Source organism: Streptomyces sp. NPDC051555 (assembly GCF_044454405.1).
Taxonomy (GTDB): Bacteria; Actinomycetota; Actinomycetes; order Streptomycetales; family Streptomycetaceae; genus Streptomyces.
This window is the reverse complement of sequence record NZ_JBITDP010000023.1, coordinates 1-108565: the sequence shown is the minus strand read 5'-3', so window position 1 is coordinate 108565 and position 108565 is coordinate 1. Positions and strand designations below refer to the sequence as shown.

Below are 108565 nucleotides of genomic sequence, written 5' to 3'. Positions count from 1 at the left end.
GCGGGGCCGACCCCGGGGTGCCCCCCCCCCACGCCCCGCCCGGCCCCGCCCCCGCCCGGGGGGGGGGCGGGGCCCCCGCGCGCGGGGGGCGCCTCAAACGCCGGCGAGGCTGAATTGGCGGCGCCCAGAGCCGGCGGGGCCGAGATGGCAGCGCCCCAAGCCGGCGAGGCTGAAATGGCGGCACCCGGAGCCGGCGAGGCTGAGATGGCAGCACCCAGAGCCGGCGGGGCCGACAGGCCGGCCGGGTCAGTCGACCAGGTCGCGGACCACCGCGTCGGCCAGCAGCCGCCCCCGCAGGGTCAGCACCGCGCGCCCCGCCTCGTACGGCCCGGCCTCCAACAGCCCGTCGGACAGCGCCCGCCCGGCCGCCGCGAGCCCGGCCGGAGCCAGCAGGGACAACGGGCACCCCTCCCGCAGCCGCAGCTCCAGCAGGATCCGTTCGACCCGCCGGTCCTCCGCGGACAGCAGCTCGCGCCCGGCCCCGGGCGACCGCCCCGCCGCCAGCGCGCCCGCATAGGCACCGGGGTGCTTCACGTTCCACCACCGCACCCCGCCGACGTGCGAGTGCGCACCCGGCCCCGCGCCCCACCAGTCCGCCCCGCGCCAGTACAGCTCGTTGTGCAGGCAGCGCCCGGCCTCGGTCGTGGCCCAGTTGGAGACCTCGTACCAGTGGAAGCCGGCCTCCGCCATGACGGAGTCCGCGATCAGGTAGCGGTCGGCGTGCACGTCGTCGTCGGTCATCGGGACCTCGCCCCGGCGGATCCGCCGCGCCAGCTGCGTGCCCTCCTCGACGATCAGCGCGTAGGCGCTGATGTGGTCCGGCCCGGCGCCCAGCGCGGCGTCCAGCGTGGCCCGCCAGTCGTCGTCCGATTCCCCGGGGGTGCCGTAGATCAGGTCGAGGTTGACGTGCTCGAAGCCGGCCGCCCGCGCCTCCGCCACGCACGCCTCGGGGCGACCGGGGGTGTGCGTGCGGTCCAGGACCTTCAGGACGTGCTGCTTGGCGCTCTGCATGCCGAAGGAGACGCGGTTGAAGCCGCCGGCCCGCAGCTCGGCGAGGTACGCCGGGTCGACCGAGTCCGGGTTCGCCTCGGTCGTGATCTCGGCGTCCTCGGCCAGGCCGAACTCGTCCCGGATCGCCGCGAGCATCCGGACCAGGTCCGCGGCGGGCAGGAGCGTGGGCGTACCGCCGCCGACGAAGACCGTGCGGACGGACCGCGGGTCGTCGCCGAGCACCCTGCGGGCGAGGCGGACCTCGTCGATGAGGGTGTCGGCGTAGTTCTCGCGGGAGGCCAGGACGCCTCCGGTGCCGCGCAGCTCGGTGGCGGTGTAGGTGTTGAAGTCGCAGTAGCCGCAGCGCGTGGCGCAGTACGGGACGTGCAGGTAGAACCCGAGCGGCCGGTCCGCCGCACCCGCCAGGGCGTGCGACGGCAGCGAGCCGTCTTCGGGCATGGGTTCCCCGTCGGGGAGGGCGGAAGGCATGCCCCCATTGTCCCGCACGCCGACCCCTGACGGGCCCGGCGTGCGGGCGCCCCGGTCCCGGGGCCGGTGGCGGTGGGTTCCCGGTCGGTGTCAGGCCTCGTTCGAGCCCGCGTACATCTCGTCGATGAGCGCCTTGAACTCGCGCTCGACGACCGGCCGCTTCAGCTTGAGGCTGGGCGTGAGGTCGCCGTGCTCGACGTCGAGGTCGCGCGGGAGCAGCCGGAAGGTCTTGACCGTCTGCCAGCGCTGGAGGCCCTCGTTCAGGGTCTGTACGTACGTCTCGACCAGGCGCTTGGTCTCGGCCGCGGCCACGACCTCGCCGTACGTCTTGCCCTCCAGCCCGTTCTCGGCGGCCCAGCCGAGGATGGCGGGGCCGTCGAGGGCGATGAGCGCGGAGCAGAAGTTCCGGTCGGCGCCGTGGACGACGATGTTGGAGACGTAGGGGCAGATCGCCTTGAAGCGGCCCTCGACCTCGGCGGGGGCGACGTACTTCCCGCCCGAGGTCTTGATCAGGTCCTTCTTGCGGTCGGTGATGCGCAGGTAGCCGTCGGGGGACAGCTCGCCGATGTCGCCGGTGTGCAGCCAGCCGTCCGCTTCGAGCACCTCGGCGGTCTTGTCGGGCTGGTTGTGGTAGCCCTCCATGATTCCGGGGCCGCGGAGCAGGATCTCGCCGTCGTCGGCGATGCGGACCTCGGTGCCGGGGAGCGGCTTGCCGACGGTGCCGGTGCGGTAGGCCTCGCCGGGGTTGACGAAGCTGGCCGCGCTGGACTCCGTCAGGCCGTAGCCCTCCAGGATGTTGATGCCGGCGCCGGAGAAGAAGTAGGCGATCTCGGGGGCGAGGGCGGCGGAGCCGGAGACGGCGGCGCGCAGGTGGCCGCCGAAGGCGTCGCGGAGCTTGGAGTAGACGAGCGCGTCGGCCACGCGGTGCTTGGCGGTGAGGGCGAGGGGGGCCTTGGCCTGACCGGTGCGGCGGAAGTTGTCCTGGGTGACCTTGGCGTATTCGCGGGCGACGGCGGCCGCCCACTTGAAGATCTTGTACTTGGCGCCGCCGGCGGCCCGCGCCTTGGCCGCGACCCCGTTGTAGACCTTCTCGAAGATGCGCGGGACGGCCGCCATGTAGGTCGGCTGGACGATCGGCAGGTTCTCGATGATCTTGTCGATCCGGCCGTCGACGGCCGTGACGTGTCCCACCTCGATCTGGCCGGAGGTGAGCACCTTGCCGAAGACGTGCGCCAGCGGCAGCCACAGGTACTGGACGTCGTCCGCGGAGATCATGCCGGTGGCCACGGTGGCCTTGGCCATGTACGACCAGTTGTCGTGCGGCAGCCGCACGCCCTTGGGGCGGCCCGTGGTGCCGGAGGTGTAGATGAGCGTGGCGAGCTGGTCGGCGGTGATCGCCTCGATCCGCTCCCGGACGGCTTCGGGGTGCTCGGCGAGGTGCGCGGCGCCGCGCGCTTCGAGGTCGGCGAGGGAGAGCACCCAGTCCTGCGGGTCCCCCTCGGCCGCGAGCGCGTCGGCCGCCTCCAGCACGATGACGTGGGCCAGGCCGGGGAGGTCGGCGCGGTGCGCGCGGGCCTTCGCGAGCTGGGCGGCGTCCTCGGCGATCAGCACCCGGCTGTCGGAGTCGGCGAGGATGAACGCCGACTCCTCGCCGTTGGTGCTCGGGTAGATGGTGGTGGTCGCGGCTCCCGCGCACATCACGCCGAGGTCGGCGAGGATCCACTCGACGCGGGTGCTGGAGGCGAGGGCGACGCGCTCCTCGGACCGTACGCCGAGGGTGACCAGGCCGGCGGCGATGGCGAAGACCCGTTCGGCCGCCTGCCCCCAGCTGAGCGACTTCCACTCGTCCGGTCCCCGGCCCGGGGCCGCGATGACCGGATAGCGGTAGGCCTCGCCGTTCGGAGTCGCGGCGACGCGCTCGAGGAAGAGGGCCGCCACGGTGGGGGGGCGGTTCTCGATCATGGTCTGTGTGTCGCTCACGACATCCTCCGTACCGGTCCACGCGGCAGGGCGTGAAGACGTGGGGACTGGCGGGTTTCTTGTGACTGGCGAGTAACCAACGAGCAGTGATCAGAGTAGATGGCCGCCCCACCGGTGCGTAAGGGCCGGCGGGCGGCCGGTTCATAACGAAACGGGCCCCCGCGCGCGTGCGCGGGAACCCGTTCCGTCGACCGGGGCGAGGCTGCTGCTCCTCCTCGCACCGCTTCTGCGTACTACTTCTTCTTGCCGCCGGAGTCGTCGCTGGACAGCACCGCGATGAAGGCCTCCTGGGGGACCTCCACGGAGCCGACCATCTTCATCCGCTTCTTGCCTTCCTTCTGCTTCTCCAGCAGCTTCCGCTTACGGGAGATGTCACCGCCGTAGCACTTGGCGAGGACGTCCTTGCGGATGGCGCGGATGGTCTCGCGGGCGATGACGCGCGAGCCGACGGCCGCCTGGATCGGGATCTCGAAGGCCTGCCGCGGGATGAGCTCGCGCAGCTTGGCGACGAGGCGCACGCCGTAGGCGTAGGCGGCGTCCTTGTGACAGACGGCGGAGAAGGCGTCGACCTTGTCGCCGTGCAGCAGGATGTCGACCTTGACCAGGCTGCCGGACTGCTCGCCGGTGGGCTCGTAGTCGAGGGAGGCGTAACCGCGCGTCTTGGACTTCAGCTGGTCGAAGAAGTCGAAGACGATCTCCGCGAGCGGGAGGGTGTAGCGGATCTCGACCCGGTCCTCGGAGAGGTAGTCCATCCCGAGGAGGGTGCCGCGGCGCTGCTGGCAGAGCTCCATGATGGCGCCGATGAACTCGGAGGGCGCGAGCAGGGTGGCCCGCACGACCGGCTCGAACACGTCCGAGATCTTGCCCTCGGGGAACTCGCTCGGGTTGGTGACGTCGACTTCCTTGCCGTCCTCCATGACGACCCGGTAGACCACGTTCGGCGCGGTGGCGATCAGATCGAGGCCGAACTCGCGCTCCAGGCGCTCGCGGACCACGTCCAGGTGCAGCAGGCCGAGGAAGCCGACGCGGAAGCCGAAGCCCAGCGCGGCCGAGGTCTCCGGCTCGTAGACGAGCGCGGCGTCGTTGAGCTGGAGCTTGTCCAGGGCCTCGCGCAGGTCCGGGTACTCGGAGCCGTCGAGCGGGTACAGGCCCGAGAAGACCATCGGCCTCGGGTCCTTGTAGCCGCCGAGGGCCTCGGTCGCACCGTTGTGCAGGCTGGTGATGGTGTCACCGACCTTGGACTGACGGACGTCCTTCACGCCGGTGATGATGTAGCCCACCTCGCCGACGCCGATGCCGTCGGACGGGGTCATCTCCGGGGACGAGACGCCGATCTCCAGCAGCTCGTGCGTGGCGCCCGTGGACATCATCCGGATGCGCTCGCGCTTGTTGAGCTGGCCGTCGACCACACGGACGTACGTCACGACGCCGCGGTAGGAGTCGTAGACCGAGTCGAAGATCATCGCGCGGGCGGGGGCTTCCTTGACGCCCACCGGAGCCGGAACGGTCGCGACGATCTTGTCGAGCAGGACGTCCACGCCGACACCGGTCTTCGCGGAGACGCGCAGCACGTCCTCGGGCTGGCAGCCGACCAGGTTCGCGAGCTCCTCGGCGAACTTCTCCGGCTGGGCGGCCGGCAGGTCGATCTTGTTCAGCACCGGGACGATCGCGAGGTCCTTCTCCATCGCCAGGTACAGGTTGGCGAGGGTCTGTGCCTCGATGCCCTGGGCGGCGTCCACGAGGAGGACCGTGCCCTCGCACGCGGCGAGGGAGCGGGAGACCTCGTAGGTGAAGTCGACGTGACCGGGGGTGTCGATCATGTTCAGGATGTGCGTGCTGCCCTGGTCGGGGCCGCCGCTGGGGGCCCAGGGCAGACGGACCGCCTGCGACTTGATCGTGATGCCGCGCTCACGCTCGATGTCCATGCGGTCGAGGTACTGGGCGCGCATCTGCCGAGAGTCGACGACGCCGGTGAGCTGGAGCATCCGGTCGGCGAGGGTCGACTTGCCATGGTCGATGTGCGCGATGATGCAGAAGTTGCGGATCAGCGCCGGGTCGGTACGGCTCGGCTCGGGCACGTGGCTAGGGATCGCGGGCACGCAGTGTCCTGATTCTCGGGTCGCAGTCGGAAGCGTTGTCAGCGCGGAAGTCTGATCTCGTCGCCCTCATCGGCGCGATGTCGGATCTATACGCAGACTCCCATGGTCCCATGGCCGACGCAGTGCGGCCGGTTTGGGCCGGTCGGAGCACGGCTGGTAGCCTGGGCAGCTGTGTGTCGTATGCCCTCTCAGCAGACGGCACACAATCCGAAGATCAAACTCTGAACCTGAAAAGGCTCTTTCGTGGCGAACATCAAGTCCCAGATCAAGCGGAACAAGACCAACGAGAAGGCGCGCCTGCGTAACAAGGCCGTCAAGTCGTCGCTCAAGACCGCGATCCGCAAGGCCCGCGAGGCCGCCGCCGCCGGTGACGTCGAGAAGGCCACCGTGGCTTCTCGCGACGCTTCGCGTGCGCTCGACAAGGCTGTCTCGAAGGGCGTCATCCACAAGAACGCCGCCGCCAACAAGAAGTCGGCGCTGGCCACCAAGGTTGCCGCCCTGCAGGGCTGAGCTTTCTGATGTGAACGCCGGAAAGGACCCAGCGGGCCCTCTCTCCCGCTCCTGACCGGCACCCCGCGCCGCACACGGCCTGCGTTCGCCACGCGGGTGCGGCGCACAACAGCACCAATCGAAGGCCCCGGCGGCCCCCCTTCCCCAGGGGAGCCACCGGGGCCTTCGCACGTCCCGGCCCGGGGGAACGGGAGCCGGGCCCTTCGCTTCGTTGCGCGCAACACCCCACGAACCCGCTCCGCTCGCAATCTGCGGCAATCGACCCCCGCCACGGTCCGGAGCCCACCATCCTGGAGCCCCAACCAGCCAGGACGGAGCACCACCATGACCCTGCGGTTCATCGGCACCACCAGCGCCGACGGCGACTGTCCCACCTTGTACGAGGTCGAGGGCACAGCGGAGATCCTCGTACAGGGCGACCGGGTCACCGACCCCGAGCTCCTTGCCCGGATCCGCGACGTGAAGCCGTCCGAAACGTTCGTGACCGTCCCCCGGGATCTGCTGACCCGGTTCGCACCGCGCGCCGAGCCCCGCGAGATGATCCCGTTCTCCGAGATCAGCCACATGTTCAGCGAGTTCGAGCACACCGCGTGGCGACTGGAGACCCGCCGGGGCTACGCCACCGACCGCCACAGCCCGAAGTGGAACCGGTGGAAGGCGGGCGCCGACGTCGCCGCGGAGCCGCTCGACCCCTGGCGGGAGAACGTGGCCGCGGCCGCGGCCGAGGGGCGCCGGTTCGAACGGGTCCGGCTTGTCGACGAGCCGCTGACCGAGGGACAGTCGTACCTCCTGGCCTCCGGCCTGGGAAACGTGGCCGCCGGTGAGGACATTCGGAACCTTCCCCGCTCCGAAGCTGAACGCCTTGGACTGCCGGATTGGGATTTCTGGCTGTTCGACTCCCGCGTCCTGGCCCGGTTCGTGTTCGGCGAGGACGACAGCACCCTGGGTGTGATCCTCAGCGAGGACCCGGTCGACATCGCCGCCGCCTGCCAAGCCCGGGACGCTGCCTGGCACCACGCGATCCCCACAACCGAATTCGCGCAGCGGGTACGTTCTCCTGCGTGACGACCGACTTCCAGCGCGGCCGCGAGGCCCTCGGCGCCCGGCTCCAGGAGCTGCGCGTCGAGGCCGGCCTCGACGGCAAGGGTCTCGCCGAGCGCCTCGGCTGGCACCGTAGCAAGGTGAGCCGGGTGCAGAGCGGCAAGCAGACCCCCACGCTCGCGGACCTTGAGGCGTGGGCCGAGGCCACGGGCCGACCGGGCGCCGCGGGCGAGCTGAAGGGGCGTCTCGCGGGAGTCGAGCTGCACTATCGGTCATGGCGTCGCCAGCTCGCCTCGGGCCACCGCGCTCGGCAGGAGCGGGCCATCGCCGAGACCGTGTCGACGACGGTGATCCGCGGCGTGGAAATGGTGCGGATCCCGGGGTTGTTCCAAACACCCGACTACGCCAGGCACACCTTCGCCGCCAGCGCGGAGTTCCGCCGGACACCGCGCGACGTCGAAGACGCCGTACGGGCGCGCATCCGGCGGCAGGAGGCTCTCTACGCCCCGGGCAAGAGCTTCAAGTTCCTGCTGTGGGAAGGCGCCCTGTACGCGCGCACGACCCCGCCCGCCGTGCACGCCGCACAGATGGACCGGCTCATCAGCCTCGTGGGCCTGGACACGGTGGAACTCGGCGTTGTCCCGTTCACCGCGGACCTGCGCCGGACGCCCTCGCACGGCTTCTGGATCTATGACCGGCGCTTGGTCATCGTGGAGACCATCAGCACGGAGATGTGGCTCGACGACGAGGAGTCGATCCAGCTCTACGAACGGGCCTGGTCCGGCTTCGCCGAGTCGGCCGTCTACGGCCCGTCGGCCCAGCGTCTCCTCAGCCGTGTACGGGGCGCCCTCGACATGGCGTGAACAATCCGGCTGTACCTACGGACTCGCCCCAGCAATCCGGCGCAACCGGCCGGACGCGGCACCGTGTCCGTTCCTAACGTGCGGCCATGGCAAGGGAAGAGCAGGCCGGCCCGGTGGAGTTCCCCGTCCTCACCGGTGGCTGGTGCGACTGGCACGACGGGCCGTCGGGCACCTCGTTGGTGGTCCAGTGGGGGGAATCGAACTCCGGACCCCCCAAGCCCCTGTACGCGTGCGCACCGTGCCGCGCACGGCGGGGACCGGCGCCCGAGGTGCCGCCCGCTTGCAGGGAGGCGCCCCTGCCTTCCGTGGGCGACCTCTCCACCGAGCGGCTCCAGGGCCGGGCGTGCGCGGCCTGCGGGGCACCGCTGACCACCGATCGCGCGTATCGCGGGGCGGTCCTCGTCCAGCAGGACGGGTACGGCCTCGACTTCGACTTGTGGTGCTGCCCTCCGGCGCTCCCGCATGCCCAGGCCCGGGCCCATGCCCAGGCCCGGGCCTCCGAGGAGATTTCATGATCACTATTGACTTCGAGGTCACTCGCACGGATGTGGTGACCTGCGAGGCCTGCTGGCGCGCGCCGGTCGTCGCCGCCCGCGTCAGGCAGGGCGTTCGTGATCTGCTCTGCGTGCCCTGCGCGGAAGCCGGCTGTCCCGCGCGGGTCGAGCTGTTCCCGCCACTGGGCGTGTACGGGCTCACCGCGGCGAAGGCGACCATGGGTAAACACGCGGGCGGACCGCCGCAGCTGCCGCCCGACCCCGGCCCGGCGCTCCCGTCGCCGCCGCCGACCCCCACCCCCGGTCGGCCTCCCGTGTAGACCTGCCCGGGCCCTGGGCCCGGGGTCAGTGGTTGGGCTGGCGGGGGCGGGCGGCGCGGGCCACCGCGACGACCGCCTTCTCCAGCGCGTACGCCGCGTCGTCACCGCCGCCCTTGACGCCCGCGTCGGCGTCCGCGACGGCCCGCAGGGCCTCCGAGACGCCGTCCGCCGACCAGCCGCGCATCTGCTGCCGGACCCGGTCGATCTTCCAGGGCGGCATGCCGAGGTCGCGCGCGAGGTCGCCGGGGCGGGCCCCGCGGGGGGCCGAGGCCAGCTTGCCGATCGCGCGGACCGCCTGGGCCAGTGCGCTGGTGATCAGGACCGGCGCCACCCCGGTGGACAAGGACCAGCGCAGGGCCTCCAGGGCCTCGGCCGCGCGGCCCTCGACCGCGCGGTCCGCGACGGTGAAGCTGGAGGCTTCCGCCCGGCCCGTGTAGTAGCGGCCGACCACGGCCTCGTCGATGACTCCGTCGACGTCCGCGCACAGCTGGGCCGCCGCGCTCGCCAGCTCCCGCAGATCGCTGCCGATGGCGTCGACCAGGGTCTGGCACGCCTCCGGGGTCGCCGACCGGCCCAGGGTCCGGAACTCGCCCCGTACGAACGAGAGCCGGTCCGCCGCCTTCGTCATCTTCGGGCAGGCGACCTCCCGGGCACCCGCCTTGCGGGCCGCGTCCAGCAGGCCCTTGCCCTTGACGCCTCCCGCGTGGAGGAGGACGAGGACGATCTCCTCGTAGGGCGCGCCGAGGTACGCCTTGACTTCCTTGACCGTGTCCGCGGACAGGTCCTGCGCATTGCGCACGATCAGGACCTTGCTCTCGGAGAAGAGCGAAGGGCTCGTCAGCTCGGCCAGCGTGCCGGGCTGGAGCTGCTCGGACGCGAGGTCGCGCACGTCGGTGTCGGAGTCGGCGGCCCGGGCGGCCGCCACCACCTCCCGCACCACGCGGTCGAGGAGCAGGTCCTCCTGGCCCACCGCGAGGGTGAGCGGGGCGAGCGGATCGTCGGTTGAGTTCTTCCTGGTGGCCATCGCCTCCAGCATCCCACGCCGCACTGACAGCGCCCCGCCCCGCATGCCGGAGAATGTTCCGGTGAACCTGCGACATGTACTGGTCCTGCCCGACCGCGACGCCGCCGACGAAGTGGCCCGGGAGCTGGTCGACCGCTTCGGCCTGCCCGAGGAGCCACAGCTGGTCCGTGAGGCACTGGCCGGCGAGGACGACGCCGAGGACGCCCAGTGGCTCGTGGTCGTCGAGGACCCGAAGGAACTCCTCGACACCACGGCCCTGGACGACCTCGCCGCCGACCACGACGGCTGGCTCGAAGCCCCGTAACCCTGCGCCGCACGACCCGCAGCCCCGGGCACGGCGGCCGTCCGGACCTATGCCTTGTGGACGATCTGGACGTCGAGTTTGACCTCGACGCTCATGCCGATCGCCGCGATGCCGTGTGCCAGCATCGACTGCCAGTTCAGGGTGAAGTCCTCGCGGTGCAGCTCGACCGTGGCCCGACACGCGGCCCGGGTCTCCCCTTCCAGGCCGGTGCCCACCCCCAGGTACTGGGCGTCCAGGGTGACGGAGCGGCTGACGCCGTGCAGGGTGAGGGCTCCGGCCACGGCCCACCGGGTGCCGCTGCGGTGGATGAAGCGCTCGCTGTAGAACTCCACCGTCGGGTGGCGCTGCGCGTCCAGGAAGTCCGCCGAGCGCAGGTGGTCGTCGCGCAGCCGGACCCCGGTGTCGATGCTCGCCGTGTCCATGATCACGTGCATGGAGGAGTCCTCCATGCGGTCGGCTATCCGCACCGCACCGGCGAAGGTGTTGAACCGGCCGTGGATACGGGCCAGGCCGATGTGGCGGGCCGTGAAGCCGATGGAGGAGTGCGCGGGGTCCAACTCCCAGTGCCCGGGCTGCGGCAGCAACGGCGGCTCGATGGAGTCGAGCACGATCTCCGCCGGGCCCTGCTGCGGAGCCCCTTCCCCGACGATCGTCGCCCCGTGGTACGGCGCGTACCCCTCGGCCGTGACGGCCAGCCGGTACTCCCCCTCCGGGACCGCTGCGATGAACCCGCCGTAGGGGTCGGTCTCCCCGCTGACGATCCGTCGGCCGATCGGATCGGTGACCTCGAACCGGGCCTGACGGACCGGCTGGTGAACGGTGTCGAGGACCCGGCAGCTGAGCAGACCCGCCATCGGCGGCAGCGTCAGCGTCGCGGATCCGGGTGGGCCGGAACCCGCGCCCGTCTCCATACCCCGTCGGCGACTGAACATGGTCTATGCACCCCCGTGCGCTGTGTGGACTTGAGTGGTCTTGAATCGTTCTGGCGAAAACGCATTCGATCATGCTGCTGGGTTGGGGGCAAACAGAACGGTCACACCCGGTATGCCCGCGCCGCCCGCGCCGTCGACCGGCCGGAAATGCCCGTAGCCCCGGGCCCGCTCCGGTGATCGCCACCGAACCGTCGGTATCGGTGCGCAGTACGACCGCCCCCGCCGCCCGCAGGCGTGCGAGCGTGTCCGCCGCCGGGTGACCGTAGCGGTTCCGGGCTCCGACCGGAACGATCGCGATGCGTGCGGCGATCCTCGCCTGTAGCGCGGGGTCCTGGTGCGCGGAGCCGTGGTGGGCGACCTTGAGCACGTCCACGGGCCCCAGCAGCGGACGCTCCCTCAGCAATTGCCGTTGGGCGGCCGGTTCGAGGTCTCCGAGCAGGAGCAGCCGCAGCCCGGCGCTGTCGACCAGGAGGGTCACGCTGGCGTCGTTGGGGCCGTCGGGCGGTGGCCCCGCCCCCGGCCCGGCGGGCGGCGGCCAGAGCACCTCCCAGGACAAGGGACCGATCCGGCGCCGCTCCCCCGCCCGGGCCGCCTCCACCGCGATGCCCGCGGCCGCCGCGGTCCGCCGGACGAACTCGACCTGGCCCGGCGGTTCGGCCAGCGTGGTGGTCTGGATCACTCCGACCGCCCGTCCGCGCAGCACTCCGGCCAGCCCGCCCACGTGGTCCGCGTGGAAGTGCGTCAGGAGCAACAGCGGCACGCGCCGCACCCCCAGAGCCCGCAGGCACGCGTCCACCGGGCCGGGCTCCGGACCGGTGTCCACGACCACGGCCGTCCCCGGTCCCGCGGACAGCACGCCCGCGTCCCCCTGGCCCACCGCGCACTGCACGTAGCGCCACCCGGGCGGGGGCCAGCCGGTCAGGGTCCGGGTCAGCTGTGGGGGCCGCAGCAGGGCCAGGAGCAGGAGCAGGGCCGTCGCCGCACAGGCCCAGCGGTAGCGGCCCAGCCGCGCCACCAGCGCCACGACAACCAGGGTGACCACCGCCAGCAGCACGCCTCCGCCGATCCCGCCGGGCCAGGACAGCTCCGCCCCCGGCAGCCCCGCCCCCGTCCTGGCCACGGAGGCGATCCACCCGGCGGGCACCCCGGCGCACCAGGCGATCACCCGCGCGCCGTCCATCCACACCGGTGCGGCGGCGAGCGCGGCGAAGCCCAGGACCGTGGCGGGGCCGGCCGCGAGCTCGGCGAGCAGGTTGCACGGCACCGCCACCAGGCTCACCCGGGCCGCGAGCACCGCCACCACCGGCGAGCACACCGCCTGCGCGGCCGCGGCGGCGCCCAGCGCCTCGGCGAGCCGGAACGGCACCCCCCGGCGCCGCAGGGCTTCGCTCCAACGGGGAGCCAGGGTCAGCAGGGCTCCGGTGGCCAGGACCGAGAGCAGGAAGCCGTAGCTCCGCGCGAGCCACGGGTCGTAGAGCACGAGCAGCACGACGGCCGCGGCCAGGGCGGGGATCAGGGACCGGCGCCGCCCGGTGGCGAGGGCCAGCAGGGTGACCGCCCCGCAGGCGGCGGCCCGCAGCACGCTCGGCTCCGGCCGGCAGACCACCACGAAGGCCAGGGTCAGGGCCGTCCCGCCGAGGGCCGCCCCCCGCAGCGAGACCCCGAGCCGGGGCGCCAGACCGCGCCGCTCGGCGGACTGCGCGCTGCCCGCCGGGCCGATCAGCAGGAACAGGACCACGGTGAGGTTGGACCCGGACACCGCGAGCAGGTGCAGCAGGTCGGTCGCGCGGAAGGCGTCGTGCAGATCGGCCGGCACCCGGGCGGTGTCTCCGACCACCAGCCCCGGCAGCAGGGCCCGGGCGTCGGGCGCGAGGCCGTCGGTGGCCGTGCGCAGACCGGCCCGCAGCCGCCCCGCGAAGCGCTGCGCGAGGTCCGGGCCGGCGGTGATCGCGGGCGGGGCGTTCCCGGCCGGCCGCAGCAGGGCCACCGCCCGCTCCCCGGCGCGGGCCGGAGCCAGCCGGGCCGTGGTCCGCACCCGGGTCGAGGGCAGCAGCCGGGCCCACTCGGGGTGCGCCGCCATCACCAGCACGGGTGTGGTCACCCGCACCCGCCTCCCGTCCGGTCCCGTCACCCGGGTCACCTCGGCGTCCATGAGCAGCACCGGCGGACCGGCGCCGGTCCGGGCCCGCCGCGGGTCCGATCCGATCGTCAGCTCCGCGGTGACCACGGCCTGCTGCCGGGCGAGCCCGGCCACCGGACCGGAGCGGGCCCCGGCCCGCTCCAGACCGGCCACCGCGGCTCCGACCGCGGCGCAGAGCAGGACGGCCGCCACCGTGGTCCCGAGCGCCCACCGGCGCTCGTGACGGCGCCGCGCCACCCGCACGAGCACGCCCGCGCCCGCCGCCGCGAGCCCCACCCCGACGGCCGTCCGCACGGGCGGCGCGTCGAGGGCGAGCGCGGCCGCCGCCCAGGCGGCGAGGGCGGGCACCGCGAGCCGCAGGTCCACCGGGCCCGGGGGGCCGGTCGGCCGGTTCACGGCCGGACCAGGACGCGCAGGTCGGCGAAGCGCCGGTCGCCGATGCCGTTGACCTGGCGCAGTTCCTCCACGGAGCGGAAGCCCCCGCGCGCGGTGCGGTAGTCGACGATGTGCCGGGCCAGCACGGGGCCGACGCCGGGGAGTCCGTCCAGCTGCTCGACCGTCGCGGTGGCCAGACTCACCGGGCCGGGACCCTGACCGGGACCGCCCGGCGCGGGACCGCCCGGCGCGGGCTGCGCCGGAACGCCGACGAGCACCTGCTCGCCGTCCAGCAGGATCCGGGCCCGGTTCAATCCGGAGGTGTCCGTGCCCGGCTGCACGCCCCCGGCGGCGGCCAGTGCGTCCTCGACCCGCGATCCGGCGGGCAGCCGCCGGACCCCCGGCTCCCGGACCTTGCCGCTGACGTCGACGACGATCCGGGCACCGGCGGAGGGCCCCGTAGCGGACGTGAACGGCGGAACCACGAACGGGACCGCCGGAGCCGGAGCCCGGGCCGGGCCGGTGGAGGCGGCGAACGGAACGGAGACGGCCCCGGCCGGGGCCAGCGGTGGAGCCGAGACGGCGGGTGCGGTCACCGGCTGCGGCCGCGCCGACCAGTACTGCTGCCCGGCGAACCCCACCGCGACGACCAGCACCACCGCGACGGCGCCCAGCGTCTTCGGTTCCCACCCGCAGCGCGTCTGCACCCACACCGGCATCCGCTCCCGCACCGCGAGCGCCCACCCGCTCCCGACGGGAGCGGGAACTGCCCCGGATACAGCCGTGGTGCCCGGCGGGCCGTCCCTCGGACCGCCCCTCGGGACACCCTGCGGGACGTCCGGCGGGGCCTCGCGGGCCGCGCCGGAGTCCAGTAGGGCCTCCGCACGGCGCCGCAGGGCGGGGGACGGCGGGACGGGTGTGCGGCGGCCGACACGGCGGCGGGTGCGGCCGTCGGAGGCGTAGGAGCGGCCCGGGCCACTGGTGGCTCCGGAGGACGGTGAGGTACGCGTGCGAAGAGTCATGCCGACGACGGTAGGGACGAATCCGCCGTCCCGTTCGGAGGCCCTGATTCCGGTGGACAGAACCTCCGTTGTGGATAACTCCGCCACTCCTGCGAGGGACGTCAGCGCGGCGAGACGACCGCCGCCAGCAGCCCCGGCCCGGTGTGCGCCCCGATCACCGCACCGACCTCGCTGACGTGCAGTTCCACCAGGCCCGGAATGCGCTCGCGGAGACGTTCCGCCAGTTTCTGGGCGCGCTCCGGGGCCGCGAGATGGTGCACGGCCACGTCCACGGCACCCGATCCGGCGCGTTCCACCGCCAGTTCTTCCAGGCGGGCGATGGCCTTGGACGCCGTGCGCACCTTCTCCAGCATCTCGATGCGCCCGCCCTCCAGCGTGAGCAGCGGTTTGACGGCGAGCGCCGAGCCCAGCAGGGCCTGGGCCGCGCCGATGCGGCCGCCGCGACGCAGGTAGTCGAGGGTGTCGACGTAGAAGTACGCGGACATGCCCGCCGCCCGCTTCTCGGCGGCGGCCACCGTCTCGTCGAGGGAGCCGGAGGCGTCGGCGACCTCGGCGGCGGCAAGGGCGCAGAAGCCGAGGGCCATGGCGACCATGCCGGTGTCGACCACGCGGACGGGCACGGGAGCGGTCCGCGCCGCCACCACGGCCGCGTCGTAGGTTCCGGAGAACTCGGCGGAGAGGTGCAGGCTGACGATGCCGCTCGCACCGGCGTCGGCCGCCGCCTGGTACGCCCTGACGAACTCCTCCGGGCTGGGCCGGGAGGTGGTGACCGGGCGGCGCTTCTGGAGGGCCGCGGCGAGGCTGCGGGCGGAGATTTCCGTGCCCTCTTCGAAGGCCTCGTCACCGAGGACCACGGTCAGTGGCACGGCGGTGATTCCGTGCCGCGCCATCGCCTGTTGGGGCAGGTAGGCCGTGGAATCGGTGATGATCGCGACATGGCGGGACATGAGCCGGAGGGTACCGGCAGCGGGCGGAGTCCGGCAGCCCGGTCCGGCGGGTGACCTGGCCGGTCGGGGTTGCGGGGCCGTGCGGTGGGGCCGTGCGGTGGGCGCCCAGCGGGACCTGCCCGCGCCGCGCCGCGCCGAAACACCGGCCGCAGCCGAGCGACCGGGCCCCGGGCCCGTACCCGACGTGTGGAGTCGAGTTGCTGCCTGCGGTGGCTTGGGGCCTCCGGCGGGCCCTCAATCGCCGGGCAGGCTCACTTCGGCCGAGGCACCGCCCGACCGTCGCACGAGCACCTCCGACACGCCCTCACACACCGGACAGGCTCACTTTGGCCAAGGCACCGCCCGACCGTCGCACGAGCACCTCCGACACGCCCTCAAGCGCCGGGCAGGCTTGCTTTGGCCGAGGTACACCGCCGGACCGGAGGGCCACCAGCACGCCCCCGAGCACCGGCCAGGCCGATCCTGACCGAGGCAGCGCCCGCCATGGCGCGGATGCCTCCGGCGGGCCCTCAAACGCCGGGCGGGCTACTTTTGGCCGGGACGCCACCCACAGCGGCAAGAACACTCCCAGCCCGCCCCGAACACCCGGCGGGCTGACTTTGACCAAGGCACCTCCCACAACGGCAAGGGCACTCCCAGCCGGCCCCGCACACCCGGCAGGCTGACTTTGACCACGCCACCTCCCACAACGGCAAGGGCACTCCCAGCCGGCCCCGCACACCCGGCAGGCTGACTTTGACCACGCCACCTCCCACAACGGCAAGGGCACTCCCAGCCGGCCCCGAACACCCGGCGGGCGGACTTTGGCCGAGGCGCCGCCCGCCCCGAGCACCGGGCAGGCCGGTTTGACCCGCGCTCAGGTGGTTGTTTCGGGTCGGACGGGGTGGGCGGTCTTCTCCCACGGGTAGCCGGTCCGCTCCGGAGGCTTCGGCAGGGCGGCCGCCGGGGCCTGCCCCCGCTCCGGGCCGGGAGGCGCGGGCGCGGGCGCGGCGGTCGGCTCGGCCGGCCATCCCGCCAGGTCGTCCACCGACTCTCGGGACCAGTCCCGCAGCGCCCCCGACTCGACCTCGATCTGCGCCGACAGCACGCTCAGGTCGTCCTCGGCGAACTTGCGGGCCCGGTCGCGCGCGGCCCAGCGCAGCGAGTCCGAGGCCTGGACGACGCGGTCGGCGCGCTCCCGCAGCTCCGGCAGGCGGTCGGCGATCCGCTTCTTGTCCGGCTCCTGCTCCAGCCGCTTCAGCTCGTCGTCCAGCTCGTGCCCGTGGGCGCTCAGCCGCTCGAAGAGGCCGATCGATTCCCTCAGCGAGGCATCCGTTTGCACGCCCTGGTACAGCGCCTGCTGCGTGGACCTCATCGACATCCGCAGGTCCAGCCGTATCTGGGCGAGCGCCCCGACCACGCCGACCTGGCCGAAGCTCCGCGCCTTCAAGCTGGTGTCCTCGACGGTCCGGCGCGCCTGCGTGATCGTGCGGTCGACGCCGCGCTTCGCCGCCCCGACGACCTTCACGGTGACCCACACGCCCAGTCCCAAGAAGGTGAACAGCACCATCAGGGCCATGATGATCAACGCGGCCTCCATGAGGCTCCCTTTCCCTGGACCGAATGGCTTTCCTCGCCCTCCCACCGTAAACGCCGCGGGCAGGCCAGGGGTTCCAATCGAACCCCCAACCTGCCCGTACGGGATGCCCCCTAGACCGCGTGCACCCAGAGCGATCAGAGCGATCAGAGCGATCAGATGACGATGTTCACCAGCTTCGGCGCGCGCACGATGACCTTGCGGATCTCGGCCCCGCCCAGCGCCTCGACCACGCCCGGGTCGGTCACCGCCAGCTGCTCCAGGTCCGCGTCCGAGATCGTCGGCGGCACCTCCAGCCGGGCCTTGACCTTGCCCTTGACCTGGACCACGCAGGTCACGCTCTCGTCGACGACGTACGCCGGGTCCGCGACGGGGAAGTCCTGGTGGACCACCGAGTCGGCGTGGCCCAGCCGGTGCCACAGCTCCTCCGCGATGTGCGGGGCCAGCGGCGCGACCAGCAGCACCAGCCGCTCGGCCACCGAGCGCTCCAGCGGCCGGCCGGCCTTGGTCAGGGCGTTGTTCAGCTCGGTGATCTTCGCGATCGCCGTGTTGAACCGCAGCGCGGCCAGGTCGGCGCCCGCGCCGTCGATCGCCTTGTGCAGCACGCGCAGCGTGTCCTCGGCCGGCTCGGCGTCGACCACGGTCACCGCGCCCGACTCCTCGTCCACGATGTTGCGCCACAGGCGCTGCAGCAGCCGGTACTGGCCGACGACGGCGCGCGTGTCCCACGGACGCGAGACGTCCAGCGGGCCCATCGCCATCTCGTACAGGCGCAGCGTGTCCGCGCCGTACTCCTCGCAGATCTCGTCCGGAGTGACGGCGTTCTTCAGGGACTTGCCCATCTTGCCCAGCTCGCGCTTGACCGGCTCGCCCTCGAAGAAGAACTTGCCGTCGCGCTCCTCGACCTCGGTGGCCGAGACCGGGAAACCGCGCGCGTCACGGTAGACGAACGCCTGGATCATGCCCTGGTTGTACAGCTTGTGGAACGGCTCGACCGAGGACACGTGGCCCAGGTCGAACAGCACCTTCGACCAGAAGCGCGCGTACAGCAGGTGCAGCACCGCGTGCTCGGCGCCGCCCACGTACAGGTCGACGCCGCCGTGCGGCTGGCCCTCGCGCGGACCCATCCAGTACTGCTCGACGGTCGGGTCGACCAGCGCCTCGGAGTTGTTCGGATCCAGGTAGCGCAGCTCGTACCAGCAGGAACCGGCCCAGTTCGGCATGGTGTTGGTCTCGCGGCGGTAGCGCCGGACGCCCTCGCCCCGGCCCAGGTCCAGCTCGACATGGACCCAGTCCGCCTTGCGCGACAGCGGGGTCTCCGGCTTGCTGGTGGCGTCGTCCGCCTCGAAGGTGCGCGGGGAGTAGTCCTCGACCTCGGGCAGTTCCAGCGGCAGCATCGACTCGGGCAGCGAGTGCGCGACGCCGTCCTCGTCGTAGACGATCGGGAAGGGCTCGCCCCAGTAGCGCTGGCGGCTGAACAGCCAGTCGCGCAGCCGGAAGTTGATCGTGCCCTCGCCGATGCCGCGCTCGGACAGCCAGTCGGTGATCTTCGCCTTGGCGTCGACGACGCCCAGACCGTCCAGGGACAGGCCCTCGCCCGTCGAGTTCACCAGGGCGGCGTCGTAGGAGGCGAACGCGTCGTCCCACTCGGCCGGGTCGGTGCCACGGCCGTCCGAGGGCTGCACCACACAGCGCATCGGCAGCTCGAAGGCGCGCGCGAAGGCGAAGTCACGGGTGTCGTGCGCCGGGACGGCCATGATCGCGCCGGTGCCGTAGCCCATCAGGACGTAGTCGGCGATGAAGACCGGGACCTGCTCGCCGCTGACCGGGTTGACCGCGTACGCGCCGGTGAAGACGCCGGTCTTCACCTTGGCGTCGGCCTGGCGCTCGACGTCCGACTTGGAGGCGGCCTGCTTGCGGTAGGCGGCGACGGCGTCGGCCGGAGTGGCGTGCCCGCCGGTCCAGACATCGTGCGTGCCCTCGGGCCAGGCGGCCGGGGTGATCTTCTCGACCAGCTCGTGCTCGGGCGCCAGCACCATGTACGTGGCGCCGAACAGGGTGTCGGGGCGGGTGGTGAAGACGGTGATCGCATCGTCGCCGACGGCGAAGTCGACCCGCGCGCCTTCGCTGCGCCCGATCCAGTTGCGCTGCTGCAGCTTGATGGCCTCGGGCCAGTCCAGCGCGTCCAGGTCGTCCAGCAGGCGGTCCGCGTAGGCGGTGATCCGCATGTTCCACTGGCTCAGCCGGGCCTTGAAGACGGGGAAGTTGCCGCGCTCGGAGCGGCCGTCGGCGGTGACCTCCTCGTTGGCCAGCACGGTGCCCAGGCCCGGGCACCAGTTCACGGGCGCGTCCGAGGCGTACGCCAGCCGGTACTCGTTCAGTACGTCGGCGCGCTCGCCGGCGGTCAGCGCGGCCCAGGTGCGGCCTCCCGGGACCTCACGGGAGCCGTCCTCGAAGGCGGCGATCAGCTCGGCGACCGGGCGGGCCTTGTTCGCCTCGGTGTCGTACCAGGAGTTGTAGATCTGCAGGAAGATCCACTGGGTCCACTTGTAGTAGTCCGGGTCGATCGTCGCGAAGGACCGGCGCTTGTCGTGGCCCAGGCCCAGGCGGCGCAGCTGGACCTTCATGTTCTCGATGTTCGCCTCGGTGGACACGCGCGGGTGCGTACCGGTCTGCACGGCGTACTGCTCGGCCGGCAGGCCGAAGGCGTCGAAGCCCAGGGTGTGCAGGACGTTGTGGCCGGTCATCCGCTGGTGGCGGGCGAAGACGTCGGTCGCGATGTACCCCAGCGGGTGGCCGACGTGCAGGCCCGCGCCGGAGGGGTACGGGAACATGTCCATGATGAACTTCTTGGGGCGTGCGACCACGGCCGCGTCCCCGGCCAGGTCACCCGTCGGGTTGGGGGCCTCGTAGGTCCCCTCCGCGTCCCATACGTCCTGCCAGCGTGCCTCGATGTCGGCGGCCATGGCAGCCGTGTAGCGGTGCGTCTCGACCGCCTCGGGGGCCGTGGTGTTCGTCTCGCTCATGATTCCTGAAGCTCCATCGATCGTCTCTGCCGTCTCTGCCTGACCAAACGAAAAAACCCCTCGCACAGGAGGGGGCGCCGCGCCGATGCCGACCGTCTCGCGGTCGGCGCTGTTCAGCGCGGCTCGGTAAGCAGGAGGCGTACGGCACGCATGGCGCCAGGGTACCGCAGGGGCCCCGACGCCCGCTCGGCCGTACCGCGGCGCGGACACGACGAAGAGCGGGCCACCCGATCCGGGTGGCCCGCTCTTCTTCACTGTGGAGCTATGGAGAATTGAACTCCAGACCTCCTGCATGCCATGCAGGCGCTCTACCAACTGAGCTATAGCCCCTTGCGTACTGCCCGCCGCCTCGGTGTTCCTCGCGGTTTCCCTTGGCGACGTCCCAAACATTACACGGTGATGGCCCTGGTCCAAAAATCGGTTTCCACCTGGCCTCGGAGCCGCCCGGTCCGCCCGGCCGGGGCCGGGTCCGGGGCACCTTCCGGGACCGTTTCCGGGGCCGTTTCCGGGGACCGCGATCGGGGCCCCGGGTCACGCCCTGGCGAACTGGTAGAACCGCTTGAGCGTGCAGTGCTCGTCGAGCAGTCGGCCGTAGATCGGCTCCCCCTCGAGTTCCCGGTACGTCTCGATCGGGTCGCCTTTTATGATCAGCGCCCGCGCGCATTCCTCGCACCAGTACTGGTAGTCGGGATTGACCGGGTCCATGTCCCGCACGATCGGCGTGCCGTTGTTGCACCAGTCGCACCGGCGCCGGTGTGCACCCATCCGTCAGCGACTCCCTCCCGCCAGGGGCCGCCATCTCCCCTCCGGCCGTCCGATTCTGTCATGCCGGTGACGGGCGGGGCAGCCTGGACAAAAGCAAGGATCCCGCCCCCTGTTGGGGACGGGATCCTGATTGTGGAGCTATGGAGAATTGAACTCCAGACCTCCTGCATGCCATGCAGGCGCTCTACCAACTGAGCTATAGCCCCGCTCTCCGCTGCGCTCCCCCCGTCTCCGGTGTTCTGCGCTGCGAACAAGAAGAACTCTAGCCTGCGACCCGCCGGAAAGTGAAATCCGGGCCGGAGGGCCGTCGGGACACCGTCGGACGTCGTCAGACGTCGTCGCCGAGCACCGGTTCCGGCAGCGTGCCGGCGTTGTGCTCCAGCAGCCGCCAGCCCCGCGCGCCCTCACCGAGCACGGACCAGCAGCAGTTGGAGAGCCCACCGAGGCCCTCCCAGTAGTGCGACTCCAGGCCGAGGAGGCGGCCGATGGTGGTGCGGATGGTTCCGCCGTGGCTGACCACGACCAGCGTGCCGCCCTCGGAGAGCCGGTCCACGTGCCCCAGCACCACCGGAGCCGAACGGTCGGCGACCTCGGTCTCCAGCTCGCCACCGCCCCGTCGGACGGGCTCGCCGCGCTTCCACGCCGCGTACTGCTCGCCGTACTTCCCGAGGATCTCCTCGTGGGTCAGGCCCTGCCATTCGCCCGCGTACGTCTCGCGCAGCGCTTCGTCGTGCTCGACGGACAGGCCCGTGATCGCGGCCAGCTCGGCTGCGGTCGCGGCGGCCCGCTTGAGGTCGGAGGCGACGATGGCCTCCGGCTTCAGCGAGGCGAGCAGCCGGGCGGCGCGGCGCGCCTGCGCCACCCCGGCCTCGGTCAGCTCGATGTCCGTGGACCCCTGGAAGCGGCGCTCCAGGTTCCAGGCGGTCTGGCCGTGACGCCACAGGACGATCTTGCGGCCCGCGCTCTTCTCGCTGCCGCCGCCACTGCCACTGCCGGTGCCGGTGCCGGTGCTGGCGCCCGCGCCAGTGTCGATCGCGCTCAGAACAGATCACCGTCCAGTTCGTCGTCGCCCTGCGCCGCACGGAGCGCGGCGTGCTCCTCGGCCTTGCCCTTGGTGAGCTTGGCGTCCTCGGGCAGGTCGATCTCGGGGCAGTCCTTCCACAGGCGCTCCAGCGCGTAGAAGACGCGCTCCTCGCTGTGCTGCACGTGGACGACGATGTCGATGTAGTCGAGCAGGATCCAGCGGGCGTCGCGGTCGCCCTCGCGGCGCACCGGCTTGGCGCCCAGCTCCTTCTGGAGCTTCTCCTCGATCTCGTCGACGATCGACTTGACCTGGCGGTCGTTGGGCGCCGAAGCGAGGAGGAAGGCGTCGGTGATCGACAGCACATCGCTGACGTCGTACGCGATGATGTCGTGCGCGAGCCGGTCGGCCGCGGCCTGGGCGGCGGCGGTGATGAGCTCGATGGAGCGGTCCGTGGCGGTCACTGGCCATGCTTTCGGGTCGGCGGGCAGATCCTTACAAGGGTCTCATGTACCGCCGACACCGCCCGCGCCAAAGCCGTGGCGCGGGCGGAAATGCTGGTCAGAAGGGGTGCCCCCGGGGTGATCAAGGACGCTCAGGGCGCCTTGTAGTCCTTGCCCAGGGTGACGACGACGTCCGCGTTCACCGCGTTCTCGGCCTTCTTGACCACCGTTTCCGGCAGTCCCAGCGTCTTGGCCACGTCGACCGCCTTCGCCCGCTGCGCGTCGTCCTGGTAGGTGATCTGCGAGGTGCTCTGGGTCGCCGCGGCCTTCCCGCCGTCCACGAAGCCGTAGCCGCCGTTGAGCAGCGCCGCCTTGGCCGCGAGCTGGGTCTTCTCGGTGCCGGTGGCGTCCCGCAGGCCCACCCGCAGGGCCGCGCCGGGCTTCGGGGCCGTCAGGGTGCCGCCGAGGACCTCCTTGATGACCTTCTTGTTGGCGTCCTCGGTCAGGGCCCCGTCGGCCTTCACCGGGAGCACGTCGGTGCGGTAGGCGCCGACCTTGGCGTGCTCGGCGAGCTTGGCCAGCGAGCTGCCGAGGGCCTTCTCGTTCAGCGAGGGGTCAAGGATCTGGGCGAGCGTCTCCACCGTGACCGTGGCCGCCGCGGGGTCGCTGGGCACCTTGCGCAGCACTCCGTAGAGGACCTTGCCGAAGCGCTCCAGCTGCTTGGCCTCCGGTTCGCCCTGCGCCTGGTAGGTGGCGTAGGCGACGGCCATGGGGCCGCTCAGGCTCTGCTTCTGGCCCTGGGCGACGGCGGGGGTCTTGGCCTTGTCGTCGGCGGGGACGGCGACGTCGGTGTCCACCTCGATGCCGCTGACCAGCTCGACGAGCCGTTCCAGGAACGGGGTGTCGAGGCGCCAGGTGCCGCCGATGCGGGTGCCGAGCATGGTGTCGAGGGCCTCGCGGGTGCCGCCGAGGCCGTCCTCCTCCACGGACTTGGACAGGGCCGTGGAGCTGCCGTCCTCCTTGGGCACGGTGAGGGTGTTGGGGAGCAGGACGGTGGCGCCCTGCTTGGTGGTGACGTTGTCGACGAGCAGGGCCGTGGAGGTGCCGCCCCGCTTGGTGTTGTGCAGGTGGACGACGATCATGTCGCGCTTCTGCGGCCCGGTGGCGTCGGCAGCGGCGCCCTTCGCCTTCTGCGGCCCGTCGAGGAAGGGCAGTTTGTCCGCGTACCAGAGGTAGCCGAGGCCGCCGACGACGAACAGGGCGAGTACGACGATCAGCGCGACCACCCGGTTCTTGCCCCGGCGGCGGGCCTCCTCGCGGCGCTCGGTCCGGCTCTCGGTGAACTTGAGCCAGTCGATGACGTCCTCGGACTCCTCGTCCGGCTGGTCGATGAAGGCGAACTGCGCCGTCTGGTAGCCGTCGGCGTCGACCCCGGCCCGCCGCGGCTCGGGGACCTGCGCGGACACGGGGGCGGGCGCGGACACGGGGGCGGGCGCGGCCGCCGGCTCGGGGGCCTGGGGCTGCTCCGGGGAACCCTGCTGCGGGATCCATTGCTGGGTCTGCTGCGCCTGCTGCTGCGACCGGGGCTGCTGCTGTTGCTGCTGCGCCTGCTGCTGCTGCGGGTAGTAGTACTGCTGTTGCTGTTGCTGCTGGTCGTAGCCCTGGTAGTCGTACTGCTGGACCGGCTGCTGGTACTGCTGCTGGTCGTACGCGGGCTGCTGAGCGGGCACCGGGCCGTACACCGGCTGCCCGTACGCGTCATAGCCGAGGAGTTGCTGCTCCTGGGCTGCGTACGAATCGGCCCGGTCGTACGGCTCCTGTCGGTCGTTCACCGCGGGGCCCCTCTCTGCGGAAGCGGAAGCTCAGGCTCCCCGGTACAGCTCACGCTTGTCGATATAGCGCACGACACCGTCCGGTACCAAGTACCAGACGGGATCGCCCTGGACCACCCTCGCACGGCAGTCCGTGGACGAGATCGCCAGCGCGGGGACCTCGACCAGCGAGACCCCGCCCTTGGGCAGGCCGTCGTCGGTGAGCACGTGCCCCGGACGGGTCACGCCGATGAAGTGGGCGAGGGCGAACAGCTCCTCGGCGTCGCGCCAGGTGAGGATCTGCGCGAGGGCGTCGGCGCCCGTGATGAAGAACAGGTCCGCGTCGTCATTGCGCGAGCGCAGGTCCCGCAGGGTGTCGATGGTGTAGGTCGGGCCGCCGCGGTCGATGTCGATGCGGCTCACCGAGAACTGCGGGTTCGACGCCGTGGCGATGACCGTCATCAGATAACGGTCCTCCGCCGCCGAGACCGCCCCGTGCGACTTCTGCCACGGTTCACCCGTCGGTACGAAGATCACCTCATCGAGGTGGAAAAGGGCGGCCACCTCGCTGGCGGCCACCAGGTGTCCGTGGTGGATCGGGTCGAATGTCCCGCCCATCACCCCGAGCCGGCGCTTGACCGGGCCGGTAGGCATTTCCTGCTCTCCCATGAGCGCAGAGCCTACTGGCCCGGTGCCGCGACCATGACCCGCATTCGAGCACCTGAGCGACGGGTCCGCGCGGGACCCCGCGTCCCGCGTGCGCGGCCCCGCGTGTACGGCCCGGCGTCCGCGGCCGACGGCCTAGCGGTCGCGGTTCAGGCGGGTGGTGACCCAGAGCATGAGCAGCAGCAGGACGAAGGCGCCGCCACCGGTCAGGTAGGGGTTGAGGCTTTCGTGGTTGCCCGCGTGCTCACCGGCGCCCTCGGAGGCGAGGAGGACCAGGTCGTGGGCGGTGGACTGGAGGCTCATCAGGCTGGTTACCTATCGAGTCGGGGAGCGGGCGGAGACTTCCCTCACATCGTATGCGGGGGCCCGGGGCACGCTCACGCCGACTCAGGCGTTGGAGAGGATGGACGCACGGTGCGGCAGGTGGATCGAGGGGGAGCGCGATGACGGACGGCACGGCATTCGAGAAGGCACCGGCCCGGGACCGCAGGAGGTTCCCCGGCATTTCGTCACGGACGTACGAGCACCCGGCGGACCGCTCGGCCCTCGTGGCCCTGCGCAAGCTGAGCGGCTTCGACACCGTCTTCAAGGCCCTCAGCGGGCTGCTTCCGGAGCGGAGCCTGCGGCTGCTGTTCCTGTCCGACTCGGTACGGGTGGGCGAGACCCAGTTCCCGCACCTGCACGCGATGTTGCTGGACGCCTGTTACATCCTGGACCTGGAGAAGGTCCCGCAGATGTACGTCCAGCAGGACCCGAAGCCCAATGCCATGTGCATCGGGCTGGACGAGCCGATCATCGTGGTCACCACGGCCCTGGTGGAGCTGCTGGACGAGGAGGAGATGCGGGCGGTCGTGGGCCACGAGGTGGGCCACGCGCTGTCGGGGCACTCCGTGTACCGCACGATCCTGCTGTTCCTGACGAACCTGGCGCTGAAGGTGGCGTGGATCCCACTGGGCAATGTCGCGATCATGGCGATCGTCACGGCGCTGCGGGAGTGGTTCCGCAAGTCCGAGCTGTCGGCGGACCGGGCCGGCCTGCTGGTCGGACAGGACGTCCAGGCCTCGATGCGCGGTCTCATGAAGATCGCGGGCGGCAATCACCTGCACGAGATGAACGTGGACGCCTTCCTCGCCCAGGCCGAGGAGTACGACGCCGGCGGCGACCTGCGCGACTCGGTCCTGAAGATCCTCAACGTGCTGCCGCGGACGCACCCCTTCACCACCGTGCGGGCCGCGGAGCTGAAGAAGTGGGCCGAGAGCCGCGACTTCCAGCGGATCATGGCCGGTCACTACCCGCGCCGCGAGGAGGACAAGGACACCTCGGTGACCGACTCCTTCCGCCAGTCCGCCGCGCACTACGCCGATGCGGTGCGCACCAGCAAGGACCCGCTGATGAAGCTCGTCGGCGACATCGCGGGCGGGGCGGGCGACCTCGGCGGCAAGCTGCGCGACAAGTTCACCGGCAGCGCGGCCCCGAGCGCCCCGGATGCCCCTGGTGCCCCGGGCGCCCCCGGCTCTTCGGACGAACCGACCGCGGACGGCAAGGACGGCAGGGACGGCAGGGACGGCAAGGGCGGCGCTACGGAAGCGGGCTGACCGGAGCCACCGGGTCGACCGTGGCGGGCTCCGGCGCGGGTCCCGGGTCGGCCGGGGCCGGCGTGGGGGCGTCCGTCGGCGGCGGGGCCAGCACCCCGCACAGGCCGGAGGTCCGGCGCGGGCGGCCACTGGCGTAGGGGTCGGTCGCGGCCGGGCCCACCGTGGTCGCGGCGGCCCCGGCGAGCAGCGGCCGGAAGCCCGTGGCCGGGTCGATCGCGCAGTCCTGCGGCCCGGCGCTCACGTAGGCCGACAGCAGCTCCACCCGGTGGGCCACCAGGTCCTCGCGGTCGAAGCGCATGCGCAGCTCGCGGCGGACGGTGAAGAGCGAGGCGTTGTCGAGCCCGGGTCCGGCGACGGCCCCGCGGACGGTGTAGACGAAGGTGTGGTCGGAGGTGACCTCCAGGACGTCCGGAGCGATCTCCTCAAAGCCCAGCGTGCCGCTCACGCGCACCCGGGAGTCGGCCAGTACGGCGGTGCCCGCGTCGAAGCGGACGAGCCAGCCGGTGGCCGCGTGCTGCCCGTCCCCGGTGGGATTGGTCATGCTGCGGTCGAACTGGGCCAACAGGTCCGGGTCCAACAGCACCCGCACCGGCCGGGAGGCGGTGCCGCCGAGCACGTCCGGGTCGAGCGAGGACTGGACGAGGTAGTCCTTGGCCGTGGCCACCGCGGTCAGCACCTGGGCCTCGCTGAAGTGCTGGGTGCGGCGCACCGCGGGCAGGGTGATGCCGGCGGCTCCCACCCGGTATTCGGCGGCCGGGCTCTTCGCGTACAGGTCGGCCGGTTTGCCTCCGGGCACGGTGGTGATGGGGACCAGCGGGACGACCGTGGCGGTGAGCGGCTGGGCCCGTCCCGGGGGCGGGGGCACGTAGGGATTGCTCAGGCCCAGGTAGACGGCGACGCCGAAGGCCATGGCGATCAGCAGCACCAGCAGCAGCCCCTGGCGGGCGGCGCGACCCGGGGCGCCGTTGACCGGCCGGGGCGCGCCGGAGGACCACATGGAGCGGCTGCGCACGGCCCTGGCGTGCTCGCCCATGCGCTCTTCCGCGGAGAACTCCTGGAGCCGGGCAGCCCGGACGAAGTCCTCGTCGAACACCACCGACCGGTACTCGTCCGGCCGGAATTCGTCCTCGCCCCCGCCGATGCCTTCGGGGGTGCCGTCGGGTGGATCTCCTGGCACGGCCATTGCTTCTCCCCGCTGTCCCCGCTTCAGAGAAGCCCCCTACCCACAAGCGCGCCGGATTCCGGACGCGAGTGAGAGGGGTCTACCTTCAGGGTTGGCGAACGACGGGGCGCGTAAACTCGCCGGACCCGGTGACTTCCGCCAATGGGGTGCTGGCGGGCGCCGGAGCGGGGCGCGGGGCCGGGTCGGGGTCGCCCGCCGCGCCGCGGTAGACGGCGCTGAAGGCGAGCGTGACCATGCCGACGCCCATCACGACGGCGAGCACCCAGGCGACGGGCCGCAGCCACCGGGAACGGCCGCGGTAGGGGCGCAGGGAGCCTCCGTAGGCTCCGTACGGGCCGTAGCCGTACCCGTAGCCGTAGTCGCGCCCGGACTCGTCGAGGCCGTAGCCCTCGGGTCCGTAGCCGTACGGATGGCCCTCGTGGCCCTCGAAGGAGTCGTCGTCGGTGGCCCAGCCGCCCGCGACGGCGGCGGCGCGGGCCTCCGCGTCGGCGCGGGCGCGATCGGCCGCCCGCTGGCGCTCCAGGGCGCTCGGTTCATGGATCTCGGCGTTCCGGACGAAGTCCTCGTCGAACACCACGGAGGCGAAGTCGTACTCCGCGCCTCCGCGGTCGTCGTCGGGCTCCCCGTCGTCCGGGAACGGTTGGCCCCCCACGTCGTCCGGCACATCGCCAGCCTAGACCTGGGGGGCGGCTTTGGGCAGGGCATCTACCGAATTCCGGCCACGCGGGGTGCGGCGGTCGACTACCGAACGTGACCGTCGCCGGTGACGATGTACTTGGTCGACGTCAGCTCCGGGAGCCCCATCGGGCCCCGGGCGTGCAGCTTCTGGGTGGAGATCCCGATCTCCGCACCGAAGCCGAACTGACCACCGTCGGTGAACCTGGTGGAAGCATTCACGGCGACCGTGGTCGAGTCGACCAGCTGGGTGAAACGGCGTGCGGCGGCCTGCGAGGTGGTGACGATGGCCTCGGTGTGGCCGGAGGTCCAGCGCCGGATGTGGGCGACGGCGTCGTCCAGGGAGTCCACGACGCCGGCGGCGATGTCGTAGGACAGGTACTCGGCGGCCCAGTCCTCGTCGGTGGCGGCCAGCGCGGTCACCTTGGACTCCTCGGCGTACGAGAGCACCTCGGCGTCGCCGTGCACGGTCACCCCGGCGTCCGCGAGGGCGTCCAGCGCCAGCGGGAGGAAGGCGTGGGCGATGTCGCGGTGGACCAGCAGGGTCTCGGCGGAGTTGCAGACGGAGGGCCGCTGCGCCTTGGAGTTGACGAGGATGTTCACCGCCATGGCCAGGTCGGCCTGTGCGTCGACGTAGACGTGGCAGTTGCCGGTGCCGGTCTCGATGACGGGAACGATGGACTCCTCGACGACCGTCTTGATGAGGGAGGCGCCGCCGCGCGGGATGAGGACGTCGACGAGCCCGCGGGCGCGCATCAGCTCGCGGACGGAGTCGCGGCTCTCGCCGGGCACCAGCTGGACCGCGTCGGCGGGCAGCCCCGCGCTCTCGACCGCGTCCCGGAGGATGCCCACGAGGGCGGTGTTGGAGGCGTAGGCGGAGGAGCTGCCGCGCAGGAGCACCGCGTTGCCGGACTTCAGGCAGAGGGCGGCGGCGTCGACGGTGACGTTGGGGCGGGCCTCGTAGATGATGCCGACGACGCCGAGCGGGACGCGGACCTGGCGCAGGTCGATGCCGTTGGGGAGGGTCGAGCCGCGGACGACCTCGCCGACCGGGTCGGGCAGTGCCGCGACGTCACGGACGTCGGCGGCGATGGCGTGGATCCGCTCCGCCGTGAGGGTGAGGCGGTCGATGACGGTCTCGCTGGTGCCGGCGGCGGCGGCCTTGGCGGTGTCGACGGCATTGGCCTCGATGATCTCGGCCGTACGGGCCTCCAGCGCGTCCGCGATCGCCAGCAGCGCGGTGTCCTTGGCGGACCGCGGGAGGGGGGCGAGGGTGGCGGCGGCCGTCTTCGCGCGGGTGGCGGTGGCGGTGACGGATTCGGCTGCGCCGGGGCGGGGGGCGTCGTTCTGCGAGGTCATGCGTGCAGGGTAGTACTCGGGGGGTGGGGGTCGGCCTGGGTTCCATCCCGCGAGACGGCTCCGCTGCCGGTCCGCTGCCGGTCCGCTGCGCGGGGCGTGGTCGGGGCGCGGTCGGGGCGTGGTCGGGGGCCGCTGCGCGGAGCCGTTCCCCTACCCGCCCCTTCCCGAAACCGGGCTCCGCCCGGACCTGCGCCTCAAACGCCGGCGGGGCTGGATCAGTACCCGGGCCAGGGCAGGACCCACGCCTCGAACGCCGGTGGGGCTGGAGGCTCGCCCGGCGAGCGAGGGCACGGCGGCCGGGGTCAGTACGGGTGGACGCCGACCGGGTGGGCCGGTGGGGGGCCGTAGCCTTCGGCCACGCGTTGGTGGTAGGTCGCGCGGTCGATGACCTCCAGGCCGACGATCTCCCAGGCCGGGAGCCTGGCGGAGGAGCGGTGCTCGCCCCACAGCCGCAGGGCGACGGCGGCCGCGTCGTGCAGGTCGCGGGCCTCTTCCCAGTACCGGATCTCCGCGTGGTCGTCGGCGTACCGGCTGGTCAGCAGGAAGGGGTGGTCGTGGGCCAGCTGTTCCAGCCCGCGCCGGACCTCGGACAGCGGGACCGGTTTGCCGGAGACGCTGAGGGTGATGTGCCACAGCCGGGAGTCGTCCCGCTCGTCACCGTGACCGGAACCCGCTCCGTCGTAGTCTCCCGAGCCGACGCTGGTCAGCGCTCGTCTCACCAGCCGCCTCCTGTCTGCGCGCTCCTCGTGTCCGCCCCTCACAGTTGACCAGTCCCCGACCGACCGCGCGGCGGTTTTGCCCAACATCGGCCCTGCGGGCTCAGTCCTGGAGCAGTACCAGGTCGTCCCTGTGTACGACCTCGCGCTCGTACTCCGGGCCCAGCTCGCGCGCCAGTTCCTTCGTGGAGCGGCCCAACAGCAGCGGCAGTTCCTTCGCGTCGAAGTTCACCAGCCCGCGGGCGAAGGCGCGCCCCCGCGCGTCCCGCAGCTCGACCGGGTCCCCCGCGATGAAGTCGCCGCCCACCGACGCGATGCCCGCGGGCAGCAGCGAGCTGCCGCGTTCGGTCACCGCGCGGACCGCTCCGTCGTCCAGGAGCAGGTGGCCCTGGGGGGCGGAGGCGTGCTGGAGCCACAGGAGCCGGTCGGTGGAGCGGCGGCCCGTGGCGTGGAAGTGGGTGCCGGTCGCGCCGCCCGCGAGGGCGTCGGCGGCCTGGCTGGCGGAGGTCAGGACCACCGGGATGCCGGCGGCGGCGGCGATCCGCGCGGCCTCGACCTTGGTGACCATGCCGCCCGTGCCCACGCCCGCCTTGCCGGCGCTGCCGATGGTGACGTGGGCGATGTCCTCGGGGCCGCGCACCTGGTCGATGCGGGTGGTGCCGGGGAGGGCGGGGTCGCCGTCGTAGAGCCCGTCGACGTCGGAGAGGAGGATCAGGAGGTCGGCGCGGACCAGGTGCGCGACGAGGGCGGCCAGCCGGTCGTTGTCGCCGAAGCGGATCTCGTCGGTGGCGACGGTGTCGTTCTCGTTGACGACGGGCAGGGCGCCCATCGCGAGCAGCTGGTCCAGGGTGCGGTAGGCGTTGCGGTAGTGCGCGCGGCGGCTGGTGTCGTCGGTGGTCAGCAGCACCTGGCCGACGCGCACGCCGTAGCGCGCGAAGGAGGCGGTGTAGCGGGCGACGAGCAGGCCCTGGCCGACGCTGGCGGCGGCCTGCTGGCGGGCCAGGTCCTTGGGGCGGCGGCGCAGTCCGAGCGGCGAGAGGCCGGCGGCGATGGCGCCGCTGGAGACCAGCACGATCTCCTTCTCGCCGCCGCTGCGGGCCTTGGCCAGTACGTCGACCAGGGCGTCCACCCGGTCGGCGTCCAGCCCGCCCGCCGCGGTGGTGAGCGAGGAGGAGCCGACCTTGACGACGATCCTGCGGGCGTCGGCCACGCCCTGCCTTGCCGCTGACACGCTTGTCCCCTTGCCCCTCGCCCGATGTACGGGCCTCAATCTACGGGGTGGGCTCCCGGCCGTGCCCGCGGGTTTCAGACCGTGGACGCGGAGGAGGTCGAGGACCGCTGGGGCTCGGGGCCGGCGGGGTCGGCGGCCGGGGCCGCGTCCGTTCCGGGGATCAGGATGCGCCGCGAGATCACGTAGGTGAAGGGGATCGCGATGACGGCGGCGACCAGCGGCGCGATCTTCTCGTTCATGCCCGCCCAGTCCACCAGGAGGAGCAGGCCGACCGACTGGATCACGTAGTTGGTGATGTTCGTCAGCGGGAAGAGCAGGAACTTCTTCCAGGTGGGCTTGGTCCGGTAGGTGAAGTAGGTGTTCATGAAGAACGAGCCGACCATCGCCAGCACGAAGGCCAGCGTGTAGGCGGCGAAGTACGGCATGTGCGGGTGCAGCAGCAGGTACAGCACGAAGAAGGTGCCGGTGTTCACCCCGCCGACGAGGCCGAAGCGGAGTATCTGGCCGAGCTGGCTCTTCATCGGGCGTCCTGCTCCGTGGCGATCGCGGCCGGGGTCGCGGCAGCGGTGGCCGTAGCGGTGGGGCCCGCCGCCTGCGGCGTGGGCGTGGGCGTGAGGGACGAGCGGGGCGGTTCGATGGTGACGCCGTGCGATTCCTTGACCAGGAAGTGCGGGCGGCGCTTGGTCTCGTAGTAGATGCGCCCGATGTACTCGCCGATCAGGCCCAGCATGATCATCTGGACGCCGCCGATGCCGACGATGAGGGCGACGATCGTGACGTAACCGGGCGAATCGATACCGTCCGTCAACGCCATGGCGATGATCCACAGGGCGTACACGACGGTGAGCGCGACCAGTGACACGCCCGCCCAGATCCCGATCCGCAGCGGCCGGTTGTTGAAGGAGATCAGGCCGTCCATGCCGTAGTTCAGCAGGGACCCGAGCTTCCACTTCGTCTCCCCCGCCTCGCGCTGCGCGTTGCGGTAGTCGAAGTGGACGGTGTCGAAGCCGATCCAGGAGAAGAGGCCCTTGGAGAAGCGGTTGTACTCGGGCAGCGAGAGCAGCGCGTCCACGGCCGGGCGGGACAGCAGCCGGAAGTCGCCGACCCCGTCGGCGAGCTCCACGTCGACCCAGCGGTTGATCCCGCGGTAGTAGAGCCGGCTCAGGGCGCTGCGCAGCTTCTTGTCGCCCTCGCGGGTGCGCCGGGCGATGATCTGGTCGTGGCCCTGCCGGTAGTAGTCGAGCATGGTCGCGATCAGGTCCGGCGGGTGCTGGAGGTCCGCGTCCATGATCACGACGGCGTCGCCGGTGGTCTCGCGCAGGCCGGCGAGCATGCCGGCCTCCTTGCCGAAGTTGCGGCTGAAGGAGACGTACCGGGTCTGGTCACCGTACTCGGCGGCGATCTTGCGGAGCTTCTCCAGCGTGCCGTCGCGGCTGCCGTCGTCGACGTAGCAGACCTCGTAGTCGACGGGGAGGGCGTCGAGGACCCTGCGGATCTCGGTGTCGAAGCTGTCGATGACCGCTTCTTCGTTGTAGCAGGGGACTACTACGGACAGCTTCGTCATGAACACTTCCTGCTGGGTCCGAACGGGTGATTGTCAGCGGCCGGACCCGACGCTCACCTCTTCCTTAGAAGTATGCACGCCGCCGGGCGGCCTGCCTGAGGTGAGTGCGGTACACGGTAGCTTTGAACTGGTGGGGGTCCCTCCGGACGGAGTCCGGGGGCGGAAGGAACAACAAGATCGAGGTGCACGTGCCTGACGTCTCCGTGGTCGTCATCGTCTACAACGACGCAGAGCGTCTGCCGACAGCGGTGCGGTCGGTTCTGGACCAGACTCTGGCCGGAGTCGAAGTCGTGATCGTCGACGACTGCAGCAAGGACCGGTCCTTCGCGATCGCCCAGGAGCTGGAAGCGGCCCATCCGGGCCGGGTCCGCGCCTTCCGGCTGCCCGAGAACAGCGGCGGCTGCGGCGCACCGCGCAACCACGGCATCCAGCGGGCGACCGGCACCTACGTCATGTTCCTGGACAGCGACGACGTGCTGGAGCGCAACGCCTGCCGCAACATGCTCGACGCCGCCGAGCGGACCGGTTCCGACCTGGTCGCCGGCATGTGCGTCCGGGTCCACCTGGACAACCGGTTCGGCAAGACGACCGAGTGGTACCCCTGGATCTACTCCCGCACGCGGACGCTGGAGTCGATCACCGAGTACCCGGACCTGCTGGTCTACGACACCCTCTCGACGAACAAGTGCTACCGCCGCGCGTTCCTGCTGGAGCAGGGGCTGGAGTTCCCGGTCGGGATCCACTACGAGGACCTGCTCTTCTCGGCCCAGGCCTACGTCGCGGCCAGCCGGATCACGCTGATCCCCAACCAGGTCTACTTCTGGAACGTGGTCGAGAAGGCCGCCGACAAGTCGATCAGCAACCGGCGCCACGAGATCGCGAACTTCGTCCACCGGATGGAGATCCACCGCCGGGTCGACGAGCTGCTCGCCAGCAAGGGCCACGACCAGATCAAGTCCGCGAAGGACGCCAAGTTCCTCAAGCACGACCTCGTGCTGCACCTGCGTGACCTGCGGCTGCTGGACGACGACTACCGCCAGGAGTTCGCCCGCCTGGCCAACGGCTACCTGGCGGGCATCGACCCGGTCGCCTACGAGCACGTCACCGCGCTCCAGGCGATCTGCGCGTACCTGCTCGGCCAGGAGGACTGGGACAACCTGCTCTCGGCCGCCGACTCCATGACCAACAAGGGACGGCTCTCCTCCCCGCTCGCGGAGCGCGACGGGCGGATCTACTGGTGCGCCGAGCACCTCGACGACGCCGAGGCCCGCCGGATACTGGACGTCACCGACCAGGGCTTCCACACCACCGCGCTGACCTCGCTGGCCCTGGGCAACCGGCTCACCTCCTACGAGGACGACGGCCGCGGCACGGTCACCGTGTCGGGCGCCGTCGTGAACCCGCTCGGCCGGATCCTGCCCGACGCGGAGCTGAGCGCCGAGCTGGAGTTCCGGGCCCGGCGGCAGATCGGGGTGCGGTCCTTCCGCTTCCCGGTGGCAACCGTGCGCCACGCCGGTGACACGATCGAGTGGACCGCGACGGCCGACATCGGCTCGACCGTGCGCCCGCTCGGCATCATCGACGCCGTCTGGGACGTCCGGCTCAAGCTGAAGGCCGGCGGCGACCGCCTCTCCACCCGGGTCTCGGTCGGCGACGTCGACCTGGAATCGGCGACCAAGCTGCGCGTGCGCCCCCGGCTGACCCGGCTGGTCTCCGACCGCTTCGAGCCGGAGATCACCAAGAAGGGCAACCTCTCCTACGTCCTGACCGCGGAGGGCGCCGCCGCCGTCCGCACCCAGAACCTGATCAACAACGCCATGCACGGCAAGGCGGCCGGAGTGGTCAAGCGCGGACTGCGCAAGGCCCTGCGGGCCCGCCGGAACATCGGTTCCGGCGAGCAGAAGGTGAAGCTCTACCACGAGGTCTTCTCGAAGCTGCCGATCAAGAAGGGCACGGTCGTCTTCGAGAGCCACATGGGCAAGCAGTACAGCGACAGCCCCAAGGCCATCTACGAGGAGATGGTTCGCCAGGGCGTCGCCTTCGACGCGGTGTGGTCCTACGCGGGCGCCCGCCCCACGGGCTTCCCCAAGGAGGCCACCCTGGTCAAGCGCTGGAGCTGGCCCTACCTGCGGGCGCTGGCCCAGGCCGAGTACTGGATCGACAACCAGGGCTTCCCGCTCGCGCTCGCCAAGCGCCCCGGGACGACGTACATCCAGACCTGGCACGGCTCCGCCCTCAAGCGCATGGGCTTCCACGAGCCGCGCACCAAGGCGCAGGGACGCGCGGGGCAGGCCAAGTTCCAGCAGGCCGTGGACCGTTTCGACCACTTCCTGATCCGCTCCGAGCACGACGCCCGCACCCTCGCCAAGGGCTTCCGGCTGCGCGACGAGGTCCTGATGCGCACCGGCTACCCGCGCAACGACGCCCTGGTCGCCGCGCACCGCGCCGAGGCGGACAGCGGCGAGCGGGTGCGCGGTCCGCTCGCGGCGGAGCTGGGCATCGCCCCGGGCACGAAGGTGCTGCTGTACGCGCCGACCTTCCGGGCCAACGCGGACGGCGCGGTGGAGGGCTTCGCCTTCCCCTTCGACGTCGAGGAGTTCGCGGAGCGGCTCGGTGACCGCTTCACGCTGCTGGTGCGCACGCACTACCTCAACAGCGTCTCCCTGCCGCCGTCGGTGGCGGGCCGGGTGATCGACGTGTCCCGCAGGCACGACATCACCCCGCTGCTGGAGCTCGCCGACGGGCTGATCACGGACTACTCGTCCGTGATGTTCGACTACGCCGTCCTCGACCGGCCGATGGTGTTCTTCGCCTACGACTACGAGAAGTACACGACGGACATCCGCGGCACGTACTTCGACCTGAAGGAGAAGGCCCCGGGCCCGGTCGTGGCCACGGCGGACGAACTCCTGCAGGCGCTGGGCGCCTTCGAGGAGGCGGACGCCAAGTACGCGGAGTCCCGCGCCCGTTTCCTCGCCGAGTTCGGCGAGTACGACCGCGGGGACGCGGCCCGCCAGATCGTCGAGAAGTTCTTCACCAGGGGTGGCAAGTGAGCGAGCAGAGCGTCGAGTCACTGCCGACCGACGGACGGGACGTCTTCATCGTCTCCAACAGCGTGGACGAGCTGGGCGGGGTGACCACCTGGTCGCACCAGATGGCCCGGCTCCTCACCGACCGCGGCCACCGGGTGCACGTCGTCGGCATCGCCCCCGTCGCCGAGGAGATCCGCCAGGAGTTCCCGGCGGACCTGCCGTACGCCACGACCACCCTGTACGACGCCCACCCGCCCGCGGCCCGTCGGCTGCACGGCATCAAGGGGCGCCTCAACGCCCCCGAGCGGCGCCGCCAGGCGGTCCGCCGGGCGGGGATGCGGGCCAAGGCCGAGCAGCTGAGCGGGCTGTTCCGGGCGGCCCGCCCCGGCGCGGTCGTGATCGTCACCCAGGTCTGGGCGATGGAGTGGGTGGCGCTCAGCGACACCAAGGGGCTCAGCCTCATCGGGATGAGCCACGAGTCCTACGACGCCAGCCACAAGTCCACCCGCGCGGCCCGGGTCCGGCGCCACTACCGGGACGTGGACCGGCTGCTGGTGCTGACCCCGGAGGACGCGGACCTCTGGATCCGCTCCGGCATGCAGAACGTCTCCAGCATGCCGAACCCGCTGCCCTTCATGCCGGACTCCCCCGCCCCGCGCACCGAGAAGGTCGTCGCCTGCGTGGGGCGCCTCGCCGACGAGAAGGGCGTCGATCTGCTGCTGGACGCCTGGGCGGACGCCGTGCCGCAGCATCCCGACTGGACCCTGCGGATCTACGGCGCGGGCGTCGACGCGGACATGCTGCGCGAGCGCTGCACCTCGCTCGGCCTGGACGATTCGGTCGAGTGGATGGGCAGCACGAACGACGTGCTGGGCGCCCTGCGCGGGGCTTCGGTCTTCGCCCAGGCCTCCCGGGCCGAGGGGTTCCCGATCACCCTGCTGGAGGCGATGGCGGCGGGCGTGCCCTGCGCGGCCTTCGACTGCGCGCCGGGCGTCCGGGCGATCGTCACCCACGGGGAGGACGGGCTGCTCGCGCGGCTCGGCAACACCATGGAACTGGCCGGCCACCTGCGGCTGTTGATGGCGGACAAGGAGCTGCGCGACCGGATGGGCGACGCCGCCTTCCACAGCGTGCGCCGCTACTCCAGCGCCGAGATCACCGACCGGTGGGAGAAGCTGTTCGCGTTCCTGGAACGCTGACCGGGCCGCCGTACGAAGGAGCCGCCCGTCCCGGTGCACCGGGACGGGCGGCTCCTTCGCGTGCGGGGCCCGCTCAGCCCTTGCGGTTGGCTTCCCAGCCCGCCCACGCCGAGGTGATCATCTCGCGCACGTCGTGCCGGGCCTTCCAGCCCAGCTCCGCCGCGATCCGCTCGGCCGAGGCCACGACCTTCGCCGGGTCGCCGGGCCGGCGCGGGGTGACGACGGGCGCGATGTCGTGCCCGGTGTTCTCGTTCAGCAGCTCGACCATCTCCCGTACGGAGACGCCCTCGCCGCGCCCGATGTTGACGGTGAGGTCCTGGTACTCGCCCCGCGCGGCCCACTCGGCGAGCTTGCGCGCGGCCGCGAGGTGGGCCTCGGCGAGGTCCTCGACGTGGATGTAGTCGCGGATGCAGGTGCCGTCCGGGGTCGCGTAGTCGTCGCCGAAGATCCGGGCGCCCTCACCGGCGTCGTAGCGCTCGAAGACCATCGGGACCAGGTTGAAGACGCCGGTGTCGGCGAGTTCGGGGGTGGCCGCGCCCGCCACGTTGAAGTAGCGCAGGCAGGCGGTGGAGATGCCGTGGGCCTTGCCGGCCGCGCGGACCAGCCACTCTCCGGCCAGCTTGGTCTCGCCGTACGGGCTCAGCGGCGCGCACGGGGTCTCCTCGGTGACCAGGTCCACGTCCGGCATGCCGTACACGGAGGCGGAGGAGGAGAAGAGGACGTTGCGAACCCCGGCGGCGGCGACGGCCTCCAGCAGGACCGTGAGGCCCTGGACGTTCTCGTGGTAGTAGTACAGCGGCTTCTGGACGGACTCGCCGACCTGCTTCTTGCCCGCCAGGTGCACCACGCCGGTGATGTCGTACTGCTGGAAGGTCTCGTCGAGGACGAGCCGGTCCAGGACGGAGCCGATCACCAGTGGAACGCCCTCCGGGACGCGGTCGGCGTTGCCCGTGGACAGGTCGTCGAGGACGACGACCCGCTCACCGGCGAGCAGCATCGCGCGGACGACGTGTGCGCCGATGTAGCCGGCGCCTCCGGTGATCAGAAACGTCATGCGTATCTCCCGAGCTCTAGCGTGACCGGCGGCCCGGACGGGCGCGGTCGAGGCGGTTGCGTACGAAGGTGGCGGCGCCCTCCGCGCCGGGTGCGAGCCGCAGCGCGAGCGATCCGGCGGCCGTGCGGTAGGGCTGCGTCAGCAGAACACCGTACCGGCCGCTGAGCAGCGCGCGGCGCCGCAGCAGGTCGCCCAGGGGGCGCAGGGAGGTGAGCAGGGAGCTGCCGTCCGCGCACTCCACGCTCACCCGGACGTCCCACGCCTGGATCCCGCGCAGGCCGCGGCGGCGACCGGTCGCGGCCAGGGCTGCGAGCCGGAAGGGCAGCTCCGCGCTCCAGCCGTCCGCGCCGTCGGGGCGCAGTTCGACGGCCGGGACCACGACCGGTTCGCCGCCCGCGCGCGGGACGAACCGCAGCTGCGCGGTGCGGGGCGAGGCCTCGGCGAGGCGCCCGTACAGGTCGTGGACACGGAGGGAAAGACGTGCGCCGCCGGCGGCCGGTTCCGCGTCGACGGTCACGGGGAGCTCGGCGACGGGCAGCTCGGCCAGCCCGTCGAGGACCGCGGGGGTCTCCTCGCTCCACACCGGGGCGCCGTCGCCGTCGCGGGCGTACGGCGGCAGCAGCCGGGGCGGCTCGGCGGCGAAGCGGGTCAGGCGCCGCACGTCGGCGGGCGGCGTCGGGGCGGCCCGCAGGACGCGCACGATCCAGCGGGCCCGGGCCGCGGCCGCCTCGATCGCGGCCCCGTCGAAGCCGGCGACGTAGTCCCGGGTCAGGGTCCACCAGGCGGCCTGGTAGTCGGGGTCGCTGCCCAGCTCCCGCAGGTACATCCGCAGGTCGTACTCCAGGAACTTGACCTGGCAGGCGAGGCCGAGGGCGGGGTCCGCGGCGGTCAGGACCGCGGCCGCGGCGCGGTGGGCCTCGACGCGGGACGCCCAGTTCCCCACGTCCTTGCGGTCCAGCGAGATGGACACCCGCGCGGCGGCCCGGCGCACGTGCCAGACGTAGACGAGCTCGGGGACGACCGCGATGCGGGGGGCGGCGGCCAGCACGCGGGCGGTGAAGACGAAGTCCTCGTAGACGAAGCGGCCGTCGGGGAAGCGGATCCCGTGCTCGTCCAGGAAGGACCGCTCGTAGAGCTTGTTGACGCACAGGGTGTCGCGGACCAGGTCGGGCCGGTCCGCGGGGCGCTCGATGACCTCGCCGGGGGTGTGCAGCCCGGGCATCCAGGGCACGTCGTGGCCCTGCGGCAGCTCGCGCCGCACGCACGCGCCGACGGTGACGGGCGCGCGGTGCTCCTCGGCGCCCCGCACCAGGGCCTCGGCGGCCCCCGGGGGCAGTACGTCGTCGCTGTCGAGGAAGAGGACGTACGGCTGGGACGCGAGCGCGATCCCGTCGTTGCGGGGCGTCCCGCAGCCCCCGCTGTTCCGCGTGCGGTGCACGACCTTCAGCCGCGGGTGTACGGCGGCCAGCTCGTCCAGCACCTGGGCGGTGCCGTCGCCGGACGCGTCGTCGACCGCGATGACCTCGCCCACGACGGGGCCTTGGGCCAGGGCCGAGGCGATGGCCTCGCCCACGAGCGCGGCGTCGTTGTAGGCGATCACCACGACGCTGACGCGGGGAGTGTTGCTGCTGCTCACCCCAGGATCCTATGGGACGTGCGGGGAGGGGTGACCGGTACCGGTCCACTCCGTGCGAAAGCCCCCGCAAAGGTCCCGGAGGGGATCTTCGCGGGGGCTGCCGTCAGAGGCGAGCCGGCTGTCAGGCGCCGGTCTGGTTCTGGCGGAACTCGTCGTACTCCTGCTGCGCCACGTCGCCGCGCTCGGCCTCGCGGTCGCGGCGGCGGGTCGTCGCCGGGCGCGGGGCCTCCAGGCGGTGGTCCTCGCCACGACGGCCCAGCATCTCGGCGCCGGCCATCATGGTCGGCTCCCAGTCGAAGACGACCGAGTTCGCGTCGGAACCGATCGCGACGCCGTCACCGGCGCGGGCGCCGGCCTTGCGCAGCGCGACCTCGACGCCGAGGCGGTTGAGGCGGTCGGCGAGGTAGCCGACGGCCTCGTCGTTGTTGAAGTCGGTCTGGCGGACCCAGCGCTCGGGCTTCTCGCCGCGGACGTTGTAGACGTCCTCGACCTCGTCGTAGGTGATCGTGAAGCCGGAGTCGTCCACGGCCTTCGGGCGGATGACGACGCGGGTCGCCTCTTCCTTCGGCTTGCGGGCGCGGGCCTTGGCGATGACCTCGGCCAGGAAGTACGACAGCTCCTTGAGGCCCGTACGGGCGACCGCGGAGACCTCGAAGACCTTGTAGCCGCGGGCCTCCAGGTCCGGGCGGACCATGTCGGCGAGGTCCTGGCCGTCCGGGATGTCGACCTTGTTCAGGACGACGAGGCGCGGGCGCTTCTCCAGGCCGCCGCCGTAGAGCTTGAGCTCGTTCTCGATGGCGTCGAGGTCGGCGAGCGGGTCGCGGTCGGACTCCAGCGTGGCGGTGTCCAGGACGTGCACGAGGATCGAGCAGCGCTCGACGTGGCGCAGGAACTCCAGGCCGAGGCCGCGGCCCTGGCTGGCGCCCGGGATCAGGCCCGGGACGTCGGCGATCGTGTAGACCGTCGAGCCCGCGGTGACCACGCCGAGGTTGGGGACCAGGGTGGTGAAGGGGTAGTCGGCGATCTTCGGCTTGGCCGCGGAGAGCACCGAGATGAGCGAGGACTTGCCCGCGCTCGGGAAGCCGACGAGCGCCACGTCGGCGACGGTCTTCAGCTCCAGGACGACGTCGCCACCGGTGCCGGGCACGCCGAGCAGGGCGAAGCCGGGGGCCTTGCGCCGGGCGGAGGACAGCGCGGCGTTGCCGAGGCCGCCGCGACCGCCTTCGGCCGCGACGTAGGTGGTGCCCTGGCCGACGAGGTCGGCGAGGACGTTGCCCTCCTTGTCGAGGACGACGGTGCCGTCCGGGACCGGCAGGATCATGTCCTGGCCGTCCTTGCCGGAGCGGTTGTCGCCGGCGCCGGGCTGTCCGTTGGTGGCCTTGCGGTGGGGGCTGTGGTGGTAGTCCAGCAGGGTGGTGATCGCCTGCTCCACCACCAGGATCACGTCACCGCCACGGCCGCCGTTGCCGCCATCGGGGCCGCCGAGCGGCTTGAACTTCTCCCGGTGAACGGAGGCGCAGCCGTGGCCCCCGTTACCCGCGGCGACGTGCAGCTCGACGCGGTCCACGAAGGTGGTCATGGGTGTTCCTCCAGATACATACGGGAATGTCCCGGGCAGGCCTTGCTGCCCATTAAACGTGTCTATGTGACAACGCGCCGAGGGCGGACCTCTCTTCCCGGCTTTCGCCGGAAAGAGCTGAGATCCGCCCTCGGGGTGTTACGAACGCTTCAGATCAGCAGAGCTGGATCAGGCGGCCGGAACGATGTTGACGACCTTGCGGCCGCGGTGGGTGCCGAACTCGACGGCACCGGCCAGCAGCGCGAACAGCGTGTCGTCGCCGCCACGGCCCACGCCCGAACCCGGGTGGAAGTGGGTGCCGCGCTGGCGGACGAGGATCTCACCAGCGGAAACGACCTGACCGCCGAAGCGCTTCACGCCGAGCCGCTGAGCATTGGAGTCGCGCCCGTTCCGGGTGGAAGATGCGCCCTTCTTGTGTGCCATGTCTCAGTCCCTCTTACTTCGCAGCCGCGGGGATACCGGTGACCTTGATCGCCGTGTACTGCTGGCGGTGACCCTGGCGACGGCGGTAGCCGGTCTTGTTCTTGTACCGCAGGATGTCGATCTTGGCGCCCTTGTGGTGATCCACAATCTCGGCCGTGACCTTGATGCCGGCCAGGACCCACGGGTCGCTGGTAACGGCTTCGCCGTCGACGACGAGCAGGGTCGAGAGCTCGACCGTGTCGCCAACCTTGGCAGTGGGAATCTTGTCAACTTCAACGATGTCGCCGACAGCAACCTTGTGCTGGCGACCACCGCTGCGCACGATGGCGTACACGCGGATCTCTCTCTCACTCGGGGCGGATGCTCCTGAAGCCAGCCGTTCAGGCGGGCCGAGGCCCGCACGGATCCGGATTGGACGAGCGGCCTCTCCCGGTGCGGCGCATGCGCGCACGCGGTGGGAGGGAGGTGCTCAGGAGCGCGGCGTGTCCTGAGACACGCCGACGGTCTAGGTTACGGGGCCCCCGTTCAGGGGTCAAACCGGGCCCCGCACGGCCGTGGGCCCCGCCGGACGGCGGGGCCCACGGACCGGTGTGGATCAGGCTTCGGTCGCCGGAGCCGAGACGGACGGGAGCGCCTGCTGCTCCGCCGCCGCGGTCTTCTTCGTCGCCGCCTTCTTCACGGTCTTCTTCGCGGTCGCCTTCTTCGCGACCGTCTTCTTGGCAGCCGTCGCCGTGGTCTTCTTGGCGGCGGTCGCCTTCTTGGCCGGGGCCTTCTTGGCGGCCGTCTTGCGGACCGCCTTCTTGGCCGGAGCGGGCGCCTCGGCGTCGGTCTCGACCTCGGCCTCGACCTCGGCCTCCACGACGGGCTCGGCGACCGGGGCTTCGGCGGCCGGGGCCTCCTCCGCCGCGGTGGCGACCACGACGATCGCGGCGTCCGCCGAACCGGCCGGAGAACCCGCGGGCGCGGTGGCCTTGCGGGTCGCCCGACGGCGCGGGCGCGTCGGGGACGTCTCCGCCACGGGCTCGGCGACCGGCTCCACGACCGGCTCCGGCTCCACGACGGGCTCCGGGGCGACCTGCTCGACGACCGGCTCCGGCGCGGGGGCCTCCTGGACGGCCTCGGCCGTCTTGGGGGCGCCCACCGGGGCGGTGGCCTTGCGGGTGGCGCGGCGGCGCGTACGGCCCTGCGGAGCGGCCTCCTCGACCGGCTCGGCGGCGACCTCGGCGACCGCAGCGGCCTCGACCACCGGCTCCGCCTCGACGACGACCGGCTCGATCACGACCGGCTCGACGACCGCCGGGGCGACCGGCTCGGCGACGACCTCGGCCACGGGGGCCGCTGCCGGGGCCGGAGCGGCCTGGACCGGAGCCCGGTCGGACCGGTCCGCGCCGCGCGGGGCGCCCGCCGGAGCGGTCGCCTTGCGGGTGGCGCGGCGGCGGTTGCGGCGGCCGCTGATGCCCGCCGCGGCCTCGGCCTCGCCCGGGCTGCTGTACAGCTCCTCGTCCGGGACGAAGGCGGGCTCCGGCAGGGCGCGCGGGGCGGCGACCTCGGCCGCCAGCTCCGCCTCGGTCTCCACCTGCTCCGCATCGGCGTCGGTGTCGACGTCGGCGTGCGCGTCGCCGTACTGCTCGTGGTCGTGCTCGTGCTCGCTGGTGCGGCCCGCACGCTTCTTGGCGCGCTTGCCGTTGCCGCCGCCGCCGATGGCCGTCGGCTGCTCCATGTGCACGATCACGCCGCGACCGTTGCAGTGGACACAGGTCTCGGAGAAGGACTCCAGCAGGCCCTGGCCGACCCGCTTGCGCGTCATCTGCACGAGGCCGAGCGAGGTGACCTCGGCGACCTGGTGCTTGGTGCGGTCACGGCCCAGGCACTCCAGCATGCGCCGCAGGACCAGGTCGCGGTTGGACTCCAGGACCATGTCGATGAAGTCGATGACGACGATGCCGCCGAGGTCGCGCAGCCGCAGCTGGCGCACGATCTCCTCGGCCGCCTCCAGGTTGTTCCTGGTGACGGTCTCTTCGAGGTTGCCGCCCTGACCGGTGAACTTGCCGGTGTTGACGTCGATGACGATCATCGCTTCGGTCTTGTCGATCACCAGGGAGCCGCCGGAGGGCAGCCACACCTTGCGGTCGAGCGCCTTGGCGAGCTGCTCGTCGATCCGGTACGTCGCGAAGACGTCGACCTCGGAGGTCCAGCGCGAGAGCCGGCCCGCCAGGTCGGGGGCCACGTGGTTCACGTAGCCGTGGATGGTCTCCCAGGCGCTGTCACCGCTGACGATGACCTTCGAGAAGTCCTCGTTGAAGATGTCGCGCACGACGCGGACGGTCATGTCCGGCTCGCCGTACAGGAGGCTCGGCGAAGAGGTCGAGATCTGCTTCGACTTCTTCTGGATGTCCTCCCACTGGGCCTGCAGGCGCTCGACGTCGCGACGCAGCTCGTCCTCGCTCGCGCCCTCGGCCGCCGTGCGCACGATGACGCCCGCGTCCTCGGGGACGATCTTCTTGAGGATGGTCTTCAGGCGCGCGCGCTCGGTGTCGGGCAGCTTGCGGCTGATCCCGGTCATCGAGCCCTCGGGCACGTAGACGAGGTAACGGCCCGGCAGCGAGACCTGGCTGGTCAGGCGGGCGCCCTTGTGGCCGATCGGGTCCTTGGTGACCTGCACCAGGACCGACTGGCCGGACTTGAGGGCGGCCTCGATGCGGCGCGGGCCGTTGGCCATGCCCAGCGCTTCGAAGTTGACCTCGCCGGCGTACAGGACCGCGTTGCGGCCCTTGCCGATGTCGATGAACGCGGCCTCCATCGACGGCAGCACGTTCTGGACCTTGCCCAGGTAGACGTTGCCGACGTACGAGGTGGCTTCTTCCTTGTTGACGTAGTGCTCGACGAGCACGTCGTCCTCAAGGACGCCGATCTGGGTGCGCTCGCCGCTCTGGCGGACGACCATCACGCGCTCGACGGCCTCGCGGCGGGCCAGGAACTCGGCCTCGGTGATGATCGGGACGCGACGGCGGCCCTGCTCGCGGCCTTCGCGGCGGCGCTGCTTCTTGGCCTCCAGGCGGGTCGAGCCCTTGATGGACTGGACCTCGTCGGAGGAGGTGGACTCGCTGCGCTCGCGAGCCGGACGGGGCTCGCGGACCTTGACGACCGTACGGACGCCCTCTTCTTCGGCGGCTTCGCCCTCGGCACCGGAGTCACCGCTGCGACGGCGACGGCGCCGGCGGCGACGGCTGGAGCTGGAGCCGGCCGGCCCGTTCTCGTCGTCGTCCTCGGAGCCCGCGTCCTCGGCCCCGGCGTCCTCGTCGGCCTCCTGCTCGGCCGCGGCCTCCTCGCCCTCCTCGGACTCCTCCTCGGCGGACTCGTCGAGGTCGGCGGACTCGCCGCGGCGGCGGCGACGGCCACCCCGGCGGCGGCGGCGCGACGGGCGGTCGCCCGACTCGTCGTCCTCGTCGACCTCCAGCTCCGCGGCCTCGGGCTCCTCGTCCAGCACGGACTCGACGGAGAGCGGGGCGTCGGCCTGCGTCACGGGGACGTAGGCGGGCTCGGCGGCCTGCTCGGGGGCCACGGCGCCACCACGGCGGCGACGGCGACGGCCCGCGGCGGGCGCGGCGGCGGGGGCCGGCGCGGGGGCGACGACCTCGGCCTCGAACTCGAACTCTTCTTCTTCGTCCTCGACCTCGTCGACGACGCGCGCGGCGGCGGCGGCCATCGCGGCGGTCTCGGGGGTCTGGAACATCGGCTCGGCGAAGACCGGCGCCTGGAAGACGGCGACGGCCGGACGCGCGGCGCGGCGGCCGCGCGGCTCGGCGGCCGGTGCGGCAGCGGGCTGCGGGGCGGCGGCCGGTGCGGCGGCGCGGGTGGCGCGGCGGCGCGGCGCGCGGCCCTTCGGGGAGTCCACGGCATCGGCGACCGTCACGGCGGCCTTGGCCGCGACGGGCTCCTTGGGCTCATCGACCGGCTCGGCGGCCTGCGGGGCCTCGACCGGGGCGGCCGGGGCGGCCACGGCGCGGGTGGCACGACGACGAGCACGCGGCGCGGGAGCGGCGTCCTCGACCGGCGCGGCGACCGGCTCGGCGACCGGGGTCTCCACGGCCACCGCGGCGGCGGGCTCGACGACCGGAGCGGCCTCGGCGGCCGGGGCGGCCACGGCGCGGGTGGCACGACGACGAGCACGCGGCGCGGGAGCGGCGTCCTCGACGGGCGCGGCGGCGACCGGCTCGGCGACCGGGGTCTGCGCGACCACCGCGGCAGCGGGCTCGGCCACCGGGGCCGTGGCCGCGCGGGTGGCGCGACGACGGGCGCGGGGGGCGGGAGCGGTGTCCTCGACGGGCGCGGCGGCCGGCTCGGCGGCGGGCGCCGCAGCAGCGGCTTCGGCGGCAGGAGCCGCCTCGGCGACCGGAGCGGCGACGGCGCGGGTGGCACGACGACGAGCACGCGGCGCGGGAGCGGCGTCCTCGACCGGCGCGGCGACCGGCTCGGCGGCGGGAGCCGGGGCGACCTCGGAGGTCTCGGCGGTCACGACGGCGCCGGGCGGACCGGCCGGCCGCGATGCGGCGCGGCGCCGCCTGCGCGGCGGCAGGTTGTCGCTGGGGCTGTTGCCCTCGGCGGTGTTGTCGTTGGCGGTGTTCTCGTTGTTGAGCATGTGCGGGGTTCTCCCGTCGCGCTCCCGGGCGCCGCGGCTGACATCCGGTCCGGCACGGCTCCGCACGATGAGCGCGGAACCGGCCTCCGGGGCGCGTGCGCCACACGGGAGCTGTAGTCCATGGCCGCCGGTTCCGTACGTGGTTGTCCGTACGGCCTGGCGGAAGTCTTCAGGTCTTTGCGCTGCCCGACCCAGGGAAATCCCGGATGCCAGGGTGGCGCGGCAACGACGGTCCCTACGCGGCGGGACCTTCCGGCGCCTTCGCGTCGGCCGCTACGGCAGCCGTGGGTGGGGCGGCCGTGATGGCCTCGCGGTCGGGCGCGAGCGGGTCGGTCACCGTGCCGGACTCCTCGTCGAAGAGCCCCTGCGCCAGCCTGGTCACCGCTGCGGGGACCGGCGGCGCCAGGTCGGCCACAGCTCGGAGACCGGACAGGACGTCGTCGGGTCGAACGGCAGGTGTCAGATGCCGAACAACCAGCCGCAGTATCGCACAAGCACTGTCCAGCGGCCTATCAGCCGGAACGACCGAGGTCGCGGCCAGGTCGAGGCTGACGACGGCGCCGCGCGTGTCGAAGGTCCGCATGCCGTTCTTCGTACGGCGCTGGACCTCGACGGTCTCGGCGGCGAGGAAGAGGGCCACGGCCCGCTCGGCCTCGGCGGGGTCCGTCCCGTCCAGGCGCAGTTCCCAGATCGAGGCGGTGAGCCGGTCCGCGAGGCCCGACGTGCGGGCTTCGACGGCGTCGACGATGTCGAGGCCGGCCGGCATCGACTCGTCGAGCAGGGCGCGCAGCGTCTGCGGGTCGCGGGGGGCGGCCAGGGCGATCTCCAGGTACTCGGCCTCGCTGCCGGTCCCGGTGGGGGCCGCGTTCGCGTACGAGACCCTGGGGTGCGGGGTGAAGCCCGCCGAGTAGGCCATCGGGACCTCGGCGCGGCGCAGGGCCCGCTCGAAGGCTCGCTGGAAGTCGCGGTGGCTGGTGAACCGGAGGCGGCCGCGCTTGGTGTAGCGCAGTCGGATGCGCTGTACCACCGGTGCGGGAGGGGGGCCTTCGGGCTGTCGCTTGCCCAGTGGTTCTTCTCCTTGTGCGGGGCGGGCGCTCTCGCGCACCGCCCGAGTCTGTGGAGCCGTCCGGCCGTGCCCGCTACTCCGGCTCACCCCCGCTGGTGCGGGGAGATCTCGGGTGCGTGCGCGTCGCCGTCAGCTGTCGTACTACCCACAGTACGCGCCCGTGACCTCGCCGGTTGCACAGGAGGAGGAGCCTCAGTCGATGGAACCGGGCTCGGCGAGCCAGCGGGTGCGCAGCTCGGTGACTCCGGCGACGGTCTCGAAGTCCCGGTCGTAGTGGAGGACCGTGAGGCCGTGTGCCCGCGCGGTGACCGCGACCAGCAGGTCGATGCCGCTCGCCGAGCGGTGGCTCCCCCGGTGGACCAGGACTTCCTGGAGTGCGAGCACCTGCTGCCAGCTGTCGGCGGGCGCCGGGTGCCAGGTGAACAGCTGGCGCAGCTGCGCCTTGGTCCGCTTGTAGTCCTGCACGGAGCGTGCCGAGTAGAGCATCTCGAACTCGGTCGGCTCGCAGAGCGAGACCCTCCCGGCCGACAGCGTCTCGATCCACGTCTCCCGGATCCCGGGCCGCAGGATCCGGCCCGCGGCGGACTTGTCGATCAGGAACTGGGGCTTCTCGGCCATCAACCCCACGCCTTCTCTTCGAAGCCGGGCTCGGTGAGCGCGTCGAACGCCCCCTCGTCGGCGAGTGCGATCAGCTGCGCCAGCGCCCGTTCGCGCCGCAGCCTCGCTCCTATCTCCGTGAGCGCCGCGTTGACCGTGTCCTTCTTGGTCTTGGTGCCCAGCGCCTCGGCGGCCAGCGCGAGGGCTTCCTCGTCGATGTCGATCAGGGTCTTGGCCATGACTATCGCCTCCGGGCTCTCGCGCGATATATACGGGACCTCTCCTCAAAAGATATCCCAGGGCGCGAAGTGCAGAAACCTTAAGGCGTCATTCGAATGAATATGCCCCCCGCCGGATCCCGGCGGGGGGCATATCGGAGACAGCGTGAAGGGCCGGCTCGGCGGCTACTTCACGACCGACAGCGGCAGCAGCTTCTGCCCCGTGGGGCCGATCTGGATCTGGGTGTCCATCTGCGGGCAGACGCCGCAGTCGAAGCACGGGGTCCAGCGGCAGTCCTCGACCTCGGTCTCGTCGAGGGCGTCCTGCCAGTCCTCCCAGAGCCAGTCCTTGTCGAGACCGGAGTCCAGGTGGTCCCAGGGCAGGACCTCCTCGTAGGTGCGCTCGCGGGTCGTGTACCAGGCCACGTCCACGCCGTACGCGGGCAGCGTCTTCTCGGCCGCCTGCATCCAGCGGTCGTAGGAGAAGTGCTCGCGCCAGCCGTCGAAGCGGCCGCCCGATTCGTAGACGGCGCGGATGACGTCGCCGATGCGGCGGTCACCGCGGGACAGCAGGCCCTCGACCACGCCCGGCTTGCCGTCGTGGTAGCGGAAGCCGATGGAGCGGCCGTACTTCTTGTCGCCGCGGAGCTTGTCGCGCAGCTTGGCCAGGCGCGCGTCCGTCTCCTCGGCCGACAGCTGCGGGGCCCACTGGAAGGGGGTGTGCGGCTTCGGCACGAACCCGCCGATGGAGACCGTGCAGCGGATGTCGTTCTGCCCGGAGACCTCGCGGCCCTTGGCGATGACGTTGACCGCCATGTCGCCGATCTGCAGGACGTCCTCGTCGGTCTCGGTCGGCAGGCCGACCATGAAGTACAGCTTCACCTGGCGCCAGCCGTTGCCGTAGGCGGTGGCGACCGTGCGGATCAGGTCCTCTTCCGAGACCATCTTGTTGATGACCTTGCGCATGCGCTCGGAGCCGCCCTCGGGGGCGAAGGTGAGGCCCGAGCGGCGACCGTTGCGGGTCAGCTCGTTGGCCAGGTCGACGTTGAACGCGTCCACGCGGGTGGACGGGAGGGACAGGCCCACCTTGTCCTCCGCGTAGCGGTCCGCCAGGCCCTTGGCGATGTCCGCGATCTCGGTGTGGTCCGCGGACGACAGCGAGAGCAGGCCGACCTCTTCGAAGCCGGTCGCCTTCAGGCCCCGCTCCACCATTTCGCCGATGCCGGTGATGCTTCGCTCCCGTACGGGACGCGTGATCATGCCGGCCTGGCAGAAACGGCAGCCGCGGGTGCAGCCGCGGAAGATCTCCACGGACATGCGCTCGTGGACGGTCTCGGCGAGCGGGACCAGGGGCTGCTTCGGGTAGGGCCACTCGTCGAGGTCCATGACCGTGTGCTTGGACACCCGGTACGGAACGCCGGAGCGGTTCGGAAGGACACGCGCGATGCGGCCGTCCGGGAGGTATTCGACGTCGTAGAAGCCCGGCACGTACACCCCGCCGGTCTTCGCCAGGCGCAGCAGGACCTCTTCGCGCCCGCCCGGACGGCCCTCGGCCTTCCAGGCGCGGATGATGTCGGTCATGTCGAGGACGGCCTGCTCGCCGTCGCCGATGACCGCGCAGTCGATGAAGTCCGCGATGGGCTCGGGGTTGAAGGCCGCGTGGCCGCCCGCGAGGACGATCGGGTCGTCGATCGTACGGTTCTTGGCCTCCAGCGGGATGCCCGCCAGCTCCAGCGCCGTGAGCATGTTGGTGTAGCCCAGCTCCGTGGAGAAGGACAGGCCGAACACGTCGAAGGCACCCACGGGACGGTGGGAGTCGACGGTGAACTGCGGCACCTTGTGCTCGCGCATCAGCTCTTCGAGGTCGGGCCACACGCTGTAGGTGCGCTCGGCGAGGACGCCCTCGCGCTCGTTGAGCACCTCGTAGAGGATCATGACGCCCTGGTTGGGCAGTCCGACCTCGTAGGCGTCCGGGTACATGAGCGCCCAGCGGACGTCACATTCGTCCCAGTTCTTGACGGTGGAGTTCAGCTCCCCGCCGACGTACTGGATCGGCTTCTGGACGTGCGGAAGCAGGGCCTCGAGCTGAGGGAAGACCGACTCGGTCATCACGCGACTTTCGTGAAGCGGGCAGGGGGCGACTCTCAAGCGTACCCCGGGGCACAGGCGCCCCCCGCCGCCCCGATCACCGACTAACCGCCCAGCGGGGCCCGGAGCCGCGGGTCCGAGGCTTCGGCCCAGACTTCGGGGAGTTCGCGTTCGCGGCGCTCGGCCAGGGCCTCCTCGCGGCCGTGCAGCAGACCCCAGGTGAAGGAGGACTCCCCCGCGCCGTTCGCCTGGACGGCCAGGGCGCGCAGGGCGTCGCGGGCGACCACGCTGTCCTGGTGGTCGCCGAGCAGGGTCTGGACCGACTTCATGGCCTTGGCCAGCCGTTTCGCCGGGTCGCCGAGGGCCGGTACGAGGATTTCCGCCGCGTAGCGGGCGCGCTTGGCGGCCTTGCGCGCGTCGTGCAGGGCCAGGTCCCGGTCCTCGCCCGGGGTGAGGGCGAGCGCCGCGCCGATCCGGCCGGAGAGGCGTTCGTAGTCGGCGAGCACCGCCTTGGGCAGGACCCGTGGGGCCGGCTTCGCGGCGGCCGGGAGCAGCGGCGGGTCCTGGAGCAGCGCGTCCAGGGCGTCGAGCAGGGCGAGGTAGCGCTTGCCGTCGAGGGTGGCGAGGGCGCGGCGCCGGGAGCCGGAGCGGCGGGAGGTGTTCCAGATCCGCAGGCGGGCGCGGACGGGGCCGAGCACCAGGGTCTGCGGGAGTTCGCCGAGGCGGGTGCGCAGGCGTTCCAGGAGGACCTCCTGGTCGCGGTCGACGCCGAGCTCGCCGGCGAGCCAGCGCAGCTCCTGGCCGAGCGGGTCGGTGCGCTCGCGGTCCAGGACGCGGCGGGAGGTGCGCAGCGCGCTGCGCAGGCGGCGGGTGGCGACGCGCATCTGGTGCACGGAGTCGGGCAGGCCGCGCCGGACGGCCGGGTCCTGGGCGACGAGGGCGTCGCGCTGGGCGCGCAGGTACGCGAGGACGTGGGCGCCCGCGGTGTCGTCGACCGGGTCGGTGCCGGGCCGGGGGGCGGGCGCGGATCCGGTCTCGGCGAGGGCGCGGGCGAGTTTGGAGGGGGCGGCGCTGACGGTGAGTCCGGCCTTGCGGAAGCGCTTCTCGACGGCGTCGAGCAGGGCGGGGTCGACGTCGTCGGCGAGTTCGACCTCCACCTCGGTCCAGGCGGCGGTGGTGTCGTGGCCCTCGGCGCGCACGGCATCGGTGCTCAGCTCCGCGAGCAGCGCTCCCCCGGCGTCCAGGAGGTGGAGCACCTTGCGCGAGGACAGCAGCCGCATCTGCGGAACGAGCGCCGCGTCGCGGACCCGGGAGCGCAGCAGGGCGGTGAGGGCGCGCGGCACGCCGTCGGTGAGTCCCGCGCGCACCTCGTCGCGGACCCCGGGCGAGACGGGGAGCTTGAGGTGCCAGCCGGCGTCCTCGCCGCCGGTCCTACGCCGCAGGGTCAGGCCGTCGGCGGCGAGCCGCTGGTCGGGGGTGTCGTAGTAGACCGCGTCGAGGTCGACGGTGCCGCGGTCCAGGGCCGTGGCGATGCCGGCCGTGCCCGTCAGGTCGGGCACTCCGCGCCGTCCCGCCTTGACGCTCGTGAACTCGAATTTCCGCTCGACCTCGCGCTTGGTCTCCGCCATGCAACGAACGTAGACCTGAACGGAGGGCGAAGTGAAGGCGAACGCCGGGGACGGCCGGGCATCGGCCACACATCCGGCCGAGACCGGCCCCTCAGGCCGACATCGGCCGTTGCACCCTGATCGACTGCAACAGTCCGATGGCCACCCACACGGCGAACATCGACGATCCTCCGTAGGAGACGAACGGCAGCGGCAGCCCGGCCACCGGCATGATGCCGAGCGTCATGCCGATGTTCTCGAAGGCCTGGAAGGCGAACCAGGCGATGATCCCGGCGGCCACGATCGTCCCGTACAGCTCGGTGGTCTCCCGGGCGATCATGCAGGCGCGCCAGAGCACCACCCCGAGCAGGACCAGGATCAGCCCGGCCCCGACGAAGCCCAGCTCCTCCCCCGCCACGGTGAAGACGAAGTCGGTCTGCTGCTCCGGCACGAACTGGCCGGTGGTCTGGGAGCCCTGGAAGAGCCCCTCGCCCAACAGCTTGCCGGAGCCGATCGCGATCCGCGCCTGGTTGGTGTTGTAGCCGACGCCCGCCGGGTCCAGGGCCGGGTTCGCGAAGGCCGCGAAGCGGTTGATCTGGTACTCGTCGAGGATGCCGAGCTGCCAGATGAGTACGGCGCCCAGCGCGCCGGATCCGAGCAGCCCGAGCACCCACCGGTTGGAGGCCCCGGAGGCCAGCAGCACCCCGAGCACGATGACCAGCATGACCATGACCGAGCCGAGGTCGGGCATCAGCATGACGATGCCCATGGGCGCGGCGGCCAGGCAGAGCGCCTTGATCACGGTGCGGTGGTCGGGGTGGTCGAGGTCCCCCGCGTCCACCCGGGCCGAGAGCAGCATCGCCATGATCAGGATGATGGTGATCTTGCAGAACTCGGAGGGCTGGAGCGAGAAGCCGCCGCCGATGACGATCCAGGCGTGCGCGCCGTTGATGGTCGCGCCGAGCGGGGTCAGCACGGCCAGGACCAGGACCAGCGAGAGCCCGTAGAGGATCGGCACCGCGCCGCGCAGGGTGCGGTGGCCGAGCCAGACCGTGCCGATCATCAGCACCAGGCCGATGCCGGTGTTCATGGCGTGCCGGAAGAGGAAGTAGTACGGGTCCCCGTTGTTCAGCGTGGTGCGGTTGCGGGTGGCCGACCACACCAGCAGCGAGCCGATGAAGGACAGCGCCAGCGCGCTGAGCAGTATCGGCCAGTCCAGGCGCCGCAGCACCGAGTCCCGGGCGGTGAGCTTGCCGAGCGCGCCCCGGTCGGGGGCGTAGCGGGAGACGGAGAAGGTGTTCGGTCCGGGCATCAGTCCTGCCTCCCGGTTCCCGGGCTGCGCGGCGGGCCGGCGGCGGGCGCCGGGGCGTCCGTCGGGCTCGGCGGCACGTAGGGCTTGACCTCGGGCGCGTCGATCGAGCCGTCGGGCTGGATCGTGGGGAGCGCCGTCTCGGGGTGCGGCAGCAGGGCCTTGGAGAGGTCCTGCTTGCCGGCCATGTCGAGACCGTAGATCGCGTTGTAGATGTTGCGCACGGCGGGACCGGAGGCGCCGGAACCGGTACCACCCTGGGAGATCGTCATCACGATCGTGTAGTCCTCGGTGTACGTGGCGAACCAGGACGTCGTCTGCTTGCCGTAGACCTCGGCGGTGCCGGTCTTGGCGTGCATCGGGATCTGCTTCTGCGGCCAGCCGCCGAAGCGCCAGGCGGCGGTGCCGCGCGTGGCGACGCCCTCCAGCGCATCGTTTATCTGCGACCGGGTCTTCTCGTCCATCGGCAGCTTGCCGTGGGCCTGGGGCTTGATCTCCTGGACGTTCTTGCCGTCGGCGCTGACGACCGCCTTGCCGATCGTGGGGTTCCACATGGTGCCGCCGTTGGCGATGGCGGCGTAGATGGTCGCCATCTGGATCGGGGTGACGAGGGTGTCGCCCTGGCCGATCGAGTAGTTGACGGAGTCACCGGCGCGCATCATGTTGCCTTCGAGGCAGTTCTCGTAGGAGAGCAGCTCGATGTAGGTGCCGCCCTTCTTGCCGACCTTGCACCACTGGTCCTTGTTGGCCTCCCAGAACCGCTGCTTCCACTGGCGGTCGGGGACCCGGCCCTTCTCCTCGCCCGGCAGGTCGACGTGGGTCTCGGCACCGAGACCGAACTCGTGGGCCGTCTTGTAGAAGATGTCCGCCGGGTTCTTCACCGGCTTGAGCGCGCCGTCCTTCTGCCACTGCTGGTGGGCGAGGGCGTAGAAGACGGTGTCGCAGGAGACCTCCAGGGCCTGGCCGAGGGTGATCGAACCGTGGCCCTGGGACTCGAAGTTCTTGAAGACCTGGCCGCCGATGGAGTACGAGCTGGGGCAGGGGTAGTTGCCGTCGAAGGCGTACCCGGCGTTCACGGCGGCGGCGGTCGGGATGACCTTGAAGATGGAGCCGGGGGCGGCCTGGCCCTGGATCGCCCGGTTCATCAGCGGGACGTTGGACTCCTTGGCGGTGAGCTTGGCGTAGTCCTTGCCGGAGATCCCGCCGACCCAGACGTTGGGGTCGTAGGTCGGGTTGGAGGCCATGGCCACGACGCGGCCGGTCTTGGACTCCAGGACGACGACGGCGCCCGCGTCGGCCTTGTAGTTGACGCCGGTGTTGCGGTCGTTCTGCTTGCGGGCCTCGACCATGGCCGCGTTCAGCTCGTACTCGGTGACGGCCTGGACCCGGGAGTCGATGCTGGTGACCACGTTGGCGCCGGGGACCGCGGGGTCGTTCTTGGCCTCACCGATGACGCGGCCGAGGTTGTCCACCTCGTAGCGGGTGACGCCCGACTTGCCGCGCAGCGCCTTGTCGTAGGTGCGTTCCAGGCCGAAGCGGCCGACCTGGTCGGAGCGCAGGAACGGGGAGTTGGTGGTCTTGGCGCTCTGGATCTCGCTGTCGGTGACGGGCGAGAGGTAGCCGAGGACCTGGCCGGTGTTGGCGCCGCCGGGGGCCGGGTAGCGGCGTACGGCGGTGGGCTCGGCGGTGATGCCGGGGAAGTCCTCGGGCCGCTCGCGGATCTGCAGGGCCTGCTGCGTGGTCGCTTCGAGGGTGACCGGGATCGGCTGGTACGGGGAGCCGTTCCAGCACGGCTGGGGGGTCTTGGAGTCGCAGAGGCGGACCTTGTCCATGACCTCCTGCGGCTTCATGTCCAGGACCCCGGCCAGCCGGGTCAGGACGTCCTTGCCCTTGTCCTTTATCTTCATCAGCTCGGTGCGGCTGGCGGAGACGACCAGACGGGTCTCGTTGTCGGCGAGCGCGACCCCGCGGGCGTCGAGGAGCGAGCCGCGCACGGCGGGCTGGACGACCTGCTGGACGTGGTTGTTCTTGGCCTCGTCCGCGTACTCCGCGCCGTTGCGGATCTGGAGGTACCACAGCCGCCCGCCGAGGGTGAGCAGCAGCGAGAAGACGAGCACCTGGAGGATGACGAGCCGGATCTGCACCCGGGGGGTGCGGCCGGTCTCGGGAATGTTGGTCACGCGCGGTCCCCCGTCACAGCTTCTTGACGCCCTTGACGCTCTTCACGCCCTTGACCCCCTTGACGCCCTTTATGCGCACGGCCTTGTTCGCCCGGCCGCGCGCGGTCTTCATCCGTAGACCGCCGCGCTGGCTGCCGATGCGCAGGCCCGTGCCGCCCGAGAGCCAGCCGGAGGCCACGTCGGCGCCCTGCGCCGGGCCGCCGTTGGCCTCGACGGCCATCGGGTCGTTCTCCGCGCGCCGGGCCAGCGCCATCAGGAACGGCACCGTGAAGGGTGCGAGCAGCAGGTCGTAGAGGACCGCGGTGAACAGCAGTCCGGTCAGCCCGACGTGGCGGGCGGCGGTGTCGCCGACCAGGGCGCCCACGCCCGCGTAGAGCAGCGTGGAGCCGACGGCGGCGGCCACCACGGTGAGCATCGGCCCCCAGGCCGAGCGGAAGCGCCCGGTGTCGGGCCGCACCAGCCCGCAGACGTACCCGGTGAGGCAGAGCACCAGGGCGTAGCGGCCGGCGGCGTGGTCGGCCGGCGGGGCCAGGTCGGTCAGCAGTCCGGCGCTGAAGCCGATCAGGGCGCCGCTGACCGGTCCGTAGACCAGGGCGAGGGCGACGACGGTGAGCAGGACCAGGTCGGGGACGGCGCCGGGCAGCTGGAGCCGCCCCAGCACGCTGACCTGGACGACGAGGGCGACCACGACCAGGGTCGTGGAGAGCAGGATGCGGTTGAAGCGCATGGCGGTCGGCTCCTACTCGTCGGCCGGCTTGGCGGACCCGCTGGGGGACGGCGCGACGGTGACGGTGACGGTCGGCGTCGGCTTGGGTCCCTCGGGCTTGGGCGGCAGGACGGCGTCGCGCGGGTCCTGCCGGGGCGGCATGACCACGACGCCGACGATGTCGAGGCGGGAGAAGCCGACGTAGGGGCGGACCCAGATCGTGCGGGTGAGGTCGCCGCGGGAGGGGTCGACCTTGACCACCTCGCCGATCGGGACGCCGGGCACGAAGGGCTTGTTGCCGCGCGAGCCGAAGGTGACGAGGCGGTCGCCGGGGCTGACCTTGGCCTTGCCGTTGAGCATCTGGACGGACAGGGCGCGGTCGCCCTGGCCGGTGGCGAAGCCGAGCTCGCCGGTCTTCTCCAGGCGGGTGCCCACCGTGAAGTCCGGGTCGTTGGCCAGGACGACGGTGGCGGTGTCGGGGCCGACGGTGGTGACCCGGCCGACGAGTCCGTCGCCGTTGAGGACGGTCATGTCGCGTTCGATGCCGTCCTTGCTGCCGGCGTCGATGGTCACGGTCCAGGAGAAGCCCTGGGCCGCTCCTATGGCGATGACCTCGGCGCCCTTGATGCCGTACTGGCCGGAACCGGCGCGCTTGAGCATCTCGTCCAGCTCGTGGATCCGGCTCTTGTTGCGGTCGTCGCTGCCCAGCTTGGCCTTGAGCGCGGCGTTCTCGCCTTCGAGCACGGTGATGCGGTTGTGGCGCTCTCCGGAGTCGCGCACCGCCCCTATGGCGTTGGCGACCGGGTCCACCGCGGTCGCCACGCCCTTCTCGACCGGGCCGAAGACCGCTGCGGCGGCCTGCCGGGCACCGTCGACCGGTGACTCCTCGCCCGCTCTGATGTCCACCGTGATCAATGCGAACGCGATGGCGATCAGCAGCACCAGGAGCAGCCGGCTCTCTCGTGTGTCCCTCACGTGCGGCGGCCGTGCCTTCCTCGTCGGAATATTTCCCTGCCTGTATATCAACGATCCGCCGTACGGGAGCGACAGCACCCGTACGGCGGATCCTTGTGTTCCGCAAGGCCGTCCGCCCCGTGGGCCCCCTGGCAGAGGGGCGCGCGGCGGGGCGGGTCAGCGGCGGGGCTGCGCGTCCAGGACCTGCTGGAGCGCCTCGAACTCCTCCACGCACTTGCCGGATCCGAGGGCCACCGAGTCGAGGGGGTCCTCGGCGATGTGGATCGGCATGCCGGTCTCGCGGCGCAGCCGCTCGTCGAGGCCGCGCAGCAGGGCGCCGCCGCCGGTGAGGACGATGCCGCGGTCCATGATGTCGCCGGACAGCTCCGGCGGGCACTTGTCCAGGGTCGTCTTGACCGCGTCGACGATGGCGTTGACGGGCTCCTCGATGGCCTTGCGCACCTCGGCCGCGGAGATGACCACGGTCTTGGGCAGGCCCGAGACGAGGTCGCGGCCGCGGATCTCGGTGTGCTCGTCCTTGTCGAGGTCGTACGCCGACCCGATGGTGATCTTGATCTGCTCGGCGGTGCGCTCGCCGAGGAGGAGCGAGTACTCCTTCTTGATGTGCTGGATGATCGCGTTGTCCAGCTCGTCACCGGCCACCCGGATGGACTGCGCCGTGACGATTCCGCCGAGCGAGATGACGGCGACCTCGGTGGTGCCGCCGCCGATGTCCACGACCATGTTGCCGGTGGCCTCGTGGACGGGCAGGCCCGAGCCGATGGCGGCGGCCATGGGCTCTTCGATGATGTGCACCTGGCGGGCGCCGGCCTGCGTGGACGCCTCGATGACGGCGCGCCGCTCCACTCCCGTGATGCCGGAGGGTACGCAGACCACGACGCGCGGACGGGCCAGGTAGCGGCGCTTGTGGATCTTGAGGATGAAGTACCGGAGCATGCGCTCGGTGATCTCGAAGTCGGCGATCACGCCGTCCTTGAGCGGGCGTACGGCGACGATGTTGCCGGGCGTGCGCCCGATCATCTTCTTCGCTTCGGAACCGACCGCCAGAATGCCACCGGTGTTCGTGTTGATGGCGACCACGGACGGCTCGTTCAGGACGATACCCCGGCCCCTCACGTACACCAGCGTGTTGGCGGTCCCGAGGTCGATCGCCATGTCACGGCCGATGAACGACATAGTGTTCCCCTTGTTCCCCATGAGGAGCGTCTGGCCTTCCAGTTGATAGCGGCTGCTGTCAGGTCGGCGAGGTGGGTGTGTGGGTGGAGGCCCCATCGTAATGCCGCAAGTACGGGCACCGCGCGACGGGACTCCGGCAATCCCGCCGGAACGGAAACCCGCCCCCTAGTGGTGACGTCGCGTCCTGCGCATACGTTCCCGTGATCACCCGTTAATACCGAAGGGCGACCGAAATTAATTCGGTCGCCCCAGGTCATGAGCGCTATTCGGCTGATGTTCCGTCAGGAAAGAGTCATCAGAGAGCCGGGAAGAACAGCTTCAGCTCCCGCTCGGCGGACTCCTCGGAATCCGACGCGTGGATCAGGTTCTCCCGGGTGATGGTGCCGAAGTCACCCCGGATGGACCCCGGCGCCGCGGCGATCGGGTCAGTGGGTCCGGCCAGCTGGCGGACACCCTCGATCACGCGTTCCCCTTCGACCACCAGGGCGACGATCGGGCCGGAGGACATGAAGCCCATGAGGGGCTCGTAGAACGGCTTGCCCTTGTGCTCCCCGTAGTGCGCCTCCAGCGTCTCCTGGTCCAGCGTCCGCAGCTCCAGCGCGGGGATGGTCCAGCCGGCCTTGCGCTCGATCCGGCCGATGACCTCGCCGATCAGACCACGACGGACGGCGTCGGGCTTGAGCAGGACGAGAGTGCGCTGGGTCATGTTCTAACTCCTTGCGGCATACGGGTGCGGTGCGTCGAGGCTACAGGGGCCGTACGGGCCCCCGTCACGCAGCGTCAGGAGCGGCCGCCTCCGCCTGCGCGGCCCAGCGGGCCTTGATGACGTCGATCTTCCGCCCGTAGTGCACGGAACACCACCACAGGCCCGCGAACACCGCACCGAGGATGAACATCGTCGGAACGACGAACCCGCTCAGGACCAGCCCGATCTGCAGCGCCCACCCGATCTGGACGGCGCCGGGGCGCGAGAGCATCCCGCACAGCAGCACCGACAGCAGCATGGTGACCCCGCAGACCGTCCAGACCGCGGCCTGCGTCAGGTCCGGGTTCTTCATCGCGACCAGACCGGCGAAGCCGATCACGAAGAACTCGCCGATCAGCGTGCTGGCACAGAGCGTGCGCATGTCCTCAGCCCCTCTTGAACAGCAGGCGTGCCTCGCCCACCGTGATGACGGAGCCGGTCACCAGGACCCCGGCCCCTCCGAATTCGGCCTCTTCCTCCGCCAGGGTGATGGCCGCCTCCAGCGCATCGTCCAAACGGGGCTCCACCTGCACCCGCTCGGCGCCGAAGACCTCCACGGCGACGGCGGCCAGCTCGTCCGCGCCCATCGCCCGGTGGCTGGTGTTCTCGGTGATCACGACCTCGGCGAAGATCGGCTCGAAGGCCTCCAGGACCCCCCTGACGTCCTTGCCCTCGCTCGCGGCGACCACGCCGATGAGCCGGCTGAAGCCGAAGGACTCGGTGACCGCCGCGGCCGTGGCCAGGGCGCCCGCCGGGTTGTGCGCGGCGTCCAGCACCACCGTGGGGCTGCGCCGGACGACCTCCATCCGGCCCGGGGAGGACACGGAGGCGAAGGCCTTGCGCACGGTGTCCACGTCCAGCGGACGCGCGTGCTCGGCGCCGATCCCGAAGAACGCCTCGACGGCCGCCAGGGCCACCGCCGCGTTGTGGGCCATGTGGGCGCCGTACAGCGGCAGGAAGATGCCCTCGTACTCGCCGCCCAGCCCGCGCAGGGTCAGGTGCTGACCGCCGACCGCGACCTCGCGGGCGACCACGCCGAACTCCATGCCCTCGCGGGCCACGGTCGCGTCCACCTCCACGGCCTTCTTCAGCAGCACCTGCGCGGCGTCCACCGGCTGCTGCGCGAGGATCACGGCGGCGCCCTGCTTGATGATCCCGCCCTTCTCCTGCGCGATCTCGCCGGGAGTGGAGCCGAGCCGGTCCGTGTGGTCCAGGCTGATCGGGGTGATCACCGCGACCGAGCCGTCGATCACGTTGGTGGCGTCCCAGCTGCCGCCCATGCCGACCTCGATCACGGCCGCGTCGACGGGGGAGTCCGCGAAGGCCGCGTAGGCCATCCCGGTGAGCACCTCGAAGAAGGACAGCCGGTACTCCTCGGCCGCGTCGACCATCTCCACGTACGGCTTGACGTCGTGGTAGGTCTCCACGAACCGCTCGTGGCTGATCGGCAGCCCGTCGAGGCTGATCCGCTCGGTGATCGACTGCACGTGCGGGCTGGTGTAGCGCCCGGTGCGCAGCTCGAAGGCGACCAGCAGCGCCTCGATCATGCGGGCCGTGCTGGTCTTGCCGTTGGTGCCGGTGACATGGATGGAGGGGTACGCGCGCTGCGGCGACCCCAGGACGTCCATCAGCGCCTCGATGCGCGTGACGGACGGCTCCAGCTTGGTCTCCCCCCAGCGGCCGGCGAGCTCCTGCTCCACCTCGCGCAGGGCCCGCTCCACCTCCGGGTCCTCGGGGCGGGAGGGGGCCTGGTCGCCCTGCGGCGCACCGCCATGGGCGCGCAGGGTGCGGCTGCCGGCCTCGATCACCGCCAGGTCGGGGTCGCGGTCGGTCTCTTCGGCCACGATCTGGTCGAACTCGTCGGGCCGGTCGTCGCTCTCAGGCTGCTGCTCACTCACGGGCCCCAGTCTACGGACGGGGAGCGGAAGGACTTTCGGCCCGGGCGTTTCGGGACCTTGGGCGCAAAGGGCGACCAGATCGTTATGCGAGTCTTGCGGCAGGAGATTGGGGAACAAATGCCGCAGGCCAGCAGCAATAAGACAGGATCCAGCCGCGACATAGGAATAGACCTGGGGACCGCGAACACCCTCGTCTACGCACGGGGGCACGGCATCGTGCTCAATGAGCCGTCCGTGGTGGCGGTCCGGGCGGGGACCACGGCGGCTGTGGCCGTGGGTACGGAAGCCAAGGAGACCATCGGCCGCACCCCCGGCTCCATCACCGCGATCCGCCCGCTCCAGGGCGGCGTGATCTGCGATTACGAGGCCGCGGAGGAGATGATCCGGCACTTCGTGCGCAAGGCCGTGCCGGGCCGCAGGCCGCGCACGCGCATGGTGGTCTGCGTGCCGTCCGGGGTCACCCCGGTCGAGCGGCGGGCCATCGTCCACGCCTCGACCCGGGCGGGTGCCAAGGCCGTCCACCTGATCGAGGAACCGATGGCGGCGGCGATCGGCGCCGGACTGCCGGTCTCGGAGCCGCGCGGCTCGATGGTGGTGGACATCGGCGGGGGCACCACCGAGGTCGCCGTGATCTCCCTGGGCGGGATCGTCACCTCGCAGTCGCTGCGGGTCGGCGGGGACCGGCTCGACGCGGCGATCATCGACTACGTGCGCAAGGAGCACTCGCTGCTCATCGGCGAGCGGACCGCCGAGGACGTCAAGTGCGCCATCGGCTCCGCCTGGCCCGTCCCGGGCCGCCCGGAGCTGGAGGAGCGCACCTTCACCGTGCGCGGCCGCGAGAAGGTCGCGGGGATGCCCAAGACCCTGGAACTGACGGCCTACGACGTCCGCTCGGCCCTCGACGAGCCGGTCGAGGCGATCATCGCGGCCGTGCGCACCACCCTGGAGGAGTGCCCGCCGGAACTGTCCGGTGACGTGATGGAGTACGGGATCGTGCTCACCGGCGGCGGCGCACTGCTGCCGGGGCTGGAGCTGCGCCTCGCCTCGGCGACCGGCATCCCGGTCTTCGTCGCGGAGAACCCGCTGGACTGCGTGGCCCTGGGCTCCGGCAAGTGCGTGGAGAACATGGACACGCTCAACTCGCTGCTGTCCCCGGCGAAGTAGCGGCGCCGGGTCGACCGCCCCCGCGCGGGTGCGGTCAGCCGCGCGGCAGGGTGGCCACGACGAGGTAGGTGTCGTCCGTGCGCGTCGTGGTCAGGGTGCCGCCCAGGCTGCGGACGCGCTCGGCCATGCTCGCCGTGCCCGAGCCGGCCGAGACGGGGGCGCGCACCGGGCCGCGCACCGGCAGGCCGTTGCCGACCGCGATCCGCAGCTGCGGGCCGTCGACCCCGATGGACACCTCGATCGTCTCGCCGCGCGCGTGCTTGGCGGCGTTCGTCAGGCACTCCTGGACCACCCGGTACACGGCGGCCTGGCGCAGCGGCGAGAGGGAGCGCGCCTGCGGGTCCATGACGAGCCGGACGGGTGATCCGGCCCGGCCGCTCTCGTCGGCGAGCCCGGGCAGCCCGTCCACGCCCGGGGTGGAGGCCCGCTCGCCGCGCTGCACGATGATCTCGTTGAGCACGAGGTGGGCCCGGCGCGCGGTGTCGGCCAGCTCCTCGAAGTCCTTGGCGTACGCGGACTCGCGCGTGCGCATCGAGAGCACCTCGGAGCGCACCGTCAGCAGGGTCAGCTCGCGCCCGACGAAGTCGTGCACGTCCCGCGCGACCGAGCGGCGCTCCTGCTCCACGGCCTGGTAGACGGCCGCCTCGCCGCGCCGGACGGCCAGCTCGCTCACCAGGTCGTGCCGGTAGGCGGCGATGCCGACGGCGGCGGCCAGCACGCCGATGGGGATGACCAGGCTGAGGAAGCCGCTCAGGGTGTCCGCCCGCTCCTCGGGCCACCCGGGCAGGTTGAAGAGGGCGAAGGCGAAGAGGACGTACCCGGCGGTGGCGAGGATCCCGGCCCGCCGGCCGCGGTAGCGACCGACCGAGTAGAGCGCGAACTGGATCAGGGTCAGTTCGTGCAGCCAGCCGATGAAGAGCAGCGCGGTGAGGTAGGCGAGCCACGGCGCCCGGCGCCGCACCAACAAGGTGGCGGCCCCCAGGGTGAGCACCACGGCGGCCTGCGGGGCGTTGAGCGAGTTGTCCTCGGAGGCCAGTCCCGGCAGGTCGAGCGCCATCAGGGCGAGGCAGCCGAGGGAGGTGAGGACGTCGAGCGCCCGGGGCGACCCGGCCCAGCTCTCGGGGAGTCGCCGGCCCGTGGCCAGGACCCATTGGAGCGCCGAGGCGACGGGCTTGACGTGCATGCCCTCCATCATCCGTGCTCGGCGAGGACGATCGAATCTTCCGGGCGCCCGGAAAAGGTGATATGCCACACTCCGTCTGGATGCGGATCAGGGCCGGACGGCCCTGCCCCGGCCCGGCCCGGCTTCGTAACCTCGAAAAGATGACCCCCGAGTACTCGGTCGGCGCCCGGCGGCGCGGCCTCCCCCTCCTGATGCTGCTCGGCGGCGTGATCGGCACGCTCTCCTCCTGCGTGCTGACCTACGACCGCATCCGCACCCTGGAAGACCCGCTCTTCAGCCCCGGCTGCAACATGAACGCGGTCCTGAGCTGCGGCGATGTGATGACCACCTGGCAGGGCAACCTGCTGGGCTTCCCCAACATGATCCTGGGCATCGCGGGCTTCGCGGCGCTGGCCGCGCTGGGCCTGGCGCTGTTCGCCGGGGCGGTCTTCCCGCGCTGGCTGTGGCGGGGGGTGTGGGTCGGGGTCGCGGCGGGCTTCGTCTTCACGGTGTGGCTGATCGGCCAGTGCCTGTTCGTGATCGGCGCGCTGTGCCCCTGGTGCATGGTCGTGTGGGCGGTCATGATCCCGCTCTTCTGGTACGTCAGCCGGCACCTCGCCCGGCCCGGGTCCCCGCTGCGGATCCTGCCGCACTGGCTCGTCCCGACGTTCCTCTACCTCCTGGTGCTGGCGCTCATCCTGTCCGTATTCGGTGTTCGAATCTTCTGACTCTTTACCTAGGATCGTTTCCCTGCGGCCCTCCGGCCCGGCAGCACGCCCGACCCGACCCGAGGCCCGCATTCCGATGAGTCACGTCCCGACCAGCCCTGCCCCCGTCCTGCCCCGCGCCACGGGCGGCCGGTACAGACCCGACGCACCCGGCGCGCGCGGCGGACCCGGCACGCCCGCGCGCCGGCGCCGCCCCGGCGCCCTCGCCGCCCTGGTCTCCGCCCTCATGTCCATGACGGCGTACTGCGCGGGCCTCGCCGCCCACGGCACCTACCCCTTCGGCCCGTCCCCGCGCGCCGACAACGACCTGCGCCACCAGTACGTGCCCTTCCACACCCACCTGTGGGACCTCCAGCACGGCGCGGCGTCCGGCGACCTCCTCTACAACTGGCAGAGCGGCTACGGCGTCGGCTTCCTCGGCGACTTCTTCACCTACCTGGCCAACCCCTTCTCCTGGCTCGTCGGGCTCTTCCCCCGCGACCAGAGCGAATTCCCCGTCTTCCTGGTCAGCCTGTTCAGCATGGGCCTGGCCGCCGCCGCCATGACCGTCTTCCTCGGCCGACTGCGCCCCGGCTCGCCCTGGCTGCGCGCCCTGATATCCGTCGGCTACGCCCTCTGCGGCTGGAACCTGGCCGAGGGAGCCATCGTCCCCATGTGGATGTGGGGCCTGGTCGCGCTCCCGCTGCTCGGGATAGCCGCCGACTGGTGCCTGACCGGCCGCCGCCGGGTCCTCGGCAGCCTCCTCGTCGCCCTGTGCTGGTACGCGAACTTCTACACCGCCGCCATGGCCACCCTGGCCGCCGCGCTCGTGCTGCTGCTGCGCCTGGCGACCGCCGACACGGCCCGCCACGGGAGCGGCACCCGGCTCCGGGTCCTGTGGCGGGCCGCCACCATGACCGCCACCGGCATGCTGCTCGCCGCCCCCGCCATCGTGGTGTGCGCCCTGGCCAACGCCCAGGCCCAGCCCACCGACAAGTACGTCGTCAGCGTGGCCACCCCCGCCCTCGGCTACCTGGCGATGTTCCTGCCCGGCAGCATCGCGAGCCCCTCGGCGCCCAACGTGTTCACCGGCTCCCTCGTCCTCCTGCTGGTCCTCGCGCTGCCCTTCCAGTCCCGGGTCCCGGTGCGCGAGCGGATCGCCTGGACGGCGCTGATCGTCCTCACCGCGCTCTCCTTCGTGTACACGCCCACCGCGAAGCTCTGGCAGGGCCTCGCCCTCCCGCACGGCGCCCCCTTCCGCGAGTCCTTCGTCCTCAGCGGCTTCCTGGCCATGGCCGCCTGGGTCTGCCTGGCCCGGATGCCCCGGCCGCGGGCCCTGCTCGGCGGGGCAGCGCTGCTCTCCCTCCTGCTCGCCCTGACCTACGACGCCCAGCCCGTCGGGGGCCACGCGCTGACCGGCAGCCTCGTGGGCGGGGCCGCCGTCACCGGCCTGCTGCTGCTCTACGCGCGCGGGCGCCGGCGCCGGGCCCGCGGCGCCGTCGTCGCCCTGCTCGCCGTCACCGTCCTCGCGGGGGGCGCGTACTCCGTCTACGGGCTCACCGACCTCCTCGACCCCACCAAGCGCGGCCCCGCCCGCGCCCAGACCATGACGGAGCTCGGGCTGGGCGTCCGTCGGGCGCTCGCCCCGCACGAGGACTGGCCCGCCACGCGCACGGACCCCGGGCCCGGGGTCTTCGTCACCAACAACGACGCGATGCTGCTCGGCACCGGGGGCGGCTCGTACTACAGCAGCTACATCACCGAGGAGACCGCCGACGCGCTGGCCGGGCTCGGCCTCGGCGAGGCCATGGGCGGCCGCCACCTGTGGCCCGTCCGGGACCCCGTCCTCCAGGCCCTCCTCGGCATCGGCACCACCGTCGACGTCATCGACACCGACGGGGCCCGGGCCCGCGGCACGACCGCGCTGCCACTGGTCGCCGTACGGCCGCCGGGCAGCGACCGGGCGTACGGCGCCCCCGCGGACTCGGTGTGGGCCCGGCGCCAGGCCGCGCTGGGCGCGCGGGTGTACGAGGTGCCCGCGCTCAGCGCCCAGGACCCGCGGCGCGGCCTGCGGCTGAGCCCGGACGCGGACCCGAACGCGACGGCCGCGGACGCCCAGGCCGTTCCCGCCGGGAACACCTTCACCGCGCGGTGCACGCCCGGAGCGCGCGCCTTCCTCTACGCGCCCGCGCTGCGCGCCGACGTCGCGGCGGCCGGCGGTGCCTCCGAAGGCTTCTACGGCGACCCGCCGCAGCGGCTGGCGCCGCTGAAGGAGCTGGGCACCGTCCCGGCCGACGGCCGCTTCGCCTTCACCGTCCGCACCGGCGAGGACGGCCAGTCGCTCCCGGCCGACGCGCTCGGCTGTCTGGACGTCCCGGCCTTCGAACAGGCCGTGCGGACCCTGCGGGAGACCGGCGGCGCAGCCGTCGAGACCGGCGGGCACTCCCTGACCGCCCGCCTCCCCAAGGGCTCCACGGGCACCGCCGTGGTCGCCACCACCGCTCCCCCGGGCTGGAGCTGCTCGGTCGACGGCGGCCCGGACCGGCCGCCGGTGTCCTACCAGGGGCTGCTCGGCGTACCGCTCGGGAAGGGCGGCGCGGACCGGATCGACTGTGCCTACACGCCCCCGGGCCTGTCGGCCGGCCTCGCCGGGACCGGCGCCGGCGCGCTGGCGCTCCTCGGCATGGCCGTCGCCGCGCGGCTGCGCGGACGCCGGAGCAGGTAGCCACCGGCATGGGTAGGAGGCACGTCGAAGGCCCCGCACCGTGAACCATCCACGGTGCGGGGCCTTCGTCGTATCGAGTGACTAGCCCTGCGGGAGCGAGTCCAGCTGCGCCTGGATCCGGGCGATGTCCGCCCCGGCCTTGGCGAGGCGGCCCTTGATCTTGTCCACGACGTTGTCGGGGGCCTTGGCGATGAACGCCTCGTTCCCGAGCTTCGCCTCCGCCTGCTGCTTCTCCTTCTCGGCGGCGCCGAGGTCCTTGGTCAGGCGCTTGCGCTCGGCGGCCACGTCGATGGTGCCCGACAGGTCGAGCGAGACGCTGGCGCCCGCGACCGGGAGGGTCGCGGTGGCGCTGAAGGCGTCGCCCTCCGGCTGGAGGCGCAGCAGCTGCCGGATGGCGGCCTCGTGCGCGGCCAGCGGCGTACCGGCCAGGTCCAGGCGGGCCGGGACCTTCTGACCGTCCTGCAGCCCCTGCTCCTTGCGGAAGCGGCGGACCTCGGTGACCACGGCCTGGACGCTGCCGATCTCGGCCTCGGCGGCCTCGTCGCGGAAGCCGCTGTCGTTCGGCCACTCCGCGATGACCAGGGACTCGCGCCCGGTCAGCGTGGTCCACAGCGTCTCGGTGACGAAGGGGACCACCGGGTGCAGCAGCCGCAGCATGACGTCGATGACCTCGCCCAGCACCCGGCTGGAGACCTTGGCCTGCTCGCCGCCCGCGAAGAACGTGGTCTTCGACAGCTCGACGTACCAGTCGAAGACCTCGTCCCACGCGAAGTGGTAGAGGGCCTCGCTGAGCTTCGCGAACTGGAAGTCGTCGTAGTACGCGTCGACCTGCGCGACCGTCTTGTTCAGGCGGGACAGGATCCAGCGGTCGGTCGCCGACATCTGCTCGACCGGCGGCAGCTCGCCCTCGATCGTCGCGCCGTTCATCAGCGCGAAGCGCGTGGCGTTCCAGATCTTGTTGGCGAACTTGCTGGACGCCTGGACCCAGTCCTCGCCGATCGGGACGTCCGTGCCGGGGTTGGCGCCCTTGGCCAGGGTGAAGCGGACGGCGTCGGAGCCGTACTTGTCCATCCAGTCCAGCGGGTCGACGACGTTGCCGAAGGACTTCGACATCTTCTTGCCCCGCTCGTCACGGACCAGCCCGGTCAGCGCGATCGTCTTGAAGGGGGCCACGCCGTCCATGGCGTACAGGCCGAACATCATCATCCGGGCGACCCAGAAGAAGATGATGTCGTGGCCCGTGAGCAGCACGTCGGTCGAGTAGAACTTCTTCAGGTCCGGGGTCTGCTCCGGCCAGCCGAGCGTGGAGAACGGCCACAGGCCGGACGAGAACCAGGTGTCGAGGACGTCGGTGTCCTGCGTCCAACCCTCGCCGGTGGGCGCCTCGTCGTCCGGTCCGACGCAGACGACCTCGCCCTCGGGGCCGTACCAGACCGGGATGCGGTGGCCCCACCACAGCTGGCGCGAGATGCACCAGTCGTTGAGGTTGTCGACCCAGTCGAAGTAGCGCTTCGACATCTCCTCCGGGTGGATCGCGACCCGGCCGTCACGGACCGCGTCACCGGCCGCCTTGGCGAGCGTCTCGACCTTGACCCACCACTGGAGCGACAGGCGCGGCTCGATCGTGGTGCGGCAGCGCGAGCAGTGGCCCACGGAGTGCTGGTACGGACGCTTCTCGGCGACGATCCGACCCTGCTCGCGCAGGGCGCCGACGACCGCGGAACGGGCCTCGAAGCGGTCCAGGCCCAGGAAGGGGCCGTGGACCGTGATGACACCGCGCTCGTCCATGATCGTCATGGACTCCAGGCCGTGCCGCTGGCCGATGGCGAAGTCGTTCGGGTCGTGCGCGGGGGTCACCTTGACGCAGCCGGTGCCGAACTCGGGGTCGACGTGGGTGTCGGCGACGATCGGGATGGTCCGGTCCGTCAGCGGCAGCTTGATCCGGGTGCCGATGAGGTGCTGGTAGCGCTCGTCGTCGGGGTGGACGGCGACGGCGGTGTCACCGAGCATCGTCTCGGCGCGCGTGGTCGCGACGACGAGGGTGTTCTCGCCCTCGCCGTACATGATCGAGACGAGCTCGCCCGCGTCGTCCTGGTACTCCACCTCGATGTCGGAGATGGCCGTCAGGCAGCGGGGGCACCAGTTGATGATGCGCTCGGCGCGGTAGATCAGCTCATCGTCGTAGAGCTTCTTGAAGATCGTCTGGACGGCCTTGGAGAGGCCCTCGTCCATGGTGAAGCGCTCACGGCTCCAGTCGACGCCGTCGCCGAGCCGGCGCATCTGGCCGAGGATCTTGCCGCCGTACTCTTCCTTCCACTGCCAGACGCGCTCGACGAAGTCCTCGCGGCCCAGGTCGTGGCGGGACTTGCCCTCCTCGGCGAGCTGCTGCTCGACCTTGTTCTGGGTCGCGATGCCGGCGTGGTCCATGCCGGGCAGCCACAGCGACTCGTAGCCCTGCATGCGCTTGCGGCGGGTGAGGGCGTCCATCAGCGTGTGCTGGAAGGCGTGGCCCAGGTGCAGGGAGCCGGTGACGTTGGGCGGCGGGATGACGATGGTGTAGCCGGGCTTGTCGCTCGCGGCGTCGGCCGTGAAGTACCCACGCTCTACCCAGCGCTCATAGAGCTTCCCCTCCACCTCGGCCGGTGCGTACGCGGTCGGCAGTTCGGAGTTGGGGCTGCTGGGTGTCTGCGCGTTCTCGGTCACGGGCACAGGATACGGGCGGTCCCCACCCCGTTACGAATCGATACCGCATCCCGACATCGGTTGACCTGCCCATGGCAGGTCGGCATCACTGAGCGGATGAACGAGAACGATCAGCAGCCGACGCAGCCCCCCGTACCGGCTCCGCCCGCCCCGTTCGCGCCGCCCACTCCGTACTCCGCTCCCGCCCCGTACGCGCCGTCACCGCCGCTGCCGCCGTCGAAGGCGAAGCGCACCCTGTGGATCGTCGCGGCAGTACTCGTGACGGCCGCGAGCGTGCTGGGCGGGCGAGCGGCCATGAACGCGCTACTGGACCCGGACGAGCCGAAGGCGGCGAGCACGCCCGGGCCGCGGCAATCGCAGCCTGCCGCGGCGGCCCCCGCACCGGCCGACGCCGGCCGCTACCGCCTGGCGCCGCCCGCTTCCTTCCAGGGCCTGACGCTCCAGGACTCCGGCCCGCGGGTCGACGCCATCAAGCAGGGGCAGGGCCCGGCGAAGCCCGGCACGAAGCCCGTGGCCGTCGTGTACGCGGACGGTGAGGGCACGGCGCAGCTCGTCGTCAGCGGGACCGAGGGCCGGTTCGCCGACGAGGACCCGGGCGCGGCGGTGGACACGGGCCTGCGGGCCATGGGCATCCCGGACGGGCAGGTCACGACGCACGAGGCCGGCACGCCGGCGGGCGGCGCCATGCGCTGCGGCACCCTCCCGATCCAGGGCAGCTCTCTCTCGCTGTGCATGTGGGCCGACCACAGCACGCTCGTGACGGTCACCGTGCCCATCGAGAACAAGCCGGTGACGCTCGACGCGCTCGCGGCTCGGGCGAAGGCGCTGCGGGAGGCGATGGAGGTCCCCGCGTCGTAGTTCGGTAACTGCCGGGCCCCCGGGGCACGGTTACGCACGTCCTTCCGACAGGATGTGAGCAACATAAGTAGTTCCTAAGGGGGACGCGGGTATGAGTTACAACCAGCCAGGTCCGTACGGCGGCCAGCAGCCGCAGCAGCCGGGACCGTACGGGGGCCAGCCGGGCCCGTACGGCCAGCAGCCGCCGCAGCAGCCCGGGTACGGCTACCCGCAGCAGCAGCCCGGTTACCAGCAGCCGGGCTACCCCCAGCAGCCCCCGCCCCCGCCGGCGGCGCCCGCCCCCGGCTACGGCTACCCCCAGCAGCCGGGCGTCCCCCCGCAGGGCTACCAGCAGCCGCAGCAGCCCGGTGGCTACCAGCAGCCGGGCTACCCGCAGCCCGGGTACCAGCAGCAGCCCCCGAAGAAGTCCAAGACGGGCGTGATCGTCCTCTCGGTGATCCTCGCGATCGCGGTCATCGGCGGCGCGGGCTGGTACTTCACGAAGGGCGGCGGCGGCTCCAGCAGTACCGTGGCCGCGGACACCAAGGGCTACAAGCTGGTGGCACCGGACACGGTCGGCGAGTTCAAGAAGGATCCGAACTACTCGCAGAAGGAGTTCACCGCCAAGGACAAGCAGGAGGCGGAGGCCGCCGGCGTCAAGAACCCCACTCAGGTGGGCATGACGTACCAGGCGGGCGACCCGAAGAACCCCCTGCTGGCCAAGGGCCTCAACTTCCAGGGCGTCTACGGCGAGATCGCCGACCCCGAGAAGGCGGTGGACGGCTACTTCGCCATGGCCAAGCTGAACTCCGCCAAGGACGCGAAGACCACCGAGGTCGAACTCGTGGGCAGCCCCAAGACGATGACCCCGGCCGGCTCCAAGGGCGCCGTGATGAAGTGCCAGGAAGCCAAGTTCACGTCGAAGACCGCGGTCGCCAAGGGGCCCCAGGCGGCCACGATCCCGATCTGCATCTGGGGCGACTACAGCACCCTGAGCATGGTCAGCGCGACGGACCTGGCGTCCATGCTCGCCAGCAAGCCGGGCTACACCCTGGAGCAGGCCGCCGACCTCGCCGCGAAGCTGTACAGCACGGCCCGCGTCAAGTCCTGAACGCACGCGAAGGGGCGCCCCGGATGATCCGGGGCGCCCCTTCGCGCGTTGCGTGCGGCGGGTGTTACGCCGACTTCTCCTGCGGGCCCTGGTCCTTCGGGATGATCCGCGGGACCAGCGTGGGGTTCACGTTGGAGCGGACGACCTCGGAGGTGACGACGACGCGGGCCACGTCCTTGCGGGACGGGACCTCGTACATCACCGACATCAGGACCTCTTCCATGATGGCGCGCAGGCCGCGCGCGCCGGTCTGGCGGAGGATCGCCTGGTCCGCGATGGCTTCGAGCGCCTCGCGCTCGAAGTCCAGCTCGACACCATCGAGTTCGAACAGCCGTTGGTACTGCTTCACCAGGGCGTTACGCGGCTCGATCAGGATCTGCAGCAGGGCCTCGCGGTCCAGGTTGTGCACCGAGGTGATGACGGGGAGGCGGCCGATGAACTCGGGGATCATCCCGAACTTCACCAGGTCCTCCGGCATGACCTCGTGGAACTGGTCGCTGGCCTCGATCTCGCGCTTCGAGCGGATCGTCGCCCCGAAGCCGATGCCCTTGGCACCGGCGCGCGACTCGATGATCTTCTCCAGGCCGGAGAAGGCTCCGCCCACGATGAAGAGCACGTTCGTCGTGTCGATCTGGATGAACTCCTGGTGCGGGTGCTTCCGGCCGCCCTGCGGCGGGACGGAGGCGGTCGTGCCTTCCAGGATCTTCAGCAGGGCCTGCTGGACGCCCTCGCCCGACACGTCGCGCGTGATCGACGGGTTCTCGCTCTTGCGAGCCACCTTGTCGATCTCGTCGATGTAGATGATCCCGGTCTCGGCCTTCTTGACGTCGTAGTCAGCGGCCTGGATCAGCTTGAGCAGGATGTTCTCGACGTCCTCGCCGACGTACCCGGCCTCCGTCAGTGCCGTCGCGTCGGCGATGGCGAACGGAACGTTGAGCATGCGCGCGAGCGTCTGGGCCAGCAGCGTCTTGCCGGAACCCGTGGGTCCCAGCAGGAGGATGTTGGACTTCGCGAGTTCGATCGCGTCGTCCCGGCCCTGCGCGCCGCCGTTCTCGCCGGCCTGGACGCGCTTGTAGTGGTTGTACACCGCGACGGAGAGCGCCTTCTTCGCCGGCTCCTGGCCGACGACGTAGCCCTCCAGGAACTCGTAGATCTCGCGAGGCTTGGGGAGTTCCTCCCACCTGACCTCGGAGGTCTCGGCCAGTTCCTCTTCGATGATCTCGTTGCAGAGGTCGATGCACTCGTCGCAGATGTACACACCGGGACCTGCGATGAGCTTCTTCACCTGCTTCTGGCTCTTTCCGCAGAACGAGCACTTGAGCAGGTCGCCACCATCACCGATGCGTGCCACGAGGTGCTTCCCCTTCGCCTGGGAGACGCTTGGTTCAGCGCTCCTGGTGCCTCTATCCGACGGTACCTTGCCAAGTGCCCCCTGCGGGGCCCCCTTGACGTGGTTCACATCGCCTTCTGCGACGATCGCCCACGCCAAGGGGCGGCAAGGATCAGACCGCGTTGCTCTTGCGGGTGGAGACGATCTGGTCGATCAGGCCGTACGCCAGGGCGTCCTCGGCCGTCAGGATCTTGTCGCGCTCGATGTCCTCGCGGATCTTCTCAAGCGGCGTGGTGGAGTGCTTGGCCAGCATGGTCTCCAGCTGGTCGCGCATCCGCAGGATCTCGCGGGCCGCGATCTCCAGGTCGGAGAGCTGCTCGCGGCCGGTGCCGCCGGACGGCTGGTGGATCAGCACGCGGGCGTTCGGCAGCGCCATGCGCTTGCCGGGGGTACCGGCGGCCAGCAGGACGGCGGCGGCGGAGGCCGCCTGGCCCATGCAGACCGTCTGGATGTCCGGCTTCACGAACTGCATCGTGTCGTAGATCGCCGTCAGCGCGGTGAAGGAGCCACCGGGGCTGTTGATGTAGATGGAGATGTCGCGGTCCGGGTCCATCGACTCCAGGCACAGCAGCTGCGCCATGACGTCGTTGGCGGAGGCGTCGTCGATCTGCACGCCGAGGAAGATCACGCGCTCCTCGAAGAGCTTCGCGTACGGGTCGTACTCGCGCACGCCCTGCGAGGTGCGCTCGACGAAGCGCGGGATGACGTAGCGGTTGTCCACCTGCGGACCGGTGTGGAGGCCGCTCGCGGGAGAGAGGTTGTTCATGTACATCGGGGGTTTCACCATCCTGGTGGCGTTCTACGGCTGTCGGCTGGGTGCGTGCGGTCGCCGCCGGGGTCCGGGACCCCGGCGCTGCCCGGGATCAGGCCCCGGTGCCACCGCCACCCGGAACGTTGGACGCGGCCGAGATGATCTCGTCGATCAGGCCGTACTCCTTGGCCTCCTCGGACGTGAACCAACGGTCGCGGTCGCCGTCGCGAATGATCGCTTCGACCGTCTGGCCCGAGTGGAACGCGGTGATCTCGGCCATGCGCTGCTTGGTGCGCAGCAGGTACTGGGCCTGGATCTTGATGTCCGAGGCGGTGCCACCGATGCCCGCGGAACCCTGGTGCATCAGGATGTCGGTGTTCGGCAGGGCGAAACGCTTGCCCTTGGCGCCGCCGGTGAGCAGGAACTGGCCCATCGAGGCCGCCATGCCCATGCCGATGGTGACGACGTCGTTCGGGATGTACTGCATGGTGTCGTAGACGGCCATGCCGGCCGTCACCGAGCCACCGGGGCTGTTGATGTACAGGTAGATGTCCTTCTCCGGCTCGGCGGCCAGGAGCAGGAGCTGCGCCGTGATCTTGTTGGCGATGTCGTCGTCGACCTGCTGGCCGAGGAAGATGATGCGCTCGCCGAGCAGCCGGTTGTAGACATGGTCGCCGAGGCCGCCACCGATGGACGGCTCACCCGCGGCGTAAGGCTTCAGATTCGTCACGTATCCACCTGCTCGTCTCCGACGGCTCACGTGCCGTCTCAGCGTCTCTTTCAGGGGCCACGGCTCGGCCGATGCGGACCTGTCCGCCGGCGTCCGGGTACTCCCGCAACCCTCGTATTCATGGACCCTAACGCGCAGGTCGGACAACGCCATCCCGCTTCCCGAACTGTTCGCTCGGAGCGCAAGCTACGGAGCCCCGCGCGGGGCGAAGCCGAAGGGCCCGGGCGCAGCTGCGTCCGGGCCCTTCGGGCACTGCTCACAAGCCTCGCGGGAGGACCGTGACCGGCCCCCCGCCTGGGCTTACTTGGCCTCTTCGGCCTCGTCGGCGTCAGCGGCGTCGGCGTTGACCGCAGCCTCGACCGTCTCGGCGGCCTGCTCCTCGTCCTCGTCGGACAGGTCGACCTCGACACCGTTGGTGTCGGTCACCTTGGCGGCCTCGACGACGACCGCGAGGGCCTTGCCGCGGGCGACCTCGCCGACCAGCATCGGGACCTGGCCGCCTTCGACGACGGCCTGGGCGAACTGGTCCGGGGACATGCCGGAGGACTGCGCGCGGCGCATGAGGTGCTCGGTGAGCTCCTCCTGGTTCACGTTCAGCTTCTCCTTGTTGACCAGCTCGTCGAGGAGGAACTGGGTCTTGATGCCCTTGACGGCCTGCTCGCGCGTCTCGGCGTCGAACTCCTCGACCGTCTTGCCCTGGATCTCCAGGTACTTCTCGATGGTCAGACCCATCTGGCCCAGCTGGTGGTGCTCCAGGCTGTGCTTGCGGGTGTTGACCTCGTCCTCGAGGAGCTTCTCGGGGATCGGGACCTCGGCGAGCTCCAGGAACTTCTCCAGCACGCGCTCCTGGGCCTGGGTGGCCTGGTCGTACTGCTTCATGTTCTCGAGGCGCTTGCGGCTGTCGGCCTTCATGTCCTCGAGCGTGTCGAACTCGCTCGCGGTCTGGGCGAACTCGTCGTCCAGCTCCGGCAGCTCGCGGGCGGAGACCTTGGTGACCTTCACGGTGACCTCGGCGTCCTTGCCCTCGGCGGAACCGCCCTTGAGCTGCGAGGTGAAGGTGGCTTCGCCACCGGCCTCCAGGCCGGTCACGGCCTCGTCGATGCCTTCGAGCAGCTCGCCCGAGCCGATGGTGTACGAGACGTCGGAAGCGACGCCGTCCTCGAGGACCTCACCGTCGACCTTGGCTTCGAGGTCGATCGTCACGACGTCGCCCTCGGCGGCGGCGCGCTCGACGACGTTGGTGGTCGCGAAGCGGCCGCGAAGCTGCTCGATCGACTTCTCGACGTCCTCGTCGGTGACCTCGATCGCGTCGACCTCGACCTCGATGCCGGAGTAGTCCGGGATCTCGACGGTCGGGCGGATGTCGACCTCGGCGGTGAAGGCCAGCAGTTCGCCGTCCTTCAGCTCCGTGATGTCGACCTCGGGCTGACCCAGCGGGTTGACCTCGGCTTCGTTGACCGCCTCGGTGTAGAACTTCGGGAGGGCGTCGTTGACGGCCTCCTCCAGCACAGCACCGCGGCCGAAGCGCTGGTCGATGACTCGGGCCGGGATCTTGCCCTTACGGAAGCCCTTCACCGTGACCTGCTGGTTGATCTTCTTGTACGCCGCGTCGAGGCTGTCCTTGAGCTCCTCGAAGGGCACCTCAACAGTGAACCGAACCCGAGTAGGGTTCAGGGTCTCCACGGCGCTCTTCACGGTTAGGTCTCCTTGTGGCTGACTGCTGGGGTTCTACTGACGCTGCGATTCAGCGGTTCAGCGGATCGGGCCCGGTACATCAGACACACGGGCACGCAGCTTGCATAGTAACCGCAAGCGGTCAGCAGCCCACAACGCGATCTTCATATCGACGCTGCCGAAGGCGGCCCCGCCGGGCACCCCGGGGCCCGTCTACGACGGTGCTGGTGGTGCGCGTGCGGTGGTGCCACAGGTGCATCGCGGCAGTGCCGCGTGATGTTGGTCGGGGTGGCCGGATTCGAACCGACGACCTTCCGCTCCCAAAGCGGACGCGCTACCAAGCTGCGCCACACCCCGTCGGTGCGACACGTAGGGTACATGCCCGGAGACGTTCCGGAGCGCGTGCGTGAGGGAACGTGTGGAAGAGCGGCGGAGACGTGGCCGGGAATGCGGTGTGCGATCGCCCGCCGGAACCGGCTAGGATGCTGCGTGTGCCACGGTCGGTGACCTGCGGTACGCACCGTGCGGGCGTAGCTCAATGGTAGAGCCCTAGTCTTCCAAACTAGCTACGCGGGTTCGATTCCCGTCGCCCGCTCTTGATGGCTCAGGGCCAGGTCAGAGGATGTCTCCTCGACCTGGCCCTGAGTCGTTCCCGGGGTCCGCGATCAGGTCGCCGTGCCCCCTGCGTGCCCCTTGCCCTCTCCCGTGTCCCTGTTGGTGCTTCTCTCGACGAGCTTGCTCAGGCCGTCGGCGATCAGCCGGTCCCGGTCGGCACTCGCGTGCTGGTAGATCAGCGCCGCGCGGGCGGTGCTGTGGCCCATCCGTGCCATCAGCTCACGGGTGCTCGCTCCTGTTGACGCGGCGAGGGTGTTCCCCGTGTGCCGAAGATCGTGGAAGTGCAGCCCCTTGATCCCCGCGTCCCGGCACGCCTTGTGCCACAGCCGGTTGAAGTGGTTCCGGCGCGGGGTCGCCTTCTTGGCCCCGATGAACACCCGCCCGTCGGCGCCGGGTTCGGCGTAGAGCGTCAGATGCACCCGGATCTCGGGGACGATCACGTCCGGGATGGACACGGTCCGCTTTCCGGCCGCGCTCTTGGGCGCCTTGATCTCCCGCTGGCCGTTCCCCAGCTCGGCGACGGCGCGCCGGACGCGGACGCTCCCGTGGTCGAGGTCGATGTCCCGCCGGTGCAGCCCGATCAGCTCACCCCAGCGGAGCCCGAGGAACCCGGCCATGAGGACGAGCGCCCGGTAGCGGGGCTGGACGGCACCGGCCAGGGCGTAGACCTCCGGGATGGTGGCAGTGGGCCGCTCGGGCGTGTGCACGATGCTGGCCCCTTTGATCTGGCACGGGTTCCGCTTGATCAGCTGATCCGACACGGCCGTGCCCAGGATGGCTCGCAGCAGCGCGTACGCCTTGGCCACGGTCGTGGGCCCGGTCCCGCCCGCGAGCTTGTCGGCACGCCAGCGACGGACGACAGGAGCCGAGATCCCGGCCAGGTCGACGCCACCGAAGGTCGGCTCAAGGTGGTGCTTGAGAAGCGACCCGTAGAGCTGCCGGGTGGTGCTGGTCAGCTCACGCTCCTTGATCCAGGCGACGGCGTACGGACCGAACGCGACCTTCCCCGCATCCGGGTCGAGCCAGTCCCCCCGCCGCATCTCGGTCTGCTTGTCGGCAAGCCAGTCGTCCGCGTCCCTCTTGGTCGGGAAGGTCACGGGCGCGGGCCGCAACTGCCCGTCGGGGCCGACGTACCGCGCCTGGTACCGCCCGGAGGGCAGCTTGCGCACCCGCCCGAACTGGCGACGCTTCCCGGCCATCAGGCAGCCACCCCCATCCGGCGGCGACGCGGCTCGACCGTGTGGGCGGCGAGATACGCACGCACGGCGCCTTCCGGGATCCGCACGTGTCGCCCGACCTTCACGTAGGTGATCCGCCGCTCCTCGATCAGGCGGCGCGGGAACCGGGCGGTCGTGCCGAGTAGTTCGGCGACCTGATCAACGCTGAGAAGGCGCTCATTCACGTGACTCTCCTTGCTCTCCTTGCGTTCCTTGCAGGGCTTCGCGAGCGGTCCGGCGGTTCAGCTGGATGCCGTGGGCGATGGTGGCGGCGAGGACCGACTCCCCCGGGCTGTGCCCGTGCCCGGCGTACTGCCAGGAGGCGAGGACGAGGACAGAGTCCGGCTCGGCGTCGGCGAGCCCTCGGGCTTCGCGCTCCTGGGTGGCGCGGTAGTCGGCGCGGGTCTGGCGGAGGGCCCCGAGGGTGGTGGAGTACTGGCGGGACTTGGTGGAGAAGTGGCCGCGGAAGCCGAGCATGTGGGCCCAGGCGGCGAGGCGGCGGTCCGGGTAGAGCGGGTCCAGGTCGAGGCAGGCTTCGATCAGTCGGGCGGTGTGGTCGGGGACGTCAAGAAGGACGAGGGCTTCGCGGTTGCCGATCCGACGGTCGAGGGAGCCGGTGGTCTCGGCCGCCTTGGTCGCGTACTTGGCCACGTACGAGGCGACGGCCTGCTCCGTGATGTCGGAGCCGTCCCCGAAGGCCTTGATGGGGCGGACGTCGAGCTGCGTGCCCCAGCGGAGCAAGCGGGCGGGCTGGTCGGCGGCGGCCGGGACGGACACCGCGGTGTACGCGTGGGCAGCGGCGGCACGGATGGAGCGGTCGAGCAGGTCGGTGCCGGCCCAGTGGGGCGGCGAGGTGCCGGGCCCGCCCGGTCCGTCGATGCGGATGACGGCGTGGAAGTGGATGGCGCCGCGCTTCTGGAACTCGGCGACCTTGCCGTAGGAGATCCGTGCGACCTCTTTCAGCTCGCGCTGGGTCAGCCCGGCGAAGGCGGCGATCTCGCGGCGCAGCCGGGTCGTGAAGCGCTGCCAGAGCTGTCCGGCGTGGTTGTTGAAGAGGACCGCGCCCACGTAGTCGTAGGAGGCCGGGTCGAGAGCGGTGCCCAGTTCGGAGGCGTCTTCCTGGTGGCGCTTGCCGCAGCGGCAGGCGCGGCCGGCGGGGCGGTTGTGGACCGGACCGAAGGACGGAGCCGTGAGGGTGACGAAGACACGGGGGTGTTCGCGGACGGTGGCGGGGATGTCGCGGCTGTCGTCCCCCGCCAGCCCCGCGCGGATGAGGTGGTACGTGTCGCCGGAGTAGGTCCAGGCGCAGGCGGGGCAGCGGGAGGCGCGGCGGTTGCCGCAGGCGATCCGGAGACGGGCGCCGGGTTCGTCGCCGGTGGAGTACCGGTGCAGGACCTCCCCGGAAGCCCTGTCCTTGGCCACGGTCCAGCCGGTGATGTGGATCGGGTCGGAGCAGCCGCCCGTGCGGCGGATCTGGTCCTCCCAGCGGGCGTAGTCGGGGGCCGCGGCCACCCTCAGCATTTCGCCGAGGAGGCCCGGGGTGGGGTGGTGCCGGGACATGATGGTGGTTCCTTCCGGATCTGCTGGTTCGGGCAGGAGCACGGCGCCGGGACGGCGGAAACTTGGCGGTTGAGGCCGTCCCGGGGCCGGTCAGCGGTGGTGCTGGCCGTTGAGGAGCGAGCGCAGGACGACGGCGCAGACGGCGACCGCGGCGCTGGTGATGGCGACGGCCAGGAGCATCGAGACCAGGACGGCGCCGACGACGAGGACCAAGCCCGCACCACCGGCGATGGCGGCGACGAGACCGGTCGAGGTGAGGCGCACGGCGGGCAGCTGCACGCGGGACGTCGGCTGAGCCGGGGCGTGGTGGCAGTCGCAGACGGGAGCCGCGCCCGCGTGGGGTTCAACGGCGGCGGTCGGTTCGGCGAGCGGGATGACGAGACCGGTCGGGAGCGGGTTGACCGGGATCTTGGGCCGGATCATGTGGTCCTCCTTCTGGGGCCGGTTACTTGTTGATCGCGGTGTCGATGGCCGGGGCGAGGAAGCTGTCCGCGAGGAGGAAGCCGCCGAGGAGGATCACGGCGACGAGCCACCAGGGCGGGCGGATGAGCCTCACGCCGAGGACGCCGACGACGAGGAGGGCGAACCAGAGCGGCACGTCCATGGCGTTGGCCTTTCGGATCAGCTGACGCGGCAGCGGTGGGAGCGGGCGGCGAGCTGGGCGGCGGTCGAGGAGCTGTAGTCGGAGGACCAGCCGCAGCAGTCGGTGGTGCAGACGGCGGCGTCCTTCATGCGGCCGCGGCGGTCGCGGTAGGTGCCGATCTGGACGGGGCCGATCTTCATGAGCGAGCGGAAATTGATGCGGGCGGGCACGGCTGTCTCCTGTCGTCAGGCGAGCTGGGCGGCGATGGCTGCGGCGAGCGCGTACGGGACACCAAGCCGGGCGCGCAGGGTCTCGGTGTCGATGGCCGAGCCGGTACGGGCGCGGTGGTCGGCGGCGATCTTCTGGGCGTGGGCGACGAGGGCGGGCGGCGCGGTCACCGCGGGTGCGGGGGCCGGGGCGGCGGGGATGGCTGTGGCGACCTGGACGCCGGGATCTGGCGCCCGCTCGACCACCGGCACGGGCACGGCCGCCAGAGCAGGGTCCGGACCCGGCTCGCGGGGCGACGTAGGCCGGTGGACCAGCAGCGTGCCGCCGAGGAAGGCGAGCGCCGGCCATCCCGCGACGAGGATCCGGAGCCAGTCCGGAACGTCGCCGAGGTCGAGAAGGCCGGCGGTGGCGACGTTCGCACCGAGCGAGGCCGCCAGGGCGACGGCGAACCAGGCCCAGGCCGAACGCGAGGGCTCCCCCGCATCCCGCAGGGTGCGCAGCCGGTGCCAGGCGGCGACGAGGAGCAGATCCACGCTGACCGGGTAGGCCCAGGCCTTCCAGCCCCGTTGTCCGGCGGCTTCGGCCAGGTCGTGAAGGTGGGCGAAGGAAAGCGCTCCGGCAATGACGGCCTGGACGAGGACAGCGTCCGGGCGGACCAGGCGGGTCATGGTCATCACCTCCTTTCGGGCATGGGTGGGGTAGGGACTTGGCGCGATGTGGCCGCGCCGACCGGGTGGGGAGAGTGATCAGAAGGCAGGTGCCGAGGAGTTCCTCGGCTGGACCTTGCCGATGTGAACGCGTACCGGGAGCGCGGGCCGGAAGGGCTCCAGCTCCGGGATGGTCGGGGTGCGGTGCGCGTGGGCGTTGCAGGTGTCCACGGCTTGGCGGAGCGTGGTGTGCGGGGCCCGGATGCGGGACCAGCCGCCGGAGGAATCACCGGCCACGGCCGTGCCGGGGCGGCTCCTGTCGATCTGGACGGCGGCGAGGACGGCGTCCGGGGAGATGTCTCCGAAGGCCATGTTCGCCGAGGTCTCATCATTCACACGGTGAGCGGTACGGCCTGTGAGCTGGGCGCGGAGCATGGTGATGCCCTTGCCGAGTTCGGAGCCGAAGCGCTGGCCGCAGACCTCCATGTAGATGCCTGCGGCGCGGCCCAGCTGCGAGAGGCGGACCAGGTGCGTGACGATCTGGTCCCGCCGGGCCTCATCCGCCCTGCTCGCGGCGAGGGCCAGCTCCGCGACCTCATCGACCAGGAGCACGACGGGTACGGGGCGCAGGTGCGCGGGCAGATCCCAGATGTCGGCGGTGATCTCAGAGTCCGGGAGACCGACGCTGATGCGCTGCTCGCTGCGGATGAGTTGGTAGACACGGCCCATGTACTCGACGAGCGCTGCGAGCAGTTCGGCCGCGGCGTCAGGGTTGTCCGCCAGGGCGGTGAACCGGGCGGCAAGTGGGGCGAGTTCCACCCCGTTCTTGCAGTCGATGCCGACGAGGGCGACGTTCTGCGGCGCGAGCCCGGCCACGAGGGTGCGCTGGTAGACGGACTTCCCCGATTGCGTCGCGCCGACGTTCAGGGCGTGTGGAACCTGCCGGTAGTCCCGATAGTGCACCGCCCCGTCTTCCCGCAGGGCGACCGGCACGCGGAGTTCCCCGTCAGGTAGGGGGACCGACGGCATCCGCACGCGCTTGAGCACGTCGTATCCGGTCATCCGCAGCTCGACCACACCGGATCGGATCTCCCTCGAGACGACGTTGTGGAGGGCGAAGGAGTGTCGTAGCCGGTCGGAGGAGGCGGTGAAGTCGAACGCGTCCTGCCCGGGCCGGAGTTTCAGCCGCAGAACCAGGCCGGTCGAGGTGGGGCGAAGCCGCAGGATGCGGGGCGCGCGGGCCTCGGGCGGCGGGCGGTTGCTCACCCGTGCGAGGACCAGTCGCCAGCGGGCGGGCGGGACGGTGAGCCCGCAGGCGTCCATCACCGAGCGGTAGCGGACGAGGACGCGGATGGTCGCGAAGGTGACCCCGAAGGTCACCCAGTACCAGGTGGGTCGCAGCCAGCGCAGGACGAGCGCGAGGGCCAGGACCACGAGCAGCGTGACCCATAAGGCGTCCATGCTCAGCCCGCCTCGGCCAGCGAGGTGACGGCGACAGCGCGGAAGCTGATCCCGTGGCGCTTCTGGCCGTTGAACTCGTTCTCCCACGGCCGGGCGACCAGGCCGGTCAACGCGACCGGGGTGCCGAGGGCCAGCGTTCCGGAGACGTCGGGCTGCGCCACGGTGATGGACACGACCTCGGCGCTGCCGTTCATCACGAACAGCACGTCCACGGTCATGAGGTTGTTGCCGGTCTCGTTGTCGACGGCGACCTGACCGGTCTTCTTGTCGCGCATCTTGAGCTGCGGGGGCTGGGCGACCATCACGGTCGCGCCGGTGGTGTCGACGGGAATCTGACGCACGAAAGATCACTCCTATGCAGTGGTGGAACTCCTGCACTCATGTACATGAGCTACATGAAGAAGAGTGCCCGACTCCTATACATGAGTCAACCCGCCGCGATGAGAAACTCGCAGCGGGCTGTGGGGAGTTGAGCAAGTGTCAGTCGCGCGCGGGGATCCGGTACTCGAAGACGAACTGGTCAGCGGCCATGAGGGTGTCGCACACCTCCACCACGCGCCCCTCCTCGGTGACGGCGTTGCGCAGCAGGTGCACCACCGGAGCGCCGGGGCTCAACGACAGCTCGGTCGCCTCCGCCTTGGCGGCAGGCCGGGCCAGGAGCGTCTCCACGAACTCGGCGAAGACGTGGCCGTGATCCTCAAGCCGGGCGTAGATGCCGCCGGGGCCGGGGTTGTCCGCGAACAGCTCCGGGATGTCCTTCGCGACGTCCCACGGCAAGTACGAGGTAGCCGTCTCGACCGGCGTCCCGTCCCGGAAGTACAGCCGCCGACGCGCGAGCACCTGAGTCCCCACGGCGACGCCGAGCCGCTCCGCGATCTCTTCCGGAGCCTCCATGGGCCCGCGGAACAGCATGCTGACGGACGCCTCAGCCCCGGACTGCGCGGATTCGGCCAGGTAGGCCGCCTTGCCCTCTTGCCGGTGCGCACGCCGGAAACGGTCCGAAGACCGGTGCCGTACGGGCGGCCGGGCCTTCACCAGCGACCCCTTGCCGTGCCGGGTCTCCACGAGCCCACTGGCCCGGACCTCCACCATGGCCTTGCGGATCGTCCCGCCGGCGACGCCGTAGCGCTCCACGAGCTCGGACTCGCTCGGCACCATGTCACCGGCCTTCAGCACACCGGCCCGGATCTGCTGGACGAGGTCGTCGGCGATCTGCACGTAGCGCGGCACGGCCCCTCGGCCACCTCCCACTGCGGTTCCCATAGTCCTTCTCTTCCTCCTATGCTCCTGTACATGAGTACGGGTTCCCCGCAGCACAAGTCAACGCCACTGCACTCCGTGTCCGTAGCCGGGGCCGTACTGCGCGAGGACGGCCGACTCCTGGCGATCCGCCGAGCGGACAACGGCACTTGGGAACTCCCGGGCGGAGTCCTCGAACTCACCGAGTCCCCGGAGGCCGGCGTCCGCCGCGAGGTGCTGGAGGAGACGGGCATCGAGGTCCAGGTCGACGACCTGACCGGGGTCTACAAAAACACCACCCGAGGCATCGTCGCCCTGGTCTTCCGCTGCAAGCCCTCCGGCGGCACGGAGCGCACCTCGGCGGAATCGACCGCGGTCGCCTGGCTCACCCCGGAGGAGGTGGCCGCCCAAATGTCCGAGGTCTACGCGATCCGCCTCCTGGACGCCCTGGACGACGCAGGCCCCCACGTCCGCAGCCACGACGGCCGCCAGCTCACCGAGGCGTCAGCGTGACCGAGGAGGAGTGGCGCAACAAGACGCCCCGGCACCCCCGCCAACTCCAGAACATCTACGAGTTCTTGGACGAGATCCGCATCCGACCGGGCGCCTGGGTCCGGGACAGGTCCCTCCAGCACTTGGACTCGATGCTCCTGGGCTACCGCGTGGGAGGAACGATCCACGGGGGCAAGGACGAGGACGACTTCGCCCAGACCGGCGACTTCAGCATGTGGCTCTGGCGCCGCTTCGACGTGGCCATGAACCCGCAGGGTTGGGCAGTCGAGATCGAACGCGCAGCAGCGCAAGCGGGCAAGCCCCAAATGGACATGTTCTTCACCCTGCTCGACGCCTTCCGAGCCGAGCGCCACGGCTCCACCGAGCCAGCGCGGTAAGAGTTTCCCTACTTCATCAAGGCACCCGCCGCGCACGCGCGGCGCGCGCGGCCCGCCACCCGGGCCTGCGCTCCTGTCTCCGCCCCGCTCTGGCCCGGCCGCCGGCCGCGCGCCTACGGCTCAGGTTGATGAGGGCGAACTGCGACAGTTCAGGACTGCTGCTCAGCTCGCGTTAGGACGATGCCTCCGGCGGGGGCACTCCGACTCCGGGATGCAGGGGGCGCCGTTCGCGGGTGCCGGCCGTTTGTGGCTGGGGCGGGGAACTCCCATCCCGTCCGCCGACGACCCAGGACAAGCCGAGCAGACACGGCACCGGGCGTCCAGGTCGTTCGTCCAGTTGGGCGCTCCACCTGGACGCCCAGCACCGCATCCGCTCCACGTGCGTGTGGGTCGACGGCGGACGGGATGGGAGTTGGGGCGAGTGGTGGATGGATCGCTGGGCGCCATGTTGACGAGCAACGTACTCCTGGGGATTTGGCCGGCAATCTGACTACCAAGGGGTCCTTGCCGAGTACCAACCTCTATTCACCCTTGATCAGTTGGCGCTGTGCGCCCCATAGCGATAAGAGCGGAGCCAGCGGGGCCGGACAAGAAGACCAATGGGGCCAACGCTTCTCCGATCTGCACCGGACAGACTGCCGCTACGGGCGCACCCGTAACTATCTCTTCAAGTTCCCGACCAGACCAAAGATCAATAAGGCGCAAGACGTGATCCCATCCGACAACAATGAGAAACTCCCGACCATAGCCCGACGCCACCGTGCACATTGATCTCACAGGGCCAATCTTAATTGACTGAACCTGGACACCCGACTCGATGTCCCAAATTTTGATACCGCTCTTCCCGTATGGACTTGACTCCGTTGCGAGCAAAGATCGGCCATCACCATTCTTAACTGGCATCATTGCCCCAACAGGCCCAACGCAAAAAGAGCTTTCAACCAAACGTGACCGAGTGTTCCAAATATGCACTTTGGCATCCTTTGACGGCACATCCGCGATCGCAATCAGCATGTCATCGCGATCACCATCCTGCCTCAGGATGCAATACGAACCAGCCTTAATATCGTTAGCCCGGAATAGCACCTTCCCAGTCTCAACGTCCCAGGCCACAACCTCTTCTCCGCAATCCGCACTGATTCCTGTCACCGCGGGCGGATTACCCAACACTCCATTCAGCTGGCGGATTGCACCGCTCCAAATCCACCCAACCTCCTGCTTGTTGGAGAAATCCCAGACCCTGATAGCCTTATACAGCTTACCTGGATAACTCGCTGAATAGGTGGCAATTAGAGGAGCCCCCGCCGATCCGGTTACACACATTTCCGCGGCTTGCCCGGTCGGTACGTAACCCGCTACGGAACCTGTACCCAAGTCGCACACTTCAACCCTGCCCCCCTCTGAAATAAATGCAAATTCTCCAATCGAAGACGCCTGCTGCCCTCCAATACCGTCAACAGTGGATTTTTCACTCTCGACCATCCAATTGGACCACTTCGGATGCAGCCACCCGGCCAATGGGGGCAGAGCCCCCCCTAGCGCAGCCAAATGGAACGCGTGACTGGCCCTCTGTGAAGCTACTTCCACACCTGCCAAATTGCGCTCAATCCGAGCCCAAGCGCGCAGATTAATGTTTCCATCCGGAGAATCAAAGGCCGAGATTAGACTCCCGACGCTTCGACTCGTCTCCCATTCGAGAAACGGAAAAGGAATGTGATTGTCATCGAGTACTCCACCTAGAGCGGCATGCTGTACAAGGTAACGTCTAATATACGGATGAGGGGGATATGGAAGAGCAGATTGAGCGATTCTAGAGAGTGCAGCAGCAATCTTCGAATGAATCAGTTGCTCATGGCTTCGCAAATCAGATTCATCGACCACCGCATGTTCGCCAATTGTAAGACTCGTTAGGTTCTCTGCGATTCGCTCATGGCCAGGCCGATAGACAATCCTATTGTCTGACACGTCGGTAGCGAGATATCCGGCGAGGCGACTTGCCTGAATTGTCTTGATTACCTTCCCTGCATCCTGTATCGCACTTTCATGGATCGCCCGCAAGGCTGTCTCCCAGACATCTGCCCACGGCAAACCAGGTCCGCAGGAAAATGCCGTAGCTTGCAGTGCCCCTAGCAATTCACCGAGGGCAACTCCAGAGTTTTCTGCCACCTCCTCAAGGTCCGAGTGGAGAAGCGCAACAGTGCCATCCTGCAATGACTTGATCCATCCGGGATCATTCACATTTTGTCTAGCCGGTCGATTACGTGCCCTGTCAGCAGCGAGACGGGCATTAAGGAATGAGGGAGCTACATAACCAGCTATAACTTCGGCAACCTTGAGGGCTGAGTCGGGTTCGTTCAAGTATGGAGATTCGGGGTGATTTTTATCGACGAGCAAGGAAAAGGCGTAGCGTGTAATTTCCGCATGATTCCCATCTCCATCTGTGCGCAGAATCGTTAGAGGGATTTTTTCGATTTCAGCCGGAGTTTCGATCTCTCCTGATGGCGGTGCATCAGTTTCCATATCGAGAGACGGGGCATTTATCACCCTCGCAATATCGTCGATCAGGCGATCACCCTTGGCTAGCCCTTGTCCGACCTCATTGTTTCTGGGGCTACGCACGCCGAGAAGTAGGCGGATTTCATTCCTTGGACGGTTACCGTCACGGACCAGCGGCCGCAGGAGGTCGGAAATCAAAGCAGCGGGATCTGCAGCCTCATCGACACCGTCGATAGCGATAGCAACAGGCCGGCCAAGGAAAGAACTGGCGAGCTCCATCGCCTCACTCAGCAGGGGTTGGCGCCCTACCTCTGGACGTCCGATGTTTAGCAATACAGTTCGGATCTCTTCAGCTATAGAAGCCGCAGACTTATTTCTCGCCAGCACCGCAATGTCTACCTGTGGGGAATGCTCTACTTCCAGCCGATTTAGAACACCCTGGGAAACGTTGCTCCGGACCTGCGCATTACCATGTACCACCAAGTGTCCGATAATCGCCGACTTACCTGACCCGGCTTCTCCGGTTACAAGGCATACGCCTTCTCCCGAGCTTAGAAAATTCTGAATATCTGAGACTACTTCATGCCGACCTGTGAAATGCCAAGCCGAATCACTCTCTGATGAATTCCCTGAAGCTCGCGCTATCCAATAACTAGAGAGGGTAATGGTGTCAGTAAGGCTGGCTGATTTAACCTCGGGCGCACCCAAGGTCGTTTGTTTCCTGATCCAGTAGCCTGGATTAGGCAAACATGGAGTGGGAGCGTCACTACGGCTGCGGGGCCACACCCAGCGTACCGAGATTAGGTCGCGCCTAGCTGTGGATACCTCTCGCAGCACCATTTCCCAATCTTGATAGGAAATAGTTGGCCCTGCAAAACCATTGGTCTCGTCACAAATCTTCCGTAGAGCGAGGTCGAGTACCTCAGTAAACTCGCCTACCCGTGGTTCCTCGCTGAAGTCCCCACTGGTGACGACAACTAGTGTGTCCATTCCGAAGCGATCTGACGAGAGGTCCTGCAGGCGGCTCGCCAATTCAGTGTCCAATGACCCTGAATAACATGAATCGACAAGCACAAGTACATGCTGAGCCTCAGAGTCCAGGATAGCTGCTACCAAATCAGCTGTAGGAAGGGCAGTAGACATGAGCTTGGAATCATCGGAGTGAGGCAACAAGAGGAAATGCCGCCTTGCCTTCGATAGTACACCGTGTCCAGTTATATAGATTACTAGAACATCCTCTTGTTCACACTCGAACAGTTTCTCCTGATGTGTGAATTCTGCAATGTCGCGAACGGTTCCGAGTGCCTTGGGAGCAGTTGGAATGAATCTTTCTTCATCGGCAATCGCCTCGTTCGCAAACCAGCGCTGCACCGAAGCTACCTGCTTGTGAATACCGGCTGTAAATTTCTCGCTCTCGTAATCGTACTCAGTCACTGCAATTGTGACGAGCCTCCGGCGATTTGAGGTCACAGATTCCCCTGGTGTCAGGTCGTGCAGCGAAGCAGGTTTCCAATGGCCGGATGACGCAAATAGTTCACAGCAGCATGAGGGTCCCCTAGACCATTCTTCACACTGACGTTAATCGTGCGCGGTCCGATCAATTCCGCTCCCCCAGTAACGGCGTCCAAGGGGTCGAAAAGATTATGCCATTCGCATCCAACATCCTGAATGTCTAAACCGTGTCCGAGCATTCGCCTAACAGTTGGCCATGTCAGTGGCGATCCGAACGTCACAATAGATGTCCCTTGATAGCCGCTCCCGTTCCCCCGTGACAGGTCTCCACGAAGTATCATGTCGTAAAGCACTACGCTCCCCAGAGAGTGGCCGAGAATTAGACGTGTGGAGGTGGAGATCGACTCTGTAACTTTCTGCCGAATAGCGCTCGCGAGATCTTCATCTGTCAAATACCGGTAGACCTGACGAAGAATGTAGAGGAGATATTTTCCCGCATTACGGCCAAACTTTCGGTCAACTGTCACCAGGAACCGAGAAATGTGGCTAGGGATCGCTGTCAGCCCCAACACTTGTGTCTGAACGTCTCCAGTTCCCGTGTCGATAATGAGTCCATCCTCAAGAATCTCCTCTAGGAATATTCGCTCACCTGCCGACAATGGAATACCATCAAAAATCTCACCCGCACCCCCTAGGCGGCCAGTGGCCTTCCGGAATAGCGGCGCATAGAAGGCCACGTCCATACTACGAAGCTTCGCATTCTCATGTGACGCGCTAATTCCTTCTTGGGCTGCATTTTTCCAACTTTCTCGTAGAGATTCTTGGCTCTTCCTTTCTTGACCGATGCCATGAATCCCCAAAATTTCCGCGCTCATGCCTTTCCTCTCTGTCGCTGACACGAAAATGATGCCGTGGCCGCGGGTACTCCGTCCTGCGGATCCAAGTTTTGGTGGGTTCTACTCTCTGCCCTGGCCGCGGAGATCAGCTGCTGGTGCCCGGGCGACGGGCCCGGCCAAAGGGTGGTCTCGCGGTCAAGCGATGCCCACCGAGAAGCCGCACCAATCAGGACGCGAGGCCACCCCACCTGGGCGAGTGCCGCCCATCTACTCAAGCCTGACCAAGACGGTGCTCCGGAAAGGAGTTGCCTGGCCTCGGAGAGCAGCAGCAACGCTGAGAGCGAAGCACAGCGAGGCCCCCAGAAGTCAGCTGGGGGCCTCGCTGTCGTTGGGGGGTACGCGTTCCTAGCCAGAGATCGTGGACGAGAGCGGGGCGTCTCGTGGTTCGGGTACGGACGCGGATGATGTCTCCGGGCGGTGGCCACGGCTGGTTGCTATGCGGACTGCGTCTCGGAGGGCTGCGGTTAGGTCCGTTACCAGGAGGCGGAGTTGATCCTGATTTGCCTCCGGATCCGCAAGTACTTCGAGCGCGTGGCGCAGAACGTCGGATCCCGACTCAAGCTGCATCTCTTCGGCATTGTCGGCCAGCTGGGATAGGAAGCCGCCGGTGTTGTCGGTGCTCAGGAAGCAGGGCTTGTCGTCGGGGCCCGACCAGGGGAGGAGGCGTAGTTCGTTGGTTGAGGTCATCACTTCTCGCTCCTCTCTTCGGTCATGGCTCGGGTGGTGAAGAGTGCGTTCGCCCTGTCGCCCGGGAGTAGCAGGAGGGCTACCTCGACTACGCGGCCGGTGGTGTCGGTGGCCACGCGGGTGAGGGAGAGGACTGCCAGGGATGTACTGATGCGTAGGGCAGTTGCTTCCTCCTGGGTTGGGAGGCGGGCGCTCACCTTCTCTTGGACTTCGGCCAGCGGCGGGCGGAGTTTGGCCAGGGACACGGCCACCCTCTTGGGCGAGGTCACCCCTCTGGTCAGGTTGGGGGGTACCAGGTCGCTGGGGACGTAGACGCGGGCCAGGCTGTGCGGGACCTTGCCTTCGTGGGCGACGAGGAGGATTTCCGTCAGGGGGCTACGGGGCGGCACGTTTAGCAGGGCGGTGAGGTGGTCGTCCGACCAAAGGTTCGTGGCGCGCGCGGTTACTCGTAAGGGGTCCGAGAGGGCGGTGCAGGCGGTCACCGTGTCCGCGCCTCCGAGGTAGGTGATGGGGTGGCGGTGGTGGCGGACGAAGTTTCCGAGGCCGTGGATCTTCTCCACCAGGCCCTCGCCCTGGAGGCGTGCGAGGGCGGTTCGTAGCGTCGGGGTGCTGACCGTGTAGCGGACGGCGAGTTGGGCTTCGGACGGGAGGCGTTCGCCGGCCTTGAACGCGCCGGTCGTGATCTGGTGCCGGAGGTCATCGGCGATGGAGTCGCGGAGGGAGGCCACGGGTCGGGTCACCACTTCCTCGTCCACCGGAGGGCGGTGAGCCGGCTTCGGGCGTGCATCGTGAGGGCTTCGCCCGACTCGAACTGGAGGCGCTTCGCACCGGCGCGGAGCTGGACGAGGTCGGCCACGCGGCACGGTCGGCCGCCGACCTGGATGACGTCGCCGCGCCGCACGTCGGCCGATGTGATCTCGATCTGGGCGGCGAGCGAGCCGCTAGGGGTCCGCCCCTTCACTGGTTCACCTGCTGCGGTTCGGGCTGGGTGCCCGGCTCGTGGCACGTGCAGTCGCAGGCCTCGTAGGTCACGGGGATGCCGATCGGTGCCGTGGTGGGGGACGCGTAGGCGCACTCGTGGTGCGTACCGATCGCGCACACGCTGGACCGGTAGGTGGTTCGGGCGTGCGTGGCATAGGAGAGTGCGGGGAGTTGCAGCCCACTGGTGGGGGCGGCGGCAGTGCCCTTACGGTTGAACACGCTGATCAGCTCCTATTGCTGATGGCCAGGTCCCCGGACATCGCCCGTCGCGGGGACCACCTTGCCTACGGCCGCCCACAGGGTGCGGCCGGTCAAGCTACTGGCGAGGAGACCGAATCGGTCGGCCTCCGCCACCACTTCCAAGACCGCGCGCCACGTCTCGGCGGGCAGCGCCTCCGGTACCTCCGCTTCGATCGACGTGTGGGTGGCGTGCCGCTCCACTCGTGTGGTCAGGCCCAGGGCCGACAGCCGGGCGGCGAGGTCCTCGGCCCTTGCTTCCGAAGCGGGCACAGAGGACCTCCGTCGCCGATCAATCACGTTGAGTGAAGCTAGTTAACTAGATTAGAGCTAGTGGACTAGATTTTCCATATGCCTGAGCAGCCGCCTTATCTCCGCGTCGCCGACGTCCTGCGGCAGCGGATCGCGGAGCACGTCTGGACGGTCGGAGACCGACTCCCCTCCCGGGCCCAACTCGCCGAGGAGTGTGGCGTCGGCGAGAACGTGGTCCGCCGGGCGCAGGAGCTGTTGATCTCCCAAGGGGTGCTGGAGGGGCGAGCTGGTTCGGGGACGTACGTCGCCGAACCGCGCAGGCGGGTGCGGGTGGTCCGGTCCTCGGCGCGCGAGCAGCCGGGCGGCTCCCCGTTCCGGGCGGACATGCACGCCCTGGGCAAGCAGGGCGACTGGGAGAGCCGGACCGAAGCGAAGGTTCCGGCCCCGGCCGAGATCGCGGCGCGGCTCGGGATCGCCGAGGGCGACCTGTGCGTCCGTACCGTCTACGAGTTCCTCGCCGACGGTCGGCCGGTGCAGCTGTCGACGAGTTGGGAGCCGTACGAGCTGACGGCCGGAACGCTCGTCGTCCTGCCCGAGGGCGGGCCGCACGCCGGGGTCGGCGTCGTGAATCGGATGGCCGCAATCGGCATCACCGTCAGCCATGCCGTTGAGCAGCCGGAGCCGCGGCAGGCGAGTGCCGAGGAGGCGTCGCTCCTCGGTATCCAGAAGGCCGCTCTGGTCACGCACATCCGGCGGACGTACTACAGCGACCAGGGACGGCCCGTTGAGACGGCCGACATCGTCATCCCTGCCGCGCTGTGCGAGATCGTCTACGAGATCCCTGTCGGTCGCTAGAGCAGTGAGCGGCTCAATGATCGGTACAGGTCACCCTCGGGGCAGGATGGACGTGTGATACCTCCACGGCTGCTGTGGTGCGACCCCCGGCCCATCCCCAGGTTCAACCGGCAGGAACCGGTGACCACGATCCTTCGCGATCCCAGCTTCTACGAGCCGACTGACGAAGACAGCTGCTGGCGCTTCGGATACTTCTGCCAGACTCATGACCGCCCCTACTCGCACGAGTCCTGCGGGGATGGGCCGCATCTCATCGCCCTGCACTGCGACGAGCACGGGCCGGAGAACATGTGGCCGCAGCCGAAGATGCTGATGTTCCCAGCAGGATTTGACCCCGCGCTGAGCGACGTGCAGCTGACCTGGGTGCAGGCACAGTGGGACGCCGACGACTAGGCATGACCCAACAGCGGCGGCCTAGCTACAGCGGTGCGGCCCATTGGGGCGGGGCCTCAGAGCGACGCCTGGCCTTGCTGATCGGACTCCCGCGGTGGGCGCTTATCGGGCCGACGCAGGCCAACGCAGGCCACAAGTGCGCCACCGTCTTCGGTGAGGAAGAACCTAAAGAGCCACGAGGCATCGGAGTCTCTTACAACTCCGCAGAGAATCGGCTGGGCACTCTCGCCGAGGAGCTGCACCGCCCGCTCCACCCCCAGGGTTTCTACGCCCCTCCACCTCCAGCTCGGAAGTCGCTTCGTCAGGACGCGGGCATGGACCTCCGAAGATTCAATCCAGTCCTCCGTCACGACGTACTCGCCGCCGTCGACGAGGGCCGCCAGGGCACCCCTGGATGCCGCGTCGTCGCCTGCCAGCAACCGCATCAGCTCATGTCGTTCCATCGCCCCTCCCCGGCTGGCATCCTGCGATGCGGCAGCGGTGCGCCACAACCGCGTTTAGCGCTCGCTGTCGCTGTCCCAGGGTGCAGCGGGCCGTGTCCCCCGCGTGCCCGAACGGGAGGGCTTCTGTGGGGAGCCTCGGGGAATATCGGGGAAGCGGGCGGTGAGGTGCAGGTCAAAGGCTTGGCAGGTCACAAGGTGAGCGCGTACGCGATCTTCCAAACTAGCTACGCGGGTTCGATTCCCGTCGCCCGCTCTTGATGGCCAAGGGCCAGGTCAGAGGATGTTTCCTCCGCCTGGCCCTTTGTCGTACCCGGGGCGCGCGGGCCGCGCCTCAGTAGACGGACAGCGGCGGTATCCGCACCCGCAAGCCGGCATCGCGCAATTTCTGCTGCCAGCGCGCCTCCGTCTCCGCCCGGCCGAGCCGGATCTCTCCCCACCCCTCGATGGAATCCGGCAACGCCTCCCCCCGGGCCCAGGCCCCCAGCAGCATCCGGGTCTCGCTCCTGGCGAGGAAACCCACCTCTGCCGGTGAGTACCCACCCACGTCGCCCACCGATGCGAGATCCAGGAAATGGCATATCTCGGCGACGCGTTGGCGCAGCTCGCCGTCGAGGATGAAGGACTGCTCGAACCCCAGGACCTTGTAGATCTCGGTGAGGCTCAGCACGGTCTCTTCCACGGGCTGGTTCACGAGCCCGATGGGGTTCTCCAGGTAGGCGGAGAGGATCGTTTCCACGGCACGCATCTCCCTGCCCCCCTTCACCCTCCTACCCTCGTCCTCGACGGCCTGGCGTCGAGCCGTCTCGGCGTCCTCCAGGTGTTCCCGGCGGGACGTCCTCGCCTGGCGGCGAGCGCCCAGCCGCCCCATGGCGTCACCGCCCAGGCCGATCAGTCCGCCGATGAGGACGGCGACGACTGTTCCCCACTCCACGTTCCCTCCCCGTTCCAGAACGTTCCCGAAAGCCCTTCCGGCCGCCTCCGCGCACCAGTCGTGGCGCCGAGGATATGCGCGGATCGCTCCGGCGACTGAGCGATTCCCTTGGATATTTCCGAGGGCGTGCGGGTGCTGCGCCGTAGGATCAGCGCTCGTCGTCCAGGGGGGACATCGCATGAGCTCGGGTATGGCACTCGCCGTCAGCCGCGACAGGGAATGGATCATCCGCAACGCCAAGGGGCGGAAGTTCGTCTTCGAGTCCGCGGAGGAGGCTTTCGAGGAACTGCACGAGTACGGCGAGGGGGCCGTCGTGCTGACCCGGGAGGTCTACCGGGGCATGTTCCGCACCAAGCCCGTCACCGACTGGCAGGAGGTCCCGCCGCCGGTCGCCGATCCCGACGTACCCGGGGTGGGCGAAGGGCGACCCGCCGATGGTGGAACTGATCTGTGACGATGCGGTGGCCGACGAGGTGACCGCGCGGATGCCGGGCGGGCAGGTGACGGCCCCTCCGGCCCCACAGCGAGGCCGGGTACCGCGCTGCCGCCGCGCCCGAACCGCGTCTGCGACCCGGCGCTAGAGCTTGATGCCGGCGATCGTGTCCGCGAGGGAGTTGAGGAAGCGGTTCACGTCGGGCGCGATGGAGCTGGACGCCAGGAAGAACCCGAAGAGGGCGGCCACGATCGCGGGGCCCGCCTTGATGTGGTTGCCGCGGATCAGCACCACCAGGATGACCGCCAACAGAACCACCACTGACAGCGAAATGGCCACTACTGATCACACCTTCGGTCGTCCCCTGGTCGGCCCGGGGCCGCGCGGCCACGCGCGTCCCCAGGAACATCGTGCCACCAACGGGCCCCGCCTATCCGCCCGGTGACGACCCTTTCTGCCAACCGGGCCGGTTTCAGAGCCCGAGCAGGGACCGGACGCGGGCATATTTGGCGGTCAAACGCAGCCTGGTCGCCCCGTCCAGTACGGACAGTCGGTCGGGGTCCGCGTTGTGGGCGAGGTCCGCCTCCTTGACGAGCCGCGCTCCCGGGGTCGCCAGGATGCGCGCGGTGTACTCCTCGACCGGCTCCCCCGATCGCTTGGTGACCGCCAGGACCATGTCCTTCACGGACTGCGGGAGGGCGGCGCGGTCCAACCACTCACGGCTCAGGGCGTCGTCCTCGACCGCGTCGTGCAGCCAGGCCGCCGCCTGCTGCTCCGCGCTGCCGCCGCGGGCCCGGACGCCCTCCGCGACGGCGGCCAGGTGCTCGGCGTAGGGGCGACCGGCCTTGTCGATCTGACCCTCGTGCGCCGCGCGGGCCAGGGCCTCGACCTCGGCCAGGGTGAGGGGCGCGGACGGGGGCGTGGACGGTGCGGGGTGGTCGTCGGTCATGCGGTTCCTTCGGCGGCGCGGCGCAGGGCCCGGACGGCCCGGTGCACGTCGGCGGACGTGGTGCGCCAGTTGGAGAACGCGGCGCGCAGGGCGGGGGTTCCCGCGTAGACGGTGGGGGTGACGAAGACTTCGCCGTTCGCGGCCTCCCGCAGGGCGGTCAGGCGGGCCGGGGTGGGGTCCGCGGCCAGGGTGAAGCAGACGACGTTCAGGCGGACCGGGGCGAGCAGGGTGAAGGCCGGGTCTCCGTCGAGTTCCGCGCCCAGCTCCCGGGCGCAGGAGATGTCCCGTTCGACGATCTCCCGATGGCCCTGGCGACCGTACGCGCGCAGCGTGAACCAGGCCGCCAGCGCCCGCAGTCGGTGGGAGTTCTCGGGGGTGAGGTGGACGAGGTCGGGCTGGTCGCCGAGCGGGCCGAGGTAGGCGGCGGCGTTCTGGAAGACGCGGGCCTGGAGGTCGCGGCGGCGGGTGAACAGGACGGCGCTGTCGTAGGGGACGTTGAGCCACTTGTGGAGGTCGACGGTGACGGAGTCCGCGGCGTCGAGCCCGTCCGTGAGGTGGGCGTGCTCCGGTGAGAGGGCGGCGAAGGCGCCGAACGCGGCGTCGGTGTGGAGCCAGAAGTCGTGGCGTTCGCGCAGCGCGGCGACGGCACGGAGGTCGTCGAAGTCGACGGTGTTGACGGTGCCGGCGTTGGCGACGACCACGCAGGGGCCGGGGGCGTCGGCGAGGGCGCGCTCCAGGGCGGCCGGGTCCACGGCTTCGCGGCCGGGCAGGGTCGGCACGGTCACCAGGGCCGCGCGGCCGAGGCCGAGGACGGCGAGGGCCTTGGCGATGGAGGAGTGCGGGGCGCCGGAGAGGACCCGGACGGGGCCGAGGGCGGCGGCGCCGTCCTCGGCCGGGGAGACTCCGGCGCGTTCGCCGAGCCATTCGCGGGCGATGGCGAGGCCGGTGGTGTTGGACATGGTGGCGCCGCTGACGAAGGTGCCGGTGTGGGCGTCGGTGAGGCCGAAGAGGTCGCGCAGCCAGGCGGTGGTCTCGCGCTCCAGGTCCTGGCCGGCGGGGTCCAGGGCGGAGTTGGAGTTCTGGTCGTGGGCGGCGGTCAGCCAGTCCCCGGCCAGGGCGGCGGGGGTGGCGCCGCCGGTGACGAAGCCGAGGTAGCGGGGGCCGGCGGAGGCGGAGAAGCGGGGGGCCCAGTGTTCCTGGAAGGCGGTGAGGGTGTCGGCCAGGCCGGTGCCGAGGTCGGGGAGGAGGGGTGCGGGTGCCTCCGGCGGCGCGGGGGGCGGTACGACGGGGCGCTCGGCCAGGGTGGCCAGGGTGGCGGCGGCGGCGCGGTGGGTGGCGTCGAGCAGGGCGGGGAGGTCGGCCAGGTCGGCGGCGAGCGTGGGGTCCATGGGGGCACGCTAGGTCGGTCGGCGGTGGGGGCACCGGGCCAATCGCCGTCAAGTGGCCGGTCGCCTCCCGCGGGGTGAGGGGTGGGGGCGGGGGCGGGGGGCGGGGCGGGGCGGGCTCGGCCCGTGTGCCCTCCGGGGGCGCTCGTCGGGTGTGACACCCCGCCGCCTCCGGCGGCTGCGCCCGGGGCGACCGGGCGACCGCCGCAGGCGGGGGCGGGGGCTGCCGATGAGGTGTGTCCCGAGGGCGGTGTCCGGATCGTCGAGGGGCAGGGCGACGCGGCGATGGGGTTGCGGGTCGGGCGGCTGCGGCTGGTCAACTGCGCTGCCGAGCCGTACCGCTTGGAGGGCTACCCGGAGGTTCGGGTGCTCGACGCGGACGCCCGGCGGGCGGAGGTGTCGGTGGTGCACGGTTCCGGCGGGATCACCACCGGCGTGTCCGGCATGGACCAGCCCCCGCAGCCGGTGGTCCTGATGCCCGGGGAGGCCGCGAGCTTCCCGCTGCTCTGGCGGAACACGGTCACGGACGGGACCACGGTCGACGGCCGCTACGTCGAGGTGGTGCCGCGTCCGGGCGCCCCCGCGGTCCGGCTGAAGCTGGTCGAGCCCCTCGACCTCGGGACCACCGGGAAGCTCGGCATCGGCCCGTGGCAGGACACCCGGACCGCGCCGTGATCGTCTGGCTGAACGGCCCCTTCGGCGGCGGGAAGACGCAGACGGCGCACGAACTGCTGCGCCGGCTGCCCGGCAGCGTGCTGTGCGATCCCGAGCACATCGGCTTCGGGCTGCACCGCACGCTGCCGCCCGCGCTCCGCGGGGACTTCCAGGACCTGCCCGCCTGGCGCCGGGGCGTCTTCGAGGTGCTGGACCTCGCCGCGAGCCGGCATCCGGGGACGGTGCTGGTCCCGATGACCGTCACCGAGCCGCGCTACTTCGCCGAGACGGTCGGGCTGCTGCGCGAACGCGGGCACGACGTACGGCACTTCGCCCTCCTGGCCGACCGCGCGATGGTCCTGCGGCGGCTGCGCGAACGCGGTCTCGGTCGCGGGTTGAAGCACGAGAGCTTCGCCGTCGCACGCCTCGACGGCGCCCTGGAGGCCCTGCGCGCACCGGAGTTCGCGGAGCACCTGTGGACGGACCGGCTGCCGGTGTCCGGGGTCGCGGACCGGATCGCCGCGCGCGCGGGCCTGGCGCTGACCCCGAACACCGACGGCCCGCTGCGCGCACGGCTGCGGCGCACGCTGGTCGGCGTGCGCCACATCCGCTTCGACTAGGCCGTCCTTCCTGGGCCGTCTTCCCAGGCCGTCCTCCCGGGCCGTCCTTCCTAGCCCGCCGCCCGTCGCAGGGCGTGGCGGGCCGGGAGGGCGGTGGCCAGGAGGGTGAGGAGGAGGGCTCCGGCGGCGAAGGAGCCGTAGACCAGCGGCGGGACGTAGGGCGCCTCGCCGGTGAGGGCCTTCGCCATCGGGATCAGGGTGGCGGCGGCGATGGCGGAGCCGAGGGTCAGGCCCGCGCCGGCGACCAGGAGGGCCTCCCAGCGGATCATGCGGAGCACCTGGCGGCGGGTGGAGCCGACGAGGCGCAGCAGGGTCAGCTCGCGGCGCCGGTCCAGGACGGTCATGGCGAGGGTGTTGGCGGCGGCGAGGGCCGCGAAGCCGCCGAGTACGGCCGCCATGACGGTGTTGGCCCAGGCGTTCAGCCGCCGGTCCGTGTCCTGGGCGGTGGCCCAGCCGCTCTTGTCGGTGAGCGCGCCGCCGAGGTCCGCGAGGCCGGGCGAGGTGCCGCGGACGAGGAGTTCGGTGGCGGCGGGCACGGTGCGGTGCGCGGCGAGGTCGGCGGCGGGGAGGGTGACCTCGCCGAAGCCGAGGCCCCGTTCGTAGACCGCGACGACCTCGGGGGCGGCCCGGACGCCGTCGGGCAGTCGCAGCTCCATCCGGCCGCCCAGGCGCACCCCGACGGCTTCGGCGAGGCCCCGGTCGACGGCGACGGTGCCGGCGCGGAGCGCACCGAGGGAGCCCGTGCGCACGCCGAGGTCCTGTACGGGGGTGAGGTCGCCGCCGGTGACCTGGGCGGAGGCGCTGCGCAACTGGGCGCCGCTGCCGGAGCCGACGGGCACGAGGACGGAGGTGCGGCTGACGGGGACGGCCGCGCTGACGCCGGGGAGGGCGGCCGCGCGGGCCGCGGCGTCGGAGGGGAGCCCGGATCCGGGCGGTGCGCTGACGATGTGGTCGGCCAGCAGGCCCGCGGCCTGTTGGTGGCCGGTGGCCCGGTCCGTCGTGGTCTGGAGGAAGACCAGGGTGGAGGAGAAGGCGACGGCCAGCACGATGGGCGTGAGGGCGGAGGCCAGCCTGCGGGCGTTGGTGCGGGAGTTGGCGGCGGCGAGGGCGCCGGCCGGGCCGGTGGCGCGCAGCGGGAGGCCGAGGACCGTGGCGCAGCCGCGGGCGATCAGCGGTCCGAGCAGGGCCACGGCGAGCATGAAGAGCATGACGACGCCGGGTCCGGCGGCGGCCGCGGCGCTCACGGAGCCGCCGGAGGCCAGGCCCGCGCAGGTGAATCCGCCCGCCACGGCGGCGATGCCGAGCCCGGTGCGGATCCAGCCGGGGCGCAGGCGTTCCACCGCCGCTTCGGCGAGGGCCGCGCCGGGCCGGATGCGGGCGGGGCGGCGGGCGGCGGCCCAGCCCGCGAGGAGGGCGGCGACGAGGCCGGTGCCGATGGCGCCGACCAGCGGGATCCAGGAGACGGCGAGTTCGACGGGGGCCGGGATCGCGCCCTTGTCCTTGAGCTGTCCGAACCACCAGTGCGCCAGCGCGATGCCGGGCAGGCAGCCCAGGACGCCGGCGAGCGGGGCGACGAGGAGCGCCTCGGTGGCGACGGAGCGGCGGATCTGGCGCGGGGTGGCTCCGACGGCGCGCAGCAGGGCGTACTCGCGGGAGCGTTGGCCGACGCAGAGCGCGATGGCCGCGGCGGCGGTGAAGACGGCGACCATGGTCGCGGTGCCGCCGAAGGAGGCGCCGAGGGCGATCAGCAGTTCCTTGGCGCCGGCGAGCCGGGCGTCCAGGACGCGGTCGGCGCCCGTCAGGACGTGGGCCCGGTCTCCGACGGCGGCGCGGGCCCGCTCGGCCACGGCCGCGGGGTCGGCGCCGGGCGCGGGGAGGAGCGCGATGGCGTCCAGGGCCCCGGGGTGGCCGGAGAGGGCGCGGGCCTGGTCGTCGGCGAACCAGGCGCCGGCGGTGTCCGTACGTCCGGACACCCGGAATTCCCGCTTCCCCGCCGGGGTGTCGAGGGTGACCCGCTCGGCGCCGCCGGCGGCCGGGCCGCCGAGGACGACCTCGCCGGGGCCGGGGGCGCGGCCGGTGCCGAGCCGGGTGCCGGTGAAGGCCGCGGAGCCCCAGCCGGACGCGGTCACCGGGCCGGTGTCGGACCGTACGAGGAAAGACACGTCGGGCACGGCCCGCCCCAGCGGCGCGAGCTCGGCCAGCAGCGCGGCGTCCACCCGGGCCAGTTCCGGGACCGGGACCGCGAGCTGCTCGGCGTCCTCGCCGCGCCCGGCGGTCATGCGGACCTGCTGGTCGGCGGCGATGACGACGGGGGCGCCGGCGTACCGGGTGGGCGGGAGCGCGGCGCGCAGGCCGGTCTCCAGCAGGATGCCGCAGGCGGAGACGATGGCGACGGTCATCAGGAGGGCGAGGAAGGTGCCCACGAAGGCGGCGGGGCGGGCGCGCACCGCGGCCCGCGCGAGGCCGTTGGGCCGGGACGGTCGGAACATCAGGCAGCTGCTCCCGCGTACGCGTCGGCGGCGGCGGGGGCGGCCCCGCGGCCGGTGAGCGCGGCCATCCGGGCGGCGATGACCGGGGCGGGGCTGCGCGGCAGCCGGTCCGCCAGCAGGCCGTCGGCGAGGAAGAGCACCTGGTCGGCGTGGGCGGCGGCGGCCGGGTCGTGGGTGACCATGACCACGGTCGCGCCGAGGCTGTCCACCGCGCCCCGGAGCAGGGCGAGCACCTCGGCCGCGGTGGTGGTGTCCAGGGCGCCGGTGGGCTCGTCGGCGAAGATCACGTCGGGGCGGGTGACCAGGGCCCGGGCGATGGCCACGCGCTGCTGCTGGCCGCCGGAGAGTTCACCGGGGCGGCGGTGGCCCTTGCCCTCCAGGCCGACCTGGGCGAGGAGGGCGGCGGCGCGGGCGGCGCCGCCGGCCGCGGCCCGGCCGCCCGCGAGGCGCAGCGGGAGCAGGACGTTCTGCTCGACGGTGAGCGAGGGCAGCAGGTTGAAGGCCTGGAAGATGAAGCCGAGGCGGCTGCGACGCAGCTCGGTGAGCTGGTTCTCGTTCATGCCGGTGATCTCGGTGCCGCCGAGGCGGACGGAGCCGGAGCTGGGGTGGTCCAGTCCGGCGGCGCACTGCAGGAAGGTGGACTTGCCGGAGCCGGAGGGGCCCATCACGGCGGTGAAGCTGCCGCGCGGGAGCGTGAGGTCGATGCCGCGCAGGGCCTGGACGGCGGCCGCGCCGCGCCCGTAGGACCGGCGTACGTCGCTCAGCTGGACGGCGGCGGCGGTTCGGGTGGGGGCGTGCGGACCGGGCCCGGGGCCGGGGCCCGCGTCGGACAGGTCCCACCCGTCGTTTCCGCCGCGCCCGGCGTGCCCACTGCTGCGCAGCTGCCGTTCTCGTTGCCGCTTGCCGCGCCCGAACCCCATGATGTGCCGCCTTCCGCGTCTGCCGTCGTGCTCGTGATCTCGACGCTACGGATCGGGCGGGGGCCCCGGCCATGGTGGGAACGGGCCGGTCGGGGGTGGGGCAAACCCCACCACTGGGGCCCCGCCACCGGGACCCCACTACCGGGGACCCTGCCGGCGGGGTCAGATGGAGCGTCGGATCAGCAGCAGGGCGCGGTCGTCGTTGACGTCCTTGGCGACCTTTTCGATCAGGTGCCAGGTCGCGCCCTCCCAGCCGGAGGCGACGTAGCGGTCGGCTTCGCCGGTGAGCCGGTCGATGCCCTCGCTGATGTCCCGGTCGGCGGTCTCGACGAGCCCGTCGGTGAAGAGCATCAGGACGTCGCCGCGCTGGAGGTTGCCGTGGGCGGCGACGAAGTCGGCACCGTCGTAGACGCCGAGGAGCGGGCCCTCGCCGGTCTTCTCCTGCCAGCGGCCGGTGCCCGCGGACAGTTGGAGGGCGGGCAGGTGACCGGCCGAGAACAGGTCGTAGTCCCCGGTCTCCAGGTCGAGGACGAGGTGGATGGAGGTGGCGAAGCCCTCGTCCCAGTCCTGGCGCAGCAGGTAGCCGTTGGCGGCGGGCAGGAAGTCGGGCGGGGGCAGCGAGCCGAGCAGTCCGCCGAAGGCGCCGGAGAGGAGCAGGGCGCGGGAACCCGCGTCCATGCCCTTGCCGGAGACGTCGGTGAGGACGACTTCGAGGGTGCGGCCGCCGTTGGTCCGGGCCGCCACGACGAAGTCGCCGGAGAAGGACTGGCCGCCCGCCGGGCGCAGGGCCATCTCGCGGTGCCAGCCGCGCGGCAGGTCGGGCAGCTTGCTCTGGACCCGGATGCGTTCGCGCAGGTCGAAGAGCATGGTGCCGCCGCGTCTCCAGGGCACGCCGACGCGGCTGCGGAACTGGGCGATGACCAGGCCGAAGAACCCGCAGGCGGCGACGACGAGGATGGTGCCGGGGGTGACCCGGGCGGGCCCTTCGGTGTAGGGGCCGAGCACCAGGGCCTCGACGATCAGCGCGGTCGCGGAGGCCGCGTAGAGGGCGAGCAGGCTGGCGGGGCGCAGCAGCAGGCCGCCCGCGACGATGGGCAGGACGAGCGCCGACGGGGAGAACCAGACGGGCAGGAGCAGGGTGCCCCAGGTGATGGCGGGGACGGTCAGGATCAGGCCGCCGAAGGCGAGCCAGTCCGAGGCGTCGCCCCGGAAGTAGTCGACGGCCGATTTGCGCAGGGCCGTGCGGACCCGGTGCGAACTCTTCCGCAGCCGTGCCGTCAGGGTCTCCATCCGTGCTCCGCCCATTGCTTCGGGACCCTATCCATCCTGACTGTGAGCGCGCAGGGGTACCCCCCGACCGCACGCTGATTTCAGGACCAAATCGGGTCGACCGGGATGGATCGCCCTGGTAGGCATGGCCCTATGGCTCATGAGACACGGGTATTGCGACCCGAAGAATGGGACGGCTGGTACGACCACCTGGAGCTGGCGTTCGGCGGTGTGCCGGAAGCGGAGGAAGAGCGTGAACTGTACAGGTCACTGACGGAGATCGAGCGCTCGTTGGGGGTGTGGGACGGCGGGACCTGCGTGGCCTCGGCCGGTGCCTTCACCTTCCGGGTCGCGGTGCCGGGCGGGGCGCTGGTGCCCGCGGCGGGCGTGACCATGGTCGGCGTGACGCCGACGCACCGGCGCCGGGGGCTGCTGACCGCCCTCATGCGCCGTCAACTCGACGACATCCGTGCGGGTGGCGAACCGGTCGCCGTGCTGACGGCGTCGGATCCGGCGATCTACGGGCGGTACGGCTACGGCACCGCGGCGTACTCGCTGTCCGTGGACGTCGACACGAGCCGGGTCCGGCTCCGGCTGCCGCCGGGTGCGGACGGCGTGCGGATGCGGCTGGTGGATCCGCAGGAGGCGCTGGCCGTGTGCGAGGCGGTGTACGCGGAGCTGGTGCCGCGGCGGCCCGGGATGACGGCCCGGCAGCCGGGCTGGGAACGCCAGGCGCTGCTGGACCCGGCGTCGGGGCGCTCGGGGCGCTCCCCACTGAAGTGCGTACTGGCGGAGCGGGAGGCGGACGGCGAGGTGCTGGGCTACGCCCGCTACCGGGTGCGGCCGGAGTGGGAGCTGAGCGGTTCGGCCGGCGTGGTGGAGGTCCAGGACCTCGACGCGCTGGACCCGGCGGCGTACGGGGCGCTGTGGGCGTACGTCTTCGGGATCGACCTGACCTGGTCGGTACGGGCGACCAAGCGGCCGGTGGACGATCCGCTGCTGCACCTGGTCACCGACGTGCGCCGGACTCGGGCGCTCACCCGCGACTCGCTGCACCTGCGCCTGGTGGACCTCGGGGCCGCACTGGAGGCCCGGACGTACGGAACCCCCCTGGACGTGGTCCTGGAGGTGGAGGACGCCTTCTGCCCCTGGAACGCGGGGCGATGGCGGCTGACCGGCGATGCCAAGGGGGCCACCTGCGCGCGGACCGGGGACCCGGCGGAGCTCGCGCTGTCGGTGGCCGAGCTGGGCTCGGCCTACCTGGGCGGGGTCACGCTGTCGTCCCTGGCGGGCGCGGGCCGGGTGACCGAGCTGCGGCCGGGCGCCCTGGCGGAGGCTTCCCGTGCCTTCGCCTCGGACCTGGCCCCCTGGCTGCCGCACGGCTTCTAGCCGCGCGGCGCCGCGCTAGCGGGGCTGGCAGCCCGGGCACCAGAAGAGGTTGCGGGCGGCGAGGTCGGCGGTGCGGACCTCGCCCCCGCACAACAGGCAGGGCTGGTGGGCGCGCCGGTAGACGTAGACCTCGCCGCCGTGGTCGTCCACGCGCGGTGGGCGGCCCATGGCCTCGGGGGTGTGCTCCGGGCGGACGGTGTCGATGCGGTTGAGTCGGACGCCCTCGCGCATCAGGGCGGCCAGGTCGAGCCAGATCGCGTCCCATGCGGTGCGCGTCAGGTCCCGGCCGAGCCGGTAGGGGTCGATGCCGTGCCGGAAGAGGACCTCGGCGCGGTAGACGTTGCCGACGCCGGCCACGACCTTCTGGTCCATGAGGAGCGCGGCGATCGTGGTGCGGGAGCGGGAGATCCGCGCCCAGGCCCGGTCGGGGTCGTCTGCGGGGCGCAGCGGGTCGGGGCCGAGCCGCTCGTGTATCGCCTGCTTCTCGGCGCCGGTGATCAGCGCGCAGGTGGTGGGGCCGCGCAGGTCGGCGTACTGCTGGTGGCCGACCAGGCGCAGGCGCACGGTGTCGGTGGCGGGCGGGGCGGGGACGGGGCCGAAGCCGTACTTGCCGAAGAGACCGAGGTGGATGTGGACCCAGTCCCCGGCGGGGCCGTCGAAGCCGAGGAAGAGGTGCTTGCCGTGGGCCTCGGCGGTGTCGAGTTCCCGGCCGTCCAGCAGGGCCGCGCTCTCGGCGAAGCGGCCCTGGGGGCTGCTGACGCGCAGGGCCCGGCCGGCGAAGCGCTCGGCGTGGTCCTGGGCGAGGCGGTGGATCGTATGCCCCTCGGGCACGGCGGCACTCCTCGGAAACGAAGGACGGGCAACGAAGGACGGGCGACGAAGGACGGGCGCGGAAGGGAGAACCGGCTCGGAAATGAAAAACCGGCCGCGCCGCCCGTGGGCGTCGCGGCCGGGAGCGGGATCAGCCCTGCGGGTGGTGCGCCGGGATCGGAGGCAGCTCGCCGGTGGTCTCGTAGGCGGAGAGCATCTCGATGCGGCGGGTGTGCCGCTCCTCGTTCGAGTACGGGGTCGCCAGGAAGGCCTCGATGAAGGAGACGGCCTCGTCCTGGGTGTGCATCCGACCGCCGACGGAGATGACGTTGGCGTTGTTGTGCTCACGGCCGAGCTTCGCGGTCTCGACGCTCCAGGCCAGGATGGCGCGGACGCCCTTGACCTTGTTGGCGGCGATCTGCTCGCCGTTGCCGGAGCCGCCGATCACGACGCCGAGGCCGTCCGCGTCCTCGGCGGTCCGCTGCGCGGCGCGCAGGCAGAACGGCGGGTAGTCGTCCACCGCGTCGTAGATGTGGGGCCCGCAGTCGACGGGCTCGTGGCCGTTGTTCTTGAGCCAGTCCACCAGGTGGTTCTTGAGCTCAAAGCCGGCATGGTCGGATCCGAGGTACACGCGCATGGGACGAGTGTGGCACGGGCGGGCCCGGCGACCTGCTCCGGGGTGTCGCGTAAGTCACTTCTAAAGCTCAAGTAAACCCAAAGAACGCAGATGGGACACCGAAGGACCGAAGTCCCGGACCTTCGTCCATAAGCAACGATCCGGATTGGGGTCTTCCGTCCTGCGTTCATCTCAGGTTTGAATGCCGGGGCTCGCAACCCGAGAACCTAAGGATTCGTCCATGAGCTCCACGACGACCCTCCAGAAGTCAGGCGGCTCCATCGGTGAACCCGATGGCTCCCAGCCCTCCGACGGTCTGAAGGCCGGTCTCAAGAACCGCCACCTGTCCATGATCGCCATTGGCGGCGTCATCGGCGCCGGCCTCTTCGTCGGCTCCGGCGGCGGCATCGCCAAGGCCGGTCCCGCCATCCTGATCTCCTACGCGCTGGTCGGCGCGATGGTCGTCTTCGTGATGCGGATGCTCGGCGAGATGGCCGCGGCCAGCCCGAACTCCGGCTCCTTCTCCGCCTACGCCGACCGGGCGCTCGGCCGCTGGGCCGGCTTCTCCATCGGCTGGCTGTACTGGTTCTTCTGGGTCGTCGTGCTGGCCGTGGAGGCCACGGCGGGCGCCAGCATCCTCGAAAGCTGGGTCCCGGCCGTCCCGCAGTGGGCCTGGGCGCTGATCGTGATGGTCGTCCTGACCGTCACCAACCTCGGCTCGGTCGCCTCGTACGGCGAGTTCGAGTTCTGGTTCGCCGGCATCAAGGTCGTCGCCATCGGCGGCTTCGTGATCGTGGGCCTGCTGGCCGTCTTCGGCGTGCTGCCGGGCTCGGACAACCCGGGCGCGGGCTTCGCGCACCTGACGGACGCCGGCGGCTTCATGCCCAACGGCGTCGGGTCGGTGCTGACCGGTGTCCTGATGGTCGTCTTCTCCTTCATGGGCAGCGAGATCGTCACCCTGGCCGCCGGCGAGTCCGAGGACCCGCGCCGCGCGGTCACCAAGGCCACCAACTCGGTGATCTGGCGGATCGGCGTCTTCTACCTCGGCTCGATCTTCATCGTGCTGACCCTGCTGCCGTGGAACGACAAGTCGATCACCGAGAAGGGCTCGTACGTCGCCGCCCTGGACTCGATCGGCATCCCGCACGCGGGCCAGATCATGAACGTGATCGTCCTGACGGCCGTGCTGTCCTGCCTGAACTCGGGCCTCTACACCGCTTCCCGCATGGCGTTCTCGCTGGGCGAGCGCGGTGACGCCCCCAAGGTCTTCGCGAAGGTCTCCAAGAACGGCGTCCCGATCATCGCGATCCTGGGCTCGGTCGTCTTCGGCTTCATCGCCGTCTACTTCAACTACGCCTTCAAGGACACGGTCTTCAACTTCCTCCTCAACTCCTCCGGCGCCATCGCGCTCTTCGTCTGGCTGGCGATCTGCTTCACCCAGCTGCGGATGCGCGGGATCCTGCTCCGCGAGGCCCCGGAGAAGCTGACGGTGAAGATGTGGTTCTTCCCGTACCTGACCTGGCTGACCGCCGCGATGATCACCTTCGTCCTGGGCTACATGCTCTACGACGACGGCAACCGCGAGGTGGTCCTGCTGTCGCTGCTGGTCGCCGCCGTGGTGCTGATCATCGGCACGGTGCGCGACTACGTCCGCCGCAAGGACGCCGCGCGCGCCTGACCGTACGGACGACCCGACCCCGCATACGCGCGCGGCGGCCCCGGACCACCCAGTGGTCCGGGGCCGCCGCGTTTCCGGGGGCCGGTGCGGGGATCAGCCGCGGCCGACCAGCTTCCAGGAGGCCGGGAGCAGCCCCATGGCGAGGACGGCCTTGAGCGCGTCGCCGATCAGGAACGGGGTCAGGCCCGCGGCGACGGCCGCGCCGAAGGACATCCCGGTGGACAGGGCGAGGTACGGGACGCCCACGGCGTAGATCACCGCGGAGCCCGCGGCCATCGTCAGGGCGGTGCGCACCACCGACCGGTCGGCGCCGCGGCGGGCGAGGGCCCCGACGACGGTCGCGGCGAGCAGCATGCCCAGCACGTAGCCGAAGGAGGCGCCGCCCGCACCCGAGGTGCCGTTCGCGAACCAGGGCATCCCGGCCGCGCCGACCAGGGCGTAGAGCGCGAGGGAGAGGAAGCCGCGGCGGGCGCCGAAGGCGGTGCCGACGAGCAGGGCCGCGAAGGTCTGCCCGGTGACCGGGACCGGCGAGCCGGGGACCGGTACGGCGATCTGCGCGGCGAGGCCGGTCAGCGCGGCCCCACCGACGACGAGCGCGATGTCGCGGACCCGGCTCGCGGGGAGCAGGTCGGCGAGGACGGCACCGGGCCGGAAGGCGGCGGTCGTCGGAACGGAAGCGGTGCTCATCGGGACTCCGGGGGTTCGGGTGCTGCGGGGCGGGGCGGTGGGGACAAGGTGACGTTAGTCCCGTGACCCCCGGCCCTTCAGCGTCGCGCAGAGACAAAGCAGTGATCCCCTCCTTGGTGGGGAATCCACAAAGACGGGCGGGCACCGGCACCCACGCAGTGGACGAAGTGACCTGGGTCACCGCTATTTTTAGCCATAACTAAACCGTTTTGCGTGGCCCAGGCCCGCTCGGGGACACTGTGGAGATGTCACAAGCACCCCTGCCCGACCTCGCCCCGGAGCCCCTCGGCCACGGGCTCAAGCAGCGCCATCTGACCATGCTGGGCCTGGGCGGCGTGATCGGCGCCGGGCTCTTCGTCGG

At 70.9% G+C, this 108565-nt stretch carries 97 protein-coding genes, 4 tRNA genes and 1 pseudogene; 24 read left to right on the top strand and 78 right to left on the bottom strand.

The window, feature by feature from the left end:
- Positions 1-246: 246 nt before the first annotated feature.
- The 3 genes from hemW to lepA form a co-directional block, all read right to left on the bottom strand.
- Complete coding sequence (hemW, locus tag ACIBEA_RS34550; RefSeq protein WP_399267137.1) at positions 247-1479, bottom strand: radical SAM family heme chaperone HemW; 1233 nt, start codon at positions 1477-1479, stop codon at positions 247-249.
- A gap of 90 nt (positions 1480-1569) precedes the next feature.
- On the bottom strand, positions 1570-3459 hold the full coding sequence (locus ACIBEA_RS34545; RefSeq protein ID WP_399267136.1) for an AMP-dependent synthetase/ligase: 1890 nt from the start codon (positions 3457-3459) through the stop codon (positions 1570-1572).
- 233 nt (positions 3460-3692) lie between these two features.
- Positions 3693-5558: a translation elongation factor 4 gene (gene lepA / locus ACIBEA_RS34540; RefSeq protein ID WP_399267135.1), complete on the bottom strand. Its 1866-nt coding sequence runs from the start codon at positions 5556-5558 to the stop codon at positions 3693-3695.
- 243 nt (positions 5559-5801) lie between these two features.
- Here lepA and rpsT point away from each other — a divergent pair, with 243 nt between their 5' ends.
- The 5 genes from rpsT (at position 5802) to ACIBEA_RS34515 (ending at position 8786) form a co-directional block, all read left to right on the top strand.
- Entirely contained in the window at positions 5802-6068 is a 267-nt protein-coding gene (gene rpsT / locus ACIBEA_RS34535) for a 30S ribosomal protein S20 (protein ID WP_399267134.1), read from the top strand.
- Positions 6069-6392: 324 nt separating this feature from the next.
- Complete coding sequence (locus tag ACIBEA_RS34530) at positions 6393-7133, top strand: DUF6879 family protein (RefSeq protein ID WP_399267133.1); 741 nt, start codon at positions 6393-6395, stop codon at positions 7131-7133.
- The gene (locus ACIBEA_RS34525; RefSeq protein ID WP_399267132.1) at positions 7130-7972 is read left to right on the top strand and encodes a helix-turn-helix domain-containing protein; all 843 of its coding nucleotides are present in this window, start codon (positions 7130-7132) and stop codon (positions 7970-7972) included. Before ACIBEA_RS34530 ends, ACIBEA_RS34525 begins: the two co-directional genes overlap by 4 nt.
- Before the next feature lie 86 nt (positions 7973-8058).
- Positions 8059-8487, top strand: coding sequence for a hypothetical protein (locus tag ACIBEA_RS34520; protein WP_399267131.1), 429 nt, complete (start codon positions 8059-8061; stop codon positions 8485-8487).
- Positions 8484-8786, top strand: a complete 303-nt coding sequence (locus ACIBEA_RS34515) for a hypothetical protein (RefSeq protein WP_399267130.1) — start codon at positions 8484-8486, stop codon at positions 8784-8786. Before ACIBEA_RS34520 ends, ACIBEA_RS34515 begins: the two co-directional genes overlap by 4 nt.
- A gap of 25 nt (positions 8787-8811) precedes the next feature.
- On the opposite strand, the gene holA is transcribed toward ACIBEA_RS34515, so the two are convergent.
- Positions 8812-9810, bottom strand: a complete 999-nt coding sequence (gene holA / locus ACIBEA_RS34510) for a DNA polymerase III subunit delta (protein ID WP_399267129.1) — start codon at positions 9808-9810, stop codon at positions 8812-8814.
- A gap of 43 nt (positions 9811-9853) precedes the next feature.
- On the opposite strand from holA, the gene ACIBEA_RS34505 reads away from it, so the two are divergent.
- Positions 9854-10114: a hypothetical protein gene (locus ACIBEA_RS34505; protein ID WP_354380212.1), complete on the top strand. Its 261-nt coding sequence runs from the start codon at positions 9854-9856 to the stop codon at positions 10112-10114.
- A 47-nt stretch (positions 10115-10161) separates the two neighbouring features.
- On the opposite strand, the gene ACIBEA_RS34500 is transcribed toward ACIBEA_RS34505, so the two are convergent.
- The 14 genes and pseudogenes from ACIBEA_RS34500 to ACIBEA_RS34435 form a co-directional block, all read right to left on the bottom strand.
- Entirely contained in the window at positions 10162-11046 is an 885-nt protein-coding gene (locus ACIBEA_RS34500) for a YceI family protein (protein ID WP_399267128.1), read from the bottom strand.
- Positions 11047-11194: 148 nt separating this feature from the next.
- Positions 11195-13582 (bottom strand): annotated as a pseudogene (locus ACIBEA_RS34495) (ComEC/Rec2 family competence protein); the annotation flags it as partial.
- The gene (locus ACIBEA_RS34490) at positions 13579-14583 is read right to left on the bottom strand and encodes a helix-hairpin-helix domain-containing protein (protein ID WP_399267127.1); all 1005 of its coding nucleotides are present in this window, start codon (positions 14581-14583) and stop codon (positions 13579-13581) included. The pseudogene ACIBEA_RS34495 and the gene ACIBEA_RS34490, both read right to left, overlap by 4 nt.
- A gap of 101 nt (positions 14584-14684) precedes the next feature.
- On the bottom strand, positions 14685-15530 hold the full coding sequence (locus tag ACIBEA_RS34485) for a DegV family protein (protein ID WP_399267126.1): 846 nt from the start codon (positions 15528-15530) through the stop codon (positions 14685-14687).
- Between the two features lie 856 nt (positions 15531-16386).
- Positions 16387-17109 carry a hypothetical protein gene (locus ACIBEA_RS34480; RefSeq protein ID WP_399267125.1) on the bottom strand — a complete coding sequence of 241 codons (723 nt, stop codon included), beginning with the start codon at positions 17107-17109 and terminating at the stop codon, positions 16387-16389.
- 152 nt (positions 17110-17261) lie between these two features.
- Complete coding sequence (leuS, locus tag ACIBEA_RS34475) at positions 17262-20132, bottom strand: leucine--tRNA ligase (protein WP_399267124.1); 2871 nt, start codon at positions 20130-20132, stop codon at positions 17262-17264.
- 257 nt (positions 20133-20389) lie between these two features.
- Positions 20390-20462 (bottom strand) — tRNA-Ala (locus ACIBEA_RS34470).
- A 201-nt stretch (positions 20463-20663) separates the two neighbouring features.
- Positions 20664-20897 (bottom strand): hypothetical protein, encoded by a 234-nt coding sequence (locus tag ACIBEA_RS34465; protein WP_008738908.1) that lies wholly within the window; start codon positions 20895-20897, stop codon positions 20664-20666.
- A gap of 133 nt (positions 20898-21030) precedes the next feature.
- Positions 21031-21103, bottom strand: a tRNA-Ala gene (locus ACIBEA_RS34460).
- A gap of 122 nt (positions 21104-21225) precedes the next feature.
- Entirely contained in the window at positions 21226-21846 is a 621-nt protein-coding gene (locus tag ACIBEA_RS34455; protein WP_399267165.1) for a histidine phosphatase family protein, read from the bottom strand.
- 89 nt (positions 21847-21935) lie between these two features.
- Positions 21936-22382, bottom strand: a complete 447-nt coding sequence (gene rsfS / locus ACIBEA_RS34450; RefSeq protein WP_384657615.1) for a ribosome silencing factor — start codon at positions 22380-22382, stop codon at positions 21936-21938.
- Positions 22383-22513: 131 nt separating this feature from the next.
- A complete protein-coding gene (locus ACIBEA_RS34445; protein ID WP_399267123.1) occupies positions 22514-24193 on the bottom strand; it encodes an LCP family protein in 1680 nt (559 codons plus the stop codon).
- A 30-nt stretch (positions 24194-24223) separates the two neighbouring features.
- Positions 24224-24841, bottom strand: coding sequence for a nicotinate-nucleotide adenylyltransferase (nadD, locus tag ACIBEA_RS34440; RefSeq protein WP_330330354.1), 618 nt, complete (start codon positions 24839-24841; stop codon positions 24224-24226).
- Between the two features lie 132 nt (positions 24842-24973).
- Positions 24974-25141, bottom strand: coding sequence for a hypothetical protein (locus ACIBEA_RS34435; protein ID WP_354380222.1), 168 nt, complete (start codon positions 25139-25141; stop codon positions 24974-24976).
- A gap of 140 nt (positions 25142-25281) precedes the next feature.
- Here ACIBEA_RS34435 and ACIBEA_RS34430 point away from each other — a divergent pair, with 140 nt between their 5' ends.
- On the top strand, positions 25282-26433 hold the full coding sequence (locus ACIBEA_RS34430) for a M48 family metallopeptidase (protein WP_399267122.1): 1152 nt from the start codon (positions 25282-25284) through the stop codon (positions 26431-26433).
- On the opposite strand, the gene ACIBEA_RS34425 is transcribed toward ACIBEA_RS34430, so the two are convergent.
- The 7 genes from ACIBEA_RS34425 to ACIBEA_RS34395 form a co-directional block, all read right to left on the bottom strand.
- Positions 26417-27616: a hypothetical protein gene (locus ACIBEA_RS34425; protein ID WP_399267121.1), complete on the bottom strand. Its 1200-nt coding sequence runs from the start codon at positions 27614-27616 to the stop codon at positions 26417-26419. The two genes, ACIBEA_RS34430 and ACIBEA_RS34425, sit on opposite strands and share 17 nt — an antisense overlap.
- 85 nt (positions 27617-27701) lie before the next feature.
- Positions 27702-28280 (bottom strand): hypothetical protein, encoded by a 579-nt coding sequence (locus ACIBEA_RS34420; RefSeq protein ID WP_399267120.1) that lies wholly within the window; start codon positions 28278-28280, stop codon positions 27702-27704.
- 77 nt (positions 28281-28357) lie between these two features.
- A complete protein-coding gene (locus ACIBEA_RS34415; RefSeq protein ID WP_399267119.1) occupies positions 28358-29650 on the bottom strand; it encodes a glutamate-5-semialdehyde dehydrogenase in 1293 nt (430 codons plus the stop codon).
- A 302-nt stretch (positions 29651-29952) separates the two neighbouring features.
- The gene (locus ACIBEA_RS34410) at positions 29953-30369 is read right to left on the bottom strand and encodes a hypothetical protein (protein ID WP_399267118.1); all 417 of its coding nucleotides are present in this window, start codon (positions 30367-30369) and stop codon (positions 29953-29955) included.
- Positions 30370-30469: 100 nt separating this feature from the next.
- Complete coding sequence (gene proB / locus ACIBEA_RS34405) at positions 30470-31597, bottom strand: glutamate 5-kinase (RefSeq protein ID WP_399267117.1); 1128 nt, start codon at positions 31595-31597, stop codon at positions 30470-30472.
- 74 nt (positions 31598-31671) lie between these two features.
- Complete coding sequence (locus ACIBEA_RS34400) at positions 31672-32118, bottom strand: GtrA family protein (RefSeq protein ID WP_399267116.1); 447 nt, start codon at positions 32116-32118, stop codon at positions 31672-31674.
- Positions 32115-33161 carry a glycosyltransferase family 2 protein gene (locus tag ACIBEA_RS34395; RefSeq protein ID WP_399267115.1) on the bottom strand — a complete coding sequence of 349 codons (1047 nt, stop codon included), beginning with the start codon at positions 33159-33161 and terminating at the stop codon, positions 32115-32117. Before ACIBEA_RS34395 ends, ACIBEA_RS34400 begins: the two co-directional genes overlap by 4 nt.
- A 182-nt stretch (positions 33162-33343) precedes the next feature.
- On the opposite strand from ACIBEA_RS34395, the gene ACIBEA_RS34390 reads away from it, so the two are divergent.
- Positions 33344-36214 (top strand): CDP-glycerol glycerophosphotransferase family protein, encoded by a 2871-nt coding sequence (locus ACIBEA_RS34390; RefSeq protein ID WP_399267114.1) that lies wholly within the window; start codon positions 33344-33346, stop codon positions 36212-36214.
- Positions 36211-37392 carry a glycosyltransferase gene (locus ACIBEA_RS34385; protein WP_399267113.1) on the top strand — a complete coding sequence of 394 codons (1182 nt, stop codon included), beginning with the start codon at positions 36211-36213 and terminating at the stop codon, positions 37390-37392. Before ACIBEA_RS34390 ends, ACIBEA_RS34385 begins: the two co-directional genes overlap by 4 nt.
- A gap of 73 nt (positions 37393-37465) precedes the next feature.
- Here the strand turns inward: ACIBEA_RS34385 and galE are convergent, their stop codons facing one another.
- The 19 genes from galE to ACIBEA_RS34290 form a co-directional block, all read right to left on the bottom strand.
- Complete coding sequence (gene galE / locus ACIBEA_RS34380) at positions 37466-38446, bottom strand: UDP-glucose 4-epimerase GalE (protein ID WP_399267112.1); 981 nt, start codon at positions 38444-38446, stop codon at positions 37466-37468.
- A 16-nt stretch (positions 38447-38462) separates the two neighbouring features.
- Positions 38463-40082 (bottom strand): glycosyltransferase family 2 protein, encoded by a 1620-nt coding sequence (locus ACIBEA_RS34375; protein WP_399267111.1) that lies wholly within the window; start codon positions 40080-40082, stop codon positions 38463-38465.
- Positions 40083-40203: 121 nt separating this feature from the next.
- Positions 40204-41661 carry a GTPase ObgE gene (obgE, locus tag ACIBEA_RS34370; RefSeq protein WP_399267110.1) on the bottom strand — a complete coding sequence of 486 codons (1458 nt, stop codon included), beginning with the start codon at positions 41659-41661 and terminating at the stop codon, positions 40204-40206.
- 168 nt (positions 41662-41829) lie between these two features.
- Complete coding sequence (rpmA, locus tag ACIBEA_RS34365; RefSeq protein ID WP_351273059.1) at positions 41830-42084, bottom strand: 50S ribosomal protein L27; 255 nt, start codon at positions 42082-42084, stop codon at positions 41830-41832.
- Positions 42085-42097: 13 nt separating this feature from the next.
- Positions 42098-42418: a 50S ribosomal protein L21 gene (gene rplU, locus ACIBEA_RS34360; protein WP_330330369.1), complete on the bottom strand. Its 321-nt coding sequence runs from the start codon at positions 42416-42418 to the stop codon at positions 42098-42100.
- Positions 42419-42679: 261 nt separating this feature from the next.
- Positions 42680-46723 (bottom strand): ribonuclease E/G, encoded by a 4044-nt coding sequence (locus ACIBEA_RS34355; RefSeq protein ID WP_399267109.1) that lies wholly within the window; start codon positions 46721-46723, stop codon positions 42680-42682.
- A 235-nt stretch (positions 46724-46958) separates the two neighbouring features.
- Complete coding sequence (locus ACIBEA_RS34350; protein ID WP_399267164.1) at positions 46959-47789, bottom strand: TIGR03936 family radical SAM-associated protein; 831 nt, start codon at positions 47787-47789, stop codon at positions 46959-46961.
- 192 nt (positions 47790-47981) lie between these two features.
- Positions 47982-48407 (bottom strand): PIN domain nuclease, encoded by a 426-nt coding sequence (locus ACIBEA_RS34345; protein ID WP_399267108.1) that lies wholly within the window; start codon positions 48405-48407, stop codon positions 47982-47984.
- The gene (locus ACIBEA_RS34340; protein ID WP_399267107.1) at positions 48407-48625 is read right to left on the bottom strand and encodes a hypothetical protein; all 219 of its coding nucleotides are present in this window, start codon (positions 48623-48625) and stop codon (positions 48407-48409) included. The genes ACIBEA_RS34345 and ACIBEA_RS34340 overlap by 1 nt, the downstream gene beginning before the upstream one ends.
- A 165-nt stretch (positions 48626-48790) precedes the next feature.
- Complete coding sequence (locus tag ACIBEA_RS34335; protein ID WP_399267106.1) at positions 48791-50716, bottom strand: TIGR03960 family B12-binding radical SAM protein; 1926 nt, start codon at positions 50714-50716, stop codon at positions 48791-48793.
- 80 nt (positions 50717-50796) lie between these two features.
- Positions 50797-52320, bottom strand: a complete 1524-nt coding sequence (locus ACIBEA_RS34330) for a CHAD domain-containing protein (RefSeq protein WP_399267105.1) — start codon at positions 52318-52320, stop codon at positions 50797-50799.
- Positions 52321-52411: 91 nt separating this feature from the next.
- A complete protein-coding gene (rodA, locus tag ACIBEA_RS34325; protein ID WP_399267104.1) occupies positions 52412-53611 on the bottom strand; it encodes a rod shape-determining protein RodA in 1200 nt (399 codons plus the stop codon).
- Positions 53611-55788: a penicillin-binding protein 2 gene (mrdA, locus tag ACIBEA_RS34320; protein WP_399267103.1), complete on the bottom strand. Its 2178-nt coding sequence runs from the start codon at positions 55786-55788 to the stop codon at positions 53611-53613. Before mrdA ends, rodA begins: the two co-directional genes overlap by 1 nt.
- A gap of 13 nt (positions 55789-55801) precedes the next feature.
- The gene (gene mreD / locus ACIBEA_RS34315; RefSeq protein ID WP_354380242.1) at positions 55802-56515 is read right to left on the bottom strand and encodes a rod shape-determining protein MreD; all 714 of its coding nucleotides are present in this window, start codon (positions 56513-56515) and stop codon (positions 55802-55804) included.
- 12 nt (positions 56516-56527) lie between these two features.
- The gene (mreC, locus tag ACIBEA_RS34310; protein WP_399267102.1) at positions 56528-57469 is read right to left on the bottom strand and encodes a rod shape-determining protein MreC; all 942 of its coding nucleotides are present in this window, start codon (positions 57467-57469) and stop codon (positions 56528-56530) included.
- Between the two features lie 156 nt (positions 57470-57625).
- Entirely contained in the window at positions 57626-58645 is a 1020-nt protein-coding gene (locus tag ACIBEA_RS34305; RefSeq protein ID WP_008738981.1) for a rod shape-determining protein, read from the bottom strand.
- A 295-nt stretch (positions 58646-58940) separates the two neighbouring features.
- Positions 58941-59351: a nucleoside-diphosphate kinase gene (gene ndk / locus ACIBEA_RS34300; RefSeq protein ID WP_354380244.1), complete on the bottom strand. Its 411-nt coding sequence runs from the start codon at positions 59349-59351 to the stop codon at positions 58941-58943.
- Positions 59352-59415: 64 nt separating this feature from the next.
- Complete coding sequence (locus tag ACIBEA_RS34295) at positions 59416-59772, bottom strand: DUF4233 domain-containing protein (RefSeq protein WP_399267101.1); 357 nt, start codon at positions 59770-59772, stop codon at positions 59416-59418.
- Between the two features lie 4 nt (positions 59773-59776).
- Positions 59777-61288, bottom strand: coding sequence for a bifunctional folylpolyglutamate synthase/dihydrofolate synthase (locus tag ACIBEA_RS34290; RefSeq protein ID WP_399267100.1), 1512 nt, complete (start codon positions 61286-61288; stop codon positions 59777-59779).
- Between the two features lie 117 nt (positions 61289-61405).
- On the opposite strand from ACIBEA_RS34290, the gene ACIBEA_RS34285 reads away from it, so the two are divergent.
- Positions 61406-62452 (top strand): rod shape-determining protein, encoded by a 1047-nt coding sequence (locus ACIBEA_RS34285; RefSeq protein WP_399267099.1) that lies wholly within the window; start codon positions 61406-61408, stop codon positions 62450-62452.
- 34 nt (positions 62453-62486) lie between these two features.
- Here ACIBEA_RS34285 and ACIBEA_RS34280 read toward each other — a convergent pair whose 3' ends face one another.
- Complete coding sequence (locus tag ACIBEA_RS34280; RefSeq protein ID WP_399267098.1) at positions 62487-63635, bottom strand: sensor histidine kinase; 1149 nt, start codon at positions 63633-63635, stop codon at positions 62487-62489.
- 140 nt (positions 63636-63775) lie between these two features.
- Here ACIBEA_RS34280 and ACIBEA_RS34275 point away from each other — a divergent pair, with 140 nt between their 5' ends.
- Together ACIBEA_RS34275 and ACIBEA_RS34270 are read left to right on the top strand one after the other, a co-directional pair.
- Positions 63776-64342, top strand: coding sequence for a vitamin K epoxide reductase family protein (locus tag ACIBEA_RS34275; protein ID WP_399267097.1), 567 nt, complete (start codon positions 63776-63778; stop codon positions 64340-64342).
- 76 nt (positions 64343-64418) lie between these two features.
- Complete coding sequence (locus tag ACIBEA_RS34270) at positions 64419-67046, top strand: YfhO family protein (protein WP_399267096.1); 2628 nt, start codon at positions 64419-64421, stop codon at positions 67044-67046.
- Positions 67047-67127: 81 nt separating this feature from the next.
- Here ACIBEA_RS34270 and ACIBEA_RS34265 read toward each other — a convergent pair whose 3' ends face one another.
- Positions 67128-69749 (bottom strand): valine--tRNA ligase, encoded by a 2622-nt coding sequence (locus ACIBEA_RS34265; protein WP_399267095.1) that lies wholly within the window; start codon positions 69747-69749, stop codon positions 67128-67130.
- A gap of 96 nt (positions 69750-69845) precedes the next feature.
- Between ACIBEA_RS34265 and ACIBEA_RS34260 the strand changes: the two genes are divergently transcribed.
- Positions 69846-70607 carry a hypothetical protein gene (locus ACIBEA_RS34260; protein WP_399267094.1) on the top strand — a complete coding sequence of 254 codons (762 nt, stop codon included), beginning with the start codon at positions 69846-69848 and terminating at the stop codon, positions 70605-70607.
- Between the two features lie 91 nt (positions 70608-70698).
- Positions 70699-71697: a hypothetical protein gene (locus ACIBEA_RS34255; RefSeq protein WP_399267093.1), complete on the top strand. Its 999-nt coding sequence runs from the start codon at positions 70699-70701 to the stop codon at positions 71695-71697.
- A gap of 64 nt (positions 71698-71761) precedes the next feature.
- On the opposite strand, the gene clpX is transcribed toward ACIBEA_RS34255, so the two are convergent.
- From clpX to ACIBEA_RS34230, 5 genes are all read right to left on the bottom strand, one after another.
- Positions 71762-73048, bottom strand: coding sequence for an ATP-dependent Clp protease ATP-binding subunit ClpX (gene clpX, locus ACIBEA_RS34250; RefSeq protein ID WP_399267092.1), 1287 nt, complete (start codon positions 73046-73048; stop codon positions 71762-71764).
- A gap of 151 nt (positions 73049-73199) precedes the next feature.
- Entirely contained in the window at positions 73200-73874 is a 675-nt protein-coding gene (locus tag ACIBEA_RS34245) for an ATP-dependent Clp protease proteolytic subunit (protein WP_399267091.1), read from the bottom strand.
- 76 nt (positions 73875-73950) lie between these two features.
- Complete coding sequence (locus ACIBEA_RS34240) at positions 73951-74568, bottom strand: ATP-dependent Clp protease proteolytic subunit (RefSeq protein ID WP_030649990.1); 618 nt, start codon at positions 74566-74568, stop codon at positions 73951-73953.
- 300 nt (positions 74569-74868) lie between these two features.
- On the bottom strand, positions 74869-76263 hold the full coding sequence (tig, locus tag ACIBEA_RS34235; RefSeq protein WP_399267090.1) for a trigger factor: 1395 nt from the start codon (positions 76261-76263) through the stop codon (positions 74869-74871).
- A gap of 259 nt (positions 76264-76522) precedes the next feature.
- Positions 76523-76599: transfer RNA gene (locus ACIBEA_RS34230), tRNA-Pro, on the bottom strand.
- Between the two features lie 167 nt (positions 76600-76766).
- Between ACIBEA_RS34230 and ACIBEA_RS34225 the strand changes: the two genes are divergently transcribed.
- Positions 76767-76837: transfer RNA gene (locus ACIBEA_RS34225), tRNA-Gly, on the top strand.
- A 70-nt stretch (positions 76838-76907) separates the two neighbouring features.
- Here ACIBEA_RS34225 and ACIBEA_RS34220 read toward each other — a convergent pair.
- The 10 genes from ACIBEA_RS34220 to ACIBEA_RS34175 all read right to left on the bottom strand — a co-directional run bounded on the left by ACIBEA_RS34220 (position 76908) and on the right by ACIBEA_RS34175 (position 83816).
- Positions 76908-78056 (bottom strand): tyrosine-type recombinase/integrase, encoded by a 1149-nt coding sequence (locus ACIBEA_RS34220; RefSeq protein WP_399267089.1) that lies wholly within the window; start codon positions 78054-78056, stop codon positions 76908-76910.
- Positions 78056-78259, bottom strand: coding sequence for an excisionase family DNA-binding protein (locus ACIBEA_RS34215; protein WP_399267088.1), 204 nt, complete (start codon positions 78257-78259; stop codon positions 78056-78058). Before ACIBEA_RS34215 ends, ACIBEA_RS34220 begins: the two co-directional genes overlap by 1 nt.
- Positions 78252-79634, bottom strand: a complete 1383-nt coding sequence (repSA, locus tag ACIBEA_RS34210) for a replication initiator protein RepSA (RefSeq protein WP_399267087.1) — start codon at positions 79632-79634, stop codon at positions 78252-78254. The genes ACIBEA_RS34215 and repSA overlap by 8 nt, the downstream gene beginning before the upstream one ends.
- A 90-nt stretch (positions 79635-79724) precedes the next feature.
- Positions 79725-80057 carry a SpdD-like protein gene (locus tag ACIBEA_RS34205; RefSeq protein ID WP_399267086.1) on the bottom strand — a complete coding sequence of 111 codons (333 nt, stop codon included), beginning with the start codon at positions 80055-80057 and terminating at the stop codon, positions 79725-79727.
- Between the two features lie 22 nt (positions 80058-80079).
- The gene (locus tag ACIBEA_RS34200; protein WP_399267085.1) at positions 80080-80238 is read right to left on the bottom strand and encodes a hypothetical protein; all 159 of its coding nucleotides are present in this window, start codon (positions 80236-80238) and stop codon (positions 80080-80082) included.
- 17 nt (positions 80239-80255) lie between these two features.
- Complete coding sequence (locus ACIBEA_RS34195) at positions 80256-80447, bottom strand: mobile element transfer protein (RefSeq protein ID WP_399267084.1); 192 nt, start codon at positions 80445-80447, stop codon at positions 80256-80258.
- A 15-nt stretch (positions 80448-80462) separates the two neighbouring features.
- On the bottom strand, positions 80463-81113 hold the full coding sequence (locus ACIBEA_RS34190; protein WP_399267163.1) for a DUF2637 domain-containing protein: 651 nt from the start codon (positions 81111-81113) through the stop codon (positions 80463-80465).
- A 78-nt stretch (positions 81114-81191) separates the two neighbouring features.
- Positions 81192-82553: an FtsK/SpoIIIE domain-containing protein gene (locus ACIBEA_RS34185; RefSeq protein ID WP_399267083.1), complete on the bottom strand. Its 1362-nt coding sequence runs from the start codon at positions 82551-82553 to the stop codon at positions 81192-81194.
- A gap of 2 nt (positions 82554-82555) precedes the next feature.
- Positions 82556-82894 carry a hypothetical protein gene (locus ACIBEA_RS34180; RefSeq protein ID WP_399267082.1) on the bottom strand — a complete coding sequence of 113 codons (339 nt, stop codon included), beginning with the start codon at positions 82892-82894 and terminating at the stop codon, positions 82556-82558.
- A gap of 139 nt (positions 82895-83033) precedes the next feature.
- Complete coding sequence (locus ACIBEA_RS34175; RefSeq protein ID WP_399267081.1) at positions 83034-83816, bottom strand: GntR family transcriptional regulator; 783 nt, start codon at positions 83814-83816, stop codon at positions 83034-83036.
- An 18-nt stretch (positions 83817-83834) separates the two neighbouring features.
- On the opposite strand from ACIBEA_RS34175, the gene ACIBEA_RS34170 reads away from it, so the two are divergent.
- Both ACIBEA_RS34170 and ACIBEA_RS34165 read left to right on the top strand, forming a co-directional pair.
- On the top strand, positions 83835-84305 hold the full coding sequence (locus ACIBEA_RS34170) for an NUDIX hydrolase (RefSeq protein ID WP_399267080.1): 471 nt from the start codon (positions 83835-83837) through the stop codon (positions 84303-84305).
- Positions 84302-84682 carry a hypothetical protein gene (locus ACIBEA_RS34165; protein ID WP_399267079.1) on the top strand — a complete coding sequence of 127 codons (381 nt, stop codon included), beginning with the start codon at positions 84302-84304 and terminating at the stop codon, positions 84680-84682. The genes ACIBEA_RS34170 and ACIBEA_RS34165 overlap by 4 nt, the downstream gene beginning before the upstream one ends.
- A gap of 525 nt (positions 84683-85207) precedes the next feature.
- Here the strand turns inward: ACIBEA_RS34165 and ACIBEA_RS34160 are convergent.
- The 6 genes from ACIBEA_RS34160 to ACIBEA_RS34135 all read right to left on the bottom strand — a co-directional run bounded on the left by ACIBEA_RS34160 (position 85208) and on the right by ACIBEA_RS34135 (position 91704).
- Complete coding sequence (locus tag ACIBEA_RS34160) at positions 85208-88612, bottom strand: hypothetical protein (RefSeq protein WP_399267078.1); 3405 nt, start codon at positions 88610-88612, stop codon at positions 85208-85210.
- Between the two features lie 50 nt (positions 88613-88662).
- Positions 88663-89505: a hypothetical protein gene (locus tag ACIBEA_RS34155; RefSeq protein WP_399267077.1), complete on the bottom strand. Its 843-nt coding sequence runs from the start codon at positions 89503-89505 to the stop codon at positions 88663-88665.
- 707 nt (positions 89506-90212) lie between these two features.
- Positions 90213-90968, bottom strand: coding sequence for a GntR family transcriptional regulator (locus ACIBEA_RS34150; RefSeq protein WP_399267076.1), 756 nt, complete (start codon positions 90966-90968; stop codon positions 90213-90215).
- A complete protein-coding gene (locus ACIBEA_RS34145; RefSeq protein ID WP_399267075.1) occupies positions 90950-91174 on the bottom strand; it encodes a hypothetical protein in 225 nt (74 codons plus the stop codon). The genes ACIBEA_RS34150 and ACIBEA_RS34145 overlap by 19 nt, the downstream gene beginning before the upstream one ends.
- Positions 91171-91413, bottom strand: a complete 243-nt coding sequence (locus ACIBEA_RS34140) for a hypothetical protein (RefSeq protein WP_399267074.1) — start codon at positions 91411-91413, stop codon at positions 91171-91173. The genes ACIBEA_RS34145 and ACIBEA_RS34140 overlap by 4 nt, the downstream gene beginning before the upstream one ends.
- A 12-nt stretch (positions 91414-91425) precedes the next feature.
- Complete coding sequence (locus ACIBEA_RS34135; protein ID WP_354380725.1) at positions 91426-91704, bottom strand: hypothetical protein; 279 nt, start codon at positions 91702-91704, stop codon at positions 91426-91428.
- 78 nt (positions 91705-91782) lie between these two features.
- Here ACIBEA_RS34135 and ACIBEA_RS34130 point away from each other — a divergent pair, with 78 nt between their 5' ends.
- Together ACIBEA_RS34130 and ACIBEA_RS34125 are read left to right on the top strand one after the other, a co-directional pair.
- Positions 91783-92538: a GntR family transcriptional regulator gene (locus ACIBEA_RS34130; protein ID WP_399267073.1), complete on the top strand. Its 756-nt coding sequence runs from the start codon at positions 91783-91785 to the stop codon at positions 92536-92538.
- A gap of 120 nt (positions 92539-92658) precedes the next feature.
- On the top strand, positions 92659-92931 hold the full coding sequence (locus ACIBEA_RS34125; RefSeq protein ID WP_399267072.1) for a hypothetical protein: 273 nt from the start codon (positions 92659-92661) through the stop codon (positions 92929-92931).
- Between the two features lie 56 nt (positions 92932-92987).
- Here ACIBEA_RS34125 and ACIBEA_RS34120 read toward each other — a convergent pair whose 3' ends face one another.
- Together ACIBEA_RS34120 and ACIBEA_RS34115 are read right to left on the bottom strand one after the other, a co-directional pair.
- Complete coding sequence (locus tag ACIBEA_RS34120; RefSeq protein ID WP_399267071.1) at positions 92988-93374, bottom strand: hypothetical protein; 387 nt, start codon at positions 93372-93374, stop codon at positions 92988-92990.
- A gap of 331 nt (positions 93375-93705) precedes the next feature.
- Positions 93706-94305 (bottom strand): hypothetical protein, encoded by a 600-nt coding sequence (locus ACIBEA_RS34115; RefSeq protein ID WP_399267070.1) that lies wholly within the window; start codon positions 94303-94305, stop codon positions 93706-93708.
- Positions 94306-94483: 178 nt separating this feature from the next.
- On the opposite strand from ACIBEA_RS34115, the gene ACIBEA_RS34110 reads away from it, so the two are divergent.
- Complete coding sequence (locus ACIBEA_RS34110) at positions 94484-94759, top strand: hypothetical protein (RefSeq protein ID WP_399267069.1); 276 nt, start codon at positions 94484-94486, stop codon at positions 94757-94759.
- 123 nt (positions 94760-94882) lie between these two features.
- On the opposite strand, the gene ACIBEA_RS34105 is transcribed toward ACIBEA_RS34110, so the two are convergent.
- The 3 genes from ACIBEA_RS34105 to ACIBEA_RS34095 form a co-directional block, all read right to left on the bottom strand.
- Positions 94883-95077, bottom strand: coding sequence for a hypothetical protein (locus tag ACIBEA_RS34105; protein ID WP_354380256.1), 195 nt, complete (start codon positions 95075-95077; stop codon positions 94883-94885).
- Between the two features lie 133 nt (positions 95078-95210).
- The gene (locus ACIBEA_RS34100; RefSeq protein WP_399267068.1) at positions 95211-95687 is read right to left on the bottom strand and encodes an HD domain-containing protein; all 477 of its coding nucleotides are present in this window, start codon (positions 95685-95687) and stop codon (positions 95211-95213) included.
- A complete protein-coding gene (locus tag ACIBEA_RS34095) occupies positions 95684-97075 on the bottom strand; it encodes a pyridoxal phosphate-dependent decarboxylase family protein (RefSeq protein ID WP_399267067.1) in 1392 nt (463 codons plus the stop codon). The genes ACIBEA_RS34100 and ACIBEA_RS34095 overlap by 4 nt, the downstream gene beginning before the upstream one ends.
- Before the next feature lie 231 nt (positions 97076-97306).
- Here ACIBEA_RS34095 and ACIBEA_RS34090 point away from each other — a divergent pair, with 231 nt between their 5' ends.
- Entirely contained in the window at positions 97307-97747 is a 441-nt protein-coding gene (locus ACIBEA_RS34090) for a DUF4232 domain-containing protein (RefSeq protein WP_399267066.1), read from the top strand.
- Positions 97744-98346: an AAA family ATPase gene (locus ACIBEA_RS34085; protein WP_399267162.1), complete on the top strand. Its 603-nt coding sequence runs from the start codon at positions 97744-97746 to the stop codon at positions 98344-98346. The genes ACIBEA_RS34090 and ACIBEA_RS34085 overlap by 4 nt, the downstream gene beginning before the upstream one ends.
- Positions 98347-98396: 50 nt before the next feature.
- On the opposite strand, the gene ACIBEA_RS34080 is transcribed toward ACIBEA_RS34085, so the two are convergent.
- From ACIBEA_RS34080 to ACIBEA_RS34070, 3 genes are all read right to left on the bottom strand, one after another.
- Complete coding sequence (locus tag ACIBEA_RS34080) at positions 98397-100835, bottom strand: FtsX-like permease family protein (protein WP_399267065.1); 2439 nt, start codon at positions 100833-100835, stop codon at positions 98397-98399.
- Positions 100835-101755 carry an ABC transporter ATP-binding protein gene (locus ACIBEA_RS34075; RefSeq protein ID WP_399267064.1) on the bottom strand — a complete coding sequence of 307 codons (921 nt, stop codon included), beginning with the start codon at positions 101753-101755 and terminating at the stop codon, positions 100835-100837. The genes ACIBEA_RS34080 and ACIBEA_RS34075 overlap by 1 nt, the downstream gene beginning before the upstream one ends.
- Before the next feature lie 162 nt (positions 101756-101917).
- The gene (locus ACIBEA_RS34070; RefSeq protein ID WP_399267063.1) at positions 101918-103045 is read right to left on the bottom strand and encodes a PP2C family protein-serine/threonine phosphatase; all 1128 of its coding nucleotides are present in this window, start codon (positions 103043-103045) and stop codon (positions 101918-101920) included.
- A 132-nt stretch (positions 103046-103177) separates the two neighbouring features.
- Here ACIBEA_RS34070 and ACIBEA_RS34065 point away from each other — a divergent pair, with 132 nt between their 5' ends.
- On the top strand, positions 103178-104413 hold the full coding sequence (locus ACIBEA_RS34065) for a GNAT family N-acetyltransferase (protein WP_399267062.1): 1236 nt from the start codon (positions 103178-103180) through the stop codon (positions 104411-104413).
- Positions 104414-104428: 15 nt separating this feature from the next.
- On the opposite strand, the gene ACIBEA_RS34060 is transcribed toward ACIBEA_RS34065, so the two are convergent.
- Both ACIBEA_RS34060 and ACIBEA_RS34055 read right to left on the bottom strand, forming a co-directional pair.
- Positions 104429-105244, bottom strand: coding sequence for an Fpg/Nei family DNA glycosylase (locus ACIBEA_RS34060; protein ID WP_399267061.1), 816 nt, complete (start codon positions 105242-105244; stop codon positions 104429-104431).
- A gap of 130 nt (positions 105245-105374) precedes the next feature.
- Entirely contained in the window at positions 105375-105860 is a 486-nt protein-coding gene (locus ACIBEA_RS34055; RefSeq protein ID WP_399267060.1) for a ribose-5-phosphate isomerase, read from the bottom strand.
- A 220-nt stretch (positions 105861-106080) separates the two neighbouring features.
- On the opposite strand from ACIBEA_RS34055, the gene ACIBEA_RS34050 reads away from it, so the two are divergent.
- Positions 106081-107517, top strand: a complete 1437-nt coding sequence (locus ACIBEA_RS34050) for an amino acid permease (protein WP_399267059.1) — start codon at positions 106081-106083, stop codon at positions 107515-107517.
- A 93-nt stretch (positions 107518-107610) separates the two neighbouring features.
- On the opposite strand, the gene ACIBEA_RS34045 is transcribed toward ACIBEA_RS34050, so the two are convergent.
- Positions 107611-108204 (bottom strand): biotin transporter BioY, encoded by a 594-nt coding sequence (locus ACIBEA_RS34045; RefSeq protein ID WP_399267058.1) that lies wholly within the window; start codon positions 108202-108204, stop codon positions 107611-107613.
- Positions 108205-108565: the final 361 nt, after the last annotated feature.

What these genes read in the sequence shown, in the direction of transcription:
- mreD (WP_354380242.1), bottom strand. Translation starts at nt 56,515, where the DNA reads ATGCGCTTCAACCGCATCCTGCTCTCCACGACCCTGGTCGTGGTCGCC.
- ACIBEA_RS34465 (WP_008738908.1), bottom strand. Translation starts at nt 20,897, where the DNA reads ATGGGTGCACACCGGCGCCGGTGCGACTGGTGCAACAACGGCACGCCG.
- ACIBEA_RS34070 (WP_399267063.1), bottom strand. Translation starts at nt 103,045, where the DNA reads ATGGAGACCCTGACGGCACGGCTGCGGAAGAGTTCGCACCGGGTCCGC.
- repSA (WP_399267087.1), bottom strand. Translation starts at nt 79,634, where the DNA reads ATGTCCCGGCACCACCCCACCCCGGGCCTCCTCGGCGAAATGCTGAGG.
- hemW (WP_399267137.1), bottom strand. Translation starts at nt 1,479, where the DNA reads ATGCCTTCCGCCCTCCCCGACGGGGAACCCATGCCCGAAGACGGCTCG.
- ACIBEA_RS34280 (WP_399267098.1), bottom strand. Translation starts at nt 63,635, where the DNA reads ATGCACGTCAAGCCCGTCGCCTCGGCGCTCCAATGGGTCCTGGCCACG.
- nadD (WP_330330354.1), bottom strand. Translation starts at nt 24,841, where the DNA reads ATGGGAGAGCAGGAAATGCCTACCGGCCCGGTCAAGCGCCGGCTCGGG.
- ACIBEA_RS34400 (WP_399267116.1), bottom strand. Translation starts at nt 32,118, where the DNA reads ATGAAGAGCCAGCTCGGCCAGATACTCCGCTTCGGCCTCGTCGGCGGG.
- ACIBEA_RS34200 (WP_399267085.1), bottom strand. Translation starts at nt 80,238, where the DNA reads ATGGACGTGCCGCTCTGGTTCGCCCTCCTCGTCGTCGGCGTCCTCGGC.
- ACIBEA_RS34415 (WP_399267119.1), bottom strand. Translation starts at nt 29,650, where the DNA reads ATGACCTCGCAGAACGACGCCCCCCGCCCCGGCGCAGCCGAATCCGTC.
- ACIBEA_RS34395 (WP_399267115.1), bottom strand. Translation starts at nt 33,161, where the DNA reads ATGACGAAGCTGTCCGTAGTAGTCCCCTGCTACAACGAAGAAGCGGTC.
- ACIBEA_RS34435 (WP_354380222.1), bottom strand. Translation starts at nt 25,141, where the DNA reads ATGAGCCTCCAGTCCACCGCCCACGACCTGGTCCTCCTCGCCTCCGAG.
- ACIBEA_RS34520 (WP_399267131.1), top strand. Translation starts at nt 8,059, where the DNA reads ATGGCAAGGGAAGAGCAGGCCGGCCCGGTGGAGTTCCCCGTCCTCACC.
- ACIBEA_RS34480 (WP_399267125.1), bottom strand. Translation starts at nt 17,109, where the DNA reads ATGGAGGCCGCGTTGATCATCATGGCCCTGATGGTGCTGTTCACCTTC.
- ACIBEA_RS34255 (WP_399267093.1), top strand. Translation starts at nt 70,699, where the DNA reads ATGAGTTACAACCAGCCAGGTCCGTACGGCGGCCAGCAGCCGCAGCAG.
- ACIBEA_RS34120 (WP_399267071.1), bottom strand. Translation starts at nt 93,374, where the DNA reads ATGGAACGACATGAGCTGATGCGGTTGCTGGCAGGCGACGACGCGGCA.
- ACIBEA_RS34500 (WP_399267128.1), bottom strand. Translation starts at nt 11,046, where the DNA reads ATGTTCAGTCGCCGACGGGGTATGGAGACGGGCGCGGGTTCCGGCCCA.
- ACIBEA_RS34065 (WP_399267062.1), top strand. Translation starts at nt 103,178, where the DNA reads ATGGCTCATGAGACACGGGTATTGCGACCCGAAGAATGGGACGGCTGG.
- ACIBEA_RS34505 (WP_354380212.1), top strand. Translation starts at nt 9,854, where the DNA reads ATGCCGGAGAATGTTCCGGTGAACCTGCGACATGTACTGGTCCTGCCC.
- ACIBEA_RS34205 (WP_399267086.1), bottom strand. Translation starts at nt 80,057, where the DNA reads ATGATCCGGCCCAAGATCCCGGTCAACCCGCTCCCGACCGGTCTCGTC.
- ACIBEA_RS34110 (WP_399267069.1), top strand. Translation starts at nt 94,484, where the DNA reads ATGAGCTCGGGTATGGCACTCGCCGTCAGCCGCGACAGGGAATGGATC.
- ACIBEA_RS34490 (WP_399267127.1), bottom strand. Translation starts at nt 14,583, where the DNA reads ATGACTCTTCGCACGCGTACCTCACCGTCCTCCGGAGCCACCAGTGGC.
- ACIBEA_RS34185 (WP_399267083.1), bottom strand. Translation starts at nt 82,553, where the DNA reads ATGGACGCCTTATGGGTCACGCTGCTCGTGGTCCTGGCCCTCGCGCTC.
- ndk (WP_354380244.1), bottom strand. Translation starts at nt 59,351, where the DNA reads ATGACCCAGCGCACTCTCGTCCTGCTCAAGCCCGACGCCGTCCGTCGT.
- ACIBEA_RS34220 (WP_399267089.1), bottom strand. Translation starts at nt 78,056, where the DNA reads ATGGCCGGGAAGCGTCGCCAGTTCGGGCGGGTGCGCAAGCTGCCCTCC.
- ACIBEA_RS34275 (WP_399267097.1), top strand. Translation starts at nt 63,776, where the DNA reads ATGACCCCCGAGTACTCGGTCGGCGCCCGGCGGCGCGGCCTCCCCCTC.
- ACIBEA_RS34330 (WP_399267105.1), bottom strand. Translation starts at nt 52,320, where the DNA reads ATGGCGGAGACCAAGCGCGAGGTCGAGCGGAAATTCGAGTTCACGAGC.
- obgE (WP_399267110.1), bottom strand. Translation starts at nt 41,661, where the DNA reads ATGACCACCTTCGTGGACCGCGTCGAGCTGCACGTCGCCGCGGGTAAC.
- ACIBEA_RS34345 (WP_399267108.1), bottom strand. Translation starts at nt 48,407, where the DNA reads ATGGCCGAGAAGCCCCAGTTCCTGATCGACAAGTCCGCCGCGGGCCGG.
- ACIBEA_RS34155 (WP_399267077.1), bottom strand. Translation starts at nt 89,505, where the DNA reads ATGAGCGCGGAAATTTTGGGGATTCATGGCATCGGTCAAGAAAGGAAG.
- leuS (WP_399267124.1), bottom strand. Translation starts at nt 20,132, where the DNA reads ATGAGCGAGACGAACACCACGGCCCCCGAGGCGGTCGAGACGCACCGC.
- ACIBEA_RS34355 (WP_399267109.1), bottom strand. Translation starts at nt 46,723, where the DNA reads ATGCTCAACAACGAGAACACCGCCAACGACAACACCGCCGAGGGCAAC.
- ACIBEA_RS34170 (WP_399267080.1), top strand. Translation starts at nt 83,835, where the DNA reads ATGCTCCTGTACATGAGTACGGGTTCCCCGCAGCACAAGTCAACGCCA.
- ACIBEA_RS34055 (WP_399267060.1), bottom strand. Translation starts at nt 105,860, where the DNA reads ATGCGCGTGTACCTCGGATCCGACCATGCCGGCTTTGAGCTCAAGAAC.
- ACIBEA_RS34425 (WP_399267121.1), bottom strand. Translation starts at nt 27,616, where the DNA reads ATGGCCGTGCCAGGAGATCCACCCGACGGCACCCCCGAAGGCATCGGC.
- ACIBEA_RS34075 (WP_399267064.1), bottom strand. Translation starts at nt 101,755, where the DNA reads ATGGGGTTCGGGCGCGGCAAGCGGCAACGAGAACGGCAGCTGCGCAGC.
- ACIBEA_RS34045 (WP_399267058.1), bottom strand. Translation starts at nt 108,204, where the DNA reads ATGAGCACCGCTTCCGTTCCGACGACCGCCGCCTTCCGGCCCGGTGCC.
- ACIBEA_RS34295 (WP_399267101.1), bottom strand. Translation starts at nt 59,772, where the DNA reads ATGCGCACGCTCTGTGCCAGCACGCTGATCGGCGAGTTCTTCGTGATC.
- ACIBEA_RS34260 (WP_399267094.1), top strand. Translation starts at nt 69,846, where the DNA reads ATGAACGAGAACGATCAGCAGCCGACGCAGCCCCCCGTACCGGCTCCG.
- ACIBEA_RS34245 (WP_399267091.1), bottom strand. Translation starts at nt 73,874, where the DNA reads ATGGTGAAACCCCCGATGTACATGAACAACCTCTCTCCCGCGAGCGGC.
- ACIBEA_RS34270 (WP_399267096.1), top strand. Translation starts at nt 64,419, where the DNA reads ATGAGTCACGTCCCGACCAGCCCTGCCCCCGTCCTGCCCCGCGCCACG.
- ACIBEA_RS34095 (WP_399267067.1), bottom strand. Translation starts at nt 97,075, where the DNA reads ATGGACCCCACGCTCGCCGCCGACCTGGCCGACCTCCCCGCCCTGCTC.
- ACIBEA_RS34340 (WP_399267107.1), bottom strand. Translation starts at nt 48,625, where the DNA reads ATGGCCAAGACCCTGATCGACATCGACGAGGAAGCCCTCGCGCTGGCC.
- ACIBEA_RS34050 (WP_399267059.1), top strand. Translation starts at nt 106,081, where the DNA reads ATGAGCTCCACGACGACCCTCCAGAAGTCAGGCGGCTCCATCGGTGAA.
- rodA (WP_399267104.1), bottom strand. Translation starts at nt 53,611, where the DNA reads ATGCCCGGACCGAACACCTTCTCCGTCTCCCGCTACGCCCCCGACCGG.
- ACIBEA_RS34530 (WP_399267133.1), top strand. Translation starts at nt 6,393, where the DNA reads ATGACCCTGCGGTTCATCGGCACCACCAGCGCCGACGGCGACTGTCCC.
- ACIBEA_RS34100 (WP_399267068.1), bottom strand. Translation starts at nt 95,687, where the DNA reads ATGACCGACGACCACCCCGCACCGTCCACGCCCCCGTCCGCGCCCCTC.
- ACIBEA_RS34130 (WP_399267073.1), top strand. Translation starts at nt 91,783, where the DNA reads ATGCCTGAGCAGCCGCCTTATCTCCGCGTCGCCGACGTCCTGCGGCAG.
- ACIBEA_RS34485 (WP_399267126.1), bottom strand. Translation starts at nt 15,530, where the DNA reads ATGTCCCGCCATGTCGCGATCATCACCGATTCCACGGCCTACCTGCCC.
- ACIBEA_RS34175 (WP_399267081.1), bottom strand. Translation starts at nt 83,816, where the DNA reads ATGGGAACCGCAGTGGGAGGTGGCCGAGGGGCCGTGCCGCGCTACGTG.
- ACIBEA_RS34190 (WP_399267163.1), bottom strand. Translation starts at nt 81,113, where the DNA reads ATGACCCGCCTGGTCCGCCCGGACGCTGTCCTCGTCCAGGCCGTCATT.
- holA (WP_399267129.1), bottom strand. Translation starts at nt 9,810, where the DNA reads ATGGCCACCAGGAAGAACTCAACCGACGATCCGCTCGCCCCGCTCACC.
- ACIBEA_RS34515 (WP_399267130.1), top strand. Translation starts at nt 8,484, where the DNA reads ATGATCACTATTGACTTCGAGGTCACTCGCACGGATGTGGTGACCTGC.
- ACIBEA_RS34080 (WP_399267065.1), bottom strand. Translation starts at nt 100,835, where the DNA reads ATGTTCCGACCGTCCCGGCCCAACGGCCTCGCGCGGGCCGCGGTGCGC.
- galE (WP_399267112.1), bottom strand. Translation starts at nt 38,446, where the DNA reads ATGACGTTTCTGATCACCGGAGGCGCCGGCTACATCGGCGCACACGTC.
- ACIBEA_RS34285 (WP_399267099.1), top strand. Translation starts at nt 61,406, where the DNA reads ATGCCGCAGGCCAGCAGCAATAAGACAGGATCCAGCCGCGACATAGGA.
- rpmA (WP_351273059.1), bottom strand. Translation starts at nt 42,084, where the DNA reads ATGGCACACAAGAAGGGCGCATCTTCCACCCGGAACGGGCGCGACTCC.
- ACIBEA_RS34305 (WP_008738981.1), bottom strand. Translation starts at nt 58,645, where the DNA reads ATGTCGTTCATCGGCCGTGACATGGCGATCGACCTCGGGACCGCCAAC.
- ACIBEA_RS34430 (WP_399267122.1), top strand. Translation starts at nt 25,282, where the DNA reads ATGACGGACGGCACGGCATTCGAGAAGGCACCGGCCCGGGACCGCAGG.